The sequence below is a fragment of the Thermostichus sp. MS-CIW-25 genome, assembly GCF_054060015.1.
In genome coordinates this window covers 1-112,103 of record NZ_JBSSCS010000001.1, presented here as the reverse complement: position 1 = coordinate 112,103, position 112,103 = coordinate 1, and the positions used below count along the sequence as shown (strand labels likewise).

The 112,103-nt window shown below is 58.6% G+C and carries 100 protein-coding genes, 3 tRNA genes, 1 other RNA gene and 4 pseudogenes (1 of these 108 running past the window's edge); 58 read left to right on the top strand and 50 right to left on the bottom strand.

All coding sequences use genetic code 11. The annotated features are described in order from the left end of the window. Together hpxZ and ACVWZ1_RS00535 are read right to left on the bottom strand one after the other, a co-directional pair. Positions 1-378, bottom strand: the 5' portion of a protein-coding gene (hpxZ, locus tag ACVWZ1_RS00540) for an oxalurate catabolism protein HpxZ (RefSeq protein ID WP_457465689.1). 60 nt of this gene lie to the left of the window's left edge; the window shows 378 of its 438 coding nt (coding positions 1-378); its start codon is at positions 376-378; its stop codon lies beyond the left edge, outside the window. Between the two features lie 149 nt (positions 379-527). Then, positions 528-1,544 (bottom strand): FHA domain-containing protein, encoded by a 1,017-nt coding sequence (locus tag ACVWZ1_RS00535; protein ID WP_457465687.1) that lies wholly within the window; start codon positions 1,542-1,544, stop codon positions 528-530. Between the two features lie 182 nt (positions 1,545-1,726). Between ACVWZ1_RS00535 and ACVWZ1_RS00530 the strand changes: the two genes are divergently transcribed. Both ACVWZ1_RS00530 and ACVWZ1_RS00525 read left to right on the top strand, forming a co-directional pair. Then, positions 1,727-2,212 carry a CGLD27 family protein gene (locus ACVWZ1_RS00530; RefSeq protein ID WP_011433781.1) on the top strand — a complete coding sequence of 162 codons (486 nt, stop codon included), beginning with the start codon at positions 1,727-1,729 and terminating at the stop codon, positions 2,210-2,212. Positions 2,213-2,245: 33 nt separating this feature from the next. Next, entirely contained in the window at positions 2,246-3,178 is a 933-nt protein-coding gene (locus ACVWZ1_RS00525; protein ID WP_457502258.1) for a bifunctional riboflavin kinase/FAD synthetase, read from the top strand. Positions 3,179-3,184: 6 nt separating this feature from the next. Here the strand turns inward: ACVWZ1_RS00525 and ACVWZ1_RS00520 are convergent, their stop codons facing one another. Continuing rightward, positions 3,185-3,643, bottom strand: coding sequence for a molybdenum cofactor biosynthesis protein MoaE (locus ACVWZ1_RS00520; RefSeq protein ID WP_041436693.1), 459 nt, complete (start codon positions 3,641-3,643; stop codon positions 3,185-3,187). A 50-nt stretch (positions 3,644-3,693) separates the two neighbouring features. Here ACVWZ1_RS00520 and ACVWZ1_RS00515 point away from each other — a divergent pair. After that, positions 3,694-3,877: pseudogene (locus ACVWZ1_RS00515) on the top strand (hypothetical protein); the annotation flags it as partial. Positions 3,878-3,921: 44 nt separating this feature from the next. Here the strand turns inward: ACVWZ1_RS00515 and ACVWZ1_RS00510 are convergent. The 3 genes from ACVWZ1_RS00510 to rpoD all read right to left on the bottom strand — a co-directional run bounded on the left by ACVWZ1_RS00510 (position 3,922) and on the right by rpoD (position 6,278). Beyond that, entirely contained in the window at positions 3,922-4,707 is a 786-nt protein-coding gene (locus ACVWZ1_RS00510; RefSeq protein ID WP_457465685.1) for an adenosylcobinamide-GDP ribazoletransferase, read from the bottom strand. After that, positions 4,704-4,982, bottom strand: a complete 279-nt coding sequence (locus tag ACVWZ1_RS00505) for a hypothetical protein (RefSeq protein WP_011433785.1) — start codon at positions 4,980-4,982, stop codon at positions 4,704-4,706. The genes ACVWZ1_RS00510 and ACVWZ1_RS00505 overlap by 4 nt, the downstream gene beginning before the upstream one ends. Positions 4,983-5,066: 84 nt before the next feature. After that, a complete protein-coding gene (gene rpoD / locus ACVWZ1_RS00500) occupies positions 5,067-6,278 on the bottom strand; it encodes an RNA polymerase sigma factor RpoD (RefSeq protein ID WP_457465683.1) in 1,212 nt (403 codons plus the stop codon). A 634-nt stretch (positions 6,279-6,912) separates the two neighbouring features. Here rpoD and metH point away from each other — a divergent pair. Then, positions 6,913-10,563: a methionine synthase gene (gene metH / locus ACVWZ1_RS00495; RefSeq protein ID WP_457465682.1), complete on the top strand. Its 3,651-nt coding sequence runs from the start codon at positions 6,913-6,915 to the stop codon at positions 10,561-10,563. A 324-nt stretch (positions 10,564-10,887) separates the two neighbouring features. Here the strand turns inward: metH and ACVWZ1_RS00490 are convergent, their stop codons facing one another. Then, on the bottom strand, positions 10,888-11,679 hold the full coding sequence (locus tag ACVWZ1_RS00490) for an ABC transporter permease (RefSeq protein WP_011433789.1): 792 nt from the start codon (positions 11,677-11,679) through the stop codon (positions 10,888-10,890). Positions 11,680-12,151: 472 nt separating this feature from the next. Between ACVWZ1_RS00490 and ACVWZ1_RS00485 the strand changes: the two genes are divergently transcribed. Beyond that, entirely contained in the window at positions 12,152-12,916 is a 765-nt protein-coding gene (locus ACVWZ1_RS00485) for a TIGR03943 family putative permease subunit (RefSeq protein ID WP_457403762.1), read from the top strand. A 22-nt stretch (positions 12,917-12,938) separates the two neighbouring features. On the opposite strand, the gene apcB is transcribed toward ACVWZ1_RS00485, so the two are convergent. Then, positions 12,939-13,442: an allophycocyanin subunit beta gene (gene apcB, locus ACVWZ1_RS00480; protein ID WP_011433791.1), complete on the bottom strand. Its 504-nt coding sequence runs from the start codon at positions 13,440-13,442 to the stop codon at positions 12,939-12,941. Positions 13,443-13,681: 239 nt separating this feature from the next. Then, complete coding sequence (gene truB, locus ACVWZ1_RS00475) at positions 13,682-14,599, bottom strand: tRNA pseudouridine(55) synthase TruB (protein WP_457502257.1); 918 nt, start codon at positions 14,597-14,599, stop codon at positions 13,682-13,684. Between the two features lie 77 nt (positions 14,600-14,676). On the opposite strand from truB, the gene ACVWZ1_RS00470 reads away from it, so the two are divergent. Continuing rightward, entirely contained in the window at positions 14,677-15,690 is a 1,014-nt protein-coding gene (locus ACVWZ1_RS00470) for a DMT family transporter (protein WP_457502256.1), read from the top strand. 22 nt (positions 15,691-15,712) lie between these two features. Here ACVWZ1_RS00470 and trpS read toward each other — a convergent pair whose 3' ends face one another. Beyond that, a complete protein-coding gene (gene trpS / locus ACVWZ1_RS00465; RefSeq protein WP_414355741.1) occupies positions 15,713-16,708 on the bottom strand; it encodes a tryptophan--tRNA ligase in 996 nt (331 codons plus the stop codon). A gap of 123 nt (positions 16,709-16,831) precedes the next feature. On the opposite strand from trpS, the gene ACVWZ1_RS00460 reads away from it, so the two are divergent. From ACVWZ1_RS00460 to gatC, 4 genes and pseudogenes are all read left to right on the top strand, one after another. Further along, on the top strand, positions 16,832-17,116 hold the full coding sequence (locus ACVWZ1_RS00460; protein WP_414408547.1) for a chlororespiratory reduction protein 7: 285 nt from the start codon (positions 16,832-16,834) through the stop codon (positions 17,114-17,116). A gap of 214 nt (positions 17,117-17,330) precedes the next feature. Continuing rightward, positions 17,331-17,514 (top strand): annotated as a pseudogene (locus ACVWZ1_RS00455) (hypothetical protein); the annotation flags it as partial. 74 nt (positions 17,515-17,588) lie between these two features. Continuing rightward, entirely contained in the window at positions 17,589-18,110 is a 522-nt protein-coding gene (locus ACVWZ1_RS00450; RefSeq protein WP_414350803.1) for a photosystem I assembly protein Ycf3, read from the top strand. 97 nt (positions 18,111-18,207) lie between these two features. Then, the gene (gene gatC / locus ACVWZ1_RS00445) at positions 18,208-18,501 is read left to right on the top strand and encodes an Asp-tRNA(Asn)/Glu-tRNA(Gln) amidotransferase subunit GatC (RefSeq protein WP_414350806.1); all 294 of its coding nucleotides are present in this window, start codon (positions 18,208-18,210) and stop codon (positions 18,499-18,501) included. Between the two features lie 2 nt (positions 18,502-18,503). Here the strand turns inward: gatC and ACVWZ1_RS00440 are convergent. Continuing rightward, positions 18,504-18,575: transfer RNA gene (locus ACVWZ1_RS00440), tRNA-Lys, on the bottom strand. A 100-nt stretch (positions 18,576-18,675) separates the two neighbouring features. Between ACVWZ1_RS00440 and ssrA the strand changes: the two genes are divergently transcribed. Beyond that, positions 18,676-19,077, top strand: a transfer-messenger RNA (tmRNA) gene (gene ssrA / locus ACVWZ1_RS00435). A gap of 134 nt (positions 19,078-19,211) precedes the next feature. On the opposite strand, the gene ACVWZ1_RS00430 is transcribed toward ssrA, so the two are convergent. Further along, entirely contained in the window at positions 19,212-21,137 is a 1,926-nt protein-coding gene (locus ACVWZ1_RS00430) for a primary-amine oxidase (protein ID WP_457502255.1), read from the bottom strand. A 992-nt stretch (positions 21,138-22,129) separates the two neighbouring features. On the opposite strand from ACVWZ1_RS00430, the gene ACVWZ1_RS00425 reads away from it, so the two are divergent. Beyond that, positions 22,130-24,757 carry a sensor histidine kinase gene (locus ACVWZ1_RS00425; RefSeq protein ID WP_457502254.1) on the top strand — a complete coding sequence of 876 codons (2,628 nt, stop codon included), beginning with the start codon at positions 22,130-22,132 and terminating at the stop codon, positions 24,755-24,757. A gap of 13 nt (positions 24,758-24,770) precedes the next feature. Here the strand turns inward: ACVWZ1_RS00425 and ACVWZ1_RS00420 are convergent. After that, a tRNA-Arg gene (locus ACVWZ1_RS00420) sits at positions 24,771-24,843 on the bottom strand. A gap of 486 nt (positions 24,844-25,329) precedes the next feature. On the opposite strand from ACVWZ1_RS00420, the gene ACVWZ1_RS00415 reads away from it, so the two are divergent. After that, a complete protein-coding gene (locus tag ACVWZ1_RS00415; protein WP_414341644.1) occupies positions 25,330-25,767 on the top strand; it encodes a hypothetical protein in 438 nt (145 codons plus the stop codon). Between the two features lie 102 nt (positions 25,768-25,869). On the opposite strand, the gene rpsT is transcribed toward ACVWZ1_RS00415, so the two are convergent. Next, positions 25,870-26,199 (bottom strand): 30S ribosomal protein S20, encoded by a 330-nt coding sequence (rpsT, locus tag ACVWZ1_RS00410; RefSeq protein ID WP_414331315.1) that lies wholly within the window; start codon positions 26,197-26,199, stop codon positions 25,870-25,872. Between the two features lie 87 nt (positions 26,200-26,286). On the opposite strand from rpsT, the gene ACVWZ1_RS00405 reads away from it, so the two are divergent. Next, the gene (locus ACVWZ1_RS00405; RefSeq protein WP_457502253.1) at positions 26,287-27,651 is read left to right on the top strand and encodes a CRTAC1 family protein; all 1,365 of its coding nucleotides are present in this window, start codon (positions 26,287-26,289) and stop codon (positions 27,649-27,651) included. Here the strand turns inward: ACVWZ1_RS00405 and moaA are convergent. After that, on the bottom strand, positions 27,648-28,625 hold the full coding sequence (gene moaA / locus ACVWZ1_RS00400; protein ID WP_457502252.1) for a GTP 3',8-cyclase MoaA: 978 nt from the start codon (positions 28,623-28,625) through the stop codon (positions 27,648-27,650). The genes ACVWZ1_RS00405 and moaA overlap by 4 nt on opposite strands. A gap of 167 nt (positions 28,626-28,792) precedes the next feature. Here moaA and ACVWZ1_RS00395 point away from each other — a divergent pair, with 167 nt between their 5' ends. Beyond that, the gene (locus tag ACVWZ1_RS00395) at positions 28,793-29,389 is read left to right on the top strand and encodes a hypothetical protein (RefSeq protein ID WP_457502251.1); all 597 of its coding nucleotides are present in this window, start codon (positions 28,793-28,795) and stop codon (positions 29,387-29,389) included. A gap of 3 nt (positions 29,390-29,392) precedes the next feature. Here ACVWZ1_RS00395 and ACVWZ1_RS00390 read toward each other — a convergent pair whose 3' ends face one another. From ACVWZ1_RS00390 to pflB, 7 genes are all read right to left on the bottom strand, one after another. Then, positions 29,393-30,433 (bottom strand): sulfate ABC transporter substrate-binding protein, encoded by a 1,041-nt coding sequence (locus ACVWZ1_RS00390; RefSeq protein WP_457502250.1) that lies wholly within the window; start codon positions 30,431-30,433, stop codon positions 29,393-29,395. Between the two features lie 141 nt (positions 30,434-30,574). Further along, positions 30,575-33,385 (bottom strand): bifunctional acetate--CoA ligase family protein/GNAT family N-acetyltransferase, encoded by a 2,811-nt coding sequence (locus ACVWZ1_RS00385; RefSeq protein ID WP_457502249.1) that lies wholly within the window; start codon positions 33,383-33,385, stop codon positions 30,575-30,577. A gap of 10 nt (positions 33,386-33,395) precedes the next feature. Beyond that, positions 33,396-36,026, bottom strand: a complete 2,631-nt coding sequence (gene adhE, locus ACVWZ1_RS00380) for a bifunctional acetaldehyde-CoA/alcohol dehydrogenase (protein ID WP_457502248.1) — start codon at positions 36,024-36,026, stop codon at positions 33,396-33,398. A 119-nt stretch (positions 36,027-36,145) separates the two neighbouring features. Beyond that, positions 36,146-36,556, bottom strand: coding sequence for an OsmC family protein (locus ACVWZ1_RS00375; protein WP_457465663.1), 411 nt, complete (start codon positions 36,554-36,556; stop codon positions 36,146-36,148). A 191-nt stretch (positions 36,557-36,747) separates the two neighbouring features. Further along, complete coding sequence (pflA, locus tag ACVWZ1_RS00370; RefSeq protein WP_457502247.1) at positions 36,748-37,497, bottom strand: pyruvate formate-lyase-activating protein; 750 nt, start codon at positions 37,495-37,497, stop codon at positions 36,748-36,750. Positions 37,498-37,722: 225 nt separating this feature from the next. After that, positions 37,723-38,133: a pentapeptide repeat-containing protein gene (locus ACVWZ1_RS00365; protein ID WP_457465659.1), complete on the bottom strand. Its 411-nt coding sequence runs from the start codon at positions 38,131-38,133 to the stop codon at positions 37,723-37,725. 80 nt (positions 38,134-38,213) lie between these two features. Then, entirely contained in the window at positions 38,214-40,520 is a 2,307-nt protein-coding gene (pflB, locus tag ACVWZ1_RS00360) for a formate C-acetyltransferase (RefSeq protein WP_457465657.1), read from the bottom strand. Positions 40,521-40,932: 412 nt separating this feature from the next. Here pflB and ACVWZ1_RS00355 point away from each other — a divergent pair, with 412 nt between their 5' ends. Then, positions 40,933-42,012, top strand: coding sequence for a VOC family protein (locus ACVWZ1_RS00355; RefSeq protein WP_457502246.1), 1,080 nt, complete (start codon positions 40,933-40,935; stop codon positions 42,010-42,012). Between the two features lie 121 nt (positions 42,013-42,133). On the opposite strand, the gene ACVWZ1_RS00350 is transcribed toward ACVWZ1_RS00355, so the two are convergent. Both ACVWZ1_RS00350 and ACVWZ1_RS00345 read right to left on the bottom strand, forming a co-directional pair. Beyond that, on the bottom strand, positions 42,134-42,499 hold the full coding sequence (locus tag ACVWZ1_RS00350) for a response regulator (protein WP_457465653.1): 366 nt from the start codon (positions 42,497-42,499) through the stop codon (positions 42,134-42,136). A 276-nt stretch (positions 42,500-42,775) separates the two neighbouring features. Then, on the bottom strand, positions 42,776-43,723 hold the full coding sequence (locus ACVWZ1_RS00345) for an NAD(P)H-dependent glycerol-3-phosphate dehydrogenase (protein ID WP_457465652.1): 948 nt from the start codon (positions 43,721-43,723) through the stop codon (positions 42,776-42,778). 141 nt (positions 43,724-43,864) lie between these two features. Between ACVWZ1_RS00345 and ACVWZ1_RS00340 the strand changes: the two genes are divergently transcribed. Beyond that, a complete protein-coding gene (locus ACVWZ1_RS00340) occupies positions 43,865-44,770 on the top strand; it encodes an alpha/beta fold hydrolase (protein WP_011432014.1) in 906 nt (301 codons plus the stop codon). An 81-nt stretch (positions 44,771-44,851) separates the two neighbouring features. Next, the gene (gene gcvH / locus ACVWZ1_RS00335; RefSeq protein ID WP_011432013.1) at positions 44,852-45,241 is read left to right on the top strand and encodes a glycine cleavage system protein GcvH; all 390 of its coding nucleotides are present in this window, start codon (positions 44,852-44,854) and stop codon (positions 45,239-45,241) included. A 21-nt stretch (positions 45,242-45,262) separates the two neighbouring features. Here the strand turns inward: gcvH and ACVWZ1_RS00330 are convergent, their stop codons facing one another. Continuing rightward, positions 45,263-46,174 carry a diguanylate cyclase gene (locus ACVWZ1_RS00330; protein WP_457502245.1) on the bottom strand — a complete coding sequence of 304 codons (912 nt, stop codon included), beginning with the start codon at positions 46,172-46,174 and terminating at the stop codon, positions 45,263-45,265. Positions 46,175-46,412: 238 nt separating this feature from the next. Between ACVWZ1_RS00330 and ACVWZ1_RS00325 the strand changes: the two genes are divergently transcribed. The 8 genes from ACVWZ1_RS00325 to ACVWZ1_RS00290 all read left to right on the top strand — a co-directional run bounded on the left by ACVWZ1_RS00325 (position 46,413) and on the right by ACVWZ1_RS00290 (position 52,576). After that, complete coding sequence (locus ACVWZ1_RS00325; protein ID WP_457502244.1) at positions 46,413-46,844, top strand: DUF3119 family protein; 432 nt, start codon at positions 46,413-46,415, stop codon at positions 46,842-46,844. Further along, on the top strand, positions 46,841-47,641 hold the full coding sequence (pgeF, locus tag ACVWZ1_RS00320) for a peptidoglycan editing factor PgeF (protein ID WP_457502243.1): 801 nt from the start codon (positions 46,841-46,843) through the stop codon (positions 47,639-47,641). Before ACVWZ1_RS00325 ends, pgeF begins: the two co-directional genes overlap by 4 nt. A gap of 126 nt (positions 47,642-47,767) precedes the next feature. Beyond that, positions 47,768-48,073, top strand: a complete 306-nt coding sequence (locus tag ACVWZ1_RS00315) for a hypothetical protein (RefSeq protein WP_457502242.1) — start codon at positions 47,768-47,770, stop codon at positions 48,071-48,073. A gap of 53 nt (positions 48,074-48,126) precedes the next feature. After that, a complete protein-coding gene (locus ACVWZ1_RS00310) occupies positions 48,127-48,552 on the top strand; it encodes a DUF6464 family protein (protein ID WP_457502241.1) in 426 nt (141 codons plus the stop codon). After that, positions 48,549-49,256, top strand: coding sequence for an orotidine-5'-phosphate decarboxylase (gene pyrF / locus ACVWZ1_RS00305; protein WP_457502240.1), 708 nt, complete (start codon positions 48,549-48,551; stop codon positions 49,254-49,256). Before ACVWZ1_RS00310 ends, pyrF begins: the two co-directional genes overlap by 4 nt. Before the next feature lie 41 nt (positions 49,257-49,297). Further along, positions 49,298-49,972, top strand: coding sequence for a hypothetical protein (locus ACVWZ1_RS00300; protein ID WP_457502239.1), 675 nt, complete (start codon positions 49,298-49,300; stop codon positions 49,970-49,972). A gap of 200 nt (positions 49,973-50,172) precedes the next feature. Then, positions 50,173-51,294 (top strand): hypothetical protein, encoded by a 1,122-nt coding sequence (locus tag ACVWZ1_RS00295; protein WP_457502238.1) that lies wholly within the window; start codon positions 50,173-50,175, stop codon positions 51,292-51,294. Between the two features lie 22 nt (positions 51,295-51,316). After that, a complete protein-coding gene (locus ACVWZ1_RS00290; RefSeq protein ID WP_457502237.1) occupies positions 51,317-52,576 on the top strand; it encodes an aminotransferase-like domain-containing protein in 1,260 nt (419 codons plus the stop codon). Here ACVWZ1_RS00290 and ACVWZ1_RS00285 read toward each other — a convergent pair. Next, complete coding sequence (locus ACVWZ1_RS00285; protein ID WP_457502236.1) at positions 52,554-52,973, bottom strand: tellurite resistance TerB family protein; 420 nt, start codon at positions 52,971-52,973, stop codon at positions 52,554-52,556. The genes ACVWZ1_RS00290 and ACVWZ1_RS00285 overlap by 23 nt on opposite strands. A 249-nt stretch (positions 52,974-53,222) precedes the next feature. On the opposite strand from ACVWZ1_RS00285, the gene ACVWZ1_RS00280 reads away from it, so the two are divergent. Further along, positions 53,223-54,350: an iron-containing alcohol dehydrogenase family protein gene (locus ACVWZ1_RS00280; protein ID WP_457502235.1), complete on the top strand. Its 1,128-nt coding sequence runs from the start codon at positions 53,223-53,225 to the stop codon at positions 54,348-54,350. Between the two features lie 24 nt (positions 54,351-54,374). On the opposite strand, the gene ACVWZ1_RS00275 is transcribed toward ACVWZ1_RS00280, so the two are convergent. The 3 genes from ACVWZ1_RS00275 to ACVWZ1_RS00265 form a co-directional block, all read right to left on the bottom strand. Continuing rightward, on the bottom strand, positions 54,375-55,316 hold the full coding sequence (locus tag ACVWZ1_RS00275) for a DMT family transporter (protein WP_457502234.1): 942 nt from the start codon (positions 55,314-55,316) through the stop codon (positions 54,375-54,377). A 248-nt stretch (positions 55,317-55,564) separates the two neighbouring features. Continuing rightward, the gene (locus ACVWZ1_RS00270; protein WP_457465635.1) at positions 55,565-56,686 is read right to left on the bottom strand and encodes a glycosyltransferase family 9 protein; all 1,122 of its coding nucleotides are present in this window, start codon (positions 56,684-56,686) and stop codon (positions 55,565-55,567) included. Between the two features lie 127 nt (positions 56,687-56,813). Beyond that, on the bottom strand, positions 56,814-57,668 hold the full coding sequence (locus ACVWZ1_RS00265) for a hypothetical protein (RefSeq protein ID WP_457502233.1): 855 nt from the start codon (positions 57,666-57,668) through the stop codon (positions 56,814-56,816). 417 nt (positions 57,669-58,085) lie between these two features. Between ACVWZ1_RS00265 and ACVWZ1_RS00260 the strand changes: the two genes are divergently transcribed. Then, positions 58,086-59,369, top strand: a complete 1,284-nt coding sequence (locus ACVWZ1_RS00260; RefSeq protein ID WP_457502232.1) for a DUF4912 domain-containing protein — start codon at positions 58,086-58,088, stop codon at positions 59,367-59,369. 102 nt (positions 59,370-59,471) lie between these two features. On the opposite strand, the gene ACVWZ1_RS00255 is transcribed toward ACVWZ1_RS00260, so the two are convergent. Further along, the gene (locus ACVWZ1_RS00255) at positions 59,472-60,503 is read right to left on the bottom strand and encodes an anthranilate phosphoribosyltransferase family protein (protein WP_457502231.1); all 1,032 of its coding nucleotides are present in this window, start codon (positions 60,501-60,503) and stop codon (positions 59,472-59,474) included. A 113-nt stretch (positions 60,504-60,616) separates the two neighbouring features. Beyond that, complete coding sequence (locus ACVWZ1_RS00250) at positions 60,617-61,582, bottom strand: LysR family transcriptional regulator (RefSeq protein ID WP_457502230.1); 966 nt, start codon at positions 61,580-61,582, stop codon at positions 60,617-60,619. A gap of 127 nt (positions 61,583-61,709) precedes the next feature. Here ACVWZ1_RS00250 and ACVWZ1_RS00245 point away from each other — a divergent pair, with 127 nt between their 5' ends. The 3 genes from ACVWZ1_RS00245 (at position 61,710) to ACVWZ1_RS00235 (ending at position 64,091) form a co-directional block, all read left to right on the top strand. Then, entirely contained in the window at positions 61,710-62,861 is a 1,152-nt protein-coding gene (locus ACVWZ1_RS00245; RefSeq protein WP_457502229.1) for a serine hydrolase domain-containing protein, read from the top strand. A 55-nt stretch (positions 62,862-62,916) separates the two neighbouring features. Then, positions 62,917-63,969, top strand: coding sequence for an XdhC family protein (locus tag ACVWZ1_RS00240; RefSeq protein WP_457502228.1), 1,053 nt, complete (start codon positions 62,917-62,919; stop codon positions 63,967-63,969). A 48-nt stretch (positions 63,970-64,017) separates the two neighbouring features. Next, positions 64,018-64,091, top strand: a tRNA-Met gene (locus ACVWZ1_RS00235). Between the two features lie 18 nt (positions 64,092-64,109). On the opposite strand, the gene leuC is transcribed toward ACVWZ1_RS00235, so the two are convergent. The 3 genes from leuC to ACVWZ1_RS00220 form a co-directional block, all read right to left on the bottom strand. Continuing rightward, positions 64,110-65,513, bottom strand: coding sequence for a 3-isopropylmalate dehydratase large subunit (leuC, locus tag ACVWZ1_RS00230; protein ID WP_414522598.1), 1,404 nt, complete (start codon positions 65,511-65,513; stop codon positions 64,110-64,112). Positions 65,514-65,702: 189 nt separating this feature from the next. Next, positions 65,703-66,803, bottom strand: a complete 1,101-nt coding sequence (locus ACVWZ1_RS00225; protein WP_457502227.1) for a polysaccharide deacetylase family protein — start codon at positions 66,801-66,803, stop codon at positions 65,703-65,705. 63 nt (positions 66,804-66,866) lie between these two features. Next, positions 66,867-67,898, bottom strand: coding sequence for an NAD(P)/FAD-dependent oxidoreductase (locus tag ACVWZ1_RS00220; protein WP_457502226.1), 1,032 nt, complete (start codon positions 67,896-67,898; stop codon positions 66,867-66,869). Between the two features lie 206 nt (positions 67,899-68,104). Between ACVWZ1_RS00220 and ACVWZ1_RS00215 the strand changes: the two genes are divergently transcribed. From ACVWZ1_RS00215 to ACVWZ1_RS00195, 5 genes are all read left to right on the top strand, one after another. After that, positions 68,105-69,070 (top strand): SPFH domain-containing protein, encoded by a 966-nt coding sequence (locus tag ACVWZ1_RS00215; RefSeq protein ID WP_457502225.1) that lies wholly within the window; start codon positions 68,105-68,107, stop codon positions 69,068-69,070. A 12-nt stretch (positions 69,071-69,082) separates the two neighbouring features. Then, complete coding sequence (gene rimM / locus ACVWZ1_RS00210; RefSeq protein ID WP_414409307.1) at positions 69,083-69,622, top strand: ribosome maturation factor RimM; 540 nt, start codon at positions 69,083-69,085, stop codon at positions 69,620-69,622. 201 nt (positions 69,623-69,823) lie between these two features. Then, positions 69,824-71,752, top strand: a complete 1,929-nt coding sequence (gene gyrB, locus ACVWZ1_RS00205; protein WP_457502224.1) for a DNA topoisomerase (ATP-hydrolyzing) subunit B — start codon at positions 69,824-69,826, stop codon at positions 71,750-71,752. Between the two features lie 219 nt (positions 71,753-71,971). Further along, a complete protein-coding gene (gene plsY, locus ACVWZ1_RS00200) occupies positions 71,972-72,583 on the top strand; it encodes a glycerol-3-phosphate 1-O-acyltransferase PlsY (protein ID WP_414522593.1) in 612 nt (203 codons plus the stop codon). A 42-nt stretch (positions 72,584-72,625) separates the two neighbouring features. Then, a complete protein-coding gene (locus ACVWZ1_RS00195) occupies positions 72,626-72,994 on the top strand; it encodes a gamma-glutamylcyclotransferase family protein (protein ID WP_414349642.1) in 369 nt (122 codons plus the stop codon). Here ACVWZ1_RS00195 and ACVWZ1_RS00190 read toward each other — a convergent pair. The 4 genes from ACVWZ1_RS00190 to minC form a co-directional block, all read right to left on the bottom strand. Continuing rightward, positions 72,972-75,320 carry a cation:proton antiporter domain-containing protein gene (locus ACVWZ1_RS00190; protein ID WP_457502223.1) on the bottom strand — a complete coding sequence of 783 codons (2,349 nt, stop codon included), beginning with the start codon at positions 75,318-75,320 and terminating at the stop codon, positions 72,972-72,974. The two genes, ACVWZ1_RS00195 and ACVWZ1_RS00190, sit on opposite strands and share 23 nt — an antisense overlap. A gap of 375 nt (positions 75,321-75,695) precedes the next feature. Next, a complete protein-coding gene (minE, locus tag ACVWZ1_RS00185; RefSeq protein WP_414356181.1) occupies positions 75,696-75,998 on the bottom strand; it encodes a cell division topological specificity factor MinE in 303 nt (100 codons plus the stop codon). Between the two features lie 98 nt (positions 75,999-76,096). Then, positions 76,097-76,903 carry a septum site-determining protein MinD gene (gene minD, locus ACVWZ1_RS00180; protein ID WP_457502222.1) on the bottom strand — a complete coding sequence of 269 codons (807 nt, stop codon included), beginning with the start codon at positions 76,901-76,903 and terminating at the stop codon, positions 76,097-76,099. Then, entirely contained in the window at positions 76,900-77,634 is a 735-nt protein-coding gene (gene minC / locus ACVWZ1_RS00175) for a septum site-determining protein MinC (RefSeq protein ID WP_457502221.1), read from the bottom strand. Before minC ends, minD begins: the two co-directional genes overlap by 4 nt. Positions 77,635-77,806: 172 nt before the next feature. Here minC and ACVWZ1_RS00170 point away from each other — a divergent pair, with 172 nt between their 5' ends. Next, positions 77,807-78,760 carry a M48 family metallopeptidase gene (locus ACVWZ1_RS00170; protein ID WP_011431982.1) on the top strand — a complete coding sequence of 318 codons (954 nt, stop codon included), beginning with the start codon at positions 77,807-77,809 and terminating at the stop codon, positions 78,758-78,760. A gap of 119 nt (positions 78,761-78,879) precedes the next feature. On the opposite strand, the gene ACVWZ1_RS00165 is transcribed toward ACVWZ1_RS00170, so the two are convergent. After that, complete coding sequence (locus tag ACVWZ1_RS00165) at positions 78,880-79,245, bottom strand: hypothetical protein (RefSeq protein WP_457465615.1); 366 nt, start codon at positions 79,243-79,245, stop codon at positions 78,880-78,882. Positions 79,246-79,725: 480 nt separating this feature from the next. Here ACVWZ1_RS00165 and ACVWZ1_RS00160 point away from each other — a divergent pair, with 480 nt between their 5' ends. The 11 genes and pseudogenes from ACVWZ1_RS00160 to cobN all read left to right on the top strand — a co-directional run bounded on the left by ACVWZ1_RS00160 (position 79,726) and on the right by cobN (position 91,450). Then, positions 79,726-80,049 carry a hypothetical protein gene (locus ACVWZ1_RS00160; protein ID WP_457465614.1) on the top strand — a complete coding sequence of 108 codons (324 nt, stop codon included), beginning with the start codon at positions 79,726-79,728 and terminating at the stop codon, positions 80,047-80,049. A 68-nt stretch (positions 80,050-80,117) separates the two neighbouring features. Then, positions 80,118-80,945 carry an LmeA family phospholipid-binding protein gene (locus ACVWZ1_RS00155; RefSeq protein WP_457465612.1) on the top strand — a complete coding sequence of 276 codons (828 nt, stop codon included), beginning with the start codon at positions 80,118-80,120 and terminating at the stop codon, positions 80,943-80,945. Positions 80,946-81,048: 103 nt separating this feature from the next. Continuing rightward, positions 81,049-82,545 carry a signal recognition particle-docking protein FtsY gene (gene ftsY, locus ACVWZ1_RS00150; RefSeq protein WP_457398412.1) on the top strand — a complete coding sequence of 499 codons (1,497 nt, stop codon included), beginning with the start codon at positions 81,049-81,051 and terminating at the stop codon, positions 82,543-82,545. An 89-nt stretch (positions 82,546-82,634) separates the two neighbouring features. Next, a pseudogene (locus tag ACVWZ1_RS00145) lies at positions 82,635-82,851 on the top strand (hypothetical protein); the annotation flags it as partial. After that, positions 82,852-84,672: a DUF2254 family protein gene (locus ACVWZ1_RS00140; RefSeq protein WP_457502220.1), complete on the top strand. Its 1,821-nt coding sequence runs from the start codon at positions 82,852-82,854 to the stop codon at positions 84,670-84,672. Between the two features lie 4 nt (positions 84,673-84,676). Further along, positions 84,677-84,860, top strand: a pseudogene (locus ACVWZ1_RS00135) (hypothetical protein); the annotation flags it as partial. A 170-nt stretch (positions 84,861-85,030) separates the two neighbouring features. Continuing rightward, positions 85,031-86,809 carry an ArnT family glycosyltransferase gene (locus tag ACVWZ1_RS00130; protein ID WP_457502219.1) on the top strand — a complete coding sequence of 593 codons (1,779 nt, stop codon included), beginning with the start codon at positions 85,031-85,033 and terminating at the stop codon, positions 86,807-86,809. A 43-nt stretch (positions 86,810-86,852) separates the two neighbouring features. Then, entirely contained in the window at positions 86,853-87,917 is a 1,065-nt protein-coding gene (locus tag ACVWZ1_RS00125; RefSeq protein ID WP_457502218.1) for an ABC transporter permease, read from the top strand. A 167-nt stretch (positions 87,918-88,084) separates the two neighbouring features. Beyond that, complete coding sequence (locus ACVWZ1_RS00120) at positions 88,085-88,312, top strand: gamma-glutamyl-gamma-aminobutyrate hydrolase family protein (protein WP_457502217.1); 228 nt, start codon at positions 88,085-88,087, stop codon at positions 88,310-88,312. Between the two features lie 619 nt (positions 88,313-88,931). Continuing rightward, positions 88,932-89,222: a hypothetical protein gene (locus tag ACVWZ1_RS00115; protein ID WP_457502216.1), complete on the top strand. Its 291-nt coding sequence runs from the start codon at positions 88,932-88,934 to the stop codon at positions 89,220-89,222. Next, a complete protein-coding gene (cobN, locus tag ACVWZ1_RS00110; protein ID WP_457502215.1) occupies positions 89,210-91,450 on the top strand; it encodes a cobaltochelatase subunit CobN in 2,241 nt (746 codons plus the stop codon). Before ACVWZ1_RS00115 ends, cobN begins: the two co-directional genes overlap by 13 nt. Before the next feature lie 205 nt (positions 91,451-91,655). On the opposite strand, the gene ACVWZ1_RS00105 is transcribed toward cobN, so the two are convergent. Together ACVWZ1_RS00105 and ACVWZ1_RS00100 are read right to left on the bottom strand one after the other, a co-directional pair. Beyond that, the gene (locus ACVWZ1_RS00105) at positions 91,656-91,955 is read right to left on the bottom strand and encodes an RNA recognition motif domain-containing protein (RefSeq protein WP_457394815.1); all 300 of its coding nucleotides are present in this window, start codon (positions 91,953-91,955) and stop codon (positions 91,656-91,658) included. Positions 91,956-92,201: 246 nt separating this feature from the next. Continuing rightward, on the bottom strand, positions 92,202-94,940 hold the full coding sequence (locus ACVWZ1_RS00100) for a valine--tRNA ligase (RefSeq protein WP_457502214.1): 2,739 nt from the start codon (positions 94,938-94,940) through the stop codon (positions 92,202-92,204). 178 nt (positions 94,941-95,118) lie between these two features. Here ACVWZ1_RS00100 and ACVWZ1_RS00095 point away from each other — a divergent pair, with 178 nt between their 5' ends. Next, a complete protein-coding gene (locus tag ACVWZ1_RS00095; RefSeq protein WP_457465600.1) occupies positions 95,119-95,682 on the top strand; it encodes a hypothetical protein in 564 nt (187 codons plus the stop codon). 60 nt (positions 95,683-95,742) lie between these two features. On the opposite strand, the gene ACVWZ1_RS00090 is transcribed toward ACVWZ1_RS00095, so the two are convergent. Further along, positions 95,743-96,555: a phosphatidate cytidylyltransferase gene (locus tag ACVWZ1_RS00090; RefSeq protein ID WP_457465599.1), complete on the bottom strand. Its 813-nt coding sequence runs from the start codon at positions 96,553-96,555 to the stop codon at positions 95,743-95,745. 326 nt (positions 96,556-96,881) lie between these two features. Between ACVWZ1_RS00090 and pdhA the strand changes: the two genes are divergently transcribed. Further along, on the top strand, positions 96,882-97,883 hold the full coding sequence (pdhA, locus tag ACVWZ1_RS00085; protein ID WP_414350741.1) for a pyruvate dehydrogenase (acetyl-transferring) E1 component subunit alpha: 1,002 nt from the start codon (positions 96,882-96,884) through the stop codon (positions 97,881-97,883). 256 nt (positions 97,884-98,139) lie between these two features. Next, a complete protein-coding gene (locus ACVWZ1_RS00080; protein WP_457502213.1) occupies positions 98,140-99,726 on the top strand; it encodes an NAD(P)H-quinone oxidoreductase subunit 4 in 1,587 nt (528 codons plus the stop codon). A 204-nt stretch (positions 99,727-99,930) separates the two neighbouring features. Here ACVWZ1_RS00080 and ACVWZ1_RS00075 read toward each other — a convergent pair whose 3' ends face one another. Continuing rightward, a complete protein-coding gene (locus ACVWZ1_RS00075) occupies positions 99,931-100,110 on the bottom strand; it encodes a hypothetical protein (protein ID WP_011431964.1) in 180 nt (59 codons plus the stop codon). Between the two features lie 346 nt (positions 100,111-100,456). Here ACVWZ1_RS00075 and ACVWZ1_RS00070 point away from each other — a divergent pair, with 346 nt between their 5' ends. Both ACVWZ1_RS00070 and ACVWZ1_RS00065 read left to right on the top strand, forming a co-directional pair. Continuing rightward, entirely contained in the window at positions 100,457-101,068 is a 612-nt protein-coding gene (locus ACVWZ1_RS00070; RefSeq protein WP_457502212.1) for a hypothetical protein, read from the top strand. 115 nt (positions 101,069-101,183) lie between these two features. Next, positions 101,184-101,378 carry a hypothetical protein gene (locus ACVWZ1_RS00065; protein ID WP_414409501.1) on the top strand — a complete coding sequence of 65 codons (195 nt, stop codon included), beginning with the start codon at positions 101,184-101,186 and terminating at the stop codon, positions 101,376-101,378. Positions 101,379-101,493: 115 nt separating this feature from the next. On the opposite strand, the gene ACVWZ1_RS00060 is transcribed toward ACVWZ1_RS00065, so the two are convergent. Both ACVWZ1_RS00060 and murD read right to left on the bottom strand, forming a co-directional pair. Beyond that, a complete protein-coding gene (locus tag ACVWZ1_RS00060; protein WP_457502211.1) occupies positions 101,494-102,618 on the bottom strand; it encodes an FtsW/RodA/SpoVE family cell cycle protein in 1,125 nt (374 codons plus the stop codon). Continuing rightward, positions 102,563-104,005, bottom strand: coding sequence for a UDP-N-acetylmuramoyl-L-alanine--D-glutamate ligase (murD, locus tag ACVWZ1_RS00055; protein WP_457502210.1), 1,443 nt, complete (start codon positions 104,003-104,005; stop codon positions 102,563-102,565). The genes ACVWZ1_RS00060 and murD overlap by 56 nt, the downstream gene beginning before the upstream one ends. On the opposite strand from murD, the gene ACVWZ1_RS00050 reads away from it, so the two are divergent. After that, positions 103,997-104,164 (top strand): hypothetical protein, encoded by a 168-nt coding sequence (locus tag ACVWZ1_RS00050; RefSeq protein WP_457502209.1) that lies wholly within the window; start codon positions 103,997-103,999, stop codon positions 104,162-104,164. The genes murD and ACVWZ1_RS00050 overlap by 9 nt on opposite strands. Positions 104,165-104,302: 138 nt before the next feature. Then, complete coding sequence (locus ACVWZ1_RS00045; RefSeq protein ID WP_457502208.1) at positions 104,303-105,346, top strand: AI-2E family transporter; 1,044 nt, start codon at positions 104,303-104,305, stop codon at positions 105,344-105,346. 163 nt (positions 105,347-105,509) lie between these two features. On the opposite strand, the gene ACVWZ1_RS00040 is transcribed toward ACVWZ1_RS00045, so the two are convergent. Continuing rightward, the gene (locus ACVWZ1_RS00040) at positions 105,510-106,955 is read right to left on the bottom strand and encodes a hypothetical protein (RefSeq protein ID WP_457502207.1); all 1,446 of its coding nucleotides are present in this window, start codon (positions 106,953-106,955) and stop codon (positions 105,510-105,512) included. Between the two features lie 38 nt (positions 106,956-106,993). Continuing rightward, positions 106,994-108,100: an N-acetyl-gamma-glutamyl-phosphate reductase gene (gene argC / locus ACVWZ1_RS00035; RefSeq protein WP_414355341.1), complete on the bottom strand. Its 1,107-nt coding sequence runs from the start codon at positions 108,098-108,100 to the stop codon at positions 106,994-106,996. Between the two features lie 229 nt (positions 108,101-108,329). On the opposite strand from argC, the gene ACVWZ1_RS00030 reads away from it, so the two are divergent. Next, positions 108,330-108,614: a hypothetical protein gene (locus ACVWZ1_RS00030; RefSeq protein WP_011431955.1), complete on the top strand. Its 285-nt coding sequence runs from the start codon at positions 108,330-108,332 to the stop codon at positions 108,612-108,614. A gap of 136 nt (positions 108,615-108,750) precedes the next feature. On the opposite strand, the gene ACVWZ1_RS00025 is transcribed toward ACVWZ1_RS00030, so the two are convergent. After that, complete coding sequence (locus ACVWZ1_RS00025; protein WP_457502206.1) at positions 108,751-109,479, bottom strand: 2-phosphosulfolactate phosphatase family protein; 729 nt, start codon at positions 109,477-109,479, stop codon at positions 108,751-108,753. Positions 109,480-109,505: 26 nt separating this feature from the next. After that, a complete protein-coding gene (locus ACVWZ1_RS00020; RefSeq protein ID WP_414428344.1) occupies positions 109,506-110,279 on the bottom strand; it encodes an ABC transporter permease in 774 nt (257 codons plus the stop codon). Between the two features lie 62 nt (positions 110,280-110,341). On the opposite strand from ACVWZ1_RS00020, the gene purS reads away from it, so the two are divergent. Both purS and purQ read left to right on the top strand, forming a co-directional pair. Next, on the top strand, positions 110,342-110,599 hold the full coding sequence (gene purS, locus ACVWZ1_RS00015; RefSeq protein WP_414355348.1) for a phosphoribosylformylglycinamidine synthase subunit PurS: 258 nt from the start codon (positions 110,342-110,344) through the stop codon (positions 110,597-110,599). A 172-nt stretch (positions 110,600-110,771) separates the two neighbouring features. Continuing rightward, positions 110,772-111,449, top strand: a complete 678-nt coding sequence (gene purQ / locus ACVWZ1_RS00010) for a phosphoribosylformylglycinamidine synthase subunit PurQ (protein ID WP_414413454.1) — start codon at positions 110,772-110,774, stop codon at positions 111,447-111,449. 30 nt (positions 111,450-111,479) lie between these two features. Here the strand turns inward: purQ and ACVWZ1_RS00005 are convergent, their stop codons facing one another. After that, entirely contained in the window at positions 111,480-111,890 is a 411-nt protein-coding gene (locus ACVWZ1_RS00005; protein ID WP_414343594.1) for a response regulator, read from the bottom strand. Positions 111,891-112,103 lie beyond the last annotated feature (213 nt).

Genomic DNA, 112,103 nt, shown 5'->3' with positions numbered 1-112,103 from the left:
AAACGACACGTGGGCAGAGACAATCTTCCAGCCGATATCGGGGAACCTGTACCACATCTGGCTTTGGCGGCCCAAGCGAGGGATCCCGTTCACCAGGCGGCGAAACTCTAGGGTGACCGAGCCGCAATCTTCCCCAAAGGTGACCACCTGCAAACGCAGCATCTCGCGGGCCAAATTCGTGGGAGGGCGCTGTTGGCGAAAAGCCTTGATCTCCTCTCCCCCGTAGAGATTTTCCCCCACACCAAAGCGCACCACCTGGGGGCCATCCCAAAACAGGCGGTTCAGGGTGGGCACATCATTGCTCGTCAGGGCAGCTTCGTACTGATGGTAGAGTTCGGTTAGCTCTGCCACCACCTCGGGGCGATTCACCACACTCATGGGCCAGGCTCTTGTGCAGTCGAGATGGGCCTTGCCATCTTATCGGCTCAAGGAGCAGCAGGAGGTTCTAAAAGAACAGCGGGATCCCCCACCTTGCTCTGTCAGACAGCAGACAGCGGCAAGACATCTCCGGGTAGTCGGATCCAAGTCTAGGGGCTGAGAACGGCTTGCAAAGACCGCACATCGCAGTAGTACACCTGATGGCGGTGGGCATACCCCTTCAGCTCCACAGCCTGATGGGAGAAGCAGGCGGCTGCCTGCCCCAGCTGTTTGGCCAAGCAGGTATAGGTGTCCTGGCTGATCGCCAGGTCGGCGTTGAGGGTGCGGGTAGCGCTCTCGATGCGAAAGGCCAAATTCACCGTATCTCCCAGAGCCGTATATTCTTGGCGGGTGTTGTTGCCCACCTGGCGCACGATCGCCGAGCCTGTGTTGACCCCTGCCCCCAGACGAATGGGAGAAGGCAGCGGAAACTCACCGTTCAGCTGCTCGGTCATTTGAAACAGCTTCGCTATGGCCTGCAAAACCGACTTCACATCGAGGTGAATTCCCGGCACTTCCGTGCCCAGAGAAGCAGTGTTGGCTTGGGGCACATGGAACCAAACGGCCATAATCGCATCGCCAATGTATTTATCGACAGTGCCCCCGTACTGCTGAATGATATCCCCCCCCCGCCGGAACCAATCTCCCATCACCTGGGAAAGCAGGCGCTCGTCCAGTTGTTGAGTCAGTTGTCCGTACCCTCGCACATCGACCACCGCCACCGAGATCAGCCAGCGGGTTTGTAAAACCAGGGTGTCCGAAGGTTTGGCCGCGGGGCTGGGTTCTGAGCTGGCCAGGGATCCGCTGTGGAACTCCAGCTGGGATTGTCCAAGGATGAGGTGATCCCCATCCTGCAGCAGGGTGGGAATGCTGACGCGGCGATTGTTGACAAACGAGCCGTTGCGGCTGCCCAGATCGATGAGATAGATGCTGTTGTTGTCGAGGTATTGCAGCAGGGCATGTTGGCGGGAAACGCTGGGATCGCTCAAGACGATGGCGTTGTCCTCATCACGGCCTAGGGTCCAAGCGGTCGCTCCCGAGAGAACGTGTTTTCTTTGGCTGCCATCCGGCTCTTTTAAGACTACATAGGGTGCGGCGGTGGCGGCAGATTCGCCTGTGACGCTCATGATGGGATAAGTTGTAGACGCGACCACACTTCAATAAATACGATACCCCGCTTGCCTTCGGTTGATGGGGGGTATCCGGGCTCGATTTCTGAGCCGCCTCTGCTGGGAGATGGAGGTCTGAGGATGGGCTTGGCGGGGGGCCGACCCGACCGGTATCATTTTGTGTAGATACGTTAAGGTCTATGCTGGATCCCTCCCATCCCATTCCCGCTGAGCAACAGCCGCTCCGGCAATATGCAGAGCTGAGGGAAGCCTTTCCTTTTTCCTGGCCTGCTTTGGGGTGGATCCCTTACTTAAAACGAATCTTTGGGGTTTGGGGAGCTGTTGTGCTGGCGGTTTCCCCGCTGGTTTGGAGCAGCTTTGCCGGAGATTGGGGCCACTTTGTCTCTGGGTCGGTGCTGGGGGCCAATGTCTTGCTCGGCCTGGTGTTGCTCCATCTCTACCTGGGATGGGCTTATGTGCGGCGGCGCTTGGTACAAGCCCAGATTCCCTATGAAGAAAGTGGCTGGTACGATGGGGCGATGTATGCCAAGTCAGAAGAGGAGCTGGCTCAGCATCGGCTGATTGTCAGGTATCAGATTGATCCTGTGTTGCAGCGCCTGCGACGGAGCTTGTGGGGCGTAGTGGGCTTGAGTGGGTTGGTGGCCCTGCTGTGGCCTCTGGGGTAGGCAGTTGGTTGGCTGTTTTTAGGATCCCGGACAGTGCACATCACTTCTGATCTGGCTCAAACCTTGCGACCCACCGCTGTGGCCATCGGGAACTTCGATGGCTTGCATCTGGGCCATCAGAAGGTGCTGCAGCCGATTCGAGATTCTCTTCAGGGGGTGCGCACTGTCCTCACCTTTCATCCCCATCCCCAGGAAGTCTTGACGAGGCGGCCTCAGCTGTTGCTCACTCCCCCTGCCGAAAAGCTGGCTCTGTTGGCGCAAATGGGCTTTGAGCAGGTGGTACTGCTCCCCTTCACCCCTGCATTTGCCTGCCAGCCCCCCCAAGAGTTTATCCGAACGGTACTTGAACAGGGCCTGCGCGTTCGCCATCTCAGCGTCGGTTGGGATTTTTGCTTTGGTCACCGTCGCTCCGGCAACGCCCAAACGCTCCAGGCTTGGGGATCCGAGCGCTGCATTCCGGTGGAGGTGATCCCGGAGGCGAAACTGAACGGGGAACGGGTGAGCAGCTCTCGCATTCGAGCTGCCTTGGCGACTGGGGAGGTGTCCACCGCCGAAGCGCTCTTGGGTCGTCCTTACCGGCTAACGGGAGAAGTGGTGCAAGGGGATCAGCGGGGCCGACAACTGGGCTTTCCCACCGCCAACCTCCGCTTGCCTCCGGAGAAGTTTTTGCCCCGCGATGGGGTGTACAGCGTTTGGGTGGATGTGCCTGCTGCTGCGGCAGCTCTGCCTGGGGTGATGAACATTGGCCATCGGCCCACCTTTGCCGGTTTACAGCACACCGTCGAGGTGCATCTATTGGATTGGACAGGAGATCTCTACGGGCAAGAGGTGCGGGTGGCGCTACGGGGCTTTATCCGCCCAGAGCGGAGATTTCCCACGGTGGCAGATTTGATTCAGCAAATTCAGCAAGATTGCCAAACAGCCCGCCAGCAATTGGGTTTGGCTGAGCAAGTGGGTATGGTGTAGGGGGATCTATGCCGAAGAGAGCTCGCAAGCGCCAAGGCTCACCCAGGCGCTGGTGCCATCTCGCCAGTATTCTTTTTTCCAGATGGGGGCGTTGTGCTTGAGGGTGTCGATGGCAAATTGGCAGGCAGCAAACCCTTCGGCCCGATGAGGGGTGCCCACCGCCACCAAGACGCTGATCTCGCCAATGCGCAGCTTGCCGATGCGGTGGTGGATGACCACACTGTTGGCATCTGGCCAGCGCTGCTGAATTTGTCGGGCAATATCGGCGAAGACCTTCAGGGCCATGGGCTCGTAGGCTTGGTATTCCAGGTAATCGACAGGGCGGCCATTGGTGTTGTCTCGAACAGTGCCGCTCATCACCACCACGGCCCCATTGCCCGGATGGTAGGCCTCTTGGTGGACACGGTCGATGGACAGGGGAGCCAGGGTAATCTGGAAGGAAGTCTTCAGGACGGTCAGGAGCATGACTCTAGTCAATAATAAGCTCAACTATACTGAAAATAATGTATAATATGTTCAGTACGGATTACTACCAGTTGATCTTTCTGTTTACTTTCGAGTCTGCCAACATGGTAGCCAAAGCAAAGCAGAAAATTGGTAGTAAGACGACACGGAAACTGCGCTTTGGGTATTCTACTCAAAGCTTTGCGGGATACCGCCATTCTGGTTGGAAACAAACAGAATGCTATCGCTGCATAGTTGAACAGTGATGTTCAGCAGTGTTCAGCGTAAATGTATCAGATTCATGATGGCCCAATAAGGGATCCCCACAGCAATGCTATCGCTTCTGACCATTCCACCGTAGCCCCGTAGGTGTCCCCCGTGTGCCCTCCCAACTGGCGGTAGATCCAATAGCCCACGGCCCAAGCCCCCAGAGCGGATCCCAGCGTCCAGAGCAGCAAAGGGGGCCAAGCCAAGATCCCAGCCCAGCCCAACCCCCCGGTGATGGCCAGCACAAGCAGAGTGCCCGGCCACAGGGATCCCGGCAAGGAGGTGGAGTCCTTGAGGAAGCGGGCGGATCCCTGCTCGCGCAGGTAGGGGTACAGGGCAATGGCGAGCAACTGGCCCCAACGCCCCCAAGCAGGCACCAGCAGCAAGAGGGGCCAAGGTTGAAGGCTACTCAGGGCAGCAAATTTCAGCAGCAGCACCAGCACCAAGGCCAGCACCCCATAGGCCCCAGTGTGGCTGTCGCTCATCACCTGCAGGCGGCGACGGGATCCCTGCAAGTCAGATTTTTGCCCATCCTCAGTTGAACGTTCCGGATCCCCTTTGTAAGGATTCTTGTGGACATTGATCGCCAAGCCATCGGCAGTATCGGCCACCCCGTCCAGGTGCAGCCCACCGGTCAAGAGAACCCATAGGGCCAAGAGCAAAGCGGCCCGCACCGGATTGGGGAAAACCTGCAGCAGGATCCCGGCCAAGGAGAGGATCCCGCCCAGCAACACACCTACCCCCGGCAGCCAGGCGGCAATGCCCTCAAACGGCAAGTCTCCGACCCACCCCAGAGGCAGGGCCGTGTAGAAAGTCAAGGCTGCCCAGAAGCGCCGCAATCGCTCAGTCCTTGAGTCTGTGTAAAGGGATCCGCCAATCCAGCCCTCTGGGAGAGAAAATAGGAATCCTTGCGAACGGTGCGCCCCACCACAATGGTGAGCTTGACAATGGTGAGCTTGGCCACCAAAGCTCCGATGGCGCCCACCGCGGCCAACACCAGAAAGAGGGCTGCTTTTTCAGAAAGACTGGGATCCGCGGAGTCTGGTTCGAGTTCATGCTGAAGATCCTCCATCGCGCGGGTTGGCAGTTCCAACTCAGTCTGCCTTAGGGGGCCGGGAACTCTCTTGGATCCCTTGCCCCGGCTCTCCCTGAGAGCTAGAAGGAATGGGCCCCAGAGTCACCGGATGTATTCCTTCAACACGCTGTTGCGGTTGGGGTGGCGCAGCTTGCGCAGGGCTTTGGCCTCGATCTGCCGGATCCGCTCGCGGGTGACATTAAAGATCTGGCCGATTTCCTCCAGAGTTTTCATGCGGCCATCATCCAAGCCGTAGCGCAACTTCAACACATCCCGTTCGCGGGCGGTGAGGGTTTCCAAAACGCTTTCCAGATCTTCTCTGAGCAAGACTTTGGCCACCCGATCCTCCGGCGTCTCCCCCTCTGACTCGATAAAGTCTCCCAGCCGAGAATCCTCTTCCTTGCCGATGGGGGTTTCCAAAGAGATGGGGAGCTGGGCCGACTTGGCGATAAAGCGCAACTTCTCGATGGTGATCTCCATGCGGGTGGCGATCTCCTCTTCGGTGGGCTTACGGCCCAATTCCTGAGAAAGCAACTTGGTCACCTTTTTGATGCGGGAGATCGTCTCGTAGAGGTGGACGGGCAGGCGAATGGTGCGGGATTGGTCGGCAATGGCACGGGTGATGGCCTGTCGAATCCACCAGGTGGCGTAGGTGGAGAACTTGTAGCCCTTCTCGTGGTCGAATTTCTCGGCTGCCCGGATCAGGCCCAGGGATCCCTCCTGAATCAGATCTTGAAAAGACAGGCCCCGGTTCATGTACTTTTTGGCGATGGACACCACCAAACGCAGGTTGGATTGCACCATCTTTTCTTTGGCCCGCCGCCCCCGATGCAACCGCCGCCGAAACTCCGGCAAGGACATCTTGACCTCCTCTGCCCAGAGGGTGTCCGGCACTTCTTCTGGGTCTGACCAGAGGCCCATGCGCTGAAAAACGGCCTCGCGAGCGCGCTCTAGCTCCAGCAGATCGGCAATTTTTCGGGCCAACTCAATTTCTTCATCGGCCCGCAGCAGCCGAATACGCCCAATTTCCTGTAAGTAGACCCGGATAGAGTCATCGGTGTAGGGCTTTTTCTTACTGGCAGCTTTGCGCTTTGAGCGACCTTTGGCACCGGCGGCGGCAGCCTCTCCATCCTCCTCTGCTGCCTCTTCGTCGTCGTCATCCTCATCAAAAGCATCAGTGTCACCGGTATCCAGTTCGCTCTCGAGGGTATCTGTCTCGGTGTCCAACTCCAGGGCGCTGGAAGGTGGATTTTCCAGATCCGGTTCGAGAAGAGCTGTTTTACCCGATTTCACCAATTCCTTTGCTTGAGCCATGCTGAGTTCCTCGTGATCCTAATCACAGACAAATGAAGGTGACTAAGGGAGCTTAGACGCCAAAGGGAGAGGAGCAAGTTGCAGCTCTGCTGCATCCCACAACGCCAGAGTGAGGGAGCCGATATCCGCAAGCCAAAGCCTGACTTGCCCTAGGCCAGCCTGCCCGCTTCTGAATAACCGATTGCTCGGGTCAATCTGGAAGCAGATATCGCTCATGGAGCTCAACTGAACTGGCGCAAGACTCGTCTTGATGGACGGGGCCTCTCGAGGTGGCGAAAGGTGGATCTTTCTCTTCGTCGATCCTGCGACGGAGTGCGAGGCACTTTACCAAGGGGACGGAACATTCAGCACCTCAACCACTCCAACCTGCGAGGAGAAGATCGCTCTACAGCAGGCAGCAAACGACTCTGGGGGGAGCCTTTGCGAGCAACTGTAGCCGTTCACACCAAAACGTCTTCCCTAAATTAGCCCGACCTGGGGGAAACAGCAACGGGGCAGGCAAAGAAAATGTTAAATTCACCTCAACAATGGCCAAGATGGGATCCCTGGCCCCTCGGTCTAGTCCGGGCAAATGGCTCGATGCTAACTTAAATCAGACTCTAGGTCGATGACACCCTGCCTGTCTTTGACTTCTATGACCCATCCCTTCCTGCACTGTCTCCAGGAACGTGTAATTGTCTTCGATGGGGCGATGGGATCCTCCCTCCAGGCCCAGAACCTGACGGCAGCGGATTTTGGTGGGCCGGAGCTGGAGGGTTGCAACGAGATGCTGGTGCTGACCAAGCCGGAGGCGGTGGAGCGGGTACACCGCGGCTTTCTGGAAGTGGGGGCCGACGTTGTTGAGACCAATACCTTTGGGGCCACCTCCATCGTCTTGGCCGAGTACGGGATCCCGGAAAAAGCCTACGAGCTGAACGTGGCAGCAGCCCGTTTGGCCAAGCGGGTAGCAGCCGAGTTTTCGACGCCGGAAAAGCCCCGTTTCGTGGCCGGCTCCATCGGCCCCACCACCAAGCTGCCCACCCTGGGGCACATCAGCTTTGACGACATGCGCTCCAGCTTTGCCGAGCAGGTGCGGGGGTTGATCGACGGCGGGGTGGATCTGCTCATCATCGAGACCTGCCAGGACATTTTGCAGACCAAGGCGGCCCTGGTGGCCGTGCAGCAGGAGTTTGCCCAGCGAGGGATCCGCCTGCCGGTGGTGGTGTCCCTGACCTTTGAGGTGCAGGGGACAATGCTGGTGGGCACGGAGATCGGGGCGGCCCTGGCCATCCTGGAGCCCTATCCCATCGATGTGCTGGGCCTCAACTGTGCCACTGGCCCAGACAAGATGGTCGAACACATCCGCTATCTGTCCCGCCATTCTCCTTTCCCCATCTCCTGCATCCCCAACGCTGGCCTGCCGGAAAACATCGGCGGCAAAGCCCACTACAAGCTCACCCCGGAGCAGTTGCGCTTCCACCTGGAGCACTTTGTGCGGGATCTGGGGGTGGCAGTGGTGGGAGGCTGCTGTGGCACCCGTCCGGAGCACATCGCCGCCTTGGTGGAAGCCGTGCAGGGGTTGCGGCCCAAACGTCGTAGCATCGAACGGATCCAGGCTGCTGCCTCGATTTATGCCCCTCAGCCCTACCTGCAGGACAACTCGTTTTTAATCATCGGCGAGCGCCTCAACGCCAGCGGCTCCAAAAAGATGCGGGAGCTGCTCAACGCCGAAGACTGGGACGGCCTGGTGGCCCTAGCGCGGGAGCAGGTGCGGGAGGGATCCCACATCCTGGACGTGAATGTGGACTACGTGGGCCGGGATGGCGTGCGGGATATGCGGGAGCTGGTCTCGCGGCTGGTTACCCAAATCCCAATTCCCCTGATGCTGGATTCTACCGATTGGCAAAAGATGGAGGCGGGCCTCAAGGTGGCGGGAGGCAAATGTCTGCTCAACTCCACCAACTACGAGGATGGGGAAGAACGTTTCCTAAAGGTGCTGGAGCTGGCCAAAACCTACGGCGCCGGGGTGGTCATCGGCACCATCGACGAAGAGGGCATGGCCCGCACTGCCGACAAGAAGTTCCAGATTGCCGAGCGCGCCTATCGTCAGGCGGTTGAGTACGGGATCCCGCCCTACGAGATTTTCTTTGACCCTTTGGCCTTGCCCATTTCCACCGGCATCGAGGAAGACCGTAGCAACGGAGCAGCCACCCTGGAAGGGATCCGCCGTATCCGCCAGGCTTTCCCGGAGACCCACATTCTCTTGGGCATTTCCAACATCTCCTTTGGGCTCTCGCCGGCAGCCCGCGTGGTGTTGAACTCGGTGTTTTTGCACGAGTGCCGCGAGGCCGGCCTGGATGCCGCTATCGTCAGTGCCGCCAAGATCCTGCCCCTGAACAAGATCCCCGAAGAGCAGCAGCAGGTGTGTCGGGATTTGATCTGGGATCGGCGAGCGTTCAACGCTGAGGGCATTTGCACCTACGATCCTCTGGCGCGGCTGACGGAGCTGTTTGCGGGCGTTTCCGGGAAGGAACTGCGCTCTGGCGGATCTTTTGCAGATTTACCCCTGGAGGAGCGGCTGCGGCGGCACATCATCGACGGCGAGCGGATTGGCCTGGAAGAAACCTTGGCAGAGGCGCTGCAGAACTATCCCCCCCTGGAGATCATCAACACCTTTTTGCTGGATGGCATGAAAGAGGTGGGGGAGCTGTTCGGTGCCGGCAAGATGCAACTGCCCTTTGTGCTGCAATCGGCAGAAACCATGAAAGCGGCGGTGAAATACCTGGAGCCCTTCATGGAAAAGGTGGAGGGGGGAGTGTGCAAGGGCACCTTCTTGATCGCTACCGTCAAGGGGGATGTCCACGACATCGGCAAAAACTTGGTGGACATCATCCTCACCAACAACGGCTACAAAGTCATCAACCTGGGCATCAAGCAGCCGGTGGAGAACATCATCGAAGCCTATGAAAAGAGCAAGGCCGACTGCATTGCCATGAGCGGCCTGTTGGTGAAATCCACGGCCTTTATGAAAGAGAATTTGGAGGTGTTTAACGAGCGGGGCATCACCGTGCCGGTCATCCTAGGAGGGGCGGCCCTTACCCGCCGCTTTGTGGAAGAAGACTGCCGCAAGACCTACAAAGGCCAGGTGATCTATGGCCGCGACGCCTTCGTCGATCTCCACTTTATGGATCGGCTGATGCAGGCCAAAGCTGCTGGCCGCTGGGACGACCGGCTGGGTTTTCTGGATGACTTGGAGCAGGGATCCCCCTCTGCCAATGGCCAGAAAGAGGCTTCTTGGGTTCCAGAGGAAACGGATCCCAGCCTGCCCCCTGCGGAGACCACCGTGGGAGCTGCTCCCGCCCTCACCCTCTCCGAGTCCCAAGACACCCGCCGCTCTGAAGCCGTTGCCCTGGAGACCGAGCGACCCATCCCGCCTTTCTGGGGATCCCAGGTTCTCACCTCAGATCAGATCCCTTGGCCGGAAGTCTTCTTCTACATCGACAAGCAGGCCCTGGTGGCCGGACAATGGCAGATTCGCAAGCCCCGCGACCAGTCGGCGGAGGAGTTTGCCGAGTTTATCGCCACCCAGGTGGAGCCGGTGATCGAGCGCTGGAAGGAGCGGATCCTGGCAGAAGATCTGCTGCACCCCCAAGTGGTCTACGGCTATTTCCCGGCCCAGGCAGAGGGGAACACTTTGATCCTCTTCGACCCGGCCAGCTTCCCGGAGCTGTTTGCCCTGGAGCCCGACTCCACCACCTACTTCCAACTGCCGACGGTCGAGCGGCCCCAGCTTTCTCCCCAGGTGCGGGAGCTGGCCCGCTTCACCTTCCCCCGCCAAAAGAGCGGCCACCGCTACTGTATCGCTGACTTCTTTGCCGATCGCTCCACTGGCCTAGTAGATGTCTTCCCCATGCAGGCGGTTACGGTGGGCCCAGAGGCCACCGCCTATGCCCAGCGCCTCTTTGCCGAGGGCCAGTACACCGACTACCTGTATTTCCACGGCCTGGCTGTGACCCTGGCGGAAGCCCTGGCGGAATGGTGCCATGCCCGCATCCGGCGGGAGCTGGGGTTCGGCCACGAAGATAGCCCCGACATCCGCAAGATCCTGCACCAGGGCTATCGGGGATCCCGCTATAGCTTCGGCTATCCCGCCTGCCCCAACATTGCCGACCAACGGGTTCTGCTGGAGCTGCTCCAGGCCGAGCGCATTGGCCTCACCATGGACGAAAGCGATCAATTGGATCCGGAACAGTCCACCACTGCCATCGTTGCTTACCATCCGGCAGCCCGCTACTTCAACACTTAGCTTGTCGGGGTGTGGGGGTAGCTAAGCCCCGCACTGTACTCGTAGAGTCAGTGTCGGGATACAGATACCCCCACATGGTGTATGATGGGAGTACTTGCACAAAACGGCTTTTGCCGGAATCTGGTGCAACTACGCGGTAGGGCATTCCGTGTCTGCTCGTGGAGGGTTCTTGCGTAGGCTCCCCGATGAAGCGAGAAGCCCACGCTGTACCCGTAGGGTCAGCGATGGGAGTATGTCACGCCCTCATCTCCAACCTCTCTCAGGGGGAGAGGGGGAACTGTCGAGAACGGCTAGCGGGATCCCAGGCGGGAGCGGCTGTTCGCGTCAGCGGTGCGGAGCACTCCGCAGGGGGAAGCCCACGACCAAGATCAAGGTAACCAGAATGATCAAGGTGGAGAGGGCATTGATTTCCGGGGTAACTCCTCGTCGCGCCGTGCTGTAGATCAAAATTGGCAAGGTCAGGCTCTCCGGCCCACTGGTAAAAAAGGAGATGACAAAATCATCTATCGAAAGGGTAAAAGCCAGCAAAGCGGCAGCTTGGATCCCTGGCATGGCCAAGGGCAAGGTGACATAGCGTAGCTTTTGCCAGGTGTTTGCATAGAGGTCATAGGCTGCTTCTTCCAGGGCGGGATCCAAAAGTTGGAGACGGCTGCGCACCACAATAGCCACAAAAGCAATCTGAAACGTAATGTGGGCCAAGATCATCGTCCCCAAGCCCAGCTCAAAGAGGCCCGTGTAAAAGCGCACAAACTGGTAGAACAGCAGCAGCGCGATGGCCATCACAATATCGGGGACGATCACCGGCAACAGCATCAGCCCCTGCAGGATCTTTTTACCGGGGAAGCGATAGCGATACAGCCCATAGCCCAGCAGGGATCCCAGCAGCGTGCTGACCAGCGTGCTGACCAACGCCAGGACGAGGGTATTTTGCGTGGCCTGCCAGACCAGGGCATTCTGAAACAGGGAAAGGTACCAATCGAAGGTAAAACCTGTCCACGCCAGGCCAAAGCGGGCTCGGTTAAAGGAGTAGACGGCGATCAGCAGAATTGGCAGGTAGAGAAAGCCATAGATGGCATAGCTGACTCCCCGCAGCCAGGTGGGTATCCTTGCCAACATTCGGCCAACATTCGTGTGTGGTATCTCGGTTGTCTCTATCCCACTGTAGAGCAGACCGCCAAAATTGCAGCAACTCCCTAGGCTTTATACACCCGCCTACAACCCTGTCCATCACGCTAAAGTCCGTTATCAATGGGATATCAATGTGAGGTTATCTGTGGCTGGATTTGTTGAATTGATGATGGGATCCCTGAAGCTGTAAAGACGGCAATCAAAGAACGTGAGCCAAACGAAATGTTTTGCTGTTCGCGCTAGGGGGACGGAGTCCTTGCCTTATTCGGGCAACCCGATACCTGTGACTGGGAAATTGGCAGCACAGGCATTCCCCAACGCCGGCAGTGGGCACTTCCGCGAGGATTGCTAAACTTAGGCTCGGAGTGGTGTGAAAAAGCTGCAACCCATGCCCAAAAGCAGTTCTGGTCGTGTTCGAGAAAAACAAAATCCAGAGGAACCGCACGCGAAAACCAAGGGTATGTCTCGGCCTGTCGGTCGCGTCAGCGGGACGGAGTCCAAACCGTTGCGGTGGGGCAATACAGCCTACTGGGAGGCGGCTGGGCTGATGTTGCTAGGGATCCTGCTGATCGTCTATCGCTGGCGGGGCACCCTGCTGATGTTGATCAATCCCGGCTACGTGAATGTGGCGCTGTTGGCCGGGCTGTGTCTGTTGGGCTTGGGGATTGGCCGTTGGCGAGGAGCCAAAGTTGCCTCTTCTGAAGTCCATGCCTCACTATTGGGGCCGCGGCTGGGCGCAGGACTGTTGATCCTGACGGCCCTGCTGGGGTTTTGGGTCGAGCCACGACCACTCTCCAGCCAAACTGCCCTCAACCGAGGGGTATCTCCCTATCTGGGGGTATCTCGTAGCCAGCCGCAGGCTTTTCGCCCCAAGCTCGACCCCCGTCAGCGAACTCTGCTGGACTGGGTGCGCACCTTGGATGTCTACCCGGATCCCTACACCTATGAAGACCAGCCGGTGCGGGTGCAGGGGTTCGTCATTCCTGACGAGCGACCCGACCACTTTGTTATTGCTCGGTTTTTGGTTAGCTGCTGTGCTGCCGATGCTTACCCCGTGGGCTTGCCGGTGCGCTGGCCAGAGGCAGAACAGTTAACTGCCGACAGTTGGCTGCGTCTGGAGGGGCGCATGGCTGTGGAGCAGCGGGATGGCCAATCTCAGTTGGTAATCGCTGCCGAGCAGGTGGAGCCGATACCGGTGCCGCCAAACCCCTATGCCGACGAATAAGAGCAGGCGCTTAGATATCGGTTTAGATATCGGTTTCGCTCAGCTTGGCGCTCAGGTAATCGAAGGGCTCGGCCACAAAGCTATAGTCTTCGCCGGAGCCAAGCAGCTCCAGGGTGCGGGTTTTCATGTTTTGAATGCCAATCACCGTCGGGGCGATGGGCACGCCGAGGGAGTTGTAGGTCTCCCGCAAGCCCGCCAACACCCGCTCATCCAGAATGCTGTTATCGGCAGCCACCAGCGCGTAGGAAGCGTAGCGCAAGAAGTAGTCCATATCCCGCAAACAGGTGGCGTAGCGGCGGGTGGTGTAGGCGTTGCCTCCCGGACGGATGAGATCCGGCACCTGGGCGAACATGGCCGCAGCAGCCGTTTTGACGATATCCACCGAGTTGAGATTGATCACGTTTACGGCTTTGATGCGCCGCAGCCCAGAGTCGTAAAAAGCCTTGAGCGCATCCATTGCCTCCCGATCCAAGTAGCGGCCCGTCAGGTCGTAGGTTTTGATCAGCGTGGTTACGGCATCCCGCATATCCCCAACTCCGTTCCTGTGACTTTACTTTGCAAAGTAGCTTGAGATGAAAAAATGAGAAGAGATTTTGCCGGACAACATCCAAAGGTCAGCCCTGGAGAATTGAACCAGAGCCCGGCAACGGCAACGCTTCAGGCTCCCATTCGCCCTCAGAAGTTTAGCATGCGGGGGTTTCTTTCCCACTTCCCTCTGAGACAATGGCCAATGTTGTTACAAAAATGTAACCTTTCTGCAACACTCTAGGGATCCGGCGACAACACCCGCAGCGGCTTGAGCTGACCTGCCTGACCGTACCCCAAGCCCAAAAACTTGCCCTCCTCATCCAGCACCCGCAAAGTAGGGGCACCGATAATGGGCCGGTCGAGGGGAATGGCCTGACCCTGCAGCCACTGCTCCGCTTTGGCGGAAGAGAGTTCTACTGCCTCCCAATCGGCAAATCCCCACTCAATGGGCAACAGGGCGGCAGCGGGATCCGCGGATCCCTGCCATTTCTCCAGGGGCAGGCTTTCTGCGATGCGAAAGGGGCCACTTTGCAGCCGTCGCAGCCGGCTCATCAGCCCTCCACAGCCCAATTTTTCCCCCACATCGCGGGCAAGGGCACGGATATAAGTGCCGGGGCCACAGGCAATTTCTAGATCCACTTCCGGAAAGTCTCCGGCTCGCCAGCCCAGGACCCGCAGTTGCTGAATAACCACCCGCCGCGGCTCCAACTGGAGTTCTGCAGCCTCCACGCCGGCACGGGCCAACTGGTAGAGCTTTTTCCCCTGGCGCTTAAGGGCGCTGTAGAGGGGCGGTACCTGCCAGATCTCGCCGGTAAACTCCCGCAAGCACTGCTCTACCTGCTCGCGACTCAACCCAGGACAAGGGGATCCCAACCGGATCTGCCCTTCAGCATCGTCGGTGTCGCTACGCTGTCCCAATCGGAAGGTTGCTTGATACACCTTATCCCCCGACAAAAACGACAAAAAGCGTGTCGCTCGCCCCACAGCAATGGGCAAAACCCCCGTTGCTGCCGGATCCAGAGTACCCCCATGCCCCACCTTGCGGGTGCGCAAGACCCGCCGCACCGCCGCCACACAGTCGTGGGAGGTGAGCCCCACCGGTTTGTCCAGGTTGAGAAAGCCCTCCAGGGATCCCATGCCAGGCATAATATGCATCAACAGTTAAGATTTGTAACTGAGCTGCCCCAGCGCTTAACATGGGGTTAACTTCCGTCTCCAAGTTTGAAGCACCCATGGCTCAGTCTGACCTGTTCTCTCAGCCTATCTGGCAACGCCTCCTGATGATTGCCCCCTTTTTCCTGTGGGGCTCGGCGATGGTGGTGATGCGAGACGCCCTCTCCGAGACCACCCCCCTCTTTATTGCCATTCTGCGGTTGTTGCCGGCAGGGATCCTGGTTCTTGCCTTTCGGCTCTGGCAGGGGCGGGGTTCTGCGTCTCACGCCTGGCATCCCAGAGGGCTGCGCGGCTGGCTATGGGTGTTGGCGTTTGCGCTGGTGGATGGCACATGTTTTCAGGGATTTTTGGCCCAAGGGCTGAAAGAGACAGGGGCGGGCCTGGGATCCGTGCTCATTGACTCGCAGCCGCTGGCGGTGGCTTTGATGGCCACCTGGTTTTATCGAGAGCGGATGGGATCCCTGGGCTGGCTGAGCCTGGGGCTGGGGGTTTTCGGCATTGGCCTCATCGGCCTATCCGGTGGGGGATCCCTGCAGTTGGGGGCCGGCGTCGTTTGGATGTTGATGGCCTCCCTGTCGATGGCATTTGGCACCGTGATGATGCCCAAGGTGGCGGAGGTGGCAGATCCGGTGCTGGCGACGGGCTGGCACATGGTGTTGGGCAGCCTGCCCTTGATCCTGCTGTCGGGACTGACGGAGACTCAGCAATGGCAACACCTGAGCGGAACCCACTGGCTGGGCCTTCTCTACGCTTCGGTGATGGGGAGCGCCTTGGCCTATGCCCTCTTCTTCTATTTCGCCTCTCAGGAAAACCTCACCGAGTTCAGCTCCCTGACCTTCCTCACCCCCATCTTTGCCCTGCTGTTTGGCAGCACCTTTCTGGGGGAATCGCTGACGCGGCTGCAATGGCTGGGAGTGGGCATCACTCTGGTCTGCGTGTATTTGATTAACCACCGGCAAGAATGGCAGGAGCGCCTCCACCTGGGCTGGAAAGGGATCCTCTCAGAGCTGGGTTTGGATTGGCTGGTGAGCGCCTTGAGCACCGTCGAGATCCGCGATGGCAACCCCGACTGATCAAAGCTTGGGCAGGGATCCCTCAGGGGGGTAAGAACCCCATGGCCTCTCTCACCCTTTGTAGCGTTTGCTCGGCGATGGCCCGGGCCTTAGCGGCATTCTCCCGAATCAGAACGAGCAGGTGGTCGGGGTTGCTCCACAGTTCCCGGTAGCGCTGCTGAATGGGCTCCAGGGCAGCGATGATGCTGTCGGCAAGGAGGGGCTTGAACTGCCCCCACCCCATCTCGGCACACTCAGCCGCCACCGCCTCCTTGCTTTTGCCGGAGGTGAGCATGTAAATCGTCAACAAATTGTGGGCTTCGGGACGAGCCGGATCGTCAAAAGTAATGCCCCGAATGGGGTCGGTCTTGCATTTTTGGATCTTCTTGCGGATGGTATCCGGGTCATCCAGCAGATGAATACGGCTGAAATCCGAGGGATCCGACTTGGACATCTTCCGCGTACCGTCGGTTAAGCTCATCACCCGCGCCCCCTCCGGACGAATCAGGGCCTCTGGGATCAGAAACACCTCTCCAAAACGGTCATTGAAGCGGCGAGCAATGTCCCGACACAGCTCAATATGCTGCCGCTGATCCTCCCCCACTGGCACATACTTGGGTTGGTAGAGCAAAATATCCGCCGCCTGCAAAATCGGGTAGCTGAACAAGCCAACGCTGGTCTCCTCCCCCTGTTTTTCCTTCTTCTCCTTGTATTGGATCATGCGCTCCGCCCAGTTCATGGGGGTGATGGTGTTGAACAGCCAGGCCAGCTCCGTATGGGCAGGCACGTGGGACTGGACGAATAGCACGCAATGCTCCAGGCTGAGACCGCAGGCCAAATAAAGGGCAAACAGCGAACGGGTTCGCTCCCTCAGCAGCTTAGGATCCTGAGGAACGGTGATGGCGTGTTGATCGACGATGCAAAAAAAGTTCTCGTAGTGCTCCTGCTCGGCCACCCAATTCTTAATCGCCCCCAAGTAGTTGCCCAAATGCAGTTCGCCAGAGGGCTGAATGCCAGAGAGGGTGCGCGGCTTGGCCATAGGGAAAGCAAATCTCAAACGCCAACAAGACGGAGGACAAGAGCAAGGAAAGTCTTTTTCAGGATATCAAGAGAGGCGCAACCCGTTGGTTCATGATGGAAAAAAGACGCCCAACCCCACACCATGTTAGACTCAGAACCCGAACTGTTACGTGCTGCCAACCACTATGTGCTGCTGATACCGGGCTTGCCGGAGCAATTTCTCAGCCCTGAGGAATTGCAGGAGTTTCTCATGCGGCTGTTGCAGGAACATCCCCACTTGGTGGATGCAGATCTGGCCCGCTATCCCACCCCTCAAGCGCAGGCACAGCGGCTGATCGACACCGCCTGTGAGCTCGAGGTTTGCCCCGGCGAAACTGTGCAGTGGCATCCTGTGCGCCTGAGCAAGCGCTCCTCGACACGGTCTTAACAGGCTCGGAAGTTCCTTGGCCAAGCCGTTCGCAGCCTCGTTGCAGCAGCGTTGCAGTTCCCCTCCCGCAGGCATAGCAAAAACCTCACCAGAGGTGGGGCGGGCAGTACGGGGTTGTGTTTCGGATCCCGCCTTGAGCGTGATACAACGCAAGAGTAGAGCATGACTCTAGTCAATAATAAGCTCAACTATACTGAAAATAATGTATAATATGTTCAGTACGGATTACTACCAGTTGATCTTTCTGTTTACTTTCGAGTCTGCCAACATGGTAGCCAAAGCAAAGCAGAAAATTGGTAGTAAGACGACACGGAAACTGCGCTTTGGGTATTCTACTCAAAGCTTTGCGGGATACCGCCATTCTGGTTGGAAACAAACAGAATGCTATCGCTGCATAGTTGAACAGTGATGTTCAGCAGTGTTCAGCGTAAATGTATCAGATCCTTAGTCCTAAACTTAAAAGGGGTCAGCCATGCCGCGCAGCATGAAGAACGACAACTTCATTGACAAGACCTTCACCGTCATGGCCGATCTAATTCTGAAACTGCTGCCAGGGGTGAGTTCCGAGGAAAAGAAAGCCTTTGCCTACTACCGGGATGGCATGGCCGCTCAGAGCGAAGGAGAATACGCCGAGGCCCTAGAAAACTACAGAGAAGCCCTCGCCCTGGAGCAAGGGGAAGAAGACCGCAGCTACATTCTCTACAACATGGGCCTGATCTACCAGAGCAACGGCGAGCTTGACAAAGCCCTCGACCACTACCACCAAGCTCTGGAGTTAAACCCAAGACTTTGCTCTGCCCTGAACAACATTGCCGTATTGCTGCACCACAAGGGCGAGCTGAGCCTGCAAGCCGGGGATGAGGAAACAGCAGAGGCCCTGTTCAACGAGGCTGCCCAGTACTGGATTCGGGCCATTCGCATTGCCCCCAACAACTACATCGAGGCCCAAAACTGGCTGAAAACCACCGGGCGCGCCAACCTGGAGGTGTACTGAGCTTTCCTGCAGAAGGACTCCGTTCCGTTAACGCGAACGGTTGATCTCGGCTACCCTGGGCTAAGTCAAGTCGATAATCTGGGAGCCGGAGGAGAGGATGCTGAAACGGGAAGAAGTCCAACATGTTGCTCACTTGGCTCGTCTGGAGCTGACCGAGGAGGAAGAGATCCAGTTCACAGAGCAGCTAGCAGACATCTTGGCCTACGTGGAGCAACTGAAGGAGCTGGACACGGAGGGGGTAGAGCCCACCTTTCACGTCCTGGACATGGAACTGCCCACCCGCCCCGATGAAGTCGAGCCCTACCCGGATATCGAAGGGATCCTGGCCAACGCCCCTGACCGGGCAGACATGTTCTTCAAGGTGCCCCGCATTTTGGAAGGGGAAGACTGACATGGGTCGGCAGGGATTCGAACCCTGGGCCAATCGGTTAAAAGCCGAGTGCTCTACCGCTGAGCTACCGACCCAAGTTTGCAGCTTCGTCATATTAGCAAAGCTTCTGTCACATCCGCAAAGGTTCTGGCCGTATCCCCAAAAATCTTGCTATGCTGGACTCAAGTCAACCCTGGGGCTGTAACGGTTTCGACGGGGTGGCGAACATGGGTTCATGATGCAGGTCGGGATTGAGCTTATCCCGTTACCACCAGGCTCAAAAAAGTACGTGCGAACAACGTCGTACCCTTTGCTCGTAAAGCGGCTGCTTTGGCTGCCTAAGGCTCAGTAACCGAAAACTTACTCTGAGCTCGAGGATCTGCTCACGACCCCGTTAAGTGGGCGGATCACAACCCCAACGGGTGCAGCTCTCTACTCCGGCTCCGTCGAGGGAGAGACCAAGATCAGGCGGAGAACTCCCATCGCCGGGATCCAAACGGCGATCCCCGCCTCGAGGGTCAAAGAGGCTAAACCTGTGAATGAGTGATCCCTCAGTACCCATCTCGGACACGGGTTCGACTCCCGTCAGCTCCATTTCCCAAAGTTGGACAATGCCCAGAAGTTCCTACACAGCAAGGCTTCTGGGCTTTTTGATATTCTTGACAGCCCACCCAAATCCGTTGGATCCCGATTCGGTCAGCGCGATGAGGGACAGGGGGTGGATATGGCGCTCACTGCTGGTTGGAATGACTCAAGCTGCAGCAGCCTTTGATCTTTGGCGGAGGCGGGGGCACATCCAAAGCCGGGTTGCACTCAAAGAAGCCCAGGGGCTTGAGCATAAAGCCGATGTAGCTAGCCGGCATCACTGGCCAGTCCTCGGTGCGGGGGAAGTGATTGCAGCCAAAGCTATACCAGAGCACCAGGCGGGTGTTTTCCAGGGATCGGTTCGCTTGCGTCCATTTCACCAGCCCTTCGCCACCGGGGTGTTGGTTGGGGTAGTCCCCTGCTGGGAACTTCTCGCCGGGATGGTAGGGCGTGGCCCAGAGGTGGTGGGCCAGGTATCCTGCCCGTCGGTACAGCCAAGAGTCGGGGTGGGCCAAAAGCTGGACGTTTTCCCCCGGCATCAGTTTGTAGGCCACCGGCTGTCCCAGGCGGTTGTGGCGATTGGGGTTGACAATCTTCCAATAGCGGCCCCGCAAGGGATCCACCGTTTGCTTAGCCTCCTGCTCGGTTTTGAGCAGGGTGGAGCGGGCGCGAAAGGCGTTGCCGTGAGGGTTATCCGGCCCCAGAGGCAGAGGTTCTGCATGCACTTCATAGAGGGAGTTGCACGGCCCATCCACTGCCATATCGAGGCGGACAGTGAAAAAGTGCTGGTGGTTGAGGCCAGACAATTGGGGTGCCACCAAGACGCCGAACTCCGGCTCTTCCCCCGGCAACGTAGCGCAAGTGTTGATAATGCCGGTGAGCTTGGCTTCAAACTCCAGCGTGCCATCCTGGTAGAAGTACCAGAAAAAGCCGTAGTCGTAGTTGCCAATGGTGGTGAAAAAGGAAAGCACCAACCGCCGCGAGCGCCGCACCTGCGCCCGTTCCGTGCGCCAGTCGGTGTGCTTCCAGAGCACCCCAAAGTCCTCCTCGTGCATACAGACGGCATTTTTCAAAAGCATGGGCTCGCCGCTGTTGGTGGGCAACCAGGCATCGAAGTAGTAGATCTCTCCCAAGCAGTCGCAGCCCAGCTGCAGGGAATTGGCCTGCATGCCAATGCCGTATTCCCCCACATCAAAGGCATTTTTGCGGAAGTGGGGATCCCGCGGATCCCCGTAGGGTACCACCATCTCTGCTACCGAAGCCCGATAGAGAATGGGGCGAAGGCGGCCTTGATCCTCATAGCTCACTTGGTGCAACACCAGCCCTTCTCGCGGGTTAAAGCTGATGCGCAGATCCCACTTCTGCCAGCGGATGTGGTGGCCGTCCACCTGGAAGCTCACCCCTTGGGGCTGAGTGATTTCTAGCGGCTTCAAGTCTTGGCGAAAATCTTTGAAAAACAGCTCGTCGAAGTTACCGGACTCCGGCGGCAAGGGCCACAGACCCCGATCCTCCACCTTGACAACTTGCATGCGGTTGAGGTCAATCCAGGGGTAGAGCCCCTCGATGGGGCGGGCATAGCCGTTGTCGCAAGGGGAAGTACGTAGGAAACAAAAGCCTCGCACCAGCCGCCGCCCTTCTTCTTCCGGGATCCCGAAGTAGCCCACCGTCCAGTAGTCCACCATCACCAAATCCACATCGGCAATCCCCCGCCGCTGCAGAGCCGCCAAAAATTGGGGATCCTCCTTGAGCAGGCGGTCGCAGGCGTACACCTCATCGTCGAGCAGAGGGGGCTGCACGCCCAGAACGAGCTGCCAAGAGCGCACCTGCTGTGTTGACAGAGAGACCACGGCTTCGTAGGTGTTGCCACTGGCCGGATCCAAAAGCACCACGAAAGCCTGCCGATCCCACGGCTGCCCCGGCTGCCACGCTTCCATCCAAGGCCGCTCCGGCTCTTGTAGCTGGATGGTTACAAAGCGCCCCTGAGAACTGAGGGGCCGTTGCCGGCGCAGGATCTGCACCACTTGCCGCATCTCCTCAGCACTGAGGGGATCCAAGGGGTGGCCTTGGGGCAATGAAGCCTGGCCAAGCAAAGCAGATTCACTCGACTGGCTATGTCGATCCAAACTGGGAGAAACTTTACAAACCACAGCAATAACCTTGAATTCTTCGGTTGGAAAATGATTGAGTTGAGCTAGGAAAAAATAGGGAGAAGTCTGCTGAGAAAGGTCAAAGGGATCCCTTCGCTCGCCATGCCGCGGGCCAGCCCATCAACCCAACTCAGAGAATCCAGAAAACCTAACAGCAGGCTAAACAGACTATCCTGTTGCCATCGCCAACATCGGGCAACTTTGCAAGAGATACCCGGGGAAAGGAAAACTTAAGCCAAAGCCCAAGGAAGTGAAGACAACCTCGGCCCTGCTAATTGTCCAGATCTAGCAATCTTCTGTTTCCCCGTCCGCTAACCAAATGAAGAGGGCAACGGCACCTTGAGAAGCCGCGCCAGGGCGAACAGGAAACCGTCAACCCATCGGGAAAATCTGAATACAGGTCTTACTACAGATAAACCCAAACTCGAGAGCAGGAGAAGTTTTCTGTGATTAAACGTCAGGCTTAACGTTGCACAGGAAAGCATAAAAAAGAGAAAACGCTTCACGCAGGCTAAGGGCAGGATCACACCGAGAAAGCTCAACGCAACGTCAACTCTCGCAAGAGCGCAAAGACATCTCGAAGCCTGCCCTGACCCTACCTGCCAGGGGGATCCCACCACTTGGGATCCGAAATGCAACTGACGATACTATAGCAGAGGCACCCCCCTTTCCCACAAGCCCGGCCCAAAGCCTCCCGGTCGCATCAGCAGGGTGTGACCCTAGGCCTTCTCCCCGTGAAGTTGAAGTCCAGCTCAAGTTGAAGGTTTGGTGTCGGAGAACACATATCTAAATATCTAAGAGTTACCCTGAAGCCATGCTTAAGGTTAGGAATTTCTAACAGTTCGAATAGTAGGATCTCCCAGGTTCTCTGAAAATTGTCCACAATGAGGCAGGGCTCATAGAATCTGGTGAGGGAGATGGCTTCAACTCGATACCGCCTGGTGCCGGTGCGGCCAGGAGACGGCAGCTTTTATCCAGAGCATCTCTATTTGGCCTTAGAAGCCACCCAACTGGGCTATTGGCAACTGGATCTGTGCACCTGGGAGTTGAGTGCTTCTCCCCAGTGCAAGGCCAAATACGGGCTGGATCCCGGCCAAGATTTCACCCTGGAAGTGTTTTTGCAGCACGTTCACCCGGAAGATCGCCAAAGGGTGAAAGAAGCTTTGCAGACGGCTGGGCCCAGGGCGGTAGAGGGGGATCCCAACTTTTCGGTGGAATATCGGGTTTACCAGGCCGACGGCCAGATGCGCTGGCAGCTTTCCCAGGGGATTGTGCTCTTGGGGCCGAAAGGGGATCCCGGCGAGATTGTCGGCGTGACCCTGGATATCAGCGAGCGCAAGCAACTAGAGGCCACCTTGGCTGAGCGGGAGCGTCGCCATCGCCAGCTCCTGGAAGCCCTGCCCGACATGCTGCTTCGTCTGGATCGCCAGGGCCGATGTCTGGAGTTCAAGCCGCCCAGCTATTTTTCTGTCCCCCATCCCCCTGCCTACTATCTGGGCAAAACTCCTGAAGAGCTGTTTCCTGATACCGGTTGCACCGGTGGGGCGGAACCCATAGCCCAAGCCATTCGCGAGCATCTGGAGCTGGCCTTGGCAACCCGGCAAGCTCAAGAGATCGAATACCCCTGCCCAGAGGGATCCCCTCAGCCCCAATATCGGCAGGCTCGCATCGTCCCCTATGGGGAAGATCAAGTCCTGATGATCATTAGAAACATCACCCCTCGTAAGCAAGCCGAGCTGAAGCTGCAGCGGCAATTGCAGCGAGAAAGGCTGTTCAGCCAGCTCATTCAGGCCATCAACGCCTCGCTCGACTTGCCCACCCTGTTTGATGTGGCAGTCCGGGAAGTGAGGGCAGTGTTACAGGCAGCACGGGTTACCCTTTACCAGTACCTGCCGGCTGAGGCTGTATGGTTAGGTGTTGCCAGCTACGTCCAATCGCCTGATCTGCCCACTGCCCTTCACCTGCACATCCCGGATAGTCCAGACATTGTGGCCATCCAATACTTGAAGCAGCTGCAAGTTTTTCATGCGCCGGATCCCGAGCAAGTTTTGGATCCCTTTGCTATCCATGAAAAGCGAGAATACCACCTGGGCCCTTGGTTGGTGATCCCAGTGGCTTGCCAGGGAAAAGTGTGGGGTGCCCTGTCCCTGCGGCGCCTGACCTCAGATCCGGATTGGCAAACCGACGAGATCGAGCTGGCCAAGGCCATCGGGGAGCACCTGGCAGTGGCCATTCAGCAGGCAGAGCTTTATCAAAAGCTGCAACAGACCAACGCAGAGCTCGAACAAGCTTACAACGACGAAGCGCTACTCCAGCTCATCACCGAAGAAATTCGCTCCACTTTGGATGAACAAAAAATCTTGGAAACGGTAGCCCGAGAACTGGCCCTGAGCTTGAACCTATCCAATTGCACCATTGCCCTTCATGACCCAGAGCGGCAGGTCAGCGTTTTGGCGGTGGACTATTTGGCCGGAGAAGGGATCCGGCGCTTCCCCCTGGAGGTTTCGTTTGCGGATTTCGCCCATGTGCTTCGTCAGCTCCAGCGCGGACAGCTTTGCCAATTGAGCAACTTCCATCACCCCTGCTGGCCCAACCACGACCGCTACACCCTGATCATCGCTCCCATTTGCGACAAAAGGGATCTGACAGCTCAACACGAGGAACTGCTTGTTTTGGGAGATATTTGTGGATCCCGTCCACCGGGGCAGATATTTACCGAGCGGGAACAACGGCTTATCCAACGGGTAGCCGGCCAATGCGCCCTTGCCATTCGGCAAGCACGTCTTTATCAGACAATTCAGCGCCAGGTGCAGCAGTTGCAGGAGCTCAACCAACTCAAAGATGAGTTTCTGCACATGGTCTCCCACGAAATGCGCACACCTCTCACCAACATGAAGCTGGCTATTGGGTTTTTATCCAAAGCCAACCTAACTGAGCGGGAAAGGCGCTACTTTCAAATTTTGGAGATGGAGACCAACCGCGAGCTGGAGTTAATCAACGACCTGTTGGAATTGCAAGCCATCGAGTCCGGAAACAAAGCCCTCAGACTTACCTGTTTATCTCCCCAGGAGTGGATCCCCAATCTTTGCGAGCCCTTCCGGCTGCGAGCTGCCCAACAGGGCCAACAGTTTCAGGTGGAATGGGATCCCGACCTTTGGCCCCTCTGCACGGATGAGAGCCTCTTGTCGCGGGTGGTCAGCGAGCTTTTAAACAATGCGTGTAAGTACACCCCCACTGGGGAAAGCATCTATTTGAGTGTGAGCCAGGCTAACTCCAATGGCCGTCCCGGCTGGCTGATCACGGTGCGCAATACAGGGGTGGAAATTCCTGCAGAAGCGTTGCCCCGCCTTTTTGAAAAGTTCTATCGCCTCCCCCAGTTGGATTGCCGCAACGCCGGGGGAACGGGCTTGGGTCTATCGCTGGTTCAAAAGGCAGTGAAGCTGATGGGCGGATCCCTGCGGGTAGAAAGCCACTCTCGGCAGGTGATGGTTCAGATGTGTTGCCCCCATCAGGGCAGCTTGTCGGAAACCCCAAGCAAGGCTTAGAGGGCAAGGCCAGCGCCTTGCGCAGGACTCGAACCTGCAACCATCGACTTAGAAGGTCGGTGCTCTATCCTTTGAGCTAGCAAGGCCGAAGAAAAGGGTGCAGAGCCATTATATCCCCGACCCAGTTCCCATTCTCTGACCCCGACCAACCTGCCTCTGACCTTGAGTTCTGCATTGTTGCTTGGGCAAATTGCGCGGTTTGACTTAGGGAGCCGGGTCGGGATCCCTTCACCGTGGGAATGTTGGTTTTCGCTCAGGATATGAACGTCAAAGAGATCGTCTGCCAAGCTCTTGGAACGGGACGTCTGGGCGTCTCTCAGGAAACTTGACTGTACGGATAAGGAAGACTTGCAGACGGCAGATGCTTTGAGCAGATGCTTTGATCAGTGCCTTTTTGGATGGCGCTGTGCAGCGGGAGAGCCACAACTGGGCTCCCTGTGCATCGATCCCTTAAAATGGGCGAGCCGAAAGCAGAAAAGTACTCGTTTGAGTTCGAGGATCGCATGCAACCGAGCTATTGCGTCGGAGATAAGTCCAAAATGGGTGTTGAGGTGTCGAAAATTGGGATCCCCATGCCCTTGCTCCCTGATCCTGGCTCAGCTGCGGAAAAGAAAGCTGCCTCTGGCACTCAAGCTCTGTCTCCGGCAGCCAAGCGTCTGCTGCGCCTCTATCACGGTGGTAGCTTCATCTTTCTGGGCCTGCTGTGGCTGGTAGTCGGGATCCCTAGCCTTTGGGCTTTGCGAGCGGATATAGCCCGCCTGTGGGATTACTTTACTTGGACGGGCCTGCGATATGCCTTGTTTCACCGCCCAGGATGGCCCACCTTGGGGTTATTGCTCTGTGTCAGCTTCACGATGGGGATCCTGATTGCCCAAAGCCGCTATGAGCTGTTCGGCCTGTATCCGGTGGAGCGTCTCATGCTGGAGCAGCAATCCCGCTGGATCCTGTCCTTGCCGGTATGGCATCCGCTGCGGCGCTGGTTGGTGCGCAGGTTGGATACTCAAGATTAGGTTTTGGCTGCTACTTGGGATCCCTGCCGGCACCGAGGCAAAATCTCGTTTGCGTGCGGCTGAAATCCCGCACAAGCACCACTTCCGAAGCAGCAGGAGAAGTCAATCACGCCCACCCAAAGCCTCAGCCTGGGATTTTTCCGAGGAAGCCACAGATAGCTTCACAATCCGGGCCAGCCGAGCCTTACGACGAGCGGCTGTGTTTTTGTGCAGGACGCCGGTTTTGGCAGCTTTATCAATGCGGCTGAAAGCAGCACTCATCGCCGCCTGGATTTCCTGCAGAGTTTCTTGCTGTGGGTTGGCGGCATAGGCAGTTGAGAGGGAGATCACTTTCTTCATCAGAGCGCGCACCATGGCTTTGGTGGCTTTATTGCGCAGCCGATTCCGCTCTGCGATCTGAACGCGCTTGATGGCAGATTTGATGCGTGGCATGGTTGAAGGGGAAGTTCCAGCGAAGATCCAGCATACCATCAGAGCTGGAAGCTCCACCAGTTCCTATTGTTCTCCGATGGGATCCCCATGTTCCAAGATTGCAGCTCGCAGATCCGCTTTAACCCACCTGCCCTTTTCTACGGGGTTGCCGCTTGCGATTTGGATCGGGATGGGGCCTTTGAGCTGTTTGTGTGCGGGTTCCGCGGCTCCAATCGAGTCTTGAAGTGGGATGGGCAAACCCTGGTGGATCAAGCAGACGACACCCTGGCCGATGCAGGGCGCATGGCAATTGGGGTGGCTGCCGCCGACTTTGACGGGGACGGGCAAGAGGAACTCTACGTTTTGAATACCGATACCTTCGGGGGGCGCAAGCGCTTTGGGGATCGCCTGTTCGACTGGCAGGGATCCGCCTGGGTGGACCTGTTCTCCCTGCCGCAAAACCAAGATGCCCTCAACTTGACCGCAGGTCGCTCTGTAGCTTGTGTGGATCGTCTTGGCCAGGGGAGCTATGGATTTTTCGTAGCCAACTACGGCGGCCCCATGCGCCTGTATGAGCTGGCCTCCAACCAGATGATCGCCGATGTAGCGCCGGAAGCGGGATTGAATCGGGTGACGGGCGGGCGGGGGTTGGTGGCCGTGCCCTTGGTCTCGCAGCGGATGGACATTTTTGCCGTCAATGAGCAGGGGCCCAACTTTCTGTTTCGCAACCGGGGGGATGGCACCTTTGAAGAGATTGCCGCTGAGGTGGGCCTAGCAGATCCCGAGGAGCATGGGCGCGGCGTGGCAGCGGTGGATCTGGATGGGGATGGACGGCTGGATTTGCTCTACGGCAACTGGGAAGGCCCCCATCGCCTCTGGATCCAGACCCCCGGCGGTTTTTTTAAGGATGTAGCCCCCCCGGAGTTGGCTAGGCCCTCCCGCATTCGCACAGTCATCGCTGCCGACTTCGACAACGACGGCTACCCAGAGCTGTTTTTCAACAACATCGGCGAGCCCAACCGTCTGTTTGCATGGCGCTCAGGCCGTTGGCAAGCCATTGACATTGGAGATGCTGCCGAGCCGCAGGGATTGGGGACAGGAGCAGCAGTGGCCGATGTGGATGGGGATGGTCGTCTGGAATTGTTGATTGCCCATGGGGAGTCTGGCGCCCAGCCTCTCAGCTTCTATCGCCCTCAGGCCAATGCCAACAACTGGCTGAGAGTTCTGCCCCTCACCCGCCAGGGAGCCCCGGCCCGCGGCGCGTTGGTAAGGCTGCTCACCTCCACCCGTACCCAGATCCAGGCCATCGACGCCGGCAGCGGCTACCTCTGTCAGATGGAGCCGGTGGCCCACTTTGGCCTGGGATCCGAAACAGGGGTCAAGGAAATCCAGATCCAGTGGCCGGATGGGAAACAGTTGCAGGTGGCCCACCCACCGGTCAACCAGCTTTTGCGGATCCCTTATCCCCGCTAGCCGCCAATCTGAGACATGGTGCGCCGGTAGGATCCCTGGCTGCCGGTGTCCCGTCCTTTGAAGTTGATGTCCGGCTTGATGTCCAGCAGTTCTCGCACCTGCTGTCTTAGCCTTTCGGCAGGGATCCCAGCTCGCAGCGGATCCCGCAGGTTGATTTGGCCGGATTCGTTGAGCAGGCAAGGGCGCAGCCAACCGTCGCTGGATAGCCGCATGCGGTTGCATCGATCACAAAAGCACTCCGACATCTGGCTGATAAAGCCCAAGGTGCCTTTTGCCCCCGGGATTCGAAACACATCCGCCGGCCCATTGCCGGCCACAAACCCAGGTTCCAGGCCAAAGCGAGCGCGAATTCGCTGTCGCAGCACCTCAGACTCTACCCAGCCCGTCTGCTGGAAGAGGGCAGCATTGCCGATGGGCATAAACTCGATGAAGCGCACATGCCATTGCCGCTCCAGGGTAAGGGCAGCCAGATCTTCCACTTCCGATTCGTTGAGCCCAGGGATCACCACCACATTCAACTTGAGGGGATCGAACCCCACTTGGTGAGCAACTTGGATCCCGGCCCAGACCTGCCGCCAGCGATCCCGCCCCGTGATCAGTCGAAAGGTCTCGGGGTTGAGGGAATCAAAGCTGATGTTGATGCGGCGCAACCCCGCTTCATAGAGGAGTTGAGCTTTTTGGCTGAGGTTGAAGCCGTTGGTGGTAAGGGCCACATCTCTCACCCCAGGCAGGCTGCATAGAGCCCGGATGAGGTGCTCCAGCCCCGGCCTGAGCAGGGGTTCGCCGCCGGTGAGGCGAAAGCAATCGATCCCCAACGGCAAAAACACCTCTCGAACCAACGTGAGGATTTCCTCATCCGTTAAACGCTCTGGGGCTTGCAGCCAGGCCAACTCTGCCTCGTCGGGCATGCAGTACTGGCAGCGGAAATTGCAGCGATCGATCAAGCTGATGCGCAGATAGTTGACGGTCGGCATGGCAAGCTGGGCCAGGAAAAAAATGGCAACCTTTCCCCTCAAGGGCACTTTCCGTCGCTTTTGGAAAACCTCCCAGAGTCTTCATCCGTGAAGGCAGCGAGAACCGTCTTGAGATTTTAGCTGGCGGGGGCAACACCTCCAGTTTGCAGGATACTGCGAGGATTGAGGTGCAAATCTCTACCCAGATTCATTGCAGTGCTTCGCGTGCAGCAGGGGTGGTGAAGCAGCGAGCCAGCAGAAAGAACAATCCCTCCATCTCCGCTGGCTGCTCAGCCTATGGCTTTTGTGTGATGACCGACAAAGGCGCACCGCCACAGGAAGGCAGGCAGCAGGTGGTGATACACAACGCGCCCATCACAACCCTGACCATGAGTCCACCCTCAAGGCGCAGGGTGCTGGGCAAGCCTATGGTGGAGGCCGGTCATGGGCAGTTCCTGAACTCGGCGCTGCCCTGGGTTGGGTTCAAGCGGGGCAAGGCTGGAGCCAGAGAGAGGGCGGCAGGCACCTCTCAGGAGTGTCCGGCGTGGGGTGAGGCGCTGAGAACCCGCTGGTATGAGTGCTCTTGTGGCTGTTGGCTGCCCAGGGATGTTGCCGGTGGGATGGTGCTGCGGGATCGGGTTGGGGAGCGCGGTGAGGTGCTCGCCAGGGGGACGAAGTCCTCAAAGGCCCCTGGAGAGGTTCTGGCGGGGATGTCCTCTAGGGCATCGGGTCAAGACTCGGTGAAGGGGGAATCTCCTGCTACTTGCTTTGCGTTAGCGGGATGAGCGTCAAAACTGGGCTTGGATGCGGTCAAACAAGGCCCCATCGGCAAAAAAGCGGTTTTGGACAACCTCCCAGCCTCCCAGGTCGGCGACGGTAACCAGCTTCTCAACAGGAGGGTACCGCCAGGCAAACTCTTGGGCCACCGTCGGCTCCACCGGGCGAAAGCCCACCTCGGCAAAGGCCCGCTGCGCTTCTGGGGTGAATAGGTAGTCCACAAAGGCTTCGGCCACGGCACGGGTACCTTTGCGATCCACATTGGCATCCACCACGGCTACGGGGTTGTCGATGGAAATGTTGGGGTCGGGCACCACATAGGACAGGGATTGGCCGCGCAAGCCCGCCAGGATCACCTCATGTTCGTAGGTGAGCAGGGCATCCCCTTGCCCTTTCTGGAAAAAAACATCGGTGGCCTCCCGCGAGTCCCGCGGCAAAATACGGACATTTTTGTAGACCTGGGTGGTGAAGGCCAGGGCCTGAGGTTCAGGGACAGCGCTCCAGAGGGCTAAAAAGTTCCAGCGAGCCCCCCCTGAGGTTTTGGGGTTGGCGGTAACCACCTGCAAGCCGGGCCGAGCCAGATCTTGCCAAGAGCGGATCCCCTGGGGGTTGCCCTCCCGCGTTACAATTACTGCCACCGAACGGGTAACGATCCCTTGGTTGGGGGTACGGGCTTCCCACCCCGGCTGAATGAGACCGGCAGCCACGATGCGCTCCACATCCAGGGCCAGAGCCAAGGCCACCACATCGGCATCCAGCCCGTCGATGACCGCCCGCGATTGCGTTGCTGAGCCGCCGTAGCTGCTTTCTACGCGCACCCGTTGCCCCGTTTTCGCCAGCCAATCGGCCTCAAAAGCAGGGATGATCTGCCGGTAGGCATCCCGCGTCACCGCAAAAGAAGCGAGGAGGATCCTGACTTCCCCCTGCAATCCCCCCCCTCGGCCACAGCCGCCAAGGCCAAGCAGAAGGCAGAGCAGCAGGGATCCCATCCCCAGCCACCGTCCCCCGCTCGCTAGCAGCCTCTGGATCCCGCCTGTCTTTGTAACCTCCATAGCCGTCCTCAAAACCTCGGGCCGCCCTCGCCCCCAGCCTCTCTCCGACAGAGGGGCTCCGCTTGCTGTAGGCGGAAGGAGCAGGCCCTTGTTCCTATTCTACGGTAAGCCGGTCGGCAAACCGTTTTTATTTAAGGATCCCTAGGCAGGACAGGGGGTGGGGATCGCCGCATCGACAGCGAGATCCAGCGTGGCCTTGAGAATGCCAGGATCCTCTGGAGAAGGGTGCAACTGGAACCCCAGCCGCTGACACAGGCGGCGCATCGCCTCGTTTTCGCCAAGAACCTCGCCGGTGAGGCGCTGGATCCCTTCGCAGCGGGCCACCTGGATGAGGCGGGTCAACAGCTCCGTGCCAATCCCCTGTCTTTGATAGGGATCCGCCACCAGCATGGCAAACTCCGCTTCTTCGGGAAGGCCGTGTTTCTTGGAGAGGCGGCTGATGCCGAGGATTAAGGACTCCGTCTTGCTGGCGCGGTTGGCTTTTGGCTCCTGTTTTTCGGCCACCAGGGCGATCTCGCGGTCGTAGTCGTTAAAGCAAATGCGGGTGAGGCGCTCATGGGCGATACGGGCGCTGTATTTGATCGGGTGGAAGTAGCGCAGATAGACGCTGTAATCAGAGACGTGGCGGTGAAAATCGATCACCAGAGGCTCATCTTCGGGGCGGATGGGGCGGATGGTGATGCCGTCCCGGAAGGGCCAGATGTACTGGGTGGGGTAGGGGCGGATGGCCAAAGGCACCTGGGGATCCTGCTCCGTTCGCAAAATAACGCGGGCATCGAGGGCCACCAACCCCTTGGCAGAAGCCAGCAGCGGGTTGATGTCAATTTCTCGGATGTCCTGCTGTTCGGCCACCAGTTGGCTAAAACGCACCAAGAGCTGTTCTAGGGCCTCCAGATCGACGGCTGGGCGTCCCCGCACCCCCTTGAGGGCTTTGTAGATGAGGGTGTTTTCCATCAGACGCCGGGCCAAGGTGGTGTTGAGGGGGGGAAGGCCGATGGAGCGATCTTGAAACACCTCCACCAGTTGTCCGCCACTGCCAAACAGCAACACCGGCCCAAATTGGGGATCCTGGCTGCTGCCCAAGATCAGCTCGTAGCCATCCGTGCCCACCAAAGGACTTTGTCCCGCTGCCACAAAGGGCTGCACCGTGACCCCCTGGAAGTGCTCGGGCCCCGCTTTTTCGGTAACGTTGCGGTAAATTTGCCCAAAAGCCCGCCGCACCGCCTCGGCATCGGGCAGGTTGAGCTGCACGCCACCCACCTCGGTCTTGTGGGTGAGGGTGTGGGAGTAGAGTTTCACCACCACCGGGTAGCCCATAGCCTCGGCAGCTTCCACCGCCGCTTCGGGACTCTCAGCCACCCGCGTCGGCACCACCGGGATCCCGTAGGCGGCCAGGATCTCTTTGGACTCCGCCTCGGTTAGAAGCGTTCGACCTTCCCGCCGAGCTTGGCTAAAGGTTTGCTGCACCTTGTCGCGCTCTACCGCTGTTGAAGGGGGCAGAGTGGGGGTCTCGTAGAGGGCCTTGAGGTTGTAGCTAAATCGCCACAAATAGCCGAACACCCGCGCCGCTTGATCCGGGTAGCGGTAGGTGGGGATCCCGGCTTGGTTGAGGATGTGCTCGCCCGCATCCACGCCAGCTCCCCCCATCCAACTGGCCAGGATAGGCTGCCGGGATCCACTGCGCCGCCAGGTCTCCACCACTTTCTCGGCAGTGGCCGTGGGATCCGTCATGGCTTGGGGGGTGAGGATGACCAGGCAACCCTGGCTGCCGGGATCTTGCAACACCACTTCCAAAACTTGGGCAAAGCGCTCCGGATCGGCATCCCCCAAAATGTCAATGGGATTGCCGTGGCTCCAGTGGGGGGGCAAGATCCGCTCAAGCTGCTCCAGGGTTTGGGGAGAAAGCTCGGCCAGGGATCCCCCGGCGCGAATGAGGGCATCGGTGGCCAGCACCCCTGGCCCGCCGGCATTGGTGAGGATGGTCAGGTGAGAGCCCTGAGGACGGGGCTGTTTGGCCAGCACCTCCGCCAGGTCGAAGAGATCTTCAATGTGATCCACCCGCAGCACGCCGCAACGGCGGAAGGCCGCATCCAACACTGCGTCGCTGCCGGTGAGGGAGCCCGTGTGGGAAGCGGCTGCTTGGGCTGCCGCCTGGGTGCGCCCCGCCTTGATGACAATGATGGGCTTGCTCAGGGCCACCTCTCGGGCCGCGGACAAAAAAGAGCGGGCATCCCCGATGGATTCCATGTACAAGACAATGCTGTGGGTATGGGGATCCTCGCCCAAGTAGTCGATTAAGTCTCCCCAGCCCACATCCAGCATCGATCCCAGAGAGATAAAGGCGCTGAAGCCCACATTTTCCTGCAGGCTCCAGTCCAGGATCGAGGTGCACAGGGCCCCACTTTGGCTGATGAAGCCCACATTGCCGGGCCGGGCCATCTGGGCAGCAAAGGTGGCGTTTAAGCCCGTGTGGGGGTTTTGGATCCCCAGGCAGTTGGGGCCAATCAAGCGCAGCTTCCCAAGGACTCCGTCCCGCTGACGCGATTGGATAGTCTGCTGAATTTGCTTCTCCAGCTCCCAGCCAGCAGGGCCCGTTTCCTTGAAGCCTGCTGAAAGAACAATGGCGCCCTTGACCCCAGCTTCTACGCACTCCTGCACCACCTCGGGCACCCCCGCTGCCGGAATGGCGATAATGGCCAGATCCACCGGCTCCGGCAGAGCGGACAGCCGCTCGTAGGCCCGGATCCCCAACACCTGGTGCCGCTTGGGATTGACGGGGTAGACCGTGCCGCCAAAGGGGTGGCTGATGAGGTTCCACAACACCGTCCGCCCCACACTGCCCTCCCGCTCCGTGGCCCCCACCACCGCCACCGAACGGGGCAGAAAAATGGGATTCAGGGGATGGGATCGGGCCCTCCAGATATCCACACTGGGATCCAGTCGTTGCCACATACCCTACTCCTTAGGCCAACACTGGTTCCGGCTGGTGGTAGAGAGCAGAGTCCACCCGGCAGCCCTGATAGGCCAGGACGTACAGCTCCTTCATGTCCTGAATGAGGGGATAGCGGGGGTTGGCGCCGGTGCACTGGTCGTCAAAGGCTTGCTCCGCCATGGTCTCCAGACGGTCGTAGAACTCCCGCTCCTTCTCGCCCAGGGCCTCGCGAATGGTGGCCGGGATCTCCAGTTTCCGCTTGAGCTCTTCGATGGCCTCAATCAGGCGCATGACCTTTTCATCGTCATCCGCCCCGCCCAACTGTAGGTAATCGGCAATTTCCGCGTAGCGGTGTTTGGCGTTGGGATAGCGGTATTGGGGAAAGATGGCCTGCTTAAAGGGGGCGTCGGTGGCGTTGTAGCGGATGACGTGGGTGATCATCAGGGCATTGGCCAGGCCGTGGGGCAGATGGAAGGTGGATCCCAGCTTGTGGGCCAGGGAGTGGCACACCCCCAAAAAGGCGTTGGCAAAGGCCATGCCGGCAATGGTGGCGGCGTAGTGAACTTTTTCTCGGGCTTCTGGATCTGCAGCACCTTTTTCATAGGCCCGCGGCAAGTAGGTCATGAGCAGCTTGATGGCTTGTAATGCCAGCCCATCGGTAAAATCGCTGGCCATCACCGACACATAGGCTTCCAGAGCGTGGGTGAGGGCATCGATACCCCCGTAAGCCGTCAGCTTCTTGGGCATCTTGAGGGTGAGATCCGGATCCACAATGGCCATGGTGGGGGTGAGGGCGTAGTCCGCCAGCGGGTATTTGATCCCCACCCGGTCATCGGTCACCACGGCAAAGGGCGTCACCTCGGAGCCGGTGCCGGAAGTGGTGGGGATGCAGATGAGCTGAGCTTTTTGTCCCAGTGGGGGCAGCTCGTAAACCCGCTTGCGGATGTCCATAAAGCGCATCGCCAAGCCATCAAACTCCACCTGGGGCTGCTCGTACATCAGCCACATCACCTTGGCCGCATCCATCGGGGATCCCCCGCCGACCGCGATGATCACATCCGGTTGAAACTGGCGCAACTGCTCCAGACCGCGATTGACGTTGCTGAGGGTGGGATCCGGCTCTACATCGTGGTACACATCCCAGCTCACGCGAATCTCATCCAAAACCTGGGTGATGGGATGCAATATGCCCAACTCAAAGAGCGGCTTATCGGTCACCAAAAAGGCGCGTTTTTTGCCGGCCAATTCCCGCAGAGCAATAGGCAGACATCCGGGCTTGAAGTAAACCTTGGGCGGGATCCGAAACCAGAGCATGTTTTCCCGACGTTGGGTTACCGTTTTAATGTTGAGCAGGTGGCGCGGCCCCACATTCTCGGAGATCGAATTGCCTCCCCAAGTGCCACAGCCCAAAGTCAGAGAGGGATCCAGCTTGAAGTTGTAGAGATCCCCGATTGCCCCCTGGGAAGAGGGAGTATTGATCAACACTCGCGCCGTTTGTAGGGCATTTTCAAAGTAGGCAATATCGTCCCGGTTGGCGGGATCTGTATACAAAACAGAGGTGTGTCCCCGCCCGCCGAAATTGACCAGTTGGACAGCAACATCTACGGCGCTGTGGAAATCGTTGGCGCGGTAGAGGGCCAGAACAGGGGCCAATTTTTCGTAGGAGAAGGGCTCCTCCGGCCCCACCTTCTCCACTTCCCCGATCAACAGCTTGGCACCTTCGGGAACCTGGATCCCGGCCAGGGTGGCGATGGTTTGCACCGGTTGGCCCACAATGGCCGGATTGAGGCGACCGTCTTTGAGAAGGATGCGGCGCACGGCTTCGGTTTGTTCCAGATCCAAAATGTAGGCCCCCCGATGGCGAAACTCGGCCTTGACCTGCTCGTAGATGGCATCCACCACCACCACTGCCTGTTCTGAGGCACAGATCATGCCGTTGTCGAAGGTCTTGCTCAACAGAATCGAGCTGACGGCTGTGGGGATGTCGGCACTGGCATCGATCACTGCCGGGGTATTGCCCGCTCCCACCCCCAAAGACGGGTGGCCCGAAGAATAGGCCGCTTTAACCATGCCAGGCCCGCCGGTAGCCAAGATCAGCTTCACCTCAGGATGCTGCATTAAGGCCTGAGAAAGCTCGATGGTGGGCTCGTCGATCCAGCCGATCAACCCCACAGGAGCGCCCGCTGCCTCGGCAGCTTCTCTGACCACTTTGGCCGCGGCAATGGTGCATTGTTTAGCCCGCGGGTGGGGAGAAAAGATAATGCCGTTGCGGGTTTTTAGGGTGATCAGAGCCTTGAAAATGGTCGTTGACGTGGGGTTGGTTACCGGCACAATACCTGCCAAAAGACCCACCGGTTCAGCAATTCTCTCGTAGCCAAAACTCTCATCCCGCTCGATGACTCCACAGGTCTTTTCGTGTTTGTATTTGTTGTAAATGTATTCCGAGGCAAAGTGATTTTTGATCACCTTGTCTTCCACAATGCCCATGCCGGTTTCCTGTACCGCCAGCTTGGCCAACGGGATCCGTTCGTTGTTGGCAGCCAGAGCGGCTTTGTGAAAAATCCGGTCTACCTGTTCTTGGGTGAAAGTTGCATATTCAGCTTGGGCAGCCTTCACCTGCTGGATCAAGGTTTCCAGCTCGGCTAGATTGGTTACTGGCATCGGTGGATCCCTCCAAAACCTCATCAAGACTTAGACAATGGGAATAATCGACAATCAGATATTTGGCTGAAATCGCTGCGTAACCGATTGCGTCAGCAGGACGGAGTCCTTATAGCAAGCTAGACGCCAACAGGAGCAGGAACTTGGATTTCGGTGGTCAGGGTGGGGGGATGGGTGAGCGTATTGTGAATGATGCAGGCATCAACTGCTTTTTCCAGCCCCTTTTGATGCCTTCCGTCCAGCGGGATCCCGATTTTGACTTGGATGCGAATGTTGTCTAGGCGAGCCGGATGCTCAACTTTCTCCGCCGTGACCACCACAGCCAACCCACTGGGATCCAACTGTCGCGCTTCCAGATATTTGACGGCATAAAAACCAACACAGGCACCCAGAGAAGCCAAAAACCATTCCGGCGGCGTCATTCCCTGATCTCGACCGTGATTGTCCAAAGGCTGGTCGCTGAGAATGCGGTGCCCTCGGCTTTCCGCTTGGAACTGAACACCATCGCGGTAGGTGACGCAAACTTCCATTGGGGATCCCTCCTCTTGGGGTATTCTTCAGTTCACATAGAGTCCGTAAAGTTAGCCTGGGGATCAACTTGGATTCCAGTCAGCTCAGGGCCAATCTGGAGACGGTGCAGAGGTTTTAGAGATTAACTGTGAATCACTTCGGATCTAAGCGTGACCTGGCTATGCTGACCCAAGCCGCAACTGCAGAATTGTCAAATAGCCACCAGTCCTTGATCCCGAAAGATTTGTAAGGCGTGATTCACCTGTTCGGGTGTGGGTGGATCGACATCGGCAAGGGTGTAAGGCAATCCCAATTGCTGCCATTTGTATTCCCCCATCTTGTGAAAGGGCAAAACTTCCACTCGCTCCACGTTGGATAAGGTGGCCACAAACTCGGCCAGGCCCTTAATGTTTTCCTCGGGATCCGTCAGCCCCGGAACAAGTACAAAACGAATCCAGGTGGGCTTGTGGATCTGGTCTAAATAGCGGGCCAGATTAAGAGTGGGTTCTAGCGAAACGCCGGTAACCTTTCGATACAGCTCCGGCAGATAAGACTTGATATCGAGCAACACCAAATCTGTATGCTCCAACACAGGCTTGGCTGCTTCCAGTTGCCCATAGCCAGAGGTATCCAAAGCCGTGTGCAAGCCCAACTCATGACAGCGACGGAAGATCTCAGCTACAAAGGTGGGTTGCAGCAAAGGCTCTCCCCCGGTAGCCGTAACTCCCCCCCCTCGCAAGTAATTCCTGTAGCGTTGGATCTCGGCAATTAAAGACTCAACCGTAACAAGCTGTCCCGCCTCCGGATCCCGACAGTCGGGGTTGTGGCAATACAAACAGCGAAGTGGACAACCCTGTGTAAAAATTACGAAGCGGATTCCTGGCCCATCGACGGTGCCACAGGTTTCCACCGAGTGAATGCGCCCAGCAATTGGTGTCAGGGGGTTCATAACGGTATCCATACTTTTATCCTGGATGACTTTTGCAAAATATCAATCAATCTTGAGGTTTTCTTCCAGATTGCTAACTCGGGTTAAATAGAACACAGTTTCCGTTTCTCTTTGGATTAGGTTGGGGCTAGATTTTTTTAGATCCCTAGGGTCTTTTAGCTAGACCGCTGCTATCCTGGCTGGAAGGGAGAAGGCGGGATAAAAAGCCAAAAGGTCAGCTCAGGGATCCCACCCAGCTCAGACCGATGGGTCGTGTGGGCTAGGCACGGAGGTATCCACCGCGATGCCGTGCAGGCGGTGGGCCTTGGGATCGAAATCCTTCGGGAAATGGGTATAGGCATCGACATCTGCGTGATCCAACAAGGCTCCTTCTAAGAGCGCCCCTCGAAAATCGCTGCCAAAGAGGAGACATCCCCGCAAATCGGCTCCCGATAGGTTAGCTCCGCTGAAGTCGGCATAGCTGAGATCGCACCCCCGCAAATTGGCCCCCGCCAAGTTGGCTCCGCCGAAGTCGGCATAGCTGAGATCGGCACCGGCCAAATGGATCCCCTGCAGGTTAGCCCCTTGCAAATCGATCTCCCGAAAATCGCGCCGTCCTGAGACATACTGGCTGACCAGATCTGCAGCGCTACAAACAGTCATCGTCATCGGGCCTCCTCGGTTATCGATGGGGGATCCCTTCCATCGACCCCGGTATGGGCGGACTTCAGGGATCCCCGGCCTTGTTTTTAGCAGTGTTGATGGAACGTGCGGTTAACGACATCCAGTTGCTGCTCGCGGGTGAGCTTGATGAAGTTCACCGCATAGCCGGAAACCCGGATGGTGAGCTGTGGGTAGAGCTCCGGGTGCTCCATGGCATGCAGCAGGGTCTCGCGGTTGAGAACATTGACGTTGAGGTGGAAACCGCCATCCCGCATGTAGCCATCCAGCAGCCCCACCAAGTTGGTGACCCGCTCCTCTTCGGTGCGGCCTAGAGCGGCGGGCACAATAGAAAAGGTATTGGAGATCCCATCCAGAGCGTCGGCATAGGGCAGCTTGGCCACCGAAGCCAGCGACGCCACCGCCCCCTTCGTGTCCCGGCCATGCATGGGGTTGGCCCCTGGGGCAAAGGGTTCGCCCGCTCGCCGCCCGTCGGGGGTGTTGCCGGTTTTCTTGCCGTAGACCACGTTGGAGGTGATGGTGAGGATGGACTGGGTGGGGATGGCATTGCGGTAGGTCTTGTGCTTGCGCAGCTCGGCCATGAAGGTCTGCACCAGTTGCACCGCAATGGAGTCAACTCGGTCGTCGTTGTTGCCGTATTTGGGGAAGTCGCCCTCCACCGCGTAATCCACCACTAGGCCCCGCTCATCCCGGATGGCCCGTACCCGCGCGTATTTGATGGCGGATAGGGAGTCGGCTGTTACCGACAGGCCGGCCAACCCAAAGGCCATGGTGCGCAGCACGTCCCGGTCGTGGAGGGCCATCTCCAGGCGCTCGTAGCAGTACTTGTCGTGCATGTAGTGGATGATGTTCATGGTGTTGACGTAGGTCTTGGCCAGCCAGGCCATCATCTGCGCCATGCGCGGCCACACCTCGTCGTACTCCAGCACGTCGGCGGTGATGGGGGCGAAAGCAGGAGCCACCTGCTCGCCGGAGATCTCATCCCGACCGCCGTTGATGGCGTAGAGCAGGCACTTGGCCAAGTTCACCCGCGCCCCAAAGAACTGCATTTGCTTGCCGATGCGCATGGCCGACACGCAGCAGGCAATGCCGTAGTCATCTCCCCAGTAGGGGCGCATCAGATCGTCGTTTTCGTACTGGATGGAGCTGGTTTCGATGGAGACCTTGGCGCAGTAGCGCTTGAAGGCTTCCGGCAGCCGCTCCGACCAGAGCACGGTCAAGTTGGGCTCGGGCGCTGGGCCAAGGTTGTAGAGGGTATGCAGCATGCGGAAGCTGGTTTTGGTAACCAAAGGCCGCCCATCCAGGCCCATGCCGCCGATGCACTCGGTAACCCAGGTGGGATCCCCGCTGAATAGCTCGTTGTACTCGGGCGTGCGCAAAAACCTGACCATGCGCAGCTTCATAACAAAGTGGTCAATGAGCTCCTGGGCCTCTTCCTCGGTGAGGATCCCGGCCTGCAGATCCCGCTCGATGTAGATGTCCAGGAAGGTGGACACCCGCCCCAAGGACATGGCCGCCCCGTTTTGCTCCTTGACGGCTGCCAGGTAGGCCAGGTACAGCCATTGGATGGCTTCGCGGGCGTTGGCTGCCGGACGGCCCAGGTCAAACCCGTAGCGGGATCCCATCTCTTTCAGCTCTTGTAGGGCCTTAATCTGCTCGGAGAGCTCCTCCCGCAGGCGGATGGTCTCTTCGTCCATCGTGTCCAGGTCTAGACTGGCTTTTTGGGCCTGCTTGTCTTCGATGAGCCGATCCACCCCGTAGAGGGCCACCCGCCGGTAGTCCCCAATGATGCGACCCCGACCGTAGGCATCGGGCAGGCCGGTGATGATCCCGGAGCGGCGGCAGCGGCGCATCTCTTCGGTGTAAGCATCAAAAACGCCGTCGTTGTGGGTTTTGCGGTACTGGGTAAAAATTTCCTTGGTGCGGGGATCCAGCTCGTAGCCATAGGCTTTGAGGGAAGACTCCACCACGCGGATGCCGCCAAAGGGCATGATGGCCCGCTTCAGGGGTTTGTCCGTCTGCAGCCCCACAATTTGTTCCAGCTCTGGGTCGATATAGCCAGGGGCGTGGCTGGTGATGGTAGAGGGAACGGCAGTATCGGCATCTAGGATCCCTCGCTCTCGCTCCAGAGCCATCAAATCCTTGACCTTGGCCCACAGCCGCTGGGTGCGCTCGGTGGCTGCAGCTAAAAAGGTTTCATCGCCGGTGTAGGGGGTGTAATTCCGTTGAATAAAGTCTCTGACATCGATGCAGCGCTGCCAGGATCCCGGCGCAAAATCGCTCAAAACTTTTTGACCGGCTGCGTTGGATCCTGTCCTTGGTTCCGCCTTCAATTCTGTAGGTGATGCTACAGAACGCTGCACACTGGCAACCATAACAATCCTCCCGGCTATTACGCCTGATAATCTATCGACAGGGCGAGGTGACACCTCGGCAGTTGCCCCACGCAGGCTTAAAAAAGAGCCAAAGAACTACCCAATCTCTGCAAGGCTTCCAGGGATCCTACGAAGGGCTTTTAGCAACTCCTCTGTTTCTTTTTTGGGCGTTCTAAATACACCTCGCCTGATTTAATTTTAGTCCCTTGCGCTCTGAGGATATTTTCGGTCGCGTGGTTTTTTAATCTTATTTTTATCCTATTTTTTAACACTGTCTTAATGCCTTCTTAATGTTGTTTTACGCTTTTCCATCGGCAAATGGCGGGCCTATGCTGAGGTAGGGCGGCCCAGGTCGCCTGTTGCCGTGAGAACGTCAGGACACTCGACGTTCGCGTTAGCAGTGCCTTGCTCTATGAACCAGTCCAATCGAATCGTCCAAGGGATCCATCACCTGCACTTCTATCTTTGGGATCTGCCCCGTTGGCAGGAACACTTTTGTCAGGTTTGGGGCTTCCGAATGGAAGGACAGCTCAGCAGTACCCTCTGTCTGCGTCAGGGATCCCTGCGCTTGCGCCTATCTCAGCCGGCTCACGCCGGGGATGAGGTGGATCGCCATTTGCAGCAACATTCCCCTGGCGTGGTGGATGTGGCCTTGGCGGTGGAGGAGCAAGAGCTGTTGGGCTTGGCAGAGCTTTTGCAGAGGCGAGGAGCCCAAGTGGAGTGGATCCCGGCAGAAGACGAAGGCTGCCCTGCTCTGTGCCTGCGCACTCCTTATGGACTCAGGCATTCTTTGATCCCCAGCTCAGGGATCCTCGATTCAGCTCCCGCCGAGGAGAACTTGTTTTCCCACTGGGATCATGTGGTGTTGAATGTGGAGCGGGGATCCCTGCAGGCAGCGGCAGATTGGTATGGGCAGGTGCTGGGTTGGCGGTCTCTGTATCGCTATAGCATCCGCACCAACACCTCTGGCCTAGAAAGTGTGGTGGTGGGAGATCCTGAAGCCGGGATCCAGTTGGCCATCAACGAGCCCACCTGTGCCGCTTCCCAGATTCAAGAGTTTTTGGATGCCCATCGTGGCCCCGGCCTGCAACATGCGGCGTTGCATAGCTCGGATATCGTTGCCGGTGTGCGCCGGCTGCGACAGGGGGGCGTAAACTTTCTGCAGGTGCCGTCGGAGTATTACACAAACCTGGCAAGGGAGCTGGCTTCTGGAGCAATACTCCGTTCTGGTGGGTTGCCCCCCGCCATCTCCTGGCACGACTTGGTGGAGCAGCAGCTCCTTTTGGATGCCACCTTGCCTGCTTCTGATTCCCCACACCCCCCCCTGTTGTTGCAAACCTTCACTCAGCCTCTGTTTGGTCGGCCCACGTTTTTTTTCGAGGTCATCCAACGATTGGGTGGAGCCACAGGCTTTGGCGAAGCCAATTTTCAAGCCCTGTTTGAAGCTCTAGAACGCCAACAGCGACAACGGCAGAAGGCTCGGGCCTGTTAACACCCTCGTCAACGCTCTGGGGATCCAGTGGGAGCACCAGGGGAATGTCTCCAGTTAATCAACACGATTGATTGCCCCTGAGTTTTCAGCCGACCGTTCGGGTATGCGGAAGGCGGTCAACTCAAGACAATTGGGCAGCAACGGCTTTCAACAGGTGTTTTTGGTCAACGGGCTTTGTCAAATAGGCATCGGAGCCAAAGCATAACCCCTGTTCAATCTCTTCGGGAGAGATTTTCGAGGAGAGAAAGACGAAGGGGATGTGAGCTGTAGACTGATCCCATCTCAGAGCATCCAGCACCCCATAGCCGTTCAGCTTGGGCATCACCACATCGCACAACACCAAGTCGGGCATCAGGGTGCGCACCATCTGCAAGCCCTCTTCTCCATCGGTGGCCGCCACCGTGTCGTACCCCGCTCGTTGCAACACCTTCTGCAGATAGGTGCGAATAGAGGGTTCGTCTTCAATCACCAGGATGCGTTTGGACATAACTTTGTAAAAAATTAAACAAAGACCTGGCCCAACCTGTCGGGCCTACTGTCCGCCTTCCCGGAGCCAGAGAGATCCGAGTTGATGCAAGAACAAGTCGAAGAACTACAGCTGCAGCATAGGGAAACTCTGGAAAAAAAAACTCCGCCAAATCGCTCATTCTGGGATCTCCCTGCTCTGCAAAAATCCTGATAGAGTGCGGAACAACTTTCCTCATCCGCAGATTTGCGGTTATGCCAGAAACCCCCCTCCTCCTTTGGGAGAAGTGAAAGCAGCCTATTCCGAAGTCAGTTGACGTTCCATCAGGCGGGTGAGGGCGGCGGTGGGGGTGGTCTGCCCTTGCAACAACAGATGCACTTCCTGGGTGATGGGCACCTGAATGCCGTGCTGGGCAGCGATCTCGACCACGACGGGAGCGGTGTAAACCCCTTCGGCGGTGCCCTCGATCTCCGCCAAAATCTGCGACAAGGGTTGGCCCTGGCCTAGCCCGTAGCCCACTCGGTAGTTGCGGCTCAAGCGGCTGTGGCAGGTGGCCAGCAGATCCCCCAACCCCGACAGGCCATTGAAGGTTTCTGCCCGTGCCCCCAGCTTGGATCCCACCCGGATCATCTCTGCCAGGCCGCGGGTAACCAGAGCCGCACGGGCATTGGCCCCCAGTTGCAAGCCATCACACACGCCAACAGCGATGGCAATGACATTTTTCAGAGTGCCACCCAGCTCCACCCCCAACGGGTCACTGCTGGTGTAGAGGCGGAACCGCTCTGAAGAAAGGGCATACTGCACCTGCACAGCGGCCCAGGGATCCCGGCTGGCCACCACTGCTGCTGCCGGCAAGCCTTGACGGATCTCCGCCGAGAGGTTGGGCCCCGAAAGCACTACCAGAGGCTGCTCCGGGAAGGTGGCCCCCCAAATTTGGGTAGGGGTCAGAAGCTGCAGCGGATCCAACCCTTTGGTGGCCGAGACCAAAATTGCCTGCGGTGGGATCCCCACCTGGCGCACTGCTTCCACCACAGGGCGCACCCCCGCCATAGAGACGGCTGAGATGAGAATTTGGGATCCCTGGAGCACCTCTGCCAAATCCAGGCCCTTGCGGCGATCCCAAACCCGCACCCGGTGCCCTTGCCCCTGAGCCAGCATTGCCAGGGTACTTCCCCAAGCCCCGGCTCCCAAAATAGCAACACTTTGAGGAGATGTTGGGCTGTGGTCTTCTGCGTTAGTGTTCATCCGACCTTTCCACCCGCAGACTTCTTTTAAGCTTTCCTCGTGAGATGCCTCTCAAAAAACCTGCACCGGCGAAGGGAAGACCAACGGCAAAGGTTAGTATGGGTGGATACCAAATCATGGGTTAGCTCGAGAGCAGACGACATGGCAGAAGCAGGGATCCCCCGTCTTCCTCCTGAGGTAGCCGCCAAGATGGGAACCTGGCAGCACGGCTATGCCCTTACCAATGGCATTCAACTGCACTATGTCACCCAAGGGGAAGGGGAGCTGGCGATCTTGTTGCACGGTTTCCCGGAGTTTTGGTACTCCTGGCGGCATCAGATTCCGGTGTTGGCGCAGCGGTTTCGCGTGGTGGCACCCGATATGCGCGGCTACAACGATTCCGACAAACCGGATCACGGCTATGACCTGGATACCCTTACCGAGGATATCCGCGGCTTGCTAAGCCACTTTGGGGCCCGAAGAGCGGTGGTCGTAGCCCACGATTGGGGGGGAGCCATTGCCTGGCACTGGGCGCAATTTTTCCCTGAGGAGATTCGCAAGCTGGCCGTCCTCAATTCTCCCCATCCGGCCTGCTTCCGGCGGGAGTTCTTGAGCAACTTGGATCAACTGCGCCGCAGTTGGTACTTGTTCTTCTTTCAGTTGCCTTGGCTGCCAGAGTGGGTGCTGCAATGGGACTTGGGAGATTGGGTGCGCCGCATTTTCCAGGAAACTTCGGTGCGCAAAAGCGCCTTCACCCGCCACGACCTCAAGCTCTACCAAGAGGCCCTCTCCAAACCCAAGGTTCTCACCTCTGCCCTCAACTACTACCGCCAGCTTTTTAACCTGCCCACTTTGCAGAACCTGTTTTTGCAGCCCATGCGGCAAATCCTCGCCCCTACCCTGCTGATTTGGGGAGAAGAAGACTTTGCCCTCAGCCGCGAGCTAACCGAGGGGATGGATCCCTTTTTCCCCAACGGCCTGCGCAAGGAGTACATCCCCGAATGCGGCCATTGGGCGCAGCAGGAAGCTCCGCAAACGGTCAATCGGCTGCTGATGGAGTTTCTCTAGCGGGCCGGGCTTGGGATCCGCTCTTTACCATCTTCAAGGGTTGACCCTAGAATAATCCACTGAGTTTATGGGAGAACCGGCATGGCCCTGGAGTATCCATCCCATCTGCGCTACGTGGACACCCACGAGTACATCCATGTTGAGGATGATATTGCGGTGATTGGGATCACAGCTTATGCCGTCGATCAACTGGGGGATATCGTTTTCGTGGGCTTGCCCGAAGAAGGGACAGAGATTGAAAAAGGGGAAAGCTTTGGCTCGGTGGAATCGGTCAAAGCCGTTGAAGATCTCTATGCCCCTCTTTCTGGAGAGGTGGTGGCCGTGAATACAGCGGTGGTGGAGAGCCCCGAAAGCCTTGCTGACGATCCCTATGGCGATGGTTGGCTGATCAAGGTGCGCATTGCCAACCCCGAAGACTTGGAAGACACCATGAGTGCCGAAGCCTATGCCAGCTTGGTAGAGGGATCCTGAACCCCAACAGGTGGCCTCGAGCTACAGGAAAGTCTCTCGGTTACCACCCTCAGCTTTGGCCCGGTAGAGGGCTTTGTCGGCAGCAGCAAGCAGACTTTGTGGGTCAGTTCCTTCTTCCAGCTCCAGCAGAGAGGCGATGCCCACGCTGCAGCTCAGGGAGATGATCTCCGCTTCCACCTGCACCGACAGGGACTGGACGGCCTGCCGCAAGCGTTCTGTCAGCCCCAAGATTTGCGGGTTTGGGATCCCACGCACCAGCAGGGCAAACTCATCGCCCCCCAAGCGGGCCACCAGATCGTCTTGGCGAACGTGAGCTTGCAATCGCCGCGCCACCTGGATTAAGGTTTGATCCCCAGCCCAGTGCCCCCAGCGGTCGTTGATTTGCTTAAACCCATCCAAATCCAGATAGAGCACGTGGAGGGGAATGCGATGGCGAAGAGCAAAGGGGATCTCCAGCTCCAGTTGCTCCAGGAAAAAACGTCGGTTATACAGACCGGTTAGCGGGTCATAGAGGGCAGCAGTGGCCATTTGCAAAAAGAAGGCTTCTTCTGCCGCGTTGTAGTAGGCAAACTTGAGGGTGCTGGCCCCCACTTGAATGTAATCTCCATCCTTCAGGAGAACGCGGCTGACGCGCTCGCCGTTAACATATGTGCCGTTGAGGCTCTCCAGGTCGGTGAGGACATAACCTTCATCTTCTCTCTCCAGCCGACAGTGCTGCCGGGAGACGGCGTGATCCGAGAGCTGGATATCCGCGCAGTGGCTGCGCCCCAAAACCCCACCCCTTGCCAAGGGAAACGTCATGCCCACATTGGCACCGCTGAGCACCGTCAGAAAGGCCGCAGTTGCCTCAGGCTGGGGTCTGCGCTCGTAAAACTCCAAGGGGATCTGAGTGGTTGGCTCCTCTGGCAACTGAGAGAGAGGGTCGAGAGGCATGGAGAGGCCCAACGAATTGTGCGGGTTAGCAGTAAGCACTCGTTATATCCGTATTATGCCGGTTTTCCCAAGGGCGCATTTGGGTAGATGGGGGTCGTCTTGCCGGTTCTGATCTGTAAACCTGCGGAACTCTGGAGTTTATCATTTACTATCTCCTTTTTTCCCAATCTTCTAACTTCTGAAGAGTCGCCGAGGCAGCCTAGAATGGGGCTGGGATCCCTGAGAGGAGGAGTGGGGCATGATCAGGCCCAATTCTGCCCATCTATTGACCCCGGATTTTCGCCTCAGCCTGTCGGTGTTGGCTTTGGCGGTGCCGCTGTTCTGGCTTTCGTTTTGGGCGGGGCTAGGGGTGGGCCTGTTTGGCCTGTTTTTGGTGGTGCAGACCTCTCTGATCGGTCTGGCCTTTACCAGAACGGCGCTGCAGGTCTACAGCGGCTCCAGGCGCATCCGCGAGTTCCCCTACAGCGAGTGGCAGGATTGGCAAATTTTCTGGCCGCCGCTGCCGGTGTTGTTCTTTTTTCGAGAAACCCGGAGCATTCATTTTTTGCCGATGCTGTTTAACCCTGCCGAGCTAAAGATGTGTTTGGAAGAGCGGGTGGGCCATCTCCGCGCCCAACATCGGTCTCAAGGATCCCCGCCGATTGCTGGTCCGGGTAGCTCCCGCCGATGAGTGGCTCCGCCTTGTGGGTTTGGCAGCAGGCAGGGAGATGGCGCTGGCTGGAGTGTCAGCTTTTGGCGGAGTGGCCTCATGCTTTTGGCTCTCGCCAAGGTCATCCCCATCCCCCATCTCAGTTGGCCGCTCGGCTGCAACTGCCCCCTGAACAGGCCGCGTGGGGCCATCAGGTGCATGGCTGCAACTGGGTTTGGGCAGATGGGATCACCGAAACCTTTGGACACAAACGAGAGCAGGACTGCTCTGCTGGTCAAGGGATCCCTACCCGCTCTCAGGCAGATGCGGTCATTGCCCGCCGCCAAGGGGATTCTGCCTGGGTCTGCACCGCTGACTGTGTGCCGATTTTGGTGGCCAGTCGAGAATGGGTGGCGGCCATTCACGCCGGGTGGAGAGGCACTGCTGCGGGGATTTTGCCCAAGGTGCTGCAGGAGTTTCTCCGGGCGGGGATCCCTGCTGCTGGGATCCGCGTGGCCATCGGGCCCTCTATTTCGGGGTCAGTCTATCAGGTGTCAGAGGAGGTGGCGGAGCTGGTGCTGAACAGTTTACCCCCAGGGCTGGATGCCCGCGCCGCTCTCTTGCCCGATCCTCTGCCCGGCAAGGTTCGCCTGGATCTGCGCTGGGTCAACGGTGCCCAAGCCCAAGCCAAAGGGATCCCCCCTGAACACATTGCCGTCAGCCCCCATTGCACCCTCAGCCAACCCCAAGATTTCTTTTCCTACCGCCGCGATGGATCCCTGAAGGATGAGCAGGGCCGTCCTTGCGTGCAGTGGTCGGGAATCGGCCTGCGGTCGTAGGCAGACTTAGCCCGGCTCTACCCGGAGGAACGGGAAGTAGTGGCTATAATTGCGCTCAAGACAGGGCTCTATCTAACTACTGGAGATCCCATGGTTTACCGCGCTGTTTTCTGGGGATTAGCTGGGATGGCTTTGGCTTTCTCTCTCGCTTTCCTTGAGGAGGCTAACGCTCAAACCTCGCTGACTGGCATCAACCGTGACAGCGTACTGCAACTGAACCTTGGGTCGGGACGCAGCCTCCCTCGGGTACCTGTGGGCGGTTCAGGTTCTGAGGAGGGCCGGGATCCTGCTGCTCCTTCGGCGCAAATGTGGGCAGAGTGGCATATTCGCGCCAATGTCTGCACCGGAAACCTCTCCACAGAAGAACTGGCGGAGCTGTTTCCATTGGTGAATCAAGCTCTAGTGGATGCCGTTTGCCGGGGAGGAAGTTAGAGATTGTCCGGGCTGGCGGTAAGGTGAAGAAGGAGCCTCTAGGTCGCTGCTGCATGGATTTTGAGAAACTTTTGGAGGAATGGGTTGCAGCCTTTGCCCAAGTGGCCGAAGAAAGTTTGGCCTCTTTGGAGACTGCCCTGATGGAGCTGGCAGAGCACTTGGCTGTGCCTTTACAGGAAACCCTTAGGCAGTGGGAAGCCCTCTGGAATCTGGAGGAGGAAGTGGAGCCTGAGCCAGAGCCTTTTGAGGAAACCTTCAACTCTTCTGTGGGCGAATCGTTCACCGCCAGCCGTTTCTTCGTCAGCCCGATAGGATTTGGGGGCGTGGTTGTTTACACTTACGTGGCTTCGCCGCCAGAATACATCGGGGATCCCACCTGCCGCTACAATGCCCATTCTCCAGAGTTGCGCTGTGCCGTCAACCCCTGCGGCCCCTGTGAGGGCTGTCCCCACTATGAGCCCCGGAATGAGCCCCGATGAAGGGTGACCGCCTGATTGTTGCGCTGGATACTCCTTCTCAAGAGCAGGCTTTGGAGTGGGTGGACTCCTTGCCGCAGGTGCTGTGGTGGAAGGTGGGTCTGGAGCTGTTCACTGCTGCGGGTTCTTCCATCCTGCAGGCTCTCAAGGAAAGGGGCAAGCGCATTTTCCTGGATTTGAAGCTGCACGACATTCCCCACACGGTGGGGAGGGCTACGGAGGTGGCCGTCGGCTATGGAGTGGATCTGCTCACCGTCCATGCCGCCGGTGGCAGTGCTATGTTGCGCTCAGCCGTGGCAGCCGCCCAGGGCAGTTCTTGTCGGCTGTTGGCGGTTACCCTCTTAACCAGCATCAGCCCCCCGCAGGTGCGACAAGAACTGGGCATCGAGATGGATCCCGCCGACTATGTGTTGCATTTGGCCCGGCTGGCTCAAGCCCAAGGCTTTACCGGACTGGTTTGCTCTCCTCAGGAGGTCTCGCGGCTGCGCCAAGCTTTGGGGCCGGAGGTTTTGCTGGTTACTCCCGGGATCCGTCTGAGCCAGGCCAATGGGGGGGATGGTGAGGATGATCAACGGCGCATCTGCACGCCCGACGAAGCTCTGCGGGCAGGAGCCGATTATCTGGTGGTGGGCCGCCCCATCACCGCTTCTCCCGATCCCGTGGCCGCCTTGCGGCGCTTCCAAGCCTCATGGGATGCTGCCGGGTGAGGGTGTGGGGAGATGCCCGATGTTATTGGGGTAGTTCTGTAATGCAACGACGCCGTAGGCTTGTGCAGTGGATCCCTGAAAATAGGCCGACTGGATCCGGCAGGAGGCGTTGGCTGGGAGCCGGTTTATCGGTGGTTTTGGGCCTGGTCAGCACTCCTGGGCGCGTTAGGGGTGCGGAGCATTTCGTTCCGGCAAGAGGGGAAGCTTGTCTGGCTGCTCCCCAGGTTTGGGCTGAGGCTCTAACGGAGCAGTTGCCCTTGTTCCTCAATCTGGCCTTGAGCCGCTCCCGCTCTGAGTTTCAGGTTGTGCTGGTGGGGAAGCCGGAGGTTGAAATGCTCTCTCCAAGGTCTCTGGCCCGCTTACGCCAACAGGAGCTGGCTCCGGTTTTGCCGGACACCGCAACTGCTGTTTCGCCAGAAGCTTTTCGGCTGTATTTCACCACGCTGGAGCGCCGCTTGGTCTTGCCCCAACACCCCCAAAAGGAGGGCAACTCCTTGGCCGGTCGGCGCAGCGAAACCCTGCAACTGGCCTACGAGGCTTATGTTCTGCAGGCTGCTCCTGGGGATCCCTGGCGGTTGGTGCGTCTGCAGGTAACCGGATCGGGGATCCCCATTCGCGATGTAACGAATGGACTCACTGCCCAGGCCATCCGCCGCTGGCAACAGTCGGGTTGCCCCTTGACGGGCGATCTAGAGTTGACTAGACCTTCTCTCTAGCGGCGCGGAGCGCTTTGCGTCAGCATGAGTGCGGGAGTATGTCACACGGGGAGATTCTCTTTTGGAAGTAACGAAGGGGCACTTTTTCTCCCCAACCGGCCAAGAGTAGAGGGCGTTGGATGTTCTGCTGCCGGTCGAGGGCCCACCCCGTGTAGGGATAGTGTTCTGCACTGCTCATGCGAACAGGCTAGGGTTTACCCATGAAGTTTCCCCCCGCCACACCCCGCCCGGGCAAGCGGCTGCCCCGCGGCTCATTTCCCCGCCTGCGGTCGTCCAACAGGGACAACCATCGCCGTCGGCGTTTGGTTGGTTTTGGTTTCATGGGCCACTGGCTGCTATGGGGAGGGATGGGCCTTCTTTTGGGGCAGCGACTCCGCTCTTGGGGGCAACCGGCTCCTCTGCAGTGGTGGCGCGTTTTGCCGGTGAGCAGTTCTGAGGGATCCCTGACTTTTGTCCAACCGGAACTGCCCCTCTACCACTCGTTCGCGTCAGTGGTGCGGAGCACTTTTGCAGACGGGCTACTGCCCTGGTTGGCTCAGGGAACCGGGATCCCGGCTGAAGGGATCCTGCACATCTTCTCGGCTGTAGCCTGCTTGGCCATTCTGCTGCTGTGCTGGAGCTGGGGCAATTTCTGGAGTGCCGGGCTGTGGGGACTCAGCCCCTGGGTGTTGACCCAAGGGTTGGAGCCGGGCAGCGAGATTTTGGGCAGCCTGGTTCTGCTTTGCAGTTGTGGTGTTGGGCCGGGATCCACCTTGCGCTGGTGGGGTCTGGCCTTAGCTTGTGCCCTGTCTTATAAGGTTTGGCCCTTGGCTTTGCTCTGGGCAGGGCTGTGGACGAGCCAGCAGTGGCCGCGGCAACCTTTGCGTTCGCGTCAGCGGCTCGGAATATCAGGACTGCTTTTGCTGCTGCTGGTGATGGGGCTTTCCTGGCTGGGACGGTTTAATTTGCCGGCTACCTCTGCTGAGGTGATTCCCTATCCTCTCAGCTCCCAAAGTGGCTTGGCTGTTTTGGCTACTTTGATGCTGCCCTTGGGGTTGAGCTTGGTGCGGCTGGGCTGGCCTTGGGCGGAACGGCAACAAGCCCTGCTCAGCTTGGCCGGCTTGGGCCATGTCCTCTGGGTGGGAGTGCTGGCAGCAGTGTTTTGGGATCCCCAAGTGAACACCCTACAGCAAAGTGCTCGCTGGGGTTTGGTGGTGCTCCCCTTCCTGTGCCTGAGCGCCGGTGGTGTCTTAGCAGAGATCCCCTACCGGAGCTGGCGGCGGGTTTTGGGATCCCTACTCCTGGGCAGTTCTTTCTTGTTATCGTGGCAGGCATTGGCCTAAGGTATTCTTTCTCTTGCTTGCCATGACCCAGACCTCGTCCGCATCGGCACCGCGTAGCACTTCGCGGCCCTTGTTGCAAACCCTTTTTGCCCAACGGGCTCAGGCTGTGATCCCTTCTCCTTTCGGGGCGGAGATCCCAGGGGCGGTGCCAGTGGTTACCAGTTTTACCTTTGGGCTGGCGGATCCGCGCCTGTTTCCCAAGGCCGACTTGGCGCGGGCCACGGCGGAGGTGTTGGCAGAGGATGGGGACAATGCCCTCAATTACGGCGGCACGTTTGCCGGGCTGATCGACGTGGTGCTGCAGTTGATGCGGGATAGAGGGGTAGAGGCCCAGCCGGAAAACCTACTGATCGGCTATGGCTCTGGGCAGATCCTCGGCCTACTGCCTCAGGTCTTCGTGGAGCCGGGGGATGTAGTCATTGTGGAAGGGCCCACCTTCATGGGGGCTGTCAGCCGTTTTGCGGCGGCAGGAGCGCGTCTGATCTCGATTCCGGTGGATGGGGAAGGCATGGTGGTGGATCGCCTGGAAGAGGTGCTGCGCGATCTGGCTCGCCAAGGGATCCGCCCCCGATTTGTCTATACCATTCCCACCTTCCAAAACCCCAAAGGCTGCACCCTCTCTGGGCCACGGCGGCAGAAATTGGTGCAGTTGGCAGCTGAGTACGGTGTGGTGGTGGTAGAGGACGAGGCCTACTACGACCTGCGCTTTGCCGGGGATCCCTTGCCCAGCTTGGCTTCCCTGGATCAGGAAGGCTGGGTTCTGCACGTGGGCACCTTCTCCAAGATTGTGGTGCCGGGAGTACGGGTGGGCTGGGCCTGTGGTCACCCTGAGATCATCCGCCGCTTGGAGATGTTTCGCAGCGAGGGATCCCTGGGGCCCTTTTTGGGCCGGGTGGTGGCCCGCTATTGCGGGGAGGGCCGTCTGCAGAGCCACATTCAACTCCTCACCCGTCGCTACCGAGAAAAGTGCCAGGTGATGCTGGAGGCCATCGCTCAATATTTTCCCCCCGAAGTCAAGGTGGAGGCCCCTGGGGGTGGATTTTTCGTCTGGTGTGAGCTGCCCCCTTCCCTAAGCGCCAGCACCTTGTTGCAGGCTACTCGCGCCCTGGGGGTCACCTTCCTGCCGGGCACCCACTGCTTTGCCGATGGCCAAGGGGAGCACGCCCTGCGCCTCGCCTTTAGCTACCAACCGGAAGAGCGCATTGTCAGCGGCATCCAGATTATTGGGGAGCAACTGCACAGACTGATGCACTCTCGCGTCACCTGCTCCCCACAGCCTTAGCCATGCGCCGGAAAAATTGCCCAACGCCCTTCACCAGGTTGGGTGCAGCTTCTGGACGAGCCGGGATCCCGGCCATGAGGGTGTAGTAGTCATCCAAGAGGGTGTGCTCTTCTGGAGAGACCGTGTTGTCGGCCATCATCAGGTTGCCGATTGCTCCCAAAAGTTGCATACGCTCGGTTTCGCTGGCCTGGGCAAGATAATCGGCCATCCAGCGCTCGGTTTGCTCCATTGGGATAGGCTCTTGGATCAGTTCTCGCAGCTCGGTATCGTGCTCCAAACCATAGCGGCGCAGCAGGGATCCCAAGTAGGCCAATTCCTGGGGTTCCAAATGCCCATCGGCCCAAGCAGAGCCGGCCACAATTTTAAGCATGAGCTGGTGTTGAGTTGTGGGGTTCATGGTGGGATCCCTTGCTGAGAACTGTTGTCGCTACGCGACACTTCTGCGAACGTGTCAGGGGGCCAGAGACCTTAGAGGCTGCAGAGTTGAGGGGATGAACAGCTTAACTATAGCCAGACCTTGGGTGAGCCATCTGCGTTCGCGTCAGCAGCGCGGAGCCCTTTTTTCGGCTAGGATCGTTATCTGTATTACGAACACTGAGCTATTCGCGATAGCGGGACGGAGTCCTTTTTCTCGCCCATTCTTGCAATGCTGAGCGCCTCTCCTTGCCAATTGGATCTTGCCATTCTGGCCCCAGGTCGGCTGTACCGCGGCAGCGGCATTCTGGAAGCTGTGCCCCTTGCGGTACTGGGATCCCGTGTGCTGGTGATCGGGGGGGAACGCTCCTTGGCTGTGGTTGAGTCCCCTCTGCAGCGCAATTTCGCGCGGGAGCCTGCCGTCCAAGTCCACTGGACTACCTACGGGGTAGATTGCAGCGAGTCGGAGCTGGCGCGTTTGCAGGCGCTAGCCATGGCGGAATCGGTAACCGGCATCTTAGGAGTGGGGGGTGGCAAGGCACTGGATACGGCCAAGCTAGTGGCCCACAGATTGGGGATCCCGGTGGTTACCGTGCCCACCTCTGCGGCCACCTGTGCCGCCTGGAGCGCCCTATCCAATATCTACTCCGACAGCGGCGCTTTTCAGCGGGATGTGGCCTTGGATCAGGCCCCAGCCGCCTTGATCTTGGACTACGACCTCATTCGTCAGGCTCCCCCTCGCACCTTGGTAGCCGGGATCGGAGATGCCTTGGCCAAGTGGTACGAGTCTTCTGTCAGCAGCGGCGCATCGGAAGATGCCCTGGTGATTGGGGCAGTGCAGCAAGCCCGCGTCCTGCGGGATTTGCTCCTCCAGCAATCGGCGGCGGCCCTACGGGAGCCGGGCGGAACTGCTTGGAAACAGGTGGTGGATGCTTGCATTTGCCTGGCGGGGATCGTTGGCGGCATGGGTGGGGCTAAGTGTCGCACCGTGGCCGCCCACGCTGTCCACAACGGGCTAACCCACTTGTCGGGGCACCGGGCCACCCTGCACGGCGAGAAGGTGGCTTTCGGCATTTTGGCCCAGCTCCGCCTAGAAGAGATCCTGCAGGGAAGCCAGTTGGCGCTGGCAGCACGTACCCAGTTGCTGGAGTTCTACCGCCAGGTGGGGCTGCCCCTCAACTTGCGGGATCTCAAGCTGGGTCACCTGGGATCCGCCGACCTGCTGCAAGCCGCCCAAGTGGCCTGCCAGCCAGGATCCGACATCCACCACCTGCCCTTCCCCGTCAGTCCAGAAGCCCTGTTGGTGGCCCTTACCACCACAGACCTGACCAGCTCCAGCCCTGTTCTCCCTCGGCTGTAAGTCCTGGCAGAGGATATCTGTCTGCTATCCAACTCCGCCGGTACGGGCCTGGGTCGGCATTGTGGGCAGGCGGGCTTCGCCGTAGGCTCCAGAGGTGGCGCCCACCAAGATCAAGGCTCCGCCCATCCAAGTCCACCCATCCGGGATCTCGGCAAACACCCAAAACCCGATTAGGCTGGCCCAGAGCAGACGGGAGAAATCCAGAGGCAGCAGCATCGTCACCTCAGCCAGCTTGTAGGCCTGGGCGAGGGCCACCTGGCCAATGCTGCCCAGTAGCCCCATGGCCACCATCCACAGCCACTGCTCAGGAGAAGGCCAGGTCCAAACCCAGACGGCAGCCAGAAAGGAAAGGGGGGTCTGCAGCAGGCCCATGTAGGCCGTAATCGTGAGGCTGGACTCGGTGCGGGAGAGGATCTTGAGCACGATGGTCACCCAGGCAAAGAGTGCTGCCGCCCCCAAGGCCAGCCCTGTTCCCAGAGAAAACTCTCGGAAGCCTGGCCTCAACATCACCAAAGCCCCGGCAAACCCCAGGCCCAATCCCAGCCAGCGGGACGAGCGCATCTGCTCGCCCAACACCCATACCGCCATCGCGCCGGCAAACAAAAGTTGAACAAAGCTCAGCGCCGTAGCTTCTGCCAGAGGCAACAGGCTGGCTGCCCAAAAGGAGAGCAACATCCCCACCGTGCTGATCGCCGAGCGCAGGAGGTAAAACTCCATCTTGGCGGTGTGCAGAGACTGGATCCCAGCCCGCAACACCAGCGGCGACAGGGCGAGAAACCCGAATAGGTTGCGCAAAAACACAATCTGAAAGGGGTGAAGGGCGGGAGTGTTGAGCCGGATGATCGCGCCTAAACAGGCAAAGCAAGCGGTGGCCAGCAGCTTCAGGGCAACTCCTTGCCAGAGCCTTATTTTTCCCCACTCTGCAAAGCGGCTCAGCTGGTGGCGATACCACATCTCCAAAGTCACAGCTCACACCCAAATGGTTTAGGCACTAAGTTTTCAGCCTTGAACTCTCAGCTTAAACGGACTTCCAGGGATCCGAACTGCGCCCCTGGGCACTCCTTGCTGCCCACCGGCCCCCCTGATTCCCAGGGGGAAAAAGATGGGGATCCCAAGACATGGCCATTTCAAGTAGCCATGAAACAACTCACCCCGTCGCTCCATAGCTCCCCTCTCTCTTTGGGAGAGGGGCTGGAGGTGAGGGCGTGGAACCTCTAGGTTTGCTTGAGAATCTCTTTCAAGTAGCCGATGACCGTTTCCGGCTTGAGATGGGCCATACAGGGATGACCCTCCACCAGGCAGGTTTCGTTTTTGAACTTGTTCTCTGCGCAGACCCGGCACTTGTAGGCGGTTTGGGTGAGATAGACGTGGGGCAGACGAGGAGCCCACAGTCGCACCGGGCTGGCCCCATCTCCATCGGCATCGTTGCCAAACAGGGCAATGGTAGGGCAGCCCACCGCCGCCGCAATGTGCATCGGCCCCGCATCCACGGAGATACAAACCCGCGCCCGCTTCAAGGCCCCCGCCAGCTCGATGAGGCTGGTTTTGCCCCGCAGGTCAACCATTCCCGTTTGCGCCAGCAGTTCGTCTTCGCTGCTGCCGCCGTGGTAGAGGGATCGCTGAAGCTCCGGCGCGCTGCCGATTAGCCCCACCTGCAGGCCCTGGCCTTGGCACCACTGGATCACCTGCCGCCAGTACTCCAGAGGCCACATCTTGGCGCGGCGGGTAGTGGTGATGTGCACCAAGACCTCTGGCACCGGAAAACCGGGATCCCGGCTGGGCAGCTCCAGGCGGAAAAAATCCGTCTCCACGTACGCCAGGCGGCAGAAGATTTCGGCGATGTAGTTGCTGGTGAGGATCCCTTTGTAGCGCTGCAGAAACTCCAGGCCGTTCCAGTCGTCGTCTTGGAGCATGCGCTGTACCGGGTCGGAGCCGGGGTCCAACTTGCGGCGAAAATCCAGAGTCAAGCCGGCCCCGGCAATGTACTGGGGGCGCAGGGCCGTTACCGCCACCAGGTTGAGCTCGCTAAACTCGTCGCAATTGATGGCCAAGTCGTAGGGGCCGGCCTGAGCCACCCGTTCTCGCACAGCAGCGGTCAGGGCCTCGAGGTAATCGGGACGACGGCTGTAGAGAGGAAAGCTGAAGTCGATGTAGGGGCAGTGGAGCTCAAAGTCGCGGGTAATCTCGCTGCCAAAAAAATCCAGCACACAGCCGGGGTATTTTTCCTTGAGGCCCCGCAACAGCGGGATGGTAACCACAAAATTGCCCACCTTGCTGGAGGAAAACACCGCCAGGTGGGGATGTTCCCGCAGAGGTTGGTTGGCAAACCGTTGCATAAGGCTGGGATCCCCAGGAAGATATCAACCCCGCTGGAGGTGGTGCGGGTGGTGCAGACAGAGCACTTTTGCTAGGCTAGCATTCCTCTGTCCTGTGCTTTGATGGCCATGCTGGGATCCCTGGGCCTCAGGGGAGACTGGCTTGGCTGCCATCCCAGATGACCACCACAGCAAAGCGATCCAGAAAGCCATCTGTCGCATTCATCTGGCGCAGACTAAAAGCATCTTCGGCGGAAATCACCAGGTCGTAGCCCAGGGTGCGGATGGCACGAATGCGGTGAGGCCGTTCCCCGATGCGGTTCACCAGTGAGCGGGCCTGCTCTTCCGAGGTGGCATAGGCAGCTGTGCCCTCGCTGCCCACAAAGGCCGCGTTGAGGTCTTGGCCAAGAGTAACGGGGGTATAGACTTGATTGCCATCGGGATCAAACAAGCGCATCGACTGGCTGGGCAAGAAATCTAAGCCTCGTGCATCCACAATCAACCCTGTCACTTGCGGTTCCCGCCGCTGGGATCCCGCCTCCAGACCCGTTCCGCCCCCTGGCCCTTGGCCTGTGCCCACCCCTGAGCCAGGACTGGCTCCGCGCACCCCACTCTGGCCGCTGCCCGGCCCGATCACTTCCCCCTGCCGGGATCCAGAGCCACTGCCGCCAGGGCTGGTGCCGAACTGCCGCAACAGATCCAGATCGAAAACCGGGCCTTCTGCCACTTCCCCGTTGATGGGTTGGGCCGGCTCTACTTTTTGATCCGCTCCCTTGGGTGGGATGGAGTCCTTGGTTGCCGGACGCCAGGGCGCTGCTTCAGAGGCAGGCTGCTCTCCGGCGGGCAAGGCAGGGGATCCCCCTTGCAAGCGGTAAAGGGGAGGAAACAGCGTCTGTGCATTGATCGCTTCCATGGGCAAGACCGATCCCGACAGCAGGATCCCCAGCGCTGCCCAACTCATCTGGATCCCGGAACCTTTCCCGGCAGGCTTCCACCACCTCATCCCAACACCTCTTGGCCACGAAATCTGCGGCCCATCTCGCAACAGCTCACCTTTCCCCCATGCTACCCAGGCAGGGCCGGTTCGGCAGGGGATCCCGCGCAGTCTTCCCCTTGGCTTGAGAGCAGCTGGGGCTCCTGGCCTCTCCCTAAAGGTGGGTCGGAGAACAAGAGATTGATCCCCAGCGATCCCCAAGCTCTTGACCAACAGGCAAAAATACGCAAACATGGGTTCATCATTCTTTATGATCCCCGTTGATCCCCACCTGATGGTTGTCAGCGGCTGGAGAGCGCAAGGCAGGCCGGCACGCCAGCGGGTTCGAGGCTGTACTGAGCCGCAAGCTGGGATCGGCCTTTGGGTTAGAAGCTGGAGCATTGCACAAAGCCCGATTTGTCGAAGAGAAGACAGGAGACCCCGACCATGCCACAAGAGCGGATCCCGTTGGAAGAAATGACCATCCGGCAGTTGCGGGAAGAAGCTGCCCGCTATCAGATCCCCAAGTACAGCCGCATGACCAAGGAGCAACTTGTCCAGGCCATTCGGGAAGCCCAAGCTGCTCGCAGCGGTCGTCCCGCTGACGCGATGCCAGAGCCGAGCGGCCAAGAGTCGGTTACCCAAACGAAGTTTGTGGGCCAAGAGGTTGGCGGTAAGCCGGATCTGGCCGATGTGGACAAAGGGCTGGGCGATTTGCCGGGCGGTTACGGGGAAAGCCGCATTGTTTTGCTGCCGCGGGATCCCCAGTGGGCCTACGCCTATTGGGATGTGCCCAACGAGGCCAAGGAGAGCAAGCGCCGCGAGGGGGGTCAGCAATTGGCGCTGCGCCTCTACGATGTGACGGATATCGATTTCAGCTACCAGCCGGCCCACAGCATGCAGGAGTACCCCTGTGACGAGTTGGCGCGGGAGTGGTATTTGCCGATCCCGGTGAGCGATCGTTCCTACATTGTGGAAATTGGCTACCGGACGGCAGATGGCCGCTGGCTGATGTTGGCCCGCTCGGCGGCGGTGATGGTGCCGCCAGTCTTTCCCTCCGACTGGTTTGAAGAGCACTTCCTGACAGTGCCCTTCGACATGGCTCTGCAGGGCCGCACCCTTTACCAGCTCAGCGAGCCCTACAAGCGCAGTGCCACCGGCATGGGCGTGGTGGACTACAAAGGCGATGAGCCGCAGCAGGGTGCCACGGTCGATCCCTTCCTGGAAATGGTGGGTGGCTTTGAGGCGATGCGGGTGGCGGGATCCCTGTTTGGCAGCCACCAGATGGGCAGCCGCCAATTGGTGCCCGAGCAGGCCATCAGCTCGTTTATCATCCCCTCGGGTGTGGGCATGATGGGGATGGCCATGGCGGAGGTGCCCGCTGCTCCCTGGATGGCTTCAGGATCCGGCTTGGGCCTGTTCTCGGGGGCTTCCGAAGTGCTGCCGCAGCGCTCTCGCAAGTTCTGGCTGGTGGCCGATGCCGAGCTGATTGTCTATGGGGCCACAGAGCCGGATGCCACCGTTACCATTGGCGGGCGCAAGATCCAGCTCAACCCCGATGGCACCTTCCGCTTCCACATGGCTTTCCCAGACGGCAACATCGACTTCCCCATCTTTGCGGTGGCTGCCGATGGCGAGCAAAACCGGGAGATCCACATGACCTTCGACCGCCGCACCCTCTCCCGCCGCACCAACACCAAAGAAGAGGCCATCGAAGAGTTGTTGCCCTGAAGGATCCAACCTTTCCCTTCTTGCCCCCTGGAGCTGGCCGGGGGGCTTTCTTTCCTGGGCTGGAGAGCTTGACTCCAGCCATCAAAACAGGGGATCCCAGCCCTAGGAGAGGTCAATCACCTGGATCAGTTGTTTCAGCTTCTCCATCACCCGTCCAGAGCGAAGCAGGTCTTCCGCCTGTTGGATCCCTTCTGGCAAGGATGGGGCGTGGCCGAGGAGCCACAGATAGCTACCCCCATTCCAGAGAGCGGCTGGGGTGAGTTCACAGGGATCCCCGCTGAGCACCTGCTGCATCTGCCGGAGCAGCTCTTTCTCGCCGGAGAGGGGAATCTCCGGGCCTGCCAAGTGACAATCGCGAGCCTTCAAGAGCAGCCGTTTCCCGCCCTGGTTGAGAATGGCCGCCCGTTCCCGCGGCAGGTCGCAACTGCCTTCCAGACCTTTGACGGTGGTGAATTGCCGAATCTCCCGCAGGGCAAACAGCTCCAGCATCGTGGCCTCGGTGGGCGGATGCACGTACCCGGCCACCAGGTGAAAGGGGCCTTGGTAGGGTGTCCAGACCAGCTCCAAGGTGGCCAAGGGGGGGCGCTTGCCGATTTGATCCCGGTAGTCCATCAGGGCCTGAGCCTGGGGAAAACAGGTGGGCAAATACAAAAATCCCAGCCCGGTTTGTTCCAGCAGTTGCCCCACCCGCTCCAGGGATAGCCCCCGCCAATCTACCCCCAAGCTCCGCCACACCGTTTCCAAAGGCAGCCCATACTTGGTGGGACAGAAGCCAGAGCCATGCAGCAAAACGGCTGACCCTGCCGCCGCCAGCAGCAAAGCCACCAGCACCCCCAGCGGCGCAGTCCGCGAGCGGCCATCGTAGGGATGGCCAAAGATGATCAAGGGATGGGGCAAATCCCGTTGGGGCAGAAGAGGGCCGTCTTCTGCGTAGGCATCCAACATACCGGCCAGCTCTTCGGCAGTGGGGCGCTTGATGCGGTGGGCAATTAAAAAAGCCCCGATCTGGGCGGGAGTGGCTTCCCCCCGCAGGAGCATCCGAGCAGCGCTGGCGGCCTCTGCCCGGCTGAGATCCTGGTGGGTGTGGGTGCCGCTGCCGATTTTTTTCAACAGCTCGCGAAACTCTTGGCTCATGGCATCGGCGGTCGGGAGCGCTGGGCTACCCAAGTAGGGGGAGATAACGGCGGAACACTTGCAACTACCGATACAGGTATTTGACAACTTACAGAAATTTCTACAAAAAATCCCTACAGAACTGACAACAGCCCGGCAGAGGGCTGAGGGAAATGGGGATCTGTACCGGAAGCATGCTCAACCTCAGACTGCCTGATAAGCTGGGCGGCCAACTGCAAAAACCGGCGAATGGGAGGGATCCGATAGCGATCGCTGGTGGTAACCATAACCACCTGTCGCCTCAAGAGGGGGGGCTCGGTGGGCCGCACCTGCAAATCCGGATCGGCGCAGCAGTCCACCAGGGCCGACTCCGGCAGGAGGGCAATGAGCTGCCCCTGTCGCACCACCCCCCGAAAGGCATCCAAGGTGTTCAGTTCCAGGGCTGCTTTCAGGGGAAGCCCCTGTCGGGCCAGATGGGATCCCACCAAGGAGCGCATGGCATAGCCATCTTTGAACACAGCCTGGGGATACTCCGCCAGCACCTTCCAGGGGATCCGCTCGTAGCGGCTGAGGGGATGGGTGGCGGGCACCAATACTTGAATTGGCTCCGAGTACAGTGGCTCCACCACCAGTTCTGCCCCCCGGGTCATCAGGGGATTCTCCATTACCAGGGCCACGTCCACCAGCCCATCCCTGAGCACCTTCAAGGCGCGGTCGCTGCCCAGAGCGGTAACCCGCAACTGCACCTCTGGGTACTCCCGGCAAAACTGTTGCAGCACCGGCGGCAGTTGATGGGCGATCAGAGAATGGATCCCGGCAATGCAGAGCTCGGTTTGCTGGCCCTGCAGCCATTCTCGAATGCTTTCCTGAGCCCGCTGCCATTCCTGACAGATGCGACGGGCATGGGGCAAAAGCCGTTCCCCGGCCACAGTTAGGGCCACCGGGCTTTTGCGATGCAACAGCGGAGCGCCCACCGCTTCCTCCAGGGCCTGGATCTGGCGGCTAATAGCCGATTGGGTCAGACCGCTGAGGCGAGCAGCGGCCAAAAAGCTGCCCGTTTCCACCACGTTCAAAAAGGCTTGCAACAACTCCAGCCGCACTCGGGATCCCTTGATGATGTAGCCTGCCGTGGTGGCATCCTAGCTGGGGAAGCGGTAGGCTTTTGTAAACACCGTTACAAGTTGTTTGTTGGACTGGGGATCCTCAAGCCGGGAGGAGAGGAGGCAGATGGGCTGGGATCCGACCTTGCTGGAGGGGCTGCTCAACTCCGCCATTCCCCACCTTTTCCCCGCTGCCCAGGTGGTCATCCGCCACAAGGGAAGGTGTATCTACTCAAGGGCGGCGGGCCATCTCGACCCTGAGACCCGGCGCCAACCGACAACCTCGGCCACCCGTTTTGACCTGGCCTCGCTGACCAAGCTGTACACCGCCACCGCCTGCATGGCCCTGGTGGAAGCCGGAGCGTTGCTGCTGGATCAACCGGTGAGTCTCCTGTTGCCGGAGTTTCAGGGATCCCGCCCCATTGCCCCCTATGAAGATCCTCTGCAACCAGGGGAATGGATAGCTGCGGAGCCGGAGTCCTTGGGCCAGCTTATTCCAGCAGAACAGGTGACGGTGCGGCAGTTGCTGGCCCACACCGCCGGTTTGCCCGCCTGGCGGCCCCTGTTTCGACAGCCCGATGCCGAATCGGCCCGGCACATGGCCCTGCACACCTTTTTGGCCTACAGGCCGGGATCCCGCAGAGTCTACAGCGATCTTGGATTGATCCTGCTGGGGCTGGCTTTGGAACGTCTGAGCGGAACCCCTCTGGATCAGATCTTGCATGCCCGGATCTTGCAGCCTCTGGGCCTGAGCCAAACTCAGTTTTATCCAGGGGATCCCTTTGACCCATCCTCTGTCTCTGGCTCTTGTGCCCCCACCGAGCTGTGTCCTTGGCGAAAGCGCCGCCTGCAGGGGCAGGTTCACGACGAAAATGCCGCCCGCCTGGGCGGGATCGCCGGCCATGCCGGACTGTTTGCCACGGCAGAGGAAGTAGCTGCTTTCGGGGAGAGTTTTTTGACGGGATCCCTGTTGCAGCCGCAGACGGTGAGGGAAATGACCCGCGAGCAGTTGCCTCAGCAAGGGGATGCCCACCGCTGTCACGAGCGCCGGGGTTTGGGGTTTGCCTTGCGCTCCCCGGATCCCTTGGCCAGCAGCTACCCGTTCAGCCCCAGCGCCTTCGGCCACACCGGCTTCACCGGAACCTCCCTGTGGATCGATCCAGAGCGGGAGCTGGTGGTGACGCTGCTCACCAACGCCGTCTACCACGGTCGGCAGGAGAACGGATTCCAGGCTTTCCGGGTTGCCCTCCATCAGGCCATCCTAGAGGGGCTTTCTTGATCATTGAGTCCCTGACCGTTCCCGCTAGGGTGCCGTAGGCATAACCGAGGCTGAGGTGGACGAGACCTTTTACCGACAGTTGGCAGATATGCTCTCCCGCGGGCCGCTGGTGGTGGCCACCGTGATCCGCACCCAGGGATCTGTGCCTCGCCAGGCGGGGGCAAAACTGGCCGTGGGATCTGATGGCACCCTGTTGGGCACCATTGGCGGTGGAGCTGCCGAAGCGGAAGTCATTGCCCGAGCGCAAACCCTTTTGCAGGCTGCCGTTCCCGTTGGCGATGGCGAGAGCAGCGCGGAGCACTTCGGCAAGACGGAGTCCTGGCCGGCTGGGATGCCGGTTTCCCTCGATCTCAACAGCCCTCCCTTGGGCGTTTGCGGGGGACGGATGCACATTTGGCTACAGCGATGGCAGGGATCCCTTGCCCAAACGTTGGTGGCCCAGATCCTCCAGGCTCTGACCCAAGGGCAAAGGGCTTGGCTGATCACTCCCCTCCATCCTCAGGGGTTCCCCTACCTCAGCCTTAGCGACAGCGGTGCGGAGCACTTTGCCCCCCTGCCATCCCGCCCACAGCTCCTCGCGGGATCCTGGGTCGAGCCCCTCCTCCCTTCCCCCACCCTGCTGATCGTCGGAGCGGGCCACTGCGGCCTGTCCCTGGCCCAGATCGCCCATTTGGCCGGCTTTCGCATTTGGGTTCAGGACGATCGCCCGGACTGGGTAACCCCTCAGCGCTTTCCCGTTGCCGAGCGGCTGTGCTCAGAACCCTTTGCCCAACTTATCCCCCATCTGCACAGGATCCCGCAGCTCTACATCGCTCTTGTGACCCGCAGCTACAGCCTCGATTGCCAAATCCTGCGGGCCATCTACCACTCCGGCCTGACCCCCCACTACCTGGGGATGATCGGCAGCCGCAAGCGGGTACAAACCGTACTGCGAACCCTGGCCCAGGAAGGGATCCCGGAGACCGCCTTCAGTCGGCTCTTTGCCCCCATTGGCCTGGAGATCCACGCCGAAACCCCCGCCGAGATTGCCATCAGCATCACCGCCCAGCTCATCCAGGTGCGACGGGGATCCCCGAAGACAATACCCACACAAAAGGGCGAAACTTAGGCGTAGGCTTGCCGGTTGGCCCGAGAACAAGCTAGGCTAGAAAAGCGCCGCGGGGTAGAGCAGCCTGGTAGCTCGTCGGGCTCATAACCCGAAGGTCACTGGTTCAAATCCAGTCCCCGCTATACCTAGGAGACAGTTGCTTAGAGCAGCGTCCGCACATCCACCACCTTGCCGCTGACTGCCGCTGCGGCCACCATAGCCGGGCTCATGAGCAGGGTGCGCCCGCTGGGGGATCCCTGGCGGCCCTTGAAGTTGCGGTTGGAAGAAGAGGCGCTGATCTGGCGCCCCACCAGCCGATCCGGGTTCATCGCCAAACACATGGAGCAACCGGGATCCCGCCACTCAAACCCTGCCGCCTCGAAGATCTCCCGCAGGCCCTCCTGTTCTGCTTCCTGCTTTACCCGTTCTGAGCCGGGCACCACAAACGCCTTCACCCCTGGGGCCACCCGCCGCCCCTTGGCAATCTTGGCTGCCTCCCGCAGGTCGCTCAAGCGGCCATTGGTGCAACTGCCGATGAAGCAGACATCCACCGGTGTCCCTACAATGGGATCCCCCGGCTGCAAGTCCATGTAGGCATAGGCCTCCTTGGCCAGTTCCCGCTCGCTTTCCGGCAGATCTTCTGGGGCAGGGATCCGCTCATCCACCCCAATACCTTGGCCGGGGGTGATCCCCCAAGTAACCGTCGGCGCAATATCTGCGGCCTGGAAGACCACCACATCGTCGTAGCGGGCATCGCCATCGCTGGCCAGGCTTCTCCACCAGGCTACCGCCTCTTCCCAATCGGATCCCTGGGGGGCAAACTCTCGCCCCCGCAAATACTCAAAGGTCACCGCATCGGGGTTGACGTAGCCGCAGCGGGCCCCTCCCTCGATGGACATGTTGCAGAGGGTCATGCGCTCTTCCATGCTCATGGCTTCAATGGCGCTGCCCCCGTACTCGTAGGCGTAGCCCACCCCGCCTTTGACCCCCAGCTTGCGGATGATGTGCAGAATTACATCCTTAGCGTAAACTCCCGGCCCCAGCTTGCCGTGGATCTCAATGCGGCGCACCTTGAGCTTGGACAAAGCCAAAGTTTGGGTGGCCAATACGTCTCGCACCTGGCTGGTGCCGATCCCAAAAGCAATGGCCCCAAAGGCCCCGTGGGTAGAGGTGTGGCTGTCCCCACAGGCAATGGTCATCCCCGGCAGAGTTAACCCCTGCTCCGGGGCAATCACATGCACGATCCCCTGCCGACCGGAGCCGCTGTTGTAGAAACGGATGCCGTATTGCCGACAATTGCGCTCCAGTTCCTGGATCATCTCCTCCGCTAAGGGATCCGCAAAAGGCCGTGCCCGGTTGTCGGTGGGAATGATGTGATCCACGGTGGCCACCGTCCGCTCGGGAAACAGAACCGGCAGATGACGCTCCCGCAGCATGGCAAAAGCCTGCGGACTGGTCACCTCGTGAATTAGGTGCAGGCCGATGAACAACTGCGTCTGCCCAGAGGGCAAAATCCGCACCGTATGGGCATCCCACACCTTATCGAATAATGTCCTCTCGCTCATCTTCCTCGGCCCGCAGCCAAGTCCTGTAAACTTTCAATGTGCTACTTGGGGAAAAGCTTGTCAAGGCACAGGCCTCCGTTATCTCTGGGCAACGCTGCCGAGCTGAGCGAGATGCAGCCCTTCTTTGAACATCCCCAGCCGGCAAAGGCGGGTCGGAGTCCTCAAGCCAGAAAACCTGTTGCCAGCCCTTCAAACGGGATCCCTGAAGGCCGGCCAAGGCAAAAAGCGATAGCCCGCCTCTTGAATGGCAGCGACGATATCCGGCAGGGCCTCTGCGGTGTGGGGCCAGCGATCGTGGAGCAGCAAAACCAGGGGCTGATCGGAAGCCTGGATCGCCGGCAACTGAGCTCGAACACGCTCCAAAAGTTGGGCTGCGCTTTGGCCCGCGTAAGCATCTTCCGGGCTCATGTTCCAGTAAAGAACTCGATATCCTGCCTGCTCCAGAGAGCGACGCAAAGCAGAATCTAGGCGAAAACCTCCCGGTGGGCGAACAACCAGTTGGGGATCCAAGTTCAACGCTTTGAGCAGTTGGGTTGTCTTATCCACCTCAGCATAAAACAGCTCATTGCTTCCGTAGAGACGTTGATAATCGTGGGTAAAAGTATGATTGGCTAGGGTGTGGTGATGGGCCTGAATCGATTGAGCCAATTCTGGAAATCGGGAAACGTGGGTGCCAATAACAAAGAAAGTGGCCGGGATTTGAAGATCATCCAAAACCTGTAAAAGTCGGGGGGTGGATTGGGGCCAGGGGCCATCATCAATGGTCAGAAAGGCAGAACGAGGTGGCACTTCCAGTAAAGGCCCCAGCACTTCTTCTAAAGGCAGTTGCAAAGGTTGAGTATTTTCTGCCGGATCGAGAAAGTCGGGATCCGGGATCCAGCCATGCTGCAGAAACACCTGCACATGAGCGGGAGCAGGGGTAATCAGTAAACGCCCCGTCTGCTCATTTTGGTTGCCCCAGCTCAGCCGATAGGGCAGATCCGAAGCGACCTCGACGGTTGTTGTATGGGTAATGACTCCGTAGGGGATGTCGATCACATAATGCCCGTTCACCTCTTCTTGATGGATCCAGGCTGCCGAAGGAGCTGATAGATAAATGAGCAAATCTTGGGGATTGGCACCGCGCACCACCCGAATGCTTTCGATGGGGAGAATGAGGTTGTATTCCGAGGTGGCCGTCAGGTTCAGCTCAAAAAGAGGCTGGGCCTCTACCGTGCAGTAGTAGATCAGTCCAACCAGTAGGAAGGCTAGGCAAAATATCAACGCTTTCAACGCTTTCAGAGAGTGCATGGAATGGCTTAATCCTTCGCAACCAATCATAGGACAGAAGCCACCCAAGCTCGATAGAGCCCATCAATTTAGTGAGGATCCGGAAGGCCCTGGGATCCCAGGTGGCGAGAGCAGGCGCTCTTCCCATTTACGTGCAGGTGAGGCCCGTCGGATGTCCCGCCAAATGGCTGTGGCAGCTAGGGTGCCATCGGCAACCGCAATCGCCACCTGGTTCAGGCCCTGCTTCAAATCGCCCAGTGCAAACAGCCGCGGATGAGCAGTGCGACACCACTCGTCGGTCAACAGGTTTTCCCCTTGCCATTTCAAGCCGGGGATCCCTTTCAAATAGGCATTGTGGTATTTGGCTCCCATCGCCACCAAGCCGGTAGTTGCTTCGATGTAAGTGCCATCTTCCAACTCCACACCCTGCAATTGATGGTTTTCTCCAAGAAAGCGGCGAATAGGAGATTCGTAGAGGGGGTAGCCATGATCCGCCAGTTTTTTGCGCATGTCGGGGCCGACCGAGCAGAGGCCGTGGGTCAACACCGAGATATAGGGTGTAAACCAGTTGAGGACAAAAGCTGTATTGATCCGATCTTCCGAATTGACGATCAACACTGACTTTTGATCCCGCATTTCATAGCCGTCGCAGATCATACAGACATGCAGTGAATAGCCGGCGTAGTCGTAAACATTCTGCATATCCGACAACTGGGGCAAGTAATCCATAATGCCGGTTGCCGCGATCAAATATTTGCTCCGAAAAACGGGGTAGAGGCTGTTAACTTTTCCCACCTTGACCTTGACTGCAAAAAGGTCTTCCTCATCGGTGGCATCTTCCACAAAACCGCGCAGGTAATCTACCCCCAAGCTGAGGGCATGCTCTGTTCCCTGGCGCAACAGCTCTCGTCCGGGAGTGGTCGGGGGCAAGCCCAGATAATTGCGCAAATCCTGCATCCAAAAAGAGCGGCCTCTGCCCTTCTCCACCACCAGGCAACTCAATCCATAACGAGCCAGATAGATTGCCGCCGACAACCCCCCTGCTCCCCCTCCGGCTACAATCACGTCATAGATTTTGCCCAAACCAACCTCTAGATTCCTGCTGCTCAGTTTCATAGACGGGATCCCCTCACCAGACTTCTGCTGGGTGGCCTCAAGTTGTCGGTTGCGGCCCGAAAAATCTTAAGAAGCTCCAGACGTTCCGCAGAGCTGCAGATCATACTTGGTCCATCGCGTTTCTGTTGAGATGTGATCGAGCTAAGGGAGCAGTCCCAGCAACCGTCTAGAATGGGGACTGAACTCCCCCTTAGGAGAAAAGCCCTATGCCAGGTATCTTAGCGGCCATTGCCCTGATCTTTGTCGGCTACCTGTTCAACTCGGTCAAAATCATCAGCCAGGGGTATGAGGCATTGGTGGAGCGTTTGGGCAGGTTTCACCGCAAGTTGACCCCAGGATTGCACTTTATTCTTCCCCCCATCGATAGGATTGTGTTCCAGGAAACCATCCGCGAGAAGGTGTTGGATGTGCCTCCTCAGCAGTGCATCACCAGCGACAACGTCTCTTTGATGGCCGATGCGGTGGTCTACTGGCGCATCACCGACATGATCAAGGCCCGCTATGCGGTCGAGGATGTGCAGCGGGCTTTGATTAACCTGGTGCTGACGGCCTTGCGCGCCGAAATTGGCCGTATGGATTTGGATCAAACCTTTTCCTCCCGCGCCGAGATCAACGCTCGCCTTTTGACAGAGCTGGACGAGGCCACAGATCCCTGGGGGATCAAGATCACCCGCGTGGAAGTCAGGGACATTCAACCCTCCAAAACCGTGCAAGACTCGATGGAAAAACAAATGGCTGCCGAGCGGGAAAAGCGGGCCGCTATTCTGAAATCAGAAGGGGAGCAGCAGGCCAGCATCAACCAGGCTGCGGGGGCCGCCAAGGCACAGCTATTGCGAGCAGAAGCGGAGAAGCGAGAGCGGCTGCTGCTGGCTGAAGGCACGGCTGAAGCCATCAAAACCATTGCCGCCACGCTGCAGGAGAACCCAGAGGCAGCCAATGCGCTGCAATACCTGATGGCGCAAAATTATATTGACATGGGCCTCAAGGTGGGCAGCAGTCCCAGCGCGAAGGTGATCTTCATGGATCCCAATTCGATCCCTGGCACCCTGCAAGGGCTGCTCTCCATGGTGGACGTGGCTAAGGGTGGGGAAGGTTCTCGCACAGTGACCTCTCAGAAGCTGCGCACCCCGACCGCTTTCCCAACCGAAGTGGACTTTCCGCGGCTCGACTGAGTTTGACCGACCATGATGGCCCAGGATCCGGCTTGGCTGCTGGTGGGACAGGTGGTGGCGGCCCACGGCTTGCGGGGCTGGCTGCGGGTTAGGTGCTGGTCGGATTTCCCAGAACGCCTCACAGAGCCCGGACCGCGCTGGCTGCAGCGGGATACGGATCCCGAGCCCCTGCTGCACCCCTTGATCGAGGGGCAGTTTTTCCCGGCTAAGGGTCTTTATTTGGTGCGACTGGAAGGGATCCCCAATCGAACGGTGGCTGAGACCTGGGTGGGGGCTAGGCTGCTGGTGCCGGCTTCCCACCGCTTGCCCTTGCAGCCGGAAGAGTACCACTACCGCGATCTCATCGGCTTGGCCGTCTATCACCAAGGGGAGCTGCTGGGACAGGTTTCGGGGATTTTGGCAGCCGGCCAGGATGTGCTGGAGATAACGACCTCTGACCATCGGCAGGTGTTGATCCCCTTTGTGAAAGCCCTGGTGCCTGTCGTGGACTTGGAAAAAGGCGCGCTTCACGTGCAGCCGCCGCCAGGGCTGGTGGAGAGCTTTCTGGGTTAGAGTTCGGCAAGACGGCCTGACTTCCGTACCTGCATCCCATCCTGAACTTGGCCCTCAGAAGCGTCTGTGTGGCCGTTCTAGCCTTTTGTGCTATCATGGGGACAGTTTTTTGATGATAAGCTGATTCCTGGCCTTTAAGGTCAATTTTTCTGGGTTTCTGTTGATCTTGGCCGGGAGCCTTCCTCGGGATTGGAGTTGGGAATGACGGAAAACTACGGTGCAGAGCAGATCCAAGTTTTGGAAGGCTTGGAGGCTGTGCGCAAACGCCCTGGCATGTACATTGGCTCCACTGGGCCGAAGGGGTTGCACCATTTGGTGTACGAGGTGGTGGACAACTCTGTGGATGAGGCCCTGGCCGGCTATTGCGACGATATTCAGATCAGCCTGCATCCCGACGGCTCGGTAGCCGTCTTGGACAATGGCCGCGGCATTCCGGTGGACATCCACCCCAAAACCGGGCAGTCGGCTCTGGTTACGGTGCTGACGGTGTTGCATGCGGGGGGCAAGTTTGGCGGTGGCGGCTACAAGGTCTCCGGCGGGCTGCACGGCGTGGGCGTGTCGGTGGTGAATGCCCTCTCCGAATGGGTGGAGGTGACGGTTTGGCGAGAGGGCAAGGTTTACTTTCAACGTTTCGAGCGCGGGGCGGTGGTGGGATCCCTGAAATCTGAACCCCAACCCAAGGGATCCAACCGGCGGGGTACAGAGGTGCGCTTCAAGCCGGATGGGCTGATCTTTCCCGAGCGAGAGTTCGACTATGCCCTGCTGGCGGCCCGCTTTCGCGAATTGGCCTACCTCAATGCCGGCTTGAAAATCACCTTCAGCGATCTGCGGCGGGATCCGCCCCACTGCGAAACCTATCAATATGCAGGCGGCATCAGGGAATATGTAGCCTTTATCAACCACGAAAAAACGCCCATCCACTCCGACATCATCTACATCCAAGGGGAGCGGGATGGTGTGGAGGTGGAAGTGGCGCTGCAGTGGTGCTCGGATGTGTACACCGACACTTTGATTGGCTTTGCCAACAACATCCGCACCAACGAAGGAGGCACCCACCTGGAGGGCCTGAAAACCTCTCTCACCCTCACCATCAACAGCCAAGCCCGCAAGCTCAACAAGCTGAAAGATTCCGACAGCAACCTGGCCGGAGAAAATGTGCGCGAGGGGTTGACAGCCATCGTCTCGGTCAAGGTGCCCAACCCCGAGTTTGAGGGGCAAACCAAAACCAAGTTGGGCAACACCGAGGTGCGGGGCATTGTGCAAACCCTCGTCTCCGAGGCGCTCACGGAGTACTTGGAGTTCAACCCCAACGTGGCCAGGGGGATCGTCGATAAGGCCATCCAGTCCTTCAATGCTGCCGAGGCGGCCCGGCGGGCCAGAGAATTGGTGCGGCGCAAATCTGCCCTGGAATCTTCCACGCTGCCGGGGAAGTTGGCCGATTGCAGTTGCCGCGACCCGGCGGAGTCTGAGGTGTATTTGGTGGAAGGCGACTCTGCAGGGGGCAGCGCCAAACAAGGTCGGGATCGGCAGTTTCAGGCGGTGTTGCCCCTGCGCGGCAAGATCCTCAACATTGAAAAGGCGGATCCCGCCAAGATCTACAAAAACGCCGAAATTCAGGCGATGATCACAGCGCTGGGTTTGGGAGTTAAAGGCGATGAATTTGATCCCAGCCAACTGCGCTACCACCGCATCATCCTCATGACCGATGCCGATGTGGACGGTAGCCACATTCGCACCCTGTTGCTGACCTTTTTCTACCGCTATCAAAAGGCGCTTCTGGAACAGGGCTATGTCTATATCGCCTGTCCGCCGCTCTACAAAATCGAGTGGGGTCGCAACAATGTTCGCTACTGCTACAGCGACGCCGAGAAAGACCAGATCCTGCGGGGGCTGCCTGCCAACACCAAGTACACCATCCAACGGTTCAAGGGTCTGGGGGAAATGATGCCCGAACAACTCTGGGAGACCACCATGAACCCGGCAACGCGCACCCTCAAACAAATCACCATCGAAGATGCGGTGGAGGCGGATCGCATTTTCACCATCTTGATGGGAGATGCTGTTGGTCCCCGACGGGAGTTTATTGAGGCCCACAGTGCCCATTTGGATCTGGCGGCTCTCGATATTTAGCGACTCTCGATATTTAGCGACTCTCGATATTGGGTGGAGAGAACTCTGTCCCGCCTCTTCGGGGCCCACGGCAGGGGGAAAGTGCTCCGCACCGCTGGCGCGAACGTAACGGTGTTGCAGACGAGGCCGCGAGCAGCCAAAAGCTCCCGGACGGGGCAAGATCCCAGTTGCAGCCCAGACCCTGTGGCAAAGTGAGGGAAGAGCGTTCCAGATCCTGCTATGCCTGCATTGCTTACGGCTCTTCTTGCGGTGCTGGGGGGCTATCTCCTGGGATCCATTCCAACCGGCTACTGGGTAGGTCGTTGGTGGGGAGGCATCGATATTCGTCAACAGGGATCCGGCTCTACCGGAGCGACCAATGTGTTGCGGACGTTGGGCAAGGGGCCTGCCCTGCTGGTGTTGCTGGTGGATGCTGCCAAGGGGGCAGCAGCAGTGGCTCTGGGATCGGCCTTGGGATCCGCGTGGTGGGTGGTTTTGGCGGCATTGTTCGCGGTGATCGGCCATAGCCGTTCCTGCTGGCTGGGCTTCAGGGGGGGCAAATCGGTGGCCACCAGCCTGGGGATCTTGTTGGCTATGGCTTGGCCAGTAGCCCTGACAACTTTCGGCGTCTGGCTGCTGGGGCTCGCCCTCACCCGCATCGTTTCCTTCAGCTCCCTGCTGGCGGCAGTTGCGGCTCCGGTGATGATGTGGGCAACGGCTCAGCCTTTGCCCTATTTGTTGTTTGCGCTGGCGGGCGGGGTGTATGTGATCGGTGCTCATCGGCGCAACATCGAGCGCCTACTGGCCGGGTCGGAGCCGCGCATTGGCCAAAAATGGACGCAATCTCCCTAATTTTCAAGGCACTGTGAAGCAGCTGTATTACTCCGCAACGCTATGCAACCGACCACAGTGGTTTTTGTCTACGGATCCCTGCTGCGGGGCGGCCAATACCACAGCTTGCTGCAGGGGGCAGAATTTTTGGGGACAGACAGCCTCAACCACATTGATCTTTACAGTCTCGGCCCCTACCCGATGGCAGTTCGTGGCCGAAACCGGCTCTACGGCGAGTGCTACCGCATCCCCTTGAGTCTATTGGCCCGCTTGGACGAACTGGAAGACCACCCGCGGGTGTACGAACGGCAGTGGGTGCAGTTGGATAGCGGCACCTTTGCTTGGGTTTATCTGGGTCGGCCTGAGCAGGTGCAGGGGTGTTCCCTCATCCCCAGTGGCCGCTGGCTGGCTAGAGATCAAAGTGGAGCTTGACGCCCTCAACATACTGGGGCAGCACCAAAGACTCTATCCCACTGTTGTGCTCCGCACCGCTGTCGCGAACGCGAACGGCTGCCGACGGATCCCATTCTTGGGAATCAGACTCTTTGGCGGAGAGAGCACCGGCATCCACAGGGCTGGAAACGCGCTCCAGGTAGTAGATGCGATCCCCGCGTCGCCAAATGTCTGGCTCAGGCAGGTAGAAGAGCCGACCCGGTCGAGATGAGCCGCTCCTCAGCCGCTGCGGGCGCACCAACAACAAGGGCAGGCATAGATCGGCTTTGATTCGATAGGCAAACTGATCCCGCAGCCGTTCAAGGGTGGGATCCTCCAGTCCCATCTGGGCCAGGAAGGGATTGGGCAGCGCTGGTGCTGAAAAAGCGCTCCGCACCGCTGTCGGGAACGACTCTTGAGCCGTCAAGACATCAGCTCTATTGCTCCGCACTGCCTCCGGCAGGGTTGAGGCCGCATTCGCAGAAGCGTCACGTAGCGATAAAGGGAGAGGCAGGCCCAGGTCTGCCAACGTGGGTAGGGTGATCGAGCGCAGCTCAGCCCGGTTGGCCTCCAGATAGCCGGCCCAGCGCTGCAGTTGGGGGAAGGAAGGCTGCAAGGTGCGGATCCCTTCTGAGATGGGCATATCCGGCAGCAACACCGTCCAGATGGTGGCCGAAACCGAGAGTTTCACCATCAACTCGGCAATGGCCCAGTTTACCTGCGGATCCAGAGTCAGGATCAACAGAGTTTCCGCATGGTCGATATCGGCCTTCAACAAAGCAGACTCGTTCAGTACAGCTTCCTGCAGGGATCCGGGGATGGCTTCTGGCTTGCCGACTTCCTGGCTTGGGGCAGACTTGTGGGTGCCGTTGCCGTCAGAGGAATGAAGTTGTGGGGGCAAGCCATCTGCTGGACGACGCTTCGGCGTTCCTGACAGGGATGTGGAGGACTTACGGGATGGCGGGATGGAGTCCTTACCGTCTGTTGGGTGGGGAGCTTTGTAGCTGCCGTGCCCATTTTTGGAAGACCCAGAAACCAACGGGATCACCTCGACCGTCTGGTTGAGCGAGCGCATCAACTGGGCCAATTGGTTGGTGAGGGGATGATCGCCGATGATTATGGTGGAACTGCCCTGATCCAGACCCAGCCAACGGGCCACCCAGGCTGCCGTCAACCCCTGTACCGTCACCGTCACCGAGATCGTCAAAAACACCAGCGCCTTGAGGGCATCCCCCCCAGTAATGCCCCGTTCTGTCAGCAAAATGGCAAACAAGGAGGCCACCGAAGCCGCCACAATGCCCCGAGGAGCCAGCCAAGCCACAAACAGCTTCTGCCGCCAATTCAGGTCGCTGCGCCAGGTACACAGCCACACGCTCAAGGGGCGAATGACCAGCATCAAGCACAGCACTGTGGCCAGGGATCCCCAGCCCAGGGCAAACACCGCCTTGAGGGAGAGCGTGGCGGTAAGCAAAATAAAGATCACCGAGATGGCCAACACCACCAACTGGCCGTGAAACTGCCGCACACCCCGCTCGGCAATGGCCGCCTTCTGCCGCACCACCAGGCCCGCCATCACCACTGCCATCAGCCCCGCCTCCGATCGCAGCGACTGGGCCAAGGCAAACACCCCCAGCGCCCCTGCCAGCACCACCGAGTTGCGCAACTCCTCGGTTAAAAACTGCCGCGACCAAAGCAGGAAGGATCCCATCAGCCAGCCCCCCAGCGCTCCCACCGCCGACCCGATGGCCAGACGGCTGGACAACTGTTCCAGGGCCATGAGAAAACTGGGATGGCCGGAGAGCACCACCTGCAGCACCACCACTGCCAGAATGGCCCCGATGGGATCGATGAGCACCCCTTCTCCCTCCAGGAGCGTGCTGACTGCCGGATCGACCCGTACCCGCTTCAAGATGGGGTTGATCACCGTCGGCCCTGTTACCACCACCAGGGATCCAAATAAAAAGGCCAGCCGCCAGGGAAACTCTCCCAGATAGTGAGCTGCTGCCGCTCCCCCCACCAGGGTCAGCAGGGATCCCAACAAAACCAAGTTGCGCAGGCTATCCGATACCGGATTGAGGCGTTGCAGCCGCAGGTTCAGCCCCCCCTCAAACAAGATCAGGGCCACCGCCAACGACACCAGCGCCTCCAGCCCGGATCCCATGACTTGGGGGTGAACCCAGCCCAAACCATCTGGCCCCAGCAACAGGCCAAACAGCAGCAGGAAAACAATGCTGGGCACTCTGACAACATTAGCCAGCACCTGAGCAGCGATCCCGGCCACCAGGGCTAGCGTAAACAGGATCGTCAGCTCAAATGAATCTTGCATATTGAGGCTTAACCGAACGCAATAGCGGGACGGAGCCCTTACCTTTCCAGCTACTGAACGCTAACAATCTCGTCGCTGCCATCGTTAACGTCGTTGTTGCTCCGCAACGCTAACGCCAATACAAACTGCTGAAAAGTCTCCAATCGTCAAGGGGGCTCTACCCATCACGTCAGCAGTTCATGAGCCCAAACACGCAGAGCTAACTCATGTGTGTCGGCCCCATGAAGTTGCAAAAGCTACACTCAGCCTGCTTCTCGCTACAGTACACACGACTTACCTCAACGTATCACAGAGCGGGCTTGACGACCACTCTGGCGTTGGGCAGCTCTGTTGGGAATTGAAAGCAAATCGACATGCTGCCAAAAATCTCCCCTTCTAGGCTTTCTCGCCTTCCGGGTGGCTGAGACCCGTCTCTAAGGGCTTAACGCGACGGATGGGCAGATTGGCAATGAGAGCAGTCGTTCCCCCTTCCGTAGCCAAATGAAACTGCATCCCCTCTGAATCTAGCTCCACATAGCGCGACACCACCCCCAAAATCTCTAGGCGCATCGATTCCAGTGCCGCTGGGGTGAGATCAGCGCGGTCATGGGCCAAGATCAGCTTTAACCGTTGCTTGGCTTGATGGCGGCTGTTGCCGGAGTGCCGAGAAAAAAGCTGATCCAAAAAATCGAGGAGCATAGGTTTTGCCGGCCTTGTTACTCAGTTGTGAAAGTTGTGAACAGGTCAAAATTGCCATTCCAATCTGGATAAAGTGGGGAAAAACGACAAAACAGTTGTCAGAGCACCTTTTGGTTTAAAAACCGTTTGGCCCGCTCCCAAAAAGACTCGCTCAAGCTGGCCAGCTTGGGAAACTCCACCGCTTCCCCTTCTAGCCGTCGGGCAATGCGCTGGATGGCCTGAGCAGCCAGAGTTGGATTGGCGGAGAGAACCAGGGGCTCCCCTTTGTTGGTGGAGACGATCACCTCGCGGTCTTCTGGAATAATACCCACCAACGGGATGGCCAGCACCTCCACCACATCTTCCACCGACATCATCTGGCCGGCTGCCACCATGTCCGGGCGCAGGCGGTTGACAATGAGCTGAGTCGATGAAATCTGGGCGGCTTCCAACAAGCCCACCACGCGATCTGCATCCCGCACCGCTGCCACTTCTGGGGTGGTGATGATGATGGCCTCGTTGGCCCCGGCAATGGCATTGCGAAACCCATGTTCGATCCCTGCCGGACAATCGATCAGCACGTAGTCATGGCTGCTGGCCAGCTTCTCGATCAACTGGCGCATCTGATCCGGATTCACCGCCGTTTTGTTGCGGGTTTGGGCTGCCGGCAACAGCGAGAGATGGGGGGTGCGCTTGTCTTTCACCAAAGCCTGCTCGAGGCGGCACTCCCCGGCAATCACCTCTAGGGCCGTGTACACCACCCGATTCTCCAGCCCCAGCAGCAAGTCCAGGTTGCGCAGGCCAAAGTCTGCATCCACCACCACCACCGAGCGACCCAAGCGCGCCAAGGCAGTGCCCAGGTTGGCCGTCACGGTGGTTTTGCCGACTCCACCTTTACCAGAGGTCATGACGATGACTCGGCTCATACTCCTCTCCGCAGAAAATCTTGAAGGCTGGCGATGCAGATGACATCTTCCTGTAGGTAAACCACTTCAGGGGTGTTGGGCAGGGATCCACCTTCTGGCGGACGGGCCACCTGATTGGCAATGCGCAACTGAGTGGGCTCCAACTGCAAAGCCAAAATTACAGCTCCCTTGTCGCCGTTGGCCCCCGCGTGAACCAAGCCGCGCAAGCGTCCCCAAACCCAAACATCTCCTCCGGCAACGATCTCGCCGCCGGGGTTGAGATCCCCCAACAGGAATACGGATCCTCTGTGACGCACGGACATGCCAGAGCGCACCGTCGAACGTAGGTACAGAGGTGTGGTGTCTGGGGGAGCAGGGGGAACTGCCTCCAAAAGGGAAGATTGCTCCACAGAATACCCCAACGTCGCTGCTGCAATCGCTGTCGAGCGGGATCGAGTTTGAACGCGCCACAGTTGCATTCCATGCTGAGACAATAGGGCAGCAAGAAGTTGTAGGGTGGGCATGTCCAGCTCTCGCTGCTGGCTCCAGAGGGTGAGGGGAGCGACCCCGGCCCAGTAGGGTTTGCGGCTGCGCAACTGCCAAACCAGGTTTTCCCAAAGCTCCTCCCAAGGCAAGGTGCTGGGCAAGTGCAGATGAATCCCTTGTGCATCCGACCGAAAGTAAACGCTGCCCGTGGCCCAGGAGTCTGGAGATGGGGAGATTTCAGGGTTCCATGTAGGGGATCCCGTCATGACCGCCCTTAAACGTCTGCCTGAATATAGAGCCCTATCCTATTCCATTCCCCCAAGCCAGGGGAAACTCTCTCGGCGGTTGCCCTTGATAGCAAAGCGGTTTCGCTTGGGTGGCAGGACAATCTTGCTTCGGGATCGCTAACTTGAGGGTACTTGATGGAGCCAATTCCTGATGTTGAAACCTCGCCACACCCTCAGGCTGCTCGCGCCAGCAGGACAGGATCCTCTCCTCTCCAAGGGGTGGAGTTCTCGCGCGGTGAGACCGGTCGCCATTGCCCTACTCAGCATTCTTGCGGCATCTGGGATGGGATCCCCTGCCCATGCCCAAGATCTGGGCCGTTTGCTGATTCATGGCCTTCAGTGGCTGCAGGTGAGCCAGTTGAACGATGCCCAAGAGGTGAGCTTAGGCCGCCAGATCGATCGACAACTGAAAGCGCGGGGACAACTTCGCCTCAGTTCGGATCCCTACTGGGTCGAGCGGGTGAACCGCATTGGCCAACGGGTGGCCGCCCACAGCGAACGGCCCCATCTGCCCTACACCTTTCAAGTGGTGGAAGATCCCGACATCAACGCCTTTGCCACACTGGGAGGCTTTGTCTACATCACCACTGGTGCCCTCGCAGCCGCCGACAACGACGACCAGATTGCCGCCGTGCTGGCCCACGAGGTGGCCCACATCGGCGAACGCCACGGCCTGCAACAACTGCAGCAGGCTGCCACTGCCCAGTTTGGGGCTCAATTGTTGGGGCTCAACGATAGTACCCTGGCCGCTCTGGCCCTGGAATTGGGAGTACGGCGCCCGCAGAGCCGTGAAAACGAGTTTATCGCCGATGAAAAAGGTCTGGGGGCAGCCTATCGCGCCGGGTTTGACCCGCAGGGCATGCCGCAATTTTTGGCCAAGTTGCAATCCCGCGGATCTGTGCCAGAGTTCCTGCGCACCCATCCCCCCGTCTCGGAGCGCATTGCCCGCCTCAACCAGCTCATCATTCAGCACGGCATGGTCAGCCCAGCCGGTCAGACCGTTCCACTCCACGGCTCCGGCGGCTCCATTTGGCCCTCCGGATCCCCCGAACAAACCCAACGCACCGAGATTGAGATCCTGCCGCTACTCCCTGTCCTGCCCTAACTCGGCCCAGAGGGATCCCTTCTGCCCAAGGCCGGCTGAAATGGCTCTCGCTCCCAATCTTTGGCCTTGATGACTTCCTGTGTTTCTTGGTCGGGGATGGCTACTGGTGGAGCTATGCTTCACAGCAAAGGCAGGCCACGCAGTCTCCGCAACTGGTTGAGGTGGGCCGGGCAATCACAGCCGAATAGGGCAATAGCTGCGTTGCTTTCTTCAAGGGTGAACTCCAGAAAGGGATGCTCTGTCACCTCGACCTCAACCCAGGACTCCGTCCCGCTAACGCGAGTGGCTGGGATGGGATCCTTCTGCTCGGGAACAAGGAGAGGATGTCTCCACGGCAAAGAACGGGAGCGGACGACACCCAAGTCAAATGGGGGCGCATCCGGGGCAGAAGCCCAAGCCGCAGGAGCAGACCAAAGCAGCAACGCCCACAGAGCCGGTGTAGCCCACCTTGCCCAGCGCCAATAGGAATAGGGGATCCCTGCCATAGACTTTGCTAACTCACTAGTGTACCGTCCGCTTTGGATTTTGCCAGGGAGTGGCTGAAGCGAAGAGGACGTCATAGCTGCGCAACGCTAACGCGACTGGCCGGCATCGTCTCAGGAACCGTTGGGTCACAGCCGGCGGATCCCATGCCAAACTTTGGTTTAGAATATTTTTAGATTCGAGATTCAGTCTCACTCATTTGAACTTGGGGAGGCCAACCTTTAGCCTTGCCAAGGATATCCCTCTTCTGCAGCGCTCCACTGGGATCTAGCTTCCTGCCCTTTCCCGTCCTGTTTTGTTCATTATCTCTATTATCTCTACCAACTCAGGAGTTTCTTATGGCCGTTCCAAATGGTCATTCCGGCACGCTTCCAGAGCAAGAGGCTTCTTCTATGGGAAAGGACGCTCTTCCGCCAACGCAAACGGGTAATGCTCTAAACCTGGCTCCCCTGCCTGCTGATGGAGCCTCCGGGGCTGCTCAGATGCCGGTACTGCTGGAGGAGAAATCCGGCCCACCGGTGTTTCCCAGCCCTGTCAAGTTCAGCGAAATTGAGATTGACCACCGTCCGGTTGGGGCTTCGACCCTGAAAGTGGTGGATTACTATGCCGACGGACGTCCAGTTACTGCTGCAACTCTCAAAGTCGTGGACACCTGGGGCGAGGGACGCCCAACGGTTGCCTCTGGGGCCAAATTCATTCATGATCCCACGCTCAATCGCCCGATAATGGCTGATGGCCTGAAAATTGCCAAAACCTTTATGGGCAATCGCCCCATTGAGGCCAGCCCCCTCAAGGTGATGCGCTAGCCCGGATCCCCAAGGTGGGCCAGGGATCCCCTTGCTAACCTAGGTTAGGGCACAGCAGGGCAGTGATCATGGAGATCCTGGCAGTTCTCTTGGGGCTGTTGGCGGGCTTGGGAGGAGGAGCGAGCTATCTGGCGGATCAGACGGCGCGGCAGCTTCTGTTGGATCAGTTGGATCGGGCAGAGGTTTTGGAGGTGCGCATCCAAAGCCAGCCCAATTACCGGCTGCTGAATGGCCAAGCGGATCGCCTGCTGATCGCCGGTCGCGGGCTCTATCGAGCGCCCTTTCCCCGCATCGAGCTTCTGGAGCTGGAAACCGATCCGGTGGCAATTGACCCCTCTTTTTTCCAGGGGGCTCCCTTGCGCCTGACGCGACCTCTGCAAGCTGCGGTGCGGGTGGTGGTGCGAGAAGAGGACTTGAATGCTGCCCTCAACATGCCAGAGGTGCTCCGCCAGTTTCAGGATCTCCGGGCCGATCTGCCTTTTGGGGGAGCGGGAAGGGAAGCTCGCCGTTTCGATCTGCGTCAGCCCCGCGTCGAGTTTTTGGATCCCAACCGCATTCAGCTCTCTGCCCTTTTGGTGGAGGAAGACGGCGGTACCGAGCAGAAGGACTCCGTCCAGCCAACGCGAGCAGTGGAGGTGGTGTTCAACGCTGGAATCCGCATGGAGGAAGGGCGCAGCCTAAAGCTGGAGAATCCGGAGTTTGTGATCGGTTCTGTACGGGTTCCTGATGAGATCTCAGCAGCGTTTTTGGGCGGGCTCAATGAGGTGTTTGACCTGCAAGAGCTGGAAGAGAGCGGGATTCTGGTGCGGGTGCTCAGCCTGGAGATAGAGCCTGACCAATTGCAGGTGATTGGGTTTGTGCGGGTGGAGACGCTGGAAAGGACTTTGTCCCGCTAACGGGGATCCCCATTGAGCAGGGATGAGCTCCCCAGGGCTGCGCTCTAGCAGGAGAGCTGCTCTGTCAAACTGGATAAAGATCAGCCAGGCTGGAGATGGGATTATGGCCTTCGATTGGTTTCGCCGCCGCTATACCGACTCTACCGACTCTTCTGGTGAAGCAGAGCCTTCGCCACCGGCCCCGGAACCGGCGGAGATCTCCCCGGAAGACTATTTGGCCTTCGCCAAAGCCGCCTATGCCAACCTGAAGGCCCGTGCTGCTGCCCAAGCCCCACCGGCAACCCAGGACTCTGTCCCACCTGCGCCAGCGGAAGGGATCCCTGCAGAATCCGTCCAGCTGCAGCCACCGGCCTCGACTGAGGACTCCGGCCCACTTGCCCAAGCAGAACCCCGTGAACCCGTCCAGTCCTCCACTCCAACACAAGAACCAGCATCTCCAGAATCGCCCCCTGTGCAGCCGGCGGCAGCTCCCTCGTTTTTCGATCTGGCTCCCCGTGCTGCTGAGCGTCTCCAAGCCCTGCAAGCCAGCGCCGTGGATGAGCCCAAACCCGAGCCGGTGACTCCAGCCGTTGCTCCCTCTCCAGAGACTGGGCCGGAAGAGCTGGTCTTCGATGAGGGCTTCCGCTGGTCAGCCGAGATCCTGGCGGCCCAAGGGCGCAAACCGGAAGAGATTTCCGTTGAGGAAATCTCCTGGCTGCAAAAGCTGCGGCGAGGCTTGGGCAAAACCCGCCTTAACCTGATCAACCAGTTGAAAGCGCTGGTAGGCCGCGGCCCTCTGGATCAGAAGGCTGTGGAAGAAATTGAGGCCCTGTTGCTGCAGGCCGATGTGGGGATCGACGCCACCGAGCAGATCATCCAAGCCCTACAAAAGCGCATGCGAGAGGAGGTGGTGCCCCCAGAGGAGGCCGTCAAATACCTCAAGCAGCAGATGCGGCAGATGTTGACGGTGGGGAATCCCACCTTTGCCCCACAACGGGACACGCTCAACATTTGGCTGATTGTCGGGGTGAATGGGGCGGGCAAAACCACCACCATTGGCAAAATTGCCCATGTCGCCCGCAAGTCTGGATACCGCTGTCTGATTGCTGCTGCTGATACTTTCCGGGCTGCTGCTGTGGAGCAGCTCAAGGTTTGGGCAGAGCGAGCAGGGGTAGAGGTAATCGCCAATCCCTCTCCCAATGCCGATCCGGCAGCGGTGGTTTTTGACGCCATCACAGCCGCCAAGGCCAGGGGCACCGAGTTGCTGTTGGTGGACACGGCAGGCCGTCTGCAAAACAAGAAAAACCTGATGGACGAGCTAGCCAAGATCCGCCGCATCGTTGACAAAAAAGCTCCCGAAGCCAAAGTAGAAAGCCTTCTGGTGCTGGATGCCACCCAAGGGCAAAACGGGTTGCGCCAAGCCGAGGTGTTTGCCGAGGCTGCCAAGTTGAGCGGTGTGATCCTGACTAAGCTGGATAGCACCGCCAAGGGGGGGATTGCCCTGGCCATTACGCAGCAGATGAACCTGCCCATCCGCTTTATCGGCGCCGGCGAGGGGCTAGAAGATCTGCGGCCTTTTTCCAGCTACGAGTTTGTGGAAGCTCTTCTAAGCGAGTATTGAGGCACCCCCTCTCTGAGAAGGGCCATTGTGAAAGAGCATGACTCTAGTCAATAATAAGCTCAACTATACTGAAAATAATGTATAATATGTTCAGTACGGATTACTACCAGTTGATCTTTCTGTTTACTTTCGAGTCTGCCAACATGGTAGCCAAAGCAAAGCAGAAAATTGGTAGTAAGACGACACGGAAACTGCGCTTTGGGTATTCTACTCAAAGCTTTGCGGGATACCGCCATTCTGTTTGGAAACAAACAGAATGCTATCGCTGCACAGTTGAACAGTGATGTTCAGCAGTGTTCAGCGTAAATGTATCAGAGACACACAGATCCAGGCTTTGTTGGGCGTCGCCCCCGCTTTCTGCCCTGGAGTGCTGCAGTGGTGGGGGCAGGTTTGCTTTGGGCTTGGGGTGGGCACCGCTGGATCCAGAGCGGGTTGAACCTGGTTCGGGCAGGATCCACGCAGGATACAGAAGCTTTGCAGGAATTTGTAACCACCTTGGCCCAAGTGTTGTCGGGGGTGCTGGGCTTTACCCTCTCGGTGGTGGCCATTGTGGTGCAGTTGAGCGCGGATCGCTTCACGCCAAAGGTCACGGAGCTGTTTTTGCGCGAGAAAGTCAATTTCTACCTCTTCTTTTTCCTGATTTTGGCCAATGTGGTCAGTTTGTGGAGTTCGGCAGCCCTGGGCTTTTACGTTCGTGTTGGCGTTGCGGAGCAACACCCTCCAGGGTTGCTCGTCGGGCTGAATCTGCTGCTGGGCACAGCTTCGTTTTTGATGCTGATCCCCTACTTTCGCTTCGTGTTTCACTTTTTGCAGCCGGCTTCGATTATCCATCGCATTGAGCAGCAAGTGCGGCAGGCCATCCTGGGATCCCTTGCTTCCAGGAGATCAGGGTCGGACTCCGGATCCAAGAGGGGCTATTTCTCCCGTTGTTCACTGCAACTGCGGCCTCGTCACGACAACGTTGTGCAGCAACAGCGATGCGCAGGAATACAGGGTGCCGTAGGCATAGCAACAGAGCAGCACTCTCCAATGGGCGAATGCTCGCCAGCTCATCAGCGCTGCCTCTCGGCTCTGGATGAAATCAAAAGCATCGCCACCAGTGCTCTCCGTCAGCAGGAGGGGAGCATTCTCCTGGAAGCCTTGGACAGCTTGAAGTCTCTGTGGGTCTTCTATGCTGCTCACAAAGCACAACTGCCCCCTGCCTGGTTTCTCCTTACTCCAGCTCTGCGGCGGGATCCAGACTTTGCTTCGGTGGATAAGGGACTCTTGAGCCAGATTGAGGCAGAAGGATCCTGGCTGGAGCTGAAGATCCTGCGGCAGTATCAAGCCTTATTTGCCGAAGGGCTAAACGGCATGCGCCAGGCGAGCACCCTGGTGGCCATTCACAGCCGGGAGCTGGGGATCCGCGCCCTGGAAGCCCAACAACTCACGGTAGCGGGGTGGGTGATCAAGTTTTTCAACACCTATCTGCGGGCCGTCATCAACGCGCGAGACATCCGCAGCGGCTACAACCTGCTCAAGCAGTACCGCTTGTTGGCCGAGGCAGCCCTACAACACCGCCAGTCGGCTCTGGTCTTGCAGATTGTTGGCTACTTTCGCTACTACAGCTTAATTGCCTACAAAGCTGGCCTCTTTTTCCTATCTGAAACCTTTGGCTTTGATCTGGGAATGTTGGCCCAGTCGAGCTGTGCTCTGGGCTCTGAAACAACGGAAGCCATTGTGCAAGCCTTGTTACGTCTGGATCAGGATCCCGTTCGCGTCAGCGGGACGGAGTCCTTAAGCGAGCAACAGGAAACCACCCTGCGTGGGATCCGCAAAACCCAAGTCCGCTTGGCAGCCTATTTCCTCAGTCGTGGCCGGGAGGACTGGGCCAGGCTGATCTATCAGGATATGCAGCACGAGCCCCTGGCGCGCCTGCAGAGCATCCACCAAGAGCTGCTCTCTACGGCTGCAGAGTTTTGGGAGTTTACCGACCGGGGGGAGAACTTCTACTACTTGGAGCCCGCTCTTTGGCCCTATGCCGAGCAGTTTTTTAGCTGGTTTCAGGGCTTAACCTTGCCGGCAGATAAGCTGAAGAGCATGACTCTAGTCAATAATAAGCTCAACTATACTGAAAATAATGTATAATATGTTCAGTACGGATTACTACCAGTTGATCTTTCTGTTTACTTTCGAGTCTGCCAACATGGTAGCCAAAGCAAAGCAGAAAATTGGTAGTAAGACGACACGGAAACTGCGCTTTGGGTATTCTACTCAAAGCTTTGCGGGATACCGCCATTCTGGTTGGAAACAAACAGAATGCTATCGCTGCATAGTTGAACAGTGATGTTCAGCAGTGTTCAGCGTAAATGTATCAGCTCCTCTGGATCTCTGGAGCTTCCCTAAAAAATTCTGCCGCTCGCGTAAGCGGGACGGAGTCCTTGTCTAGTCTGGTTAGAGCCGCCCCTTGCTGACTTGTCCCATCGCGTTAGCGGGACGGAGTCCCATGCGTCCTTTCGGCAACCCCAACCGTCTAGGCAGTTCTCCCAGCCGCAGATCCCTGCCGGGATCCAGCTCCTTCGTTCAGTTTCGCCGCGACCCGCACCTAGTGCCCTTTTGGGGCCTAAGCCTACTAGTCATGGGCCTGGCAGTGCCTCTGTTTGTGCTTTCGGGGGCGGATCCCAGTTTGGCTGGCTGCGACGAGAGCTTTTATGCCCAAATGGCCCGCGAGCTGCTGCGGGGAGGGCATTGGCTGGGGCCCACTTTTTTGGGGGAGCCTTTTTTCGAGAAACCCCCTCTGCTCACCTGGAGCGTGGCCCTCAGTTTTGCCCTGTACGGGGTAAACGAGTGGGCAGCGCGGCTGCCAGGGATCCTCGCTGCTTTGCTCTCCATTCCCCTGGTGGGTTGGATTGGGCGACCTTTTTTGCCGATGCGGGCGGCCTTTTTGGGGATGGCAATTTTGCCCTTGTGCTACCTCTGGGTGCAGCAGGGGCGGCTGGTGGGGCAGGATGTACCTCTCACCTTTCTGGAGCTGCTGGGGATCCTGGGGCTGGTCAACGGTATCCGCGGCCACAGGGTTTGGTTTTGGCTAACCGGAGTGGCCTTCGGGCTGGGCCTGCTGATGAAAAGTGCCATGATCCTGCTGCCGGGGGCGGCTTTGATCCCCTATCTCGTGCAGCAACGGCGCCGCTGGATGGGATCCGCCCCATTTTGGCTGGCGCTTGGGCTGGGCTTGGGGATTTTTGGCCTCTGGCTGGGTCTGGCCATGCAGGTGTATGGCCCGCAGGTGCTGACCACCTTGGTGGGAAAGGTGTGGGATCTGGGGCAGGAGCCCTTCCATGCCGATGCCACCGGCTGGTACTACTTTTGGCACATTCCCGTTCATGGCTTCCCGTGGACGGTTTTGGCTTTGGTGGGTGGCTTTCTCCTGGTGCGCCAGCAGCCGGGATCCACGCTGCTAATCTGGTCTTTCCCCCTGCTGCTGCTGTTGTTGTTGCAGCTTTATCCCACCAAAACCCCCTACTACACCGTGCAGCTTTACCCTTGGCTGGCTCTCTTGGCCGGGGTAGCCTTGGATCAAGCGTTGGCTATGCGGGGTCGCGTCAGCGGTGCGGATCGCGTTAGCGGGACGGAGTCCTTGCACTTAAAGCCCCGTCTGGCCCAGGTGCTCTCTTGGGGACTGGCAGCGGTGGGGCTGTTGCTGTTGGGTTTGGGGGTGGCCGTCCGGCTAGGTGTAGACGGTCTGGAGCTCCTACAGCCTCATGCTTGGCCGCTGGTGGCGATGGGTCTTTTGTACCTCTTGCTGCCAGGGATCTGCAGTTGGTGGCGGGTGTTGCGCTGCGCCGGCGAGCTGTGGGTGGGAATCCTCTTGTTGGTCGGGATCCTCGCTATGATCACCATCGTCTTGCGGCCTGATTTCGGCAACTTCAGCCCTGCTTTTGCCCAAATGGATTGGAACCAAATGCTGCCCCCGTCCGTTCGCGCTATTCGGACGGAGTCCTCGACAGAGGCTGGGGAGACGGTGGTGGATATTGGCCGCAGCGGCTTGCCGGATGTCTGTCAGGCTCAGGCCATCGCTTTTTATACCCCCCATCCGGGGAGATGGGTGGATGATCAGGCTCTGCAACGAGGGGAATATGGAGACTACCTTTGGGTTTCTCCGGTGCAGGCAGAAAAGGTGGAGATCCGGGATTTGGGGTTACAACCTCTAGCGGCGGTGGAGGGCTGGCAACTGGTGCGCCGTTTGGATCCCCTCTTGGAGCAGGGCAGCGGGGAGCCTCTTTGAGTTTAAAAATCTTAAGTTTAAGAATCCTAGGAAGTGTTAAAGCATGGCGGGAATAGCGGAATCGGGCCGGTCGTGGGTGTCTCTAGAGCGTACCTGGGTAATCCAGGGATTGGCTTGGCTGGCAGCGCTGCTATTTGTGGCGGGGGTGATCCTGCTGGCGGGGGCTTCACCTCTCCAGGTGGCGGCCAGCATGTGGCAGGGGGCCTTCGGCACTGAAGCTCAGTTTGGCCGGGTTTTGGCAACGCTGGCTCCCCTTGTCCTCTGCTGCTGTGGGCTGGTGTTTACGTTTGTTGCCGGTCTCTACAACTTGGGCATCGAAGGGCAAATGGTGGTCGGGGCAATTGCGGCCACGTTTCTGGTGCGTCTGGAAGCGGGATGGTTGCCGCCGCCACTGGCCATTACCTTGGCGCTTTTGGCCGGGATCCTGGGCGGGGCGGGCTGGGGCCTGTTGGCTGGGATCCTGAATGTGTGGGGGCGGGTCAACGAGATCTTCGCTGGGCTGGGGCTGGATTTTGTTGCCCAAGGTTGGGTGCTCTACCTGATCTTCGGCCCTTGGAAAAGGCCGGGGGTGGCTTCCATGAGCGGGACGGAAGTGTTGGATCCCCGTCTGTGGTTGCCCACCTGGGGGCGGTCAGAGGCCAGTCCGGTGGCGTTGCTGCTGGCCCTGTTGGCTTTGGCCCTGACGGTGCTGGTGGTGGGCAACACTCGCTTCGGCCTGCAGTTGCGGGCGGTGGGGAAAAACCCTGTAGCTGCTTTCCGGTTGGGGATCCCGGCTACCCGCAGGTTGCTCATGGCATTTGCCTGCTGTGGGGGCTTAGCAGGGCTGGCGGGCGCCTTGCAGGTGTTGGCTCTGTTCCATCGCCTCATCCCCAATATCTCCAGCAATTTGGGCTTTCTGGCCTTGTTGGTGGTGATGCTGGCAGGCTTTAACCCCCTGCTGATTTTGCCGATTGCCTTTTTCTTCAGCAGTCTTAACATCGGCAGCTTGCAACTGCCTCTCTCTTTGCAATTGGAGTCTTCTTTGGCCGGTGTGATTCAGGGATCCCTGGTGTTGTTCGTCTTGCTGGCCCAAGGGATCAGCCGCCGCTACTTCCTTGGGAAAGGTTAATGGCTTCGGCGATTTCTGGGATCCCTTTGCGTTAGCGTTGCGCAACAACGAGATTTAACTCCTATCGCGGGGGAAAACTTTGGATTTTTCTGCTCAGGACAGTGGTGCGGTTCCTCTGCTGTAGGCATAGCACCATCAACATCGGGAAATAAGGTTATCGTAGAAGGATGAATCGGACATCCCCTTTTTCAAATCGACCGCTCATCGGCGTTACCACCCGCAACCGCAATGACGAGGGAGACTTTGTAGCGCCAGGCCGTTATGTGGACGCCATTCGCGCTGCCGGAGGGATCCCTGTTCTTTTTCCCCCAGGCGAAAGCGAGCCCCAGGTTTTGCTGTCTTGGGTGGATGGCCTGGTGTTGACCGGTGGCGGCGACCTGATACATTTACGCTGAACACTGCTGAGCATTACTGCTCAACGGTGAAGCGATCGCATCCTGTCCACTGCTGAACAGAAAGGCGGTATCCCGCAAAGCCCTGAGCATAACACCCAGAGCGCCGTTTCAACGACGTCTCACTACCAATTTTCTGCTTTACTTTGGCTACCCTGCCGGCAGACTCGAAAGTAGGCAGAAGGATCAACCGATAGTAAGCCGTGCTGAACATATTATGCATTATTTTCAGCATGGTTGAGCGTATCGTTGACTAAGTCACCTCTGCCCCAGCACCTTTCGCGGTAGCGGGACGGAGTCCTTTCGCGTCAGCGGGACGGAGTCCTTGTGGGCATGAAAGATGTCTTGGTACTCAAATACGCTCGTTAGGCTGAGGCTTTGCCAGGGCGGGATCCCTCTGCGGCAGCTCAACACCCCAGTAGCCAGCAGAAAGCTGCCCCATGCTAGGCTCTAGGCGGTGCTGCCCTAGTCGGCAAGGGGGGACTTGAAGGATATGAAAAAAAGGGTGGGCAGGGTAGTTTTCGCAAGTGCTTTAACTTTTTTTGCCAGTTCAATTCTTCTGAGAGCCTACGGTTCGCATTCAATCGAGTGGGCTCGCCAGTTCGGAACTCCTGCGAATGAGGTGGCTGACTCTATTGCTGTCGATCGCGCCAGCGGTGCGGAGCACTTTCGCGCCAGCGGTGCGGAGCACTTTCGCGCCAGCGGTGCGGAGCACTTTCGCGCCAGCGGTGCGGAGCACTTTCGCGCCAGCGGTGCGGAGCACTTTGGACAGGGCAATGCTTGGGTAGCGGGAACCACTACGGGAGCCCTTCCTGACCAGTTGAGCGCTGGGCGCTGGGGTGCTTCTGTGCTTCAAGTACAGTCGCTAAGCCTGAGCTTCCTTCCCTTGGGAGAGCGGCCATGCACCGAATAGCTGCTTTGCCAGGGGGATGGGATCCTTCCCAATCCGGCGTCATTTTCTTGGAGCAGGATCCCGCTCCCATCGTTATCCTTTCGGCAGCCGATACGGATCTCACGGCCTTGAGCGCAGCCCTGCGCCTGTTGCCCGGCGATTTTCCGGCGGTGCGGGCGGCCAATTTGTTGCAGTTGCAACAGCCCCTAAGCCTGGATGACTATGCCGAGAGGGTGCTGCGGCGGGCGCAGGTGGTGCTCCTTCGCCTGTTGGGGGGAAGGGCCTACTGGAGCTATGGCCTGGAGGTGGCCAAGCAGGTGGCCGCCGTTCGCGGTAGCGGGCCGGAGTCCTTGGAGGGATCCACCCTGATCGTCATTCCTGGGGACGATCGCCCCGACTGGGATTTGGTGAGCCATTCCACTGTGCCCCTGGCGGTGGCGGATCGGGTGTGGCGGTACTGGCTGGAGGGGGGAGCGGAGAATGTGGCTGCCTGTCTGCTGTTGCTGGCGAGGGAGTTTCTGGGGGGCCAATATTCGGTGCCGGATCCTCAAGTGCTGCCGCGTCTGGGGATCTATCAACCCCCTGTAGCTCCGCCGGCGGATCCCCAAGCTCCCAAGGTGGGGATTTTACTCTACCGGGCCCATGTTCTGGCGGGGAATACAGAGCCGGTGGATCAATTGGCAAAAGCCTTGGTGGAGCGGGGGCTGCAGCCTCTGTGCCTTTACACCTACAGCCTTCAAGATCCCGACTTGCCCCAGGCCGTTCGGGATCACTTTGGCAGCCAGATTGACCTGTTGCTCAACACCACCAGCTTTTCTCTGGCGCGGTTGGACAGCCACCAGCCCGACGTGAGGCTGTGGCAGGAGTTGGATGTGCCTGTTTTGCAGGTAATCCTCAGCGGTGGATCCCGGCAGAGCTGGGAGGACTCCACGCGAGGACTGGGAGCGCGGGATCTGGCCATGAATGTGGCTTTGCCGGAGGTGGATGGGCGCATCATCAGCCGCGCCGTTTCCTTCAAGGCGGTTCAACAGCGGGATCCCCACTTGCAAACGGAGGTGGTGGCCTACGTGGCTGTGCCGGATCGGGTGGAGTTTGTAGCAGATCTGGCAGCCAACTGGGTGAAACTGCGGCGCACCCCTGCCAACCAGCGCCGTCTGGCTCTGATTTTGGCCAACTACCCCAGCCGGGACGGGCGACTGGCCAATGGGGTGGGTCTGGATACCCCTGCCAGTTGTGTGGAAATTCTCAAAGCTTTGGCGGGAGCTGGCTACTCAGTAGATCCCCTGCCCCAGACTGGAGATGAACTCATCCATTGGCTAACCGAAGGCCAGACCTACGACCCCTTGGGATCCCTGCGCCCGGCTCGGCAATGCCTTTCTGCTGCCCTTTATCGAGAGTGGTTTGCCCGCTTGCCTGAGCCCATCCAAGCCAACCTCATTCAGCAATGGGGGAATCCGCCCGCCCAAAACATCCCCATCGCCGGTCTCCAGTTGGGGCACGTTTTTGTTGGCATCCAGCCCCCGCGGGGCTACGACCGGGATCCCTCGTTGAACTACCACGCCCCGGATCTGGTGCCCCCCCACGAGTACCTGGCTTTTTACCTGTGGTTGCGGCAGGTCTTCGGCACTCAAGCGGTGGTGCATGTGGGCAAGCACGGCAACCTGGAATGGCTGCCCGGCAAGGGATCCGCTCTTTCCGCCACCTGCTACCCGGAGGTTGCTCTGGGGCCAATGCCCCACTTCTACCCCTTCATCGTCAACGACCCAGGAGAGGGATCCCAGGCCAAGCGGCGAGCCCAGGCAGTGATTATCGACCACCTCACCCCGCCCCTTACTCGTGCTGAGCTGTACGGCCCCCTGGCGGATTTGGAACGGTTGATGGATGAGTACGTGCAGGCCCAACAGATGGATCCAGGCCGCTGCCCGCTGATTCGCGCCCAGATTCAGGAGCTGGTTCGAGCAGAGCATCTAGACCAACAGTTCAACCTGGAAAAAGAAGAAGATTGGAATCGCCTGGATGGCTATCTTTGCGAGCTAAAAGAATCCCAGATTCGCGATGGGCTGCACATCTTTGGCCGGATCCCTGCCGGTGAGCAGCTTATCGATCTGGTGGTAGCGCTGGCCCGCTACCCCGGCCACGGGCAACTGGGGATTACTCAGGCCATTGCCCGCGATTGGGGATGGGACTGGGATCCCTTGACCGCCGACCTGACAGATCCTTGGCCAGAGGGATCCCCGAACTCGCCGTAACCCAAGCCAAGCGTCTTATTTTCCTCTCTCAGGGAGCAAGGAAGAATCTTAAGAGTAAGAGGAGTTGATCGGGATCCCTCATCAACTCCTCTGTTGGAACAATGGAAGCAGGCTAGAGAAACAGCCGGATCCCGGAATCGTAGCCCAAGACCGGCTCGCGCCTAGGTGCCCCCTGGCCAGCTACCGGGAAGCCCTAGCGGGCGTTTCAATAGCGAGATTGAAAACTCCGCCGCCGCTCACCACCACCGAAAGCAGGGCGTTCTTCCCGGGGACGAGCTTTGTTCACCTTGAGGTCGCGCCCCATCCATTCTGCCCCATCCAGAGCAGCAATGGCAGCCTGCTCCTCTGCTTCAGAGCTCATTTCCACAAACCCGAAGCCCCGAATGCGGCCTGTCTCACGGTCAGTGGGGATCTGCACCCGCTTCACAGAACCGTACTCAGCAAAAACAGCGGTCAAATCCGCTTCTGTCACCTTAAAGGAAAGGTTGCCAACATAAATCGACATAGACGATCTCCGAAAGAGAGAGTAACAAAGGGTGAGATGTTCGGAGAGCCGTCTGCCAATACAAAACGTGAAAATCCGTCAAGACCAGAAGAAACGAGCACTACAACCGATAACAATCTCAACTTCTATCCTAACACAGAAGCAGGGGTTCACCACTTCGATTTCGCGAAATTCTGGGGACATTGCCTTCACACCCCAACTGGCCCGGCCCAAACACTCCGCTGCCCTACCTGCGCTGACGCCACCTCAGCCCAGCTTCTCCAGCCTGGATCCCAGTAACCTCATCTGGGCTTCCAGCTCTGCCAGTTGTTCCTGACTGGCTTGCACCACCTCAGGGTTGGCCCGGTTGAGAAAATTGGGGTTCTCCAAGCGGGCGCGGATCCCTTGGGCCTCTTTTTCCAGTTTGGCCAGGTCTTTTTGCAGTTTGGCCCGCAGCGCTTCCACATCCACCAGTCCTGCCAAGGGCATCAGCACCTGCACCGTGCCCACCACTGCAGCCGCCACCTGTTTGGGCTCCGTGGCCAGGGATCCCGTAATCTCCAAAGCCTCGGCCTTAACCAGATCCCGGATATAAGCTTGGGCAGCCGTCAGGATCCGCTGCTCGGCGGGATCGGTAGTGAGCAAAAGGGCCCTGATGGTCTGATGGGGCTTGAGGCCGGCTTCTGCCCGCAGGTTGCGCAGGCTGGTAATGGTTTGGATCACCAAGCCAAACTCCCGCTCCAGTTGGGGGTCGATCCAACTGGGATCCGGGGTGGGATAGGGCTGCACAGAGATGGAAGTGGTTTGATTGACCTGGGTGAGCAGCTGCCAGATCTCCTCGGTGATGTGGGGCATCCAGGGGTGCAGCAGTTTGAGAATGGTTTCCAAAACGATGGCCAGCACCTGCTGCGCTGTGCGCTTGGAAGCCAAGTTTTCTCCCCGCAGCCGGGGCTTGACCAGCTCGATGTACCAGTCGCAAAAGTCATCCCAAATGAGAGAGTAGAGCAGGCGCGCCCCCTCGCCCAGGCCATAGGCTTCCAGCTCGGCGATAACTTGGGTGGCCGTGGAGTGCAGCCGCGACAGGATCCAGCGATCGGCCAGCTCCAGCGCTTCGGGGGCAGGGGATCCCAGTTGGGCAGGGGTTTGCCCCTCCAAGTTCATCAACACAAAGCGGGAGGCGTTCCAGATCTTATTGGCAAAGTTGCGGGCGGCCTCTACGCTGGCGCTCTCCCCCGTCTTGCGGTCGTAGGCCAGGCGGATATCCTGCCCTGCCCCCACCACCTCTTTGACCAGGGCATAGCGCAGGGCGTCGGTGCCGTATTTGTCCAGCAGCTCCAGGGGATCGATGCCATTTCCCTTGGTTTTGGACATTTTCGCCCCGTGCTCATCCCGCACCAGGCCATTGATGTACACATCTTTGAAGGGGATCTGGCCGGTAAATTGGGATCCCATCATGGCCATGCGGGCCACCCAGAAGAAAATGATGTCAAAGCCCGTGGACATCAGGGAGTTGGGATAGTAGCGTTTGAAATCCTCGGTCTCTTCCGGCCAGCCCAGGGTTGAAAAGGGCCACAGAGCAGAGCTAAACCAGGTATCCAGCACATCGGGATCCTGTTCCACCCGCTCAACTTCTGGGCCAAACTTTTCCCGTGCCTTGAGCAGCGCTTCCTCGCCGTTGCGGGCCACCACAAAAGCTTGGGGATCCTCGAGAAGCTGGCCATTGAGGACTGGATACCAAGCTGGGATCTGATGGCCCCACCACAACTGCCGAGAAATGCACCAGGGGCGCAGCTTTTCCAGCCAGCCCGTGTAGACTTTGGTCCAGCGCTCAGGGATAAAGCGGGGGCTATTTCGTTGGTATTCCTCTTCCAAACAGCGAGCCCCCATCCCCGAGACATCGCAAAACCACTGAATGGAAAGCAAAGGCTCGATGGGCACGCCGCCGCGGTCGCTGTGGGGAACGGTGTGGGTGTAGTCCTCCACCTTCTCCAGCAGGCCATGTTCGGCAAACCACTGCACCACCTTTTCTCGGGCCACAAAGCGATCTAGGCCGGTGAAAGGATCCCCGTTTTCGTTGAGGGTGCCGTCTTTATTGAGGATGTTGATGAAGGGCAATTGGTGCCGTTTGCCGATTTCAAAGTCGTTGGGGTCGTGGGCCGGGGTAATTTTCACACACCCGGAGCCAAAGGAGGGATCCACATACTCATCCGCAATGATGGGGATGAGGCGATTTTTAATGGGCAGGCGAATGAACTGGCCGATGAGATGGCAATAGCGCTCGTCTTGGGGGTTCACCGCCACCGCCGTATCCCCCAGCATGGTCTCGGGCCGAGTGGTGGCCACCACCAGATACTGGCTGGGATCCTCGGCCAAGGGATAGCGAAAATGCCACAGGTGGCCCTTGACCTCTTTGTCGTCTAGCTCAATGTCTGACACCGCCGACTGGGTGGCCGGGCACCAGTTCACCAAATACTCGCCCCGGTAAATCAACCCCGCCTCGTATAGCCGCACAAACGCCTCGGTTACCGCCCGGCTCAGCCCCTCGTCGAGGGTAAAGCGATCCCGCGTCCAGTCCAGCGAGAGACCCAGCCGCCGCAATTGGCTCTTGATAGCTCCCTGCGACTGCTCCTTCCAAGCCCAAGCTCGCTCCAGAAAAGCCTCGCGGCCCAGATCGAAGCGGGTCTTGCCCTCTTGGCGCAGTTGGTTTTCCAGGATGGTGTGCACGGCGATGCTGGCATGGTCTGTGCCGGGCAGCCAGAGCACGTTGTAGCCGCGCATCCGCTTGTAGCGCGTCACCACATCCGGCAGGGTAAAGGCAAAAGCATGGCCCATGTGCAGGTTGCCCGTCACATTGGGCGGGGGCAGCACCATGCTAAAGGCCTCTCCCGGCGCCTTGGGATCCGCCACGTAAAAGCCCTTCTCCTCCCAAAAGCGCTGCCACTTCGGCTCGGTCTCGAAGGGGTTGTACTGGCTGGGCAGGTTGACAGAGGAAATTGCAGCAGTCATGGGGAGAATAGGCCAACGGCTGAGAAGGATGAATCACTTTGATGAATCACTTTATAGAGTAGCAGTTCAACCCTTTGCCCTTCGGGGTAGAGTGGCCCATCGGTCTTGACCCTAATCACACGGCTAGAGAGGGATTTCGAGCTAGGGTACTACCATCCTCAGCTTTGGGTACGGCGTTATGTCCAGATCATTGACGGCAACGGTCCTGATGGCTCTGATGGCTCTATCCCCTGGGATCCCTGCCCTCGCGCAACAAGAGTGGTGGAAACGCTCAAAAGACGACATCCTGCTTTGTTATGGGCAGCCCGTCGATCCAGCCTCTCTGCCGGGTTTTGAGGTTTGCTTGAGTGCCCGCCGCCACCCTGATGAACAATCCCGGCTGGTAGGCCTGTATTTTGTTCCGTACAGCGATTACGTCTTTTGCTTCGTAGGTACAGAGAAGCCCAATAGCTCAGAGTGGACTCTTGTGGGTCGAAGTGGAGAGTTCGTGTTTGGCCTAGATCGCCCTCTGGCCCCTTCTGAACTAGAAGGGGAGACCCCTTGGATTATCCAGCGAAAAGCCCGCATTCTCGAGGTGGAGGGGGATCCTGTTGCCAGTTTCAGGCAACTGGTGGTTTACGACGAAACCGAGTTGGATCTGAAGGGGTTTGCCATAGTGAGTGCACCTCCAGGGCACTTCGGGGATTCCATTTTGCCAGAAGTGTTTTTGGAGCGGCCCGAATGCCAGGCAATTTTGAATTGAGGGCCTTCCGCACCTTCGGCTAGTGGGCGCTCCTGGGTTTGGCAAACTTGCAAGCTGGCTCTACAGCCCAGAGTAAGCGTTGAGCCATTCCATAAAATAAAACACCAGCGGCCCGGTGAATACGTAGCTATCCCCCCGATCCAAAATGCCGCCGTGGCCTGGGATCAGATCCCCGGAATCTTTGACGCCGGCATCTCGCTTCATCAGCGATTCGGTCAGGTCGCCCAGCAGGCTGGTCAACCCGATCAAAAACCCCAACACGCTGCCGCTCAGCCAGCTCCAGGGCCAGCTCAGGGCGTGGGCTCCGGCCACGGCCAGGGCCATGCTGGCGGCAATGCCGGCTACTGCCCCTTCCACCGTTTTCTTCGGGCTGAGGATGGAGAGCTTGGTGCGCCCAAAGGCCCGACCACACAGGTAGGCCCCTACATCTGCGGCGATCACGCAGCCAATGGCCAACAGCGTAATCCATAGCCCTTCGCCAATGCCCTTGGATAAAGACAAAGCCCTGACCCGAATCCAGAAGCTGGGCAGCAACGCACAGTAGAACAACCCCAAAATCGAGGTGGCAATATCGGCAATGGTGGCCACCTTGGGCTTAAAGAGCAAATAAAAACAAATGATGGATCCCGCCACAATAAAAGCAGGGCTCGTCCATTCCGGCTTGACCTGCTGCAAAATCACCAGCACCTGGCTGGAAAACATGGTGGTGCGCATGGCCGGCGCATTGCCTTTGGCTTGCACCAAGCGAAAAAACTCCAGTTGGGCCAAAAAAATGATCAGCCCAATGGCTGCGGTGAAATACCAGCCCCCTAGCAGGGTGACCGCCAACGCAAACAACACCGCCGCAAAACCGCTAACCCAACGGGCTCCCATGGGCGCACCCCGTCACGTTGGCTGGCCAAATACCTCTTGCCCCCGGCTCCAGCAGATCGACGTCCAAGCCGAGAGCAGAAGAAACCCCCCCTCTGGTGTTCAAGATTCGCGTTTGCGGGACGGAGTCCTGATGCGGCTGCTGCAATGGAAACGCCTCTTGCCCTAGCCTTTCAGTTTAACTCCCTTGGCCTCGAAACAACCGCTTTCGGCCCTGTAGGATGGGATTTCCAGGTAAGGTGGCAGACAGACTGGAGCATGAGATAATGGGCAAACCGCAAAGCTCACTGCTGACCGCCTAAGATACCTCTGATTCGTTGCACCGCAGCATGGTTCAAGAACTTACTTCGCGCTCCACAACTGCTCGCATTTCTGCCGAAGAGGCTCGTCTTCTTTATGAAGACATGGTGCTGGGCCGCCTGTTTGAAGACAAGTGCGCCGAAATGTACTACAAGGGCAAGATGTTCGGCTTTGTGCATCTGTACAACGGCCAGGAGGCCGTCTCTACGGGGGTGATCAAGGCGCTCAAGCCCACCGACTACGTGTGCAGCACCTACCGCGATCATGTGCATGCCCTCAGCACCGGGATCCCGCCGCGGGCGGTCATGGCAGAGTTGTTCGGCAAGGCCACCGGCTGCAGCAAGGGTCGGGGTGGTTCCATGCACCTCTTCTCGGCGGAGCACAATTTCTTGGGGGGCTATGCCTTTGTGGCCGAAGGGATCCCAGTGGCGACGGGGGCTGCTTTTTCTGCCAAATACCGGGGCACTGACCAGGTAACCGCCTGCTTCTTTGGGGATGGAGCCTGCAACAACGGCCAGTTTTACGAGTGCCTCAACATGGCCGCCCTCTGGAAGTTGCCCATCGTCTATGTGGTGGAAAATAACTTCTGGGCTATTGGCATGGCCCATGAACGCGCCACTTCCGACACCGATATTTACCGCAAAGGCCCGGCTTTTGGCATGCCCGGCTACCAGGTGGATGGGATGGATGTGCTGGCGGTGCGAGAGGCGGCCCAACAGGCCATTGCCCGCGCCCGCGCCGGAGAAGGCCCCACCTTGCTAGAGTGCATCACCTATCGTTTTCGGGGCCATTCCCTTGCCGACCCTGACGAGCTGCGCAGTCCTGAGGAAAAAGAGTTCTGGCGGCAGCGGGATCCCATTAAACAACTGGAACGCTATGCCCTGGAGCACAACCTAATGTCCGAGGCAGACTTCCAAGCCATCCACGCGGAGGTCAGCGCCGTGATTGAGGACGCGGTTCTTTTTGCTCTGGAAAGCCCAGAGCCAACCCTGGACGAGCTGCACCGTTTTGTCTTTGCCGAAGACGAGTAGATCCTGGCCACTTCCCCGGTAGCGGGGGAGTCGCTTGCCGGGGGATCCCCACAAGGTTCTCTGGCCAGCTCGGGCGGCCTATCCACCCGACGGAGCGCTATCGCGCCGGATCCCTTGAGGATCCTCGATGATTGGCATTGGAGAAACCTTCTCGAGATCTGCGCTATTGCGCAGATTTTTTTGTAAATATCGCTTCCCATTTGTTTACACAGCTTCATATCATTGAGGTATCGAGCATGAGTATTTATTCCTGGTCATGAGCAATCCTCTTGAGTTTCCCTGGCTGTCGGTGCTGGTGCTCTTGCCTCTGCTGGCAGCCTTTGGGATCCCCTTGATCCCCCAGAGCCGTTGGGTGCGTTGGTGTGCCCTCGCTGTGGGGGCTTTTGATTTGGGCCTGATGGTCTATGTCTTTGCGCGGCACTATGACCTGCAGGACTTTTCTCTGCAACTGGCGGAGCGCTACGCCTGGGTGCCCCAAATTGGGTTCCACTGGTCGCTGGCGGTGGACGGCCTGTCCTTGCCGCTGGTGTTGCTGTCGGGTTTGATCACGACCCTGTCGATTGTGGCGGCTTGGAATCTCACCCATAAGCCGCGTTTGTTTTTCTTCTTGCTGCTGCTGATGTACGGTGCCCAGGTGGGCGTGTTTCTGGCGCAGGACATGCTTCTATTCTTCCTGATGTGGGAGATTGAGCTGGTGCCGGTCTATCTGCTCATCTCCATTTGGGGTGGGCCGAAGCGCCAGTACGCCGCCACCAAGTTCATCCTCTACACCGCCGCCGCCTCCATTTTTATCTTGGTGGGATCCCTGGCGATGGCCTTCTACGGCGAGGGCTTCAGCCTGGAGATGGCAGAGCTGAGCGCTAAGTCTTACCCACTGGCCTTGGAGCTGTTGGCCTATGCGGCTTTGCTGATTGCCTTTGGGGTGAAGCTGCCGATTTTTCCGCTGCACACCTGGCTGCCGGATGCCCACAGCGAAGCCTCTGCTCCCATTTCCATGATCTTGGCGGGAGTTCTGCTCAAGATGGGGGGCTATGGCCTGATCCGCATGAATGTGGGCATGTTGTCGGAAGCCCACGTGTACTTCGCCCCGGTGCTGGCGGTGTTGGGTGTGGTGAACATCATTTACGGGGCGTTGGCGGCCTTTGGTCAGAACCATCTCAAGCGGCGCTTGGCCTATTCGTCCATTGCCCACATGGGCTTTGTGTTGATCGGGATCTCCGCCTTCACGGAGCTGGGCATCAATGGGGCAGTGCTGCAGATGATCTCCCACGGTCTGATTGCCGCGGTTCTGTTCTTCCTGACGGGGATCACCTACGAGCGCACCCACACCCTTGCCCTCGACAAGTTGGGAGGGTTGGCCAAGCAGATGCCGAAGGCTTTTGCCCTGTTTACAGCGGGATCCCTGGCCTCTCTGGCGCTGCCGGGGATGAGCGGATTTGTGGGTGAGCTGACGGTGTTCTTGGGCTTGACCACCAGCGATGCCTATGCGCCGACCTTCAAAGCTGGAATTGCCCTGCTGGCGGCAGTGGGTATCATTTTGACGCCCATTTACTTGCTCTCCATGCTGCGTCAGGTGTTCTACGGGGCTCAGGATCCCGGCCTAGTTTTGGAAGATTACCTGGGGGATATGCGCCCGCGGGAAATGGCGGTGGCCCTCTGTCTGCTGTTGCCGATTCTCGGCATTGGCTTCTACCCACGCCTGGCTACCCAAACCTACGATGTCACAACGGTGGCGGTAGCTGCCCAGTTGCGCAGTGTGTTGGCAACTGAAATCGTGCAGCGGCCTTTCTTCCCCTCGCCAGTGCAACCGGCCCAGGTGGCAGCTCTGCCCCTGGAGGATTGAAAGGAGGTCGAGGGCTCGGCTTCCCTTTGTTCGGTCTTTCTCTATCTACTTCTTCTCTGTCCAGAAGAGCTGGTGTTTGAGGAGCAGCCCCACTCAACATTCAGCTCTTCTTTTGTTTTTTTTAAGTTTTAAGGTTGGGTTTGGGATCCGGGATATCCCTGGGCTGGGATTTTCTTGTGGCCGATTGTTCTTGCGCCGTCCATTCTATCGGTGATCGGTATGAATAGAGTTTTGTTCCATCAGGTTTAGCTGCACCACCAACCACCAGAGGGTTACATCGGAATAGGTTGCCCGGCGCTTGAGCCGAGAAATGGAGTGTACCGGGTTTTGGCTGTCGATCATCCACTCAGAAGCGATGATTTGGCCGCGTTGCTGAGCATTCATTGTTTCTCCCTCCGCTCGCAAACTGCTCAATACTTAGAATGGCTAATATTTAGGATGGCGAATTTGCACGGGAGCGTGTGAAAAAATATATTACGCAGGGATCCCCAAAATCGGCTAACTTTCTTAGCAATGAGGATCTCATAAGCCGTTGAGTTGCTGAGTTGCCGTCCGGGGATGGGAAAAATGTTGCAGAAGGGGTAAAAGGTTGGGCGAGGGGATTGCCCCTATCTTCACAAGTCTTAAAACCTAGAAAGATTCTATTTTCTCTTGACTTGTCTGTGGGTCTGAATTCCACCTCCCTTCGCCGGCCTCTGCAGCAGCAACCCTTGAGAAGTCTGAGATCCCGATGAGAGCCCCCCAGCCAGCCTCTGCTTTTGGAGAAGTGGTGGAAGCCAACACCACAACCTTTGTGGCCCAGTGCTTCGAGCCGGAACGTCTGACCTTCCCACCCATGCCTGCTCTCGGCAGTTGGACGCGCTCCCAAGACGAAGAGACCGGCAACCTAATCTACGGGGTGGTTTGCTATGCCGCCATCGCCCCCATCGACACCGTCCACCGCGCCAGGGCTTTGGGCCTCTCCCCTCAGGAGCTGCGGGAGCAACAGCCCCAAATTTTTGCCATGTTGCGCACCGATTTCCGCGCGGCCATTGTCGGCTTTGTCAGCGGGGGACGAGTCTACCAGTACTTGCCGCCACGGCCTCCCCAGATTCACCAGCCGGTTTATCTCTGCTCCGATACGGAAGTGAGGGAATTTTGCCGCTCTTTCGAGTTTTTGCGCACCCTACTACAGGTTAACGGGATCCCAACCGATGAGCTGGTGGCTGCCGTGATCCGCCAGACTTACCGAATCCTGAACCGAGATCGCAACTGGCTTTTACAGGCAGGTCGGCAGTTGAGCTCTCTGTTGCGGGATGATTATGAGCATCTCAGCGCAATTTTACGAAAGATTGAAGCCTAAGCGAAGAAATATTGAGAATGGCCTTGGATCCTTCTTGAGTCAGGTCGGGGGGTGATAATCTGAGGCCGTTTCCTAATGAAGTTTATTCCTTTTGTATCCTCTTTCTGCTGTAAAAATGTTTAACAAATTCAATCCTTCTGACAAACCCTCCAAAGGCAATTGGGCAGGTCGCACCTTTTCCGCTGCTACGGGCGCTTCGGTGGCAGCCGGCGTTTGCATTGCCCACGGTCAACCGGCTCATGTGTCACTGTTGGTGGCTTGTTGTGCGACCGTATTTGCCCTCGTTTTGGATGAAATGGGCTGGATCTAGGCTCGGTTGCAACGTCAGCTCTGGATTTTGCCGCATAAGAAGCCGGTCTAAAGCAGAGGCCAACCAATAGGGATCCCTGGCCCTCTGGGTTTGCTGCTTGGGTGAAAGGATCCCTTCATCTTGCTTCGCGGGCTGCCCGCACCAACAATCCTGCTGTGATCAGCCCTGCCAGAATGGAGCTACCCCCATGGCTGAACAAAGGCAGGGGCACGCCTGTGGTGGGCAAAATCCCAGTGACCACGCCGATGTTCATCAGTGACTGACCCACCAAAAACATCAGGCAGCCGCAGGCTACTAAGCGAATGGTCAGCTCTCGACAGCGCCCCATCACTCGCCAGCCCAGCAAGGTGTAGAAAGTCAGCAACCCCAGAAAGAACAGGGATCCGGCCAAGCCAAACTCTTCTGCATACACCGAGAAGATGAAGTCGGTGTATTGGATGGGCAGGTAGAACAGCTTTTGCTGGGAAAGGCCATACCCTTTGCCCCACAGGCCGCCGGAGCCAATGGCCAACAGGCTTTGCACCAACTGATAGCCATCCCCTTGGGCGTTACCCCAGGGATCCAAAAAGGCCAGGATGCGCCGTCGTTGGTAATCTTTGCTGAGAATGCTCACCACAGCCGCCAGAATCCCCAGCCCCGCTGTGGCCAAAAGGGTGAAAGCTGGGATCCCGGCGGTCCAAGCCATAGCCCAGAGGGTGAGGCCGCAGATGGCCGTGGTGCCCAGGTTGGGCTGGGCGAGGATCCCCAAGAGCGCAAAGGCGAAGATAACCACCCAGAGGATGCGGAACCAGAGGGGATGGTGAAACCAGCGGCCAAAGATCCAGGATCCCTGCAAGACCAACAGGGGCTTGAGCAATTCCGAGGGCTGGATAACAGGGATCACCTTCAAATCCAGCCAGCGGCTGGCTTCCAGGCGGGAAACCCCCAACCCCGGCACCTGGGTGGCCCACACCAGGCCAACTCCCAGCAAGCAGAGGATCCCGGCCCAGGGGAACCAGCGCCGCAGCGGGATCTGCACCAGAGCCCAGAAACAGCCCAGACCCAACCCGGCCCAGAGCAATTGCCGCTTGAAAAAGTAGAGGCCATCGCCGGTGATCCGCTGAGCCACCGGGTAGGAAGCGGAAAACAGCATCAGCAGCCCCAGCACCAGCCAGATCAAGGTGAGCCAGCGCAGCCAGCGAGCCTCAGCATTCCAGGGATCCCTGAAGGGCTTGGCAGCAGGCTCGGAAATGGTTGCCACGGTGTTCAAAGCTGGAGTACTGGTCAAAACTGGCACAAGCGGGGGACAGCAAAACGGTGATGGGTTGAGCGGGCTTCCCCAAGCTCTGAGCTTGACGGGAAAGGGAACAAGCCGCTGCAAAGGCTCTTTCCACCGCTACATCTAGGGTTGGCACCAGCTCAACGTCAGTATAGTGGATCCCCTGGAGGGCCTCCGCCAGGGCTGGGGCAGACTCCCCCATCAGCACCACGCGGGCCACCTTGGCCCGAATCAACTGCAGCCAGGCACTGGGATCCCCCTGCTTGGCCCTTCCCCCGGCAATCAGAATAATGGGTGGGGAGAGGGCGTTGAGCGCCACCCAGCCGGCCTCGTAGTTGGTGGCCTTGCTGTCGTTGACAAAGCGGATAGGGGTGGATCCCACCTGGATTTGCGCCACCCGCTCCAGTCGATGGGGCATGCCGGCAAAAGATCGGATGGCTTTTTGAATGGCAGCGTTGGGGAGCCCAGCTAGACGTGCTGCTGCTGCCGCCAAGAGCAGGTTTTGCAGGTTGTGTTGGCCAGGGCAGCGTTCTGCAAAGTCCTCCAGCTCCGCCACCATCTCCCCCTGGATGTAGAGGCGGTTTTCCCGCAGGTCAAGGGTTGCGGTGGGATCCCGGTCACAACAGCCTTGGGTAGCAACAAGGGAAGTCCAATAGGTATTTTCCCAGTCCTGCCGGCGGCAGCACAGGTAGGGATCCTCGCCGTTGAGCACCCGCCACTGAGCCCGATCCAAAAGGCGAGCCTTAAAGCTGGCATAGCGCTCCAGCGTCCCATGCCGTTCTAGGTGATCGGGGGTGAAGGTGGTCCACACCCCAATACGCGGCGGGCCTCCAGGAGTACTGCTCATGAGGCGGCTGCTGGCTTCCAACTGATAGCTGCTCAGCTCCGCCACGATCCAATCCGGCTTGAGCTTTCCCTGGAGCGTTGCCAAAGCCACTTGCGACAGGGGCAGGCCAATGTTGCCGCAGGGGATCCCTTGCAACCCCGCCGCCTTGAACATTTCCGCCACCAGAGCCGTGGTGGTGCTTTTGCCGTTGGTGCCGGTGATCCCCACCCAGGGTAGGTGGTCAAGATAGATCCAGGCCAGCTCCGCCTCTCCCACCACCGGGATCCCCTGTTGACGCACCGCCTGCAGCAGCGGGTGATCCCAGGCAATGCCCGGACTGACCACCACCTGCTCCACTCCTTCGGCCAGTTGAAAAGGCTGCCCCAGCCGAACCGGGATCCCTTCCTGATTGAGCTCGGCCTGCCGCTGTCTGAGAAGAGGGGAATCTTGCTCATCCCAAACCAGCACTTCATAGCCCTGGGCCCGCAACAGTCGCGCTGCCGCCAGCCCCGCAATGCCTAACCCCAAAACTTGATGTCGCACGTTGGTTTCTACTTCTTTTCTGGGATCCCTGCTTGGATCTTACCGGTCACGTCCTTGACCCGCATGTTTTTGTTCGACATTCCCCTTGCTTACGGGGGTGGCCAGTTGGTGGCGTGGGTGGAGTTTTCTTGGCCGCCTGGATGGCTAACTTGGGAATAGGTTGGAAACCAGTCCGCTGGCCTTGTCCCAATGAGCACTGTTAGCTAGGCAGACACCCAGATCTACCCGAATCAACATCCCGATGTGATACCGCAAGAGATTAAGCCAAGATAGGAAAACCATTCAGACGGGAGCCTGATGCCTGCCCCTTCCCGTTGGCCTGGTTGGGCTAAACTCAACAACTCTCAGTTGTTGCGCATTTTACTGACCTTGGCTTGTGCTTGGGCGATATCCCAAGTGCTGGCTTATTTTGAGCTGGTCATCACTATTTTTGTGTTGGCGGCTATTCTGGCCTATTTGCTCAGCTATCCAGTGGGTTGGTTGAGCCGCTTTTTCTCTCACAATTTCTCAGTTTATTTGGTAACTTTTATTACGGTTATTCTCCTGTCCAGTATGACCGCAGTGCTGGGCCTGACATTAATTTCGCAGTTACCTCAGCTTCAAGAGAGTATTGCGGCATTTCTGAATACTATTTTCGATGCCATTGATCAGTTGGAGCGCCTGCTGGGAAATTTTAACATTACAGTCGATATCCAAGAATTTGAGCAGCAAATCAAAGACCAAACTCTAAACCTGTTGGGCTCTGGTGTGTTGACTTTGCGCATCTTGCTCTTGGGTTTGGTCAATCTGTTTTTAATCTTCATCGTTGCTTTTTTCATGCTTTTAGATGGCAAGCGACTGTGGAACTTATTTCTAAAACCCTTTCCAGAAGATTGGAAAGATCGAATTACCGAGAGTGTACGACGGAACTTCCTGGGATTTTTCTGGGGTCGGGTTGTGCTGTCATTTTTCTTTGCCATCTCAACCTTTCTGGTATTTTTACTGCTTGAGATCCCTTCGGCACTAACTTTAGCTTTGATTGCAGGGCTGTTTGACTTGATTCCGGGAATTGGAGCCACTATTGGCATTAGCTTAATTGCTCTAATTGTCTTACCGCAAAGTGTATGGCTTTCTATCCAGGTTTTGGTGATCTGTATTTCTCTGCAGCAGGTGGAAGAAAACTTGCTCTTGCCCCGTGTGATGCAGGGATCCCTGAACATCAGCCCGGTGGTTATGTTTTTCTCCCTCTTTGTGGGTGGCACTGTGGCCGGTTTGCTGGGGGTGTTCTTGGCTATTCCGGTGACGGGGGTATTGATCAACCTGCTGGAGATCGATGAGATGAAAGGGGATCCGAAGCGGTGAGGTTCACCCAAAGCTGACCCTGGGGGTAGATGTTTCGCCGGGCACCATCTACAACCTGTACAGATTTGTCTTTGGCGTGGAGAAGATCCCGCCTACCCTGCCGGCCTCACCTTGTGGATGCTATGGGAGTTGTCTGCAATTTTCTTTCCTATGCATCATCAGTTCAATCTTCCAAAGGATCCAACTTGGGATCCAGACTCTTGGCAGTCAGACGCAGAGCCTCCGCCTGCTCCATTACCCGTGGAGCTTGCGCTGCCGTTTCAAGGCCCTGGCGATAGCTCTCCCACAGGGGCATTTCCGGGTAGGTCTGCTGCAACTCGCTGATCTGATCCAGAAGGGCCTCCAGCCAGCCAGCCGTGCTCCAGGTGAGCAGAAACTGGAAGGGGTTCCACAGGTTGAGCTGCCGCCCCAATTCATTTAAGCTCTCGTTGCGAATGGGCGGATCGAAGATGTCCGCCACGGTCATCAACTGGCGGGCCAGTAGGGGTCTGAGGATTTTCTCGGCAGCTTCCACCACAGCGGGGATGGCAGCTTGGATCCGGTCGGGGCTGGGAATATTCCGCGCTTGGGGCAAGGCTTGCAGCACCAACTCCAGTCGTCGCCCTGCCTCTGCCGATTCCAAAGCCGATTCCAGGGTGGTGCCCACGCTGAGAAACACTTCTCCCGTCAGCAGCCGCACTGCATCGATGACCAGGTGATACAAGGGAGGGATCACGAGCTTGATCCACTCGCTCTGGAAAAACTCCCGCAGCCGCCGTGCCACATAGTCCCCTACTTGGGTGGTCTGGATCCCCACTTGGGTCAGATTGAGATACCAGTCGGGGGGGGATCCCTTGGGATCCAGCCAACGGCGCAGCGTTTGCCATTCTTCTTCTGTGAGGGCAGTTCGTCCCTGTTTTAAGCCGGTTCGCCGCAGCTTGCCCTCGGCATTCAAGAGCTTGCGCAGCTCCGGTGTGCCCAGCAAGGACAAGGCACCTGCCGAACCCACACTGCCGATCTCGATGGCGATCAAGGCGGCCAGCAGGGCGGCTGAGGCTTTCACCTGGATCTGGCCGGCTTTGTCCATGTTGCTCTGCACCGCTGTCGCGACCACGAGAGGCAGGCGGCTGTTGCCATAGGCACGGGCACTCATCGCCTCTAGAGCAGAGCGTTGGTCAGAGGTTAGCGTCTGAGCCCAAGAAGGGATCCCATCTGGATGGGCCGGTTCCTGTAAGCCGTGATACAGTAGGCTGGCCACCCAAGCTCGATCTGCAGCCCGCCGCAAAGAGCCGATGACCACTTCCCATTGGCAGGGGTTGAGCAGGGGCAAGAGCGCTTGCAGCTCTCGGTGGACGGGCTCTGGGGATCCTGCCGTTCTCGACTGTTCCAGAGCGCTTTGCAGCCGATCCCGCGCCTCTCGGCACAGCCCGCCCCACTCCAGTTGCAGGCGAGCCAGGGTTTGTTGCACCGTCTCTTCAGAGCGCCGGGGCAGATCCTGCCAGCCTGCTTCCAGTTGCCGCCACAGCCCCTCCCAGTTCAGGCCCTCAGCAGCACCATTCACGGGATCCGAGGCAACCTTTGCGCTGGGCGAGGCATTTTGGGGCAAAGCGGGATCCAGAGGTTCAGACATGGACAGAACCGGCCTCAAGGGGATTACCGGCATTATAGCTAGGGGTAAAACGCCAGCCGAGGCAAACCCAACGTTTCCGGCCATCCCATCATCAGGTTGAGACACTGCACCGCCTGCCCTGCTTGCCCTTTCATCAGGTTGTCGATCACCGACAGGACGATAACGCGGTTGGTGCGGCTGTCCACCTCCACCCCGATCATGCAGGTGTTGGTGCCGGAGACCCATTTGGTTTGCGGGTAGACCCCCCGCGGCAGCACCTTCACCCAGGGAGATTGGCGATAGAAAGCGTTGTAAATGGTGAGCAAATCTTCCCCCACAAAGCCGGGATCCCGCAGGGTGGCATACAACGTGACGTGGATCCCCCGCACCATGGGCACCAGATGAGGCGTAAATTGCACGGTGATGGGGGTGTGGGTCAGGTCGGTGCAGGCTTGCTCGATCTCGGGCGTATGCCGGTGCTGGGCCACTCCATAGGCTGCCAGAGAGCTGTCCACTTCGGCAAACAGGGATCCCACCTTGGGGGTACGGCCTGCCCCCGAAACGCCGGATTTGGCATCGAAAATGAGGCTGTCCAGCTCCACCAACCCCTGCCGCAGCAGAGGGGCAACCGCCAACAACGAGGCAGTGGGATAGCAGCCGGGACAGCCTACCAGTTGGGCTTGGGCAATCGCCTCGCGGTAAAGTTCCGGCAACCCATAGACCGCCTGCTCATTGGCCTGGCGATAGGCAGGGCTGGGCCAGTTGGGATCCGTCTGACCCATGCGGTACCAAGATTGGTAGGTGGCCAGGTTGCGAAAGCGGTAATCTGCCGACAAATCCAAGACTTTGCACCCCTTGGCCAGCAAAGGCGGAGCCAGCTCAGCAGCCAGCCCATTGGGGAGAGACAAAAACACCACATCGCTGTTGGCGGCAATGCGATCCACCTCTACCGGCTGAACGGTCAGATCCACCGCCTGGGCCAACTGGGGATAGAGATCCCCGTAGCGCTTGCCGGCGCTGTCTTGCCCAGCCAGGTAGGTGATCTGCACGCCAGGGTGCTCGCTCAGTAACCGCACCAACTGTACCCCTCCGTAGCCGGAAGCGCCGACGATGCCAATGCGGACAGGCTCTGTGGGGTGGGGTGGGCGGGGCGCCATGTTGGCCATGGGGGGGCTGCCTGTGCAAGAGGGTTGCGTGATGGCTTGCCTTAAGTTCTATCGCATTTTCTTACCCCATTTGACGCTGCATCTTGTCCATTCGCGTTTTCATTCGCGTTAGCGTTGCGTGGCCATCCAGGGGGATTTGTTATGCTGGGTTCACCTGAGCCGCTCGGGCCTTGGCAGCGGCTTCCGTAATATCTGTCTATGTTCTGTGTAGCTTTCTAATCTGCGGTCTATGCACTATGAGCGATTGATCAACATGGTCTTGCGGGCCTACGGCCAAAGCAGCCGCCATGGCCTGGATCAGGAAACTCTGACCCTCTACTCAGAAGGCCCCTACACCCTCTACAAGCTCACTTCCCATTTCGATCGCCGCTCCATTTTTGTGTTGGCCCAGAATCAGCGGGATATGTTTGTTTCTGGCGATGCGTTTAACAACAAGCTGATCCCAGGAGAATGGCAGGCGTGGCTGCACCAGAAAGCGCTGGGCATCGCTCCCGACACGGCACAAGCAGGTTAGCCGAAGACCATATCTGGCGTGGAAGGATCCCCAAGCCTACGCCCGGCCTGTTGAGATCCAGCCCATGCTGACAATGGCCGCCTACGTCCAGCTCAGAGGGTGGTGGGATCCACAGGTCGCTCCACCTGTCCAGAATCTACCCGCCACTGGCCAAAACCCCAGGCTGAACCTGTCGGGGCACCACCGAGAGACGATCCAGATCGGCACAGTAGGCCAGATCCTGATCGTTTTCCGGCCCCAGACCCAATAGCCGTTGCCCGTGGCTAGAGCGCCGCAACAAACCCAGCAGATCATCCTGCCAAGTTTGGTACAGGGCCAAGGCTGCCACTGCCTCGTCGTTGCCCAACTGGTTCAAAGAGCAGCCCAAGCGATGCAGGATAGCCCCGGCACAGGCAGTATCTTCCAGTGAAAAGGCCCCTTCCCACCCGGATCCCACCAGCCACACCTCGGCAAAGGATCCCCGTCTGAGAAAGTCCACCACGGCCCCCAAGTTCACCAGGGCTGCTGTGATCACCACCGGGATCCCTTCCAGGCGCTGTAGGCTGCGCGTGCCGTTGGTGGTGCTCAGGAAGATGCGCTTGTCCCGCACGCGGTCGGGAGTGTAGTCGAGGGGGGAGTTGCCCAGATCAAACCCCGCCACCGCTTTGCCCCCCCGTTCCCCGGCCAAAAGCCGCTTGGAAGCTGGCCAGTTTTGGCTCACCTCTTGGAGCTGCTGCAGGTGGGCAAACACCTGTACCGCTTCTGCTCCTGCTGCCAGCGCTGTGGCAATGGTGGTGGTGGCCCGCAGCACATCAATGGCCACTGCACACTCCGGGATCCCGGATGAAGGCACCTGTTCAGGCGTATGGAAGTGGAAAAAACGCATGGAGCAAGGGGTAAGGATCGAAAACGTCAGAACTCACGCCGGGCGAACACCAACACCGCCAGAATCAGCAGCAAAAGGGTGTAAACCAAGCCGTAAAGTGCATCTCCGAGAAGTTCTGCTGGGGGTGGAACTTGGCCGTAAACCGCAGCATCTCTCAGATTGAGGCGCTCCAGATCCGGCAGGATCAAATAAATCACCTCAAACACTTTGCTCAATCCGGCCTCTTCCACCAGCTTGCTCAGTTGCAGCAGGGCGCGGCTGGCATGGCCCATCAGGAACAGGGCAATGGTGTAGAGGGTGGCCAGAATCGAGGAAGTGAAAACCCCGAACAGTAGGGCTGCAGCAACGATCAGCACCAGCTCCAAGAAAGTGAAGACCGTCGCCCAGAGAATGGCCAAGAGGGAAATCGGGGCCTGTACCAGCAGCAGGCTGAGCAGAAATACAACTGTCATCAGCAGCACCAGCACCGACAGCAGAGCCGATAGGCCCAGATGCTTGCCGACAATGAACTCTGCCCGGCTCATGGGTTTGGCGATCAGCACATAGACTGTGCGTTTTTCGATCTCTTTGTTCACCAGCCCTGTGCCCACGAAAATGGCCACGATCAGGCCGAAGAAGTGAATGGCCGCCAACCCCAGGTCGGCAATGATTTTGTTGTGGGCCTGGTTGGCCACCTGCGGGATCAAAACAGTGGCTCCCAGCATGGCCACCGCAAATACCATCACCAGGTAGAGAATCCGATCCCGAATCGTTTCCCGGAAAACGTTGTGGGCAATGGCCACCACGCGCGACGCATCCATGGCTGAACCCAAAGCTGTGATGATTCGACTGGTACACTGGTAACAGATCCAGCCTTTATTCTATGCAGTTCCAGGCCCAGATTCAGATTCACCTGCGCCCCTCTGTTCTCGATCCCGTCGGGGCCGCCGTCCAGTCCAGCCTGCATCAGTTGGGGCATACCCAGGTGCGACAGGTGCGCATTGGCAAGCACATCCAACTGCAGCTAGAGGCCCTCGACGCCGAGACCGCCCGCCGCCAGGTGGATGAGCTGTGCCATCAACTGCTGGCCAACCCGGTGATTGAGACTTATCAAATCCAAGTGGATCCCATCGGTGGCTGATTTGATGGGTTCAGGTGATTTGAGGTTGACTTGAGGCGTTCCAAACAACTGTGAAATTGTCCATTTCACGGAGCGCAGTTTTTTCTTAGGGGAGAGAAACTGGGAAAATGTCTCAAGCTCTCTAGGATAGCTACAACCACACCCTCTTCTTTTCTCTCGTCAAGGGATCCCAATGGCTGGCGTGAGGTTTGGCGTTGTTGTTTTTCCGGGTTCCAACTGCGACCGAGATGTAGCCTGGGTAACCCGCGGCCTCTTGGGCTGCCCAACGCGGCTGATCTGGCACCGAGAGACGGATTTGTCGGAGCTGGATGTGGTGGTGCTGCCGGGGGGCTTCAGCTATGGGGATTATTTGCGTTGTGGGGCCATCGCTCGTTTTGCTCCGGTGATGGGATCCCTGAAGGAGCACGCGGCGCGAGGGGGCTATGTGCTGGGCATCTGCAATGGCTTTCAGATCTTAACAGAGGCGGGCCTGCTGCCGGGGGCGCTGGTGCGCAATGCCAACCTGCACTTTATCTGCGACCGAGTGGGGATCCGTATAGAACGGCAGGATCTCCCCTGGACAAGCGCGTATCCCCAGGGATCCACCTTAACCCTGCCCATCGCCCATGGGGAAGGCCGCTACACCTGTGATCCGGATACCCTCAAGCAGTTGCAGGATCGAGGGCAGATCGTCTTTCGCTATGCTCCGGTTGCGCCCAACGGCTCTGTGGACAACATCGCCGGCATTTGCGATCCCAGCGGTCGGATTCTGGGTTTAATGCCCCACCCCGAGCGGGCAGCAGATCCCGATTTGCCAGGGCAAGATGGGATCCCCTTCTGGCAGTCGATTTTGCACAGCTTCGCCGCCTAATTCTTCTTCTCCATTCTTCTCCGGGACAGCTCACTCCTGCCTCGGCCCTTGAGACAACACCTGGCGAACTTGATTCACCATCTCCTCGTGATCCACCACTGGCTTGGCGATATAACCATCCGCCCCGCTCTGGGCCAAGAATGCCTCGCGGTCGCCGCGCATCGCATGGGCCGTCACCAAAATAATGGGGATGGAGCGGCTTTTTGGATCCCCCTTCAGCAGTTGGGCAATGCGGATCCCGTCCACCGCCTCGCCGCGAAAGGTGCTCTGGGACAGGGAAACATCCAACAAAATGACATCCACCTCGTGCCCCTGGGCCAGCTTCAAAATCTGCTCCACATCCTGGCTGTGAAAGACCTCAAAACCTCCCCGCCGTCGCAACACCTTCTCAAAAACACGGGCGTTGATCGGATCATCTTCCACCAGCAGCACTGTTGCCATCGTTAACCCAATCTTGAATCTGAACCCAAGCTAAGCTGTCTCTGGGATCCCAAAAGCCATCCTAAGGCATCCTTAGCGAGTTCAATTTGAGCAGTAGGACAAGCATTCTCCTACAGAGTAGTAAACTACCCGACCCTGACTGCTTCGCAGTACAGGGCGGGCTTAAGGCCTCCGGCCCGCTGGCGCGAACGGTAGCCCTGCAGTTGGCAAGCC

Coding starts and splice junctions, on each gene's coding strand:
- ACVWZ1_RS00535 (WP_457465687.1), bottom strand. CDS start 1,544: ATGAGCGTCACAGGCGAATCTGCCGCCACCGCCGCACCCTATGTAGTC.
- ACVWZ1_RS00530 (WP_011433781.1), top strand. CDS start 1,727: ATGCTGGATCCCTCCCATCCCATTCCCGCTGAGCAACAGCCGCTCCGG.
- ACVWZ1_RS00520 (WP_041436693.1), bottom strand. CDS start 3,643: ATGCTCCTGACCGTCCTGAAGACTTCCTTCCAGATTACCCTGGCTCCC.
- rpoD (WP_457465683.1), bottom strand. CDS start 6,278: ATGGCTCAAGCAAAGGAATTGGTGAAATCGGGTAAAACAGCTCTTCTC.
- metH (WP_457465682.1), top strand. CDS start 6,913: ATGACCCATCCCTTCCTGCACTGTCTCCAGGAACGTGTAATTGTCTTC.
- ACVWZ1_RS00490 (WP_011433789.1), bottom strand. CDS start 11,679: ATGTTGGCAAGGATACCCACCTGGCTGCGGGGAGTCAGCTATGCCATC.
- ACVWZ1_RS00485 (WP_457403762.1), top strand. CDS start 12,152: ATGTCTCGGCCTGTCGGTCGCGTCAGCGGGACGGAGTCCAAACCGTTG.
- apcB (WP_011433791.1), bottom strand. CDS start 13,442: ATGCGGGATGCCGTAACCACGCTGATCAAAACCTACGACCTGACGGGC.
- truB (WP_457502257.1), bottom strand. CDS start 14,599: ATGCATATTATGCCTGGCATGGGATCCCTGGAGGGCTTTCTCAACCTG.
- ACVWZ1_RS00470 (WP_457502256.1), top strand. CDS start 14,677: ATGGCTCAGTCTGACCTGTTCTCTCAGCCTATCTGGCAACGCCTCCTG.
- trpS (WP_414355741.1), bottom strand. CDS start 16,708: ATGGCCAAGCCGCGCACCCTCTCTGGCATTCAGCCCTCTGGCGAACTG.
- ACVWZ1_RS00460 (WP_414408547.1), top strand. CDS start 16,832: ATGTTAGACTCAGAACCCGAACTGTTACGTGCTGCCAACCACTATGTG.
- ACVWZ1_RS00450 (WP_414350803.1), top strand. CDS start 17,589: ATGCCGCGCAGCATGAAGAACGACAACTTCATTGACAAGACCTTCACC.
- gatC (WP_414350806.1), top strand. CDS start 18,208: ATGCTGAAACGGGAAGAAGTCCAACATGTTGCTCACTTGGCTCGTCTG.
- ACVWZ1_RS00425 (WP_457502254.1), top strand. CDS start 22,130: ATGGCTTCAACTCGATACCGCCTGGTGCCGGTGCGGCCAGGAGACGGC.
- ACVWZ1_RS00415 (WP_414341644.1), top strand. CDS start 25,330: ATGCCCTTGCTCCCTGATCCTGGCTCAGCTGCGGAAAAGAAAGCTGCC.
- rpsT (WP_414331315.1), bottom strand. CDS start 26,199: ATGCCACGCATCAAATCTGCCATCAAGCGCGTTCAGATCGCAGAGCGG.
- ACVWZ1_RS00405 (WP_457502253.1), top strand. CDS start 26,287: ATGTTCCAAGATTGCAGCTCGCAGATCCGCTTTAACCCACCTGCCCTT.
- moaA (WP_457502252.1), bottom strand. CDS start 28,625: ATGCCGACCGTCAACTATCTGCGCATCAGCTTGATCGATCGCTGCAAT.
- ACVWZ1_RS00390 (WP_457502250.1), bottom strand. CDS start 30,433: ATGGAGGTTACAAAGACAGGCGGGATCCAGAGGCTGCTAGCGAGCGGG.
- ACVWZ1_RS00385 (WP_457502249.1), bottom strand. CDS start 33,385: ATGTGGCAACGACTGGATCCCAGTGTGGATATCTGGAGGGCCCGATCC.
- adhE (WP_457502248.1), bottom strand. CDS start 36,026: ATGCCAGTAACCAATCTAGCCGAGCTGGAAACCTTGATCCAGCAGGTG.
- ACVWZ1_RS00375 (WP_457465663.1), bottom strand. CDS start 36,556: ATGGAAGTTTGCGTCACCTACCGCGATGGTGTTCAGTTCCAAGCGGAA.
- pflA (WP_457502247.1), bottom strand. CDS start 37,497: ATGGATACCGTTATGAACCCCCTGACACCAATTGCTGGGCGCATTCAC.
- ACVWZ1_RS00365 (WP_457465659.1), bottom strand. CDS start 38,133: ATGACGATGACTGTTTGTAGCGCTGCAGATCTGGTCAGCCAGTATGTC.
- pflB (WP_457465657.1), bottom strand. CDS start 40,520: ATGGTTGCCAGTGTGCAGCGTTCTGTAGCATCACCTACAGAATTGAAG.
- ACVWZ1_RS00355 (WP_457502246.1), top strand. CDS start 40,933: ATGAACCAGTCCAATCGAATCGTCCAAGGGATCCATCACCTGCACTTC.
- ACVWZ1_RS00350 (WP_457465653.1), bottom strand. CDS start 42,499: ATGTCCAAACGCATCCTGGTGATTGAAGACGAACCCTCTATTCGCACC.
- ACVWZ1_RS00345 (WP_457465652.1), bottom strand. CDS start 43,723: ATGAACACTAACGCAGAAGACCACAGCCCAACATCTCCTCAAAGTGTT.
- ACVWZ1_RS00340 (WP_011432014.1), top strand. CDS start 43,865: ATGGCAGAAGCAGGGATCCCCCGTCTTCCTCCTGAGGTAGCCGCCAAG.
- gcvH (WP_011432013.1), top strand. CDS start 44,852: ATGGCCCTGGAGTATCCATCCCATCTGCGCTACGTGGACACCCACGAG.
- ACVWZ1_RS00330 (WP_457502245.1), bottom strand. CDS start 46,174: ATGCCTCTCGACCCTCTCTCTCAGTTGCCAGAGGAGCCAACCACTCAG.
- ACVWZ1_RS00325 (WP_457502244.1), top strand. CDS start 46,413: ATGATCAGGCCCAATTCTGCCCATCTATTGACCCCGGATTTTCGCCTC.
- pgeF (WP_457502243.1), top strand. CDS start 46,841: ATGAGTGGCTCCGCCTTGTGGGTTTGGCAGCAGGCAGGGAGATGGCGC.
- ACVWZ1_RS00315 (WP_457502242.1), top strand. CDS start 47,768: ATGGCTTTGGCTTTCTCTCTCGCTTTCCTTGAGGAGGCTAACGCTCAA.
- ACVWZ1_RS00310 (WP_457502241.1), top strand. CDS start 48,127: ATGGATTTTGAGAAACTTTTGGAGGAATGGGTTGCAGCCTTTGCCCAA.
- pyrF (WP_457502240.1), top strand. CDS start 48,549: ATGAAGGGTGACCGCCTGATTGTTGCGCTGGATACTCCTTCTCAAGAG.
- ACVWZ1_RS00300 (WP_457502239.1), top strand. CDS start 49,298: ATGCAACGACGCCGTAGGCTTGTGCAGTGGATCCCTGAAAATAGGCCG.
- ACVWZ1_RS00295 (WP_457502238.1), top strand. CDS start 50,173: ATGAAGTTTCCCCCCGCCACACCCCGCCCGGGCAAGCGGCTGCCCCGC.
- ACVWZ1_RS00290 (WP_457502237.1), top strand. CDS start 51,317: ATGACCCAGACCTCGTCCGCATCGGCACCGCGTAGCACTTCGCGGCCC.
- ACVWZ1_RS00285 (WP_457502236.1), bottom strand. CDS start 52,973: ATGAACCCCACAACTCAACACCAGCTCATGCTTAAAATTGTGGCCGGC.
- ACVWZ1_RS00280 (WP_457502235.1), top strand. CDS start 53,223: ATGCTGAGCGCCTCTCCTTGCCAATTGGATCTTGCCATTCTGGCCCCA.
- ACVWZ1_RS00270 (WP_457465635.1), bottom strand. CDS start 56,686: ATGCAACGGTTTGCCAACCAACCTCTGCGGGAACATCCCCACCTGGCG.
- ACVWZ1_RS00265 (WP_457502233.1), bottom strand. CDS start 57,668: ATGAGGTGGTGGAAGCCTGCCGGGAAAGGTTCCGGGATCCAGATGAGT.
- ACVWZ1_RS00260 (WP_457502232.1), top strand. CDS start 58,086: ATGCCACAAGAGCGGATCCCGTTGGAAGAAATGACCATCCGGCAGTTG.
- ACVWZ1_RS00255 (WP_457502231.1), bottom strand. CDS start 60,503: ATGAGCCAAGAGTTTCGCGAGCTGTTGAAAAAAATCGGCAGCGGCACC.
- ACVWZ1_RS00245 (WP_457502229.1), top strand. CDS start 61,710: ATGGGCTGGGATCCGACCTTGCTGGAGGGGCTGCTCAACTCCGCCATT.
- leuC (WP_414522598.1), bottom strand. CDS start 65,513: ATGAGCGAGAGGACATTATTCGATAAGGTGTGGGATGCCCATACGGTG.
- ACVWZ1_RS00225 (WP_457502227.1), bottom strand. CDS start 66,803: ATGCACTCTCTGAAAGCGTTGAAAGCGTTGATATTTTGCCTAGCCTTC.
- ACVWZ1_RS00220 (WP_457502226.1), bottom strand. CDS start 67,898: ATGAAACTGAGCAGCAGGAATCTAGAGGTTGGTTTGGGCAAAATCTAT.
- ACVWZ1_RS00215 (WP_457502225.1), top strand. CDS start 68,105: ATGCCAGGTATCTTAGCGGCCATTGCCCTGATCTTTGTCGGCTACCTG.
- rimM (WP_414409307.1), top strand. CDS start 69,083: ATGATGGCCCAGGATCCGGCTTGGCTGCTGGTGGGACAGGTGGTGGCG.
- gyrB (WP_457502224.1), top strand. CDS start 69,824: ATGACGGAAAACTACGGTGCAGAGCAGATCCAAGTTTTGGAAGGCTTG.
- plsY (WP_414522593.1), top strand. CDS start 71,972: ATGCCTGCATTGCTTACGGCTCTTCTTGCGGTGCTGGGGGGCTATCTC.
- ACVWZ1_RS00195 (WP_414349642.1), top strand. CDS start 72,626: ATGCAACCGACCACAGTGGTTTTTGTCTACGGATCCCTGCTGCGGGGC.
- ACVWZ1_RS00190 (WP_457502223.1), bottom strand. CDS start 75,320: ATGCAAGATTCATTTGAGCTGACGATCCTGTTTACGCTAGCCCTGGTG.
- minE (WP_414356181.1), bottom strand. CDS start 75,998: ATGCTCCTCGATTTTTTGGATCAGCTTTTTTCTCGGCACTCCGGCAAC.
- minD (WP_457502222.1), bottom strand. CDS start 76,903: ATGAGCCGAGTCATCGTCATGACCTCTGGTAAAGGTGGAGTCGGCAAA.
- minC (WP_457502221.1), bottom strand. CDS start 77,634: ATGACGGGATCCCCTACATGGAACCCTGAAATCTCCCCATCTCCAGAC.
- ACVWZ1_RS00170 (WP_011431982.1), top strand. CDS start 77,807: ATGTTGAAACCTCGCCACACCCTCAGGCTGCTCGCGCCAGCAGGACAG.
- ACVWZ1_RS00165 (WP_457465615.1), bottom strand. CDS start 79,245: ATGGCAGGGATCCCCTATTCCTATTGGCGCTGGGCAAGGTGGGCTACA.
- ACVWZ1_RS00160 (WP_457465614.1), top strand. CDS start 79,726: ATGCCGGTACTGCTGGAGGAGAAATCCGGCCCACCGGTGTTTCCCAGC.
- ACVWZ1_RS00155 (WP_457465612.1), top strand. CDS start 80,118: ATGGAGATCCTGGCAGTTCTCTTGGGGCTGTTGGCGGGCTTGGGAGGA.
- ftsY (WP_457398412.1), top strand. CDS start 81,049: ATGGCCTTCGATTGGTTTCGCCGCCGCTATACCGACTCTACCGACTCT.
- ACVWZ1_RS00140 (WP_457502220.1), top strand. CDS start 82,852: ATGTATCAGAGACACACAGATCCAGGCTTTGTTGGGCGTCGCCCCCGC.
- ACVWZ1_RS00130 (WP_457502219.1), top strand. CDS start 85,031: ATGCGTCCTTTCGGCAACCCCAACCGTCTAGGCAGTTCTCCCAGCCGC.
- ACVWZ1_RS00125 (WP_457502218.1), top strand. CDS start 86,853: ATGGCGGGAATAGCGGAATCGGGCCGGTCGTGGGTGTCTCTAGAGCGT.
- ACVWZ1_RS00120 (WP_457502217.1), top strand. CDS start 88,085: ATGAATCGGACATCCCCTTTTTCAAATCGACCGCTCATCGGCGTTACC.
- cobN (WP_457502215.1), top strand. CDS start 89,210: ATGCACCGAATAGCTGCTTTGCCAGGGGGATGGGATCCTTCCCAATCC.
- ACVWZ1_RS00105 (WP_457394815.1), bottom strand. CDS start 91,955: ATGTCGATTTATGTTGGCAACCTTTCCTTTAAGGTGACAGAAGCGGAT.
- ACVWZ1_RS00100 (WP_457502214.1), bottom strand. CDS start 94,940: ATGACTGCTGCAATTTCCTCTGTCAACCTGCCCAGCCAGTACAACCCC.
- ACVWZ1_RS00095 (WP_457465600.1), top strand. CDS start 95,119: ATGTCCAGATCATTGACGGCAACGGTCCTGATGGCTCTGATGGCTCTA.
- ACVWZ1_RS00090 (WP_457465599.1), bottom strand. CDS start 96,555: ATGGGAGCCCGTTGGGTTAGCGGTTTTGCGGCGGTGTTGTTTGCGTTG.
- pdhA (WP_414350741.1), top strand. CDS start 96,882: ATGGTTCAAGAACTTACTTCGCGCTCCACAACTGCTCGCATTTCTGCC.
- ACVWZ1_RS00080 (WP_457502213.1), top strand. CDS start 98,140: ATGAGCAATCCTCTTGAGTTTCCCTGGCTGTCGGTGCTGGTGCTCTTG.
- ACVWZ1_RS00075 (WP_011431964.1), bottom strand. CDS start 100,110: ATGAATGCTCAGCAACGCGGCCAAATCATCGCTTCTGAGTGGATGATC.
- ACVWZ1_RS00070 (WP_457502212.1), top strand. CDS start 100,457: ATGAGAGCCCCCCAGCCAGCCTCTGCTTTTGGAGAAGTGGTGGAAGCC.
- ACVWZ1_RS00065 (WP_414409501.1), top strand. CDS start 101,184: ATGTTTAACAAATTCAATCCTTCTGACAAACCCTCCAAAGGCAATTGG.
- ACVWZ1_RS00050 (WP_457502209.1), top strand. CDS start 103,997: ATGTCGCACGTTGGTTTCTACTTCTTTTCTGGGATCCCTGCTTGGATC.
- ACVWZ1_RS00045 (WP_457502208.1), top strand. CDS start 104,303: ATGCCTGCCCCTTCCCGTTGGCCTGGTTGGGCTAAACTCAACAACTCT.
- ACVWZ1_RS00040 (WP_457502207.1), bottom strand. CDS start 106,955: ATGTCTGAACCTCTGGATCCCGCTTTGCCCCAAAATGCCTCGCCCAGC.
- argC (WP_414355341.1), bottom strand. CDS start 108,100: ATGGCCAACATGGCGCCCCGCCCACCCCACCCCACAGAGCCTGTCCGC.
- ACVWZ1_RS00030 (WP_011431955.1), top strand. CDS start 108,330: ATGCACTATGAGCGATTGATCAACATGGTCTTGCGGGCCTACGGCCAA.
- ACVWZ1_RS00025 (WP_457502206.1), bottom strand. CDS start 109,479: ATGCGTTTTTTCCACTTCCATACGCCTGAACAGGTGCCTTCATCCGGG.
- ACVWZ1_RS00020 (WP_414428344.1), bottom strand. CDS start 110,279: ATGGATGCGTCGCGCGTGGTGGCCATTGCCCACAACGTTTTCCGGGAA.
- purS (WP_414355348.1), top strand. CDS start 110,342: ATGCAGTTCCAGGCCCAGATTCAGATTCACCTGCGCCCCTCTGTTCTC.
- purQ (WP_414413454.1), top strand. CDS start 110,772: ATGGCTGGCGTGAGGTTTGGCGTTGTTGTTTTTCCGGGTTCCAACTGC.
- ACVWZ1_RS00005 (WP_414343594.1), bottom strand. CDS start 111,890: ATGGCAACAGTGCTGCTGGTGGAAGATGATCCGATCAACGCCCGTGTT.